At 72.3% G+C, this 114068-nt stretch carries 111 protein-coding genes, 2 tRNA genes and 2 riboswitches (1 of these 115 running past the window's edge); of the genes, 59 read left to right on the forward strand and 54 right to left on the reverse strand.

Annotated features, from left to right (window positions below; all coding sequences use genetic code 11):
* From RM425_RS09300 to RM425_RS09330, 7 genes are all read left to right on the forward strand, one after another.
* A partial coding sequence (locus RM425_RS09300; protein WP_311344915.1) for a hypothetical protein occupies window positions 1–744 on the forward strand: 744 nt, incomplete at its 5' end.
* On the forward strand, window positions 737–1675 hold the full coding sequence (locus RM425_RS09305) for an NADH-quinone oxidoreductase subunit H (protein ID WP_311344916.1): 939 nt from the start codon (window positions 737–739) through the stop codon (window positions 1673–1675). The genes RM425_RS09300 and RM425_RS09305, both read left to right, overlap by 8 nt.
* Before the next feature lie 10 nt (window positions 1676–1685).
* Entirely contained in the window at window positions 1686–2267 is a 582-nt protein-coding gene (locus tag RM425_RS09310) for an NADH-quinone oxidoreductase subunit J (RefSeq protein ID WP_311344917.1), read from the forward strand.
* A complete protein-coding gene (locus RM425_RS09315) occupies window positions 2264–2581 on the forward strand; it encodes an NADH-quinone oxidoreductase subunit NuoK (protein ID WP_311344918.1) in 318 nt (105 codons plus the stop codon). Before RM425_RS09310 ends, RM425_RS09315 begins: the two co-directional genes overlap by 4 nt.
* Window positions 2578–4515, forward strand: a complete 1938-nt coding sequence (locus RM425_RS09320; RefSeq protein WP_311344919.1) for a proton-conducting transporter transmembrane domain-containing protein — start codon at window positions 2578–2580, stop codon at window positions 4513–4515. The genes RM425_RS09315 and RM425_RS09320 overlap by 4 nt, the downstream gene beginning before the upstream one ends.
* A 2-nt stretch (window positions 4516–4517) precedes the next feature.
* Window positions 4518–6116, forward strand: a complete 1599-nt coding sequence (locus RM425_RS09325; protein ID WP_311344920.1) for a complex I subunit 4 family protein — start codon at window positions 4518–4520, stop codon at window positions 6114–6116.
* Window positions 6117–6121: 5 nt separating this feature from the next.
* On the forward strand, window positions 6122–7585 hold the full coding sequence (locus RM425_RS09330) for an NADH-quinone oxidoreductase subunit N (protein WP_311345109.1): 1464 nt from the start codon (window positions 6122–6124) through the stop codon (window positions 7583–7585).
* A 201-nt stretch (window positions 7586–7786) separates the two neighbouring features.
* Here RM425_RS09330 and RM425_RS09335 read toward each other — a convergent pair whose 3' ends face one another.
* The 5 genes from RM425_RS09335 to resB form a co-directional block, all read right to left on the reverse strand.
* The gene (locus RM425_RS09335) at window positions 7787–8665 is read right to left on the reverse strand and encodes a cytochrome c biogenesis CcdA family protein (protein WP_311344921.1); all 879 of its coding nucleotides are present in this window, start codon (window positions 8663–8665) and stop codon (window positions 7787–7789) included.
* On the reverse strand, window positions 8662–9255 hold the full coding sequence (locus RM425_RS09340; RefSeq protein WP_311344922.1) for a TlpA family protein disulfide reductase: 594 nt from the start codon (window positions 9253–9255) through the stop codon (window positions 8662–8664). The genes RM425_RS09335 and RM425_RS09340 overlap by 4 nt, the downstream gene beginning before the upstream one ends.
* A 543-nt stretch (window positions 9256–9798) precedes the next feature.
* Entirely contained in the window at window positions 9799–11340 is a 1542-nt protein-coding gene (lnt, locus tag RM425_RS09345; protein WP_311344923.1) for an apolipoprotein N-acyltransferase, read from the reverse strand.
* Complete coding sequence (locus tag RM425_RS09350; RefSeq protein WP_311344924.1) at window positions 11337–11588, reverse strand: hypothetical protein; 252 nt, start codon at window positions 11586–11588, stop codon at window positions 11337–11339. Before RM425_RS09350 ends, lnt begins: the two co-directional genes overlap by 4 nt.
* Window positions 11585–13198 carry a cytochrome c biogenesis protein ResB gene (resB, locus tag RM425_RS09355; protein ID WP_311344925.1) on the reverse strand — a complete coding sequence of 538 codons (1614 nt, stop codon included), beginning with the start codon at window positions 13196–13198 and terminating at the stop codon, window positions 11585–11587. Before resB ends, RM425_RS09350 begins: the two co-directional genes overlap by 4 nt.
* A gap of 503 nt (window positions 13199–13701) precedes the next feature.
* Here resB and ccsB point away from each other — a divergent pair.
* The 4 genes from ccsB to RM425_RS09375 all read left to right on the forward strand — a co-directional run bounded on the left by ccsB (window position 13702) and on the right by RM425_RS09375 (window position 18080).
* Window positions 13702–14694 carry a c-type cytochrome biogenesis protein CcsB gene (gene ccsB / locus RM425_RS09360; RefSeq protein ID WP_311344926.1) on the forward strand — a complete coding sequence of 331 codons (993 nt, stop codon included), beginning with the start codon at window positions 13702–13704 and terminating at the stop codon, window positions 14692–14694.
* Window positions 14695–15127: 433 nt separating this feature from the next.
* Entirely contained in the window at window positions 15128–15529 is a 402-nt protein-coding gene (locus RM425_RS09365) for an ArsR/SmtB family transcription factor (protein WP_311344927.1), read from the forward strand.
* Window positions 15526–17490: a heavy metal translocating P-type ATPase gene (locus tag RM425_RS09370; protein ID WP_311344928.1), complete on the forward strand. Its 1965-nt coding sequence runs from the start codon at window positions 15526–15528 to the stop codon at window positions 17488–17490. Before RM425_RS09365 ends, RM425_RS09370 begins: the two co-directional genes overlap by 4 nt.
* A gap of 86 nt (window positions 17491–17576) precedes the next feature.
* Window positions 17577–18080 (forward strand): signal peptidase II, encoded by a 504-nt coding sequence (locus RM425_RS09375; RefSeq protein ID WP_396137036.1) that lies wholly within the window; start codon window positions 17577–17579, stop codon window positions 18078–18080.
* Window positions 18081–18209: 129 nt separating this feature from the next.
* On the opposite strand, the gene RM425_RS09380 is transcribed toward RM425_RS09375, so the two are convergent.
* The 5 genes from RM425_RS09380 to RM425_RS09400 form a co-directional block, all read right to left on the reverse strand.
* Entirely contained in the window at window positions 18210–19184 is a 975-nt protein-coding gene (locus RM425_RS09380) for a sodium:calcium antiporter (RefSeq protein WP_311344930.1), read from the reverse strand.
* Window positions 19185–20151: 967 nt separating this feature from the next.
* Entirely contained in the window at window positions 20152–21483 is a 1332-nt protein-coding gene (locus RM425_RS09385; protein ID WP_311344931.1) for a hypothetical protein, read from the reverse strand.
* Between the two features lie 123 nt (window positions 21484–21606).
* Window positions 21607–22260, reverse strand: a complete 654-nt coding sequence (locus tag RM425_RS09390; RefSeq protein WP_311344932.1) for an alpha/beta fold hydrolase — start codon at window positions 22258–22260, stop codon at window positions 21607–21609.
* 232 nt (window positions 22261–22492) lie between these two features.
* A complete protein-coding gene (locus tag RM425_RS09395; RefSeq protein WP_311345110.1) occupies window positions 22493–22894 on the reverse strand; it encodes an ArsR/SmtB family transcription factor in 402 nt (133 codons plus the stop codon).
* 90 nt (window positions 22895–22984) lie between these two features.
* Window positions 22985–23602, reverse strand: coding sequence for a class I SAM-dependent methyltransferase (locus RM425_RS09400; protein ID WP_311344933.1), 618 nt, complete (start codon window positions 23600–23602; stop codon window positions 22985–22987).
* Window positions 23603–23886: 284 nt separating this feature from the next.
* On the opposite strand from RM425_RS09400, the gene RM425_RS09405 reads away from it, so the two are divergent.
* The gene (locus RM425_RS09405; protein WP_311344934.1) at window positions 23887–24492 is read left to right on the forward strand and encodes a cadmium resistance transporter; all 606 of its coding nucleotides are present in this window, start codon (window positions 23887–23889) and stop codon (window positions 24490–24492) included.
* A 270-nt stretch (window positions 24493–24762) separates the two neighbouring features.
* Here RM425_RS09405 and RM425_RS09410 read toward each other — a convergent pair whose 3' ends face one another.
* Both RM425_RS09410 and RM425_RS09415 read right to left on the reverse strand, forming a co-directional pair.
* A complete protein-coding gene (locus tag RM425_RS09410) occupies window positions 24763–25500 on the reverse strand; it encodes a response regulator transcription factor (protein ID WP_311344935.1) in 738 nt (245 codons plus the stop codon).
* Window positions 25501–25823: 323 nt separating this feature from the next.
* The gene (locus tag RM425_RS09415) at window positions 25824–26177 is read right to left on the reverse strand and encodes a hypothetical protein (protein WP_311344936.1); all 354 of its coding nucleotides are present in this window, start codon (window positions 26175–26177) and stop codon (window positions 25824–25826) included.
* Window positions 26178–26587: 410 nt separating this feature from the next.
* Between RM425_RS09415 and RM425_RS09420 the strand changes: the two genes are divergently transcribed.
* The gene (locus RM425_RS09420) at window positions 26588–27319 is read left to right on the forward strand and encodes a GAF and ANTAR domain-containing protein (protein WP_311344937.1); all 732 of its coding nucleotides are present in this window, start codon (window positions 26588–26590) and stop codon (window positions 27317–27319) included.
* An 813-nt stretch (window positions 27320–28132) separates the two neighbouring features.
* On the opposite strand, the gene RM425_RS09425 is transcribed toward RM425_RS09420, so the two are convergent.
* The 4 genes from RM425_RS09425 to RM425_RS21655 all read right to left on the reverse strand — a co-directional run bounded on the left by RM425_RS09425 (window position 28133) and on the right by RM425_RS21655 (window position 31277).
* Window positions 28133–28477: a vitamin K epoxide reductase family protein gene (locus RM425_RS09425; protein WP_311344938.1), complete on the reverse strand. Its 345-nt coding sequence runs from the start codon at window positions 28475–28477 to the stop codon at window positions 28133–28135.
* Between the two features lie 101 nt (window positions 28478–28578).
* On the reverse strand, window positions 28579–28686 hold the full coding sequence (locus RM425_RS21650; protein ID WP_396137039.1) for a DUF427 domain-containing protein: 108 nt from the start codon (window positions 28684–28686) through the stop codon (window positions 28579–28581).
* Window positions 28687–28985: 299 nt separating this feature from the next.
* The gene (locus RM425_RS09430) at window positions 28986–30641 is read right to left on the reverse strand and encodes a PQQ-dependent sugar dehydrogenase (protein ID WP_311344939.1); all 1656 of its coding nucleotides are present in this window, start codon (window positions 30639–30641) and stop codon (window positions 28986–28988) included.
* Between the two features lie 39 nt (window positions 30642–30680).
* On the reverse strand, window positions 30681–31277 hold the full coding sequence (locus RM425_RS21655; protein ID WP_396137037.1) for an alkaline phosphatase family protein: 597 nt from the start codon (window positions 31275–31277) through the stop codon (window positions 30681–30683).
* A gap of 212 nt (window positions 31278–31489) precedes the next feature.
* On the opposite strand from RM425_RS21655, the gene RM425_RS09435 reads away from it, so the two are divergent.
* A complete protein-coding gene (locus tag RM425_RS09435; protein ID WP_311344940.1) occupies window positions 31490–31768 on the forward strand; it encodes a hypothetical protein in 279 nt (92 codons plus the stop codon).
* Window positions 31769–32449: 681 nt separating this feature from the next.
* On the opposite strand, the gene RM425_RS09440 is transcribed toward RM425_RS09435, so the two are convergent.
* The 4 genes from RM425_RS09440 to RM425_RS09455 all read right to left on the reverse strand — a co-directional run bounded on the left by RM425_RS09440 (window position 32450) and on the right by RM425_RS09455 (window position 37962).
* Window positions 32450–34234 (reverse strand): hypothetical protein, encoded by a 1785-nt coding sequence (locus RM425_RS09440; RefSeq protein ID WP_311344941.1) that lies wholly within the window; start codon window positions 34232–34234, stop codon window positions 32450–32452.
* 58 nt (window positions 34235–34292) lie between these two features.
* The gene (locus RM425_RS09445; protein ID WP_311344942.1) at window positions 34293–35543 is read right to left on the reverse strand and encodes a tetratricopeptide repeat protein; all 1251 of its coding nucleotides are present in this window, start codon (window positions 35541–35543) and stop codon (window positions 34293–34295) included.
* A gap of 29 nt (window positions 35544–35572) precedes the next feature.
* Window positions 35573–36232: a class F sortase gene (locus RM425_RS09450; protein ID WP_311344943.1), complete on the reverse strand. Its 660-nt coding sequence runs from the start codon at window positions 36230–36232 to the stop codon at window positions 35573–35575.
* 113 nt (window positions 36233–36345) lie between these two features.
* Window positions 36346–37962, reverse strand: coding sequence for a DUF4331 domain-containing protein (locus RM425_RS09455; protein WP_311344944.1), 1617 nt, complete (start codon window positions 37960–37962; stop codon window positions 36346–36348).
* 718 nt (window positions 37963–38680) lie between these two features.
* Here RM425_RS09455 and RM425_RS09460 point away from each other — a divergent pair.
* From RM425_RS09460 to RM425_RS09500, 9 genes are all read left to right on the forward strand, one after another.
* Entirely contained in the window at window positions 38681–39703 is a 1023-nt protein-coding gene (locus RM425_RS09460; RefSeq protein ID WP_311345111.1) for a metal ABC transporter substrate-binding protein, read from the forward strand.
* 11 nt (window positions 39704–39714) lie between these two features.
* A complete protein-coding gene (locus RM425_RS09465; RefSeq protein ID WP_311344945.1) occupies window positions 39715–40482 on the forward strand; it encodes a metal ABC transporter ATP-binding protein in 768 nt (255 codons plus the stop codon).
* On the forward strand, window positions 40482–41354 hold the full coding sequence (locus RM425_RS09470) for a metal ABC transporter permease (RefSeq protein ID WP_311344946.1): 873 nt from the start codon (window positions 40482–40484) through the stop codon (window positions 41352–41354). The genes RM425_RS09465 and RM425_RS09470 overlap by 1 nt, the downstream gene beginning before the upstream one ends.
* 727 nt (window positions 41355–42081) lie before the next feature.
* Window positions 42082–42230: riboswitch (cyclic di-AMP (ydaO/yuaA leader) on the forward strand.
* A 64-nt stretch (window positions 42231–42294) separates the two neighbouring features.
* Entirely contained in the window at window positions 42295–43161 is an 867-nt protein-coding gene (locus RM425_RS09475; RefSeq protein ID WP_311344947.1) for a LysM peptidoglycan-binding domain-containing protein, read from the forward strand.
* Between the two features lie 316 nt (window positions 43162–43477).
* Window positions 43478–43756 (forward strand): hypothetical protein, encoded by a 279-nt coding sequence (locus RM425_RS09480; protein ID WP_311344948.1) that lies wholly within the window; start codon window positions 43478–43480, stop codon window positions 43754–43756.
* Window positions 43757–44250: 494 nt separating this feature from the next.
* Window positions 44251–44829: an RNA polymerase sigma factor gene (locus RM425_RS09485; RefSeq protein WP_311344949.1), complete on the forward strand. Its 579-nt coding sequence runs from the start codon at window positions 44251–44253 to the stop codon at window positions 44827–44829.
* Complete coding sequence (locus RM425_RS09490; RefSeq protein ID WP_311344950.1) at window positions 44819–45964, forward strand: hypothetical protein; 1146 nt, start codon at window positions 44819–44821, stop codon at window positions 45962–45964. The genes RM425_RS09485 and RM425_RS09490 overlap by 11 nt, the downstream gene beginning before the upstream one ends.
* Before the next feature lie 189 nt (window positions 45965–46153).
* On the forward strand, window positions 46154–47446 hold the full coding sequence (locus RM425_RS09495; RefSeq protein WP_311344951.1) for a DUF222 domain-containing protein: 1293 nt from the start codon (window positions 46154–46156) through the stop codon (window positions 47444–47446).
* A gap of 124 nt (window positions 47447–47570) precedes the next feature.
* The gene (locus tag RM425_RS09500) at window positions 47571–48683 is read left to right on the forward strand and encodes a hypothetical protein (RefSeq protein ID WP_311344952.1); all 1113 of its coding nucleotides are present in this window, start codon (window positions 47571–47573) and stop codon (window positions 48681–48683) included.
* A 102-nt stretch (window positions 48684–48785) separates the two neighbouring features.
* Here the strand turns inward: RM425_RS09500 and RM425_RS09505 are convergent, their stop codons facing one another.
* The gene (locus tag RM425_RS09505) at window positions 48786–49520 is read right to left on the reverse strand and encodes a hypothetical protein (RefSeq protein WP_311344953.1); all 735 of its coding nucleotides are present in this window, start codon (window positions 49518–49520) and stop codon (window positions 48786–48788) included.
* Between the two features lie 1169 nt (window positions 49521–50689).
* On the opposite strand from RM425_RS09505, the gene RM425_RS09510 reads away from it, so the two are divergent.
* Window positions 50690–50863: a rolling circle replication-associated protein gene (locus RM425_RS09510; RefSeq protein ID WP_311344954.1), complete on the forward strand. Its 174-nt coding sequence runs from the start codon at window positions 50690–50692 to the stop codon at window positions 50861–50863.
* Between the two features lie 527 nt (window positions 50864–51390).
* On the opposite strand, the gene RM425_RS09515 is transcribed toward RM425_RS09510, so the two are convergent.
* Complete coding sequence (locus RM425_RS09515) at window positions 51391–52791, reverse strand: recombinase family protein (protein WP_311344955.1); 1401 nt, start codon at window positions 52789–52791, stop codon at window positions 51391–51393.
* A 499-nt stretch (window positions 52792–53290) separates the two neighbouring features.
* On the opposite strand from RM425_RS09515, the gene RM425_RS09520 reads away from it, so the two are divergent.
* The 6 genes from RM425_RS09520 (at window position 53291) to RM425_RS09545 (ending at window position 57130) form a co-directional block, all read left to right on the forward strand.
* The gene (locus tag RM425_RS09520) at window positions 53291–54163 is read left to right on the forward strand and encodes a TIGR02587 family membrane protein (RefSeq protein WP_311344956.1); all 873 of its coding nucleotides are present in this window, start codon (window positions 53291–53293) and stop codon (window positions 54161–54163) included.
* Window positions 54164–54179: 16 nt separating this feature from the next.
* Window positions 54180–54599 carry a TIGR02588 family protein gene (locus tag RM425_RS09525; RefSeq protein ID WP_311344957.1) on the forward strand — a complete coding sequence of 140 codons (420 nt, stop codon included), beginning with the start codon at window positions 54180–54182 and terminating at the stop codon, window positions 54597–54599.
* Window positions 54600–54838: 239 nt separating this feature from the next.
* Entirely contained in the window at window positions 54839–55348 is a 510-nt protein-coding gene (locus tag RM425_RS09530) for an iron transporter (protein ID WP_311344958.1), read from the forward strand.
* Between the two features lie 50 nt (window positions 55349–55398).
* Window positions 55399–55830 carry a nuclear transport factor 2 family protein gene (locus RM425_RS09535; protein WP_311344959.1) on the forward strand — a complete coding sequence of 144 codons (432 nt, stop codon included), beginning with the start codon at window positions 55399–55401 and terminating at the stop codon, window positions 55828–55830.
* Window positions 55831–55856: 26 nt separating this feature from the next.
* Entirely contained in the window at window positions 55857–56630 is a 774-nt protein-coding gene (locus RM425_RS09540) for a formate/nitrite transporter family protein (RefSeq protein WP_311344960.1), read from the forward strand.
* 320 nt (window positions 56631–56950) lie between these two features.
* Window positions 56951–57130, forward strand: a complete 180-nt coding sequence (locus tag RM425_RS09545) for a hypothetical protein (protein WP_311344961.1) — start codon at window positions 56951–56953, stop codon at window positions 57128–57130.
* 72 nt (window positions 57131–57202) lie between these two features.
* Here RM425_RS09545 and RM425_RS09550 read toward each other — a convergent pair whose 3' ends face one another.
* From RM425_RS09550 to RM425_RS09575, 6 genes are all read right to left on the reverse strand, one after another.
* The gene (locus RM425_RS09550) at window positions 57203–58747 is read right to left on the reverse strand and encodes an acyl-CoA synthetase (RefSeq protein ID WP_311344962.1); all 1545 of its coding nucleotides are present in this window, start codon (window positions 58745–58747) and stop codon (window positions 57203–57205) included.
* Window positions 58748–58752: 5 nt separating this feature from the next.
* On the reverse strand, window positions 58753–59841 hold the full coding sequence (locus tag RM425_RS09555) for an acyl-CoA dehydrogenase family protein (protein ID WP_311344963.1): 1089 nt from the start codon (window positions 59839–59841) through the stop codon (window positions 58753–58755).
* 28 nt (window positions 59842–59869) lie between these two features.
* Window positions 59870–61051, reverse strand: coding sequence for an acyl-CoA dehydrogenase family protein (locus RM425_RS09560; protein ID WP_311344964.1), 1182 nt, complete (start codon window positions 61049–61051; stop codon window positions 59870–59872).
* Between the two features lie 168 nt (window positions 61052–61219).
* Complete coding sequence (locus tag RM425_RS09565) at window positions 61220–61861, reverse strand: TetR/AcrR family transcriptional regulator (RefSeq protein ID WP_311344965.1); 642 nt, start codon at window positions 61859–61861, stop codon at window positions 61220–61222.
* Window positions 61858–63021: a thiolase C-terminal domain-containing protein gene (locus RM425_RS09570; protein ID WP_311344966.1), complete on the reverse strand. Its 1164-nt coding sequence runs from the start codon at window positions 63019–63021 to the stop codon at window positions 61858–61860. The genes RM425_RS09565 and RM425_RS09570 overlap by 4 nt, the downstream gene beginning before the upstream one ends.
* Window positions 63018–63422: a Zn-ribbon domain-containing OB-fold protein gene (locus RM425_RS09575; RefSeq protein WP_311344967.1), complete on the reverse strand. Its 405-nt coding sequence runs from the start codon at window positions 63420–63422 to the stop codon at window positions 63018–63020. Before RM425_RS09575 ends, RM425_RS09570 begins: the two co-directional genes overlap by 4 nt.
* A 160-nt stretch (window positions 63423–63582) precedes the next feature.
* Here RM425_RS09575 and RM425_RS09580 point away from each other — a divergent pair, with 160 nt between their 5' ends.
* From RM425_RS09580 to RM425_RS09590, 3 genes are all read left to right on the forward strand, one after another.
* On the forward strand, window positions 63583–64509 hold the full coding sequence (locus RM425_RS09580; protein ID WP_311344968.1) for an SDR family NAD(P)-dependent oxidoreductase: 927 nt from the start codon (window positions 63583–63585) through the stop codon (window positions 64507–64509).
* A gap of 14 nt (window positions 64510–64523) precedes the next feature.
* Window positions 64524–65537, forward strand: coding sequence for a TIGR03617 family F420-dependent LLM class oxidoreductase (locus tag RM425_RS09585; RefSeq protein WP_311344969.1), 1014 nt, complete (start codon window positions 64524–64526; stop codon window positions 65535–65537).
* A gap of 125 nt (window positions 65538–65662) precedes the next feature.
* Window positions 65663–66253: an ATP-dependent Clp protease proteolytic subunit gene (locus tag RM425_RS09590; protein WP_311344970.1), complete on the forward strand. Its 591-nt coding sequence runs from the start codon at window positions 65663–65665 to the stop codon at window positions 66251–66253.
* Window positions 66254–66255: 2 nt separating this feature from the next.
* Here RM425_RS09590 and RM425_RS09595 read toward each other — a convergent pair whose 3' ends face one another.
* Complete coding sequence (locus RM425_RS09595; RefSeq protein WP_311344971.1) at window positions 66256–67200, reverse strand: pirin family protein; 945 nt, start codon at window positions 67198–67200, stop codon at window positions 66256–66258.
* A gap of 31 nt (window positions 67201–67231) precedes the next feature.
* Window positions 67232–68077 carry an SMP-30/gluconolactonase/LRE family protein gene (locus tag RM425_RS09600; protein WP_311344972.1) on the reverse strand — a complete coding sequence of 282 codons (846 nt, stop codon included), beginning with the start codon at window positions 68075–68077 and terminating at the stop codon, window positions 67232–67234.
* A 55-nt stretch (window positions 68078–68132) separates the two neighbouring features.
* Here RM425_RS09600 and cobU point away from each other — a divergent pair, with 55 nt between their 5' ends.
* Complete coding sequence (gene cobU / locus RM425_RS09605) at window positions 68133–68678, forward strand: bifunctional adenosylcobinamide kinase/adenosylcobinamide-phosphate guanylyltransferase (RefSeq protein WP_311344973.1); 546 nt, start codon at window positions 68133–68135, stop codon at window positions 68676–68678.
* A gap of 100 nt (window positions 68679–68778) precedes the next feature.
* Here cobU and RM425_RS09610 read toward each other — a convergent pair whose 3' ends face one another.
* Window positions 68779–69564: an esterase/lipase family protein gene (locus tag RM425_RS09610; protein WP_311344974.1), complete on the reverse strand. Its 786-nt coding sequence runs from the start codon at window positions 69562–69564 to the stop codon at window positions 68779–68781.
* Between the two features lie 4 nt (window positions 69565–69568).
* Complete coding sequence (locus tag RM425_RS09615; protein WP_311344975.1) at window positions 69569–69874, reverse strand: hypothetical protein; 306 nt, start codon at window positions 69872–69874, stop codon at window positions 69569–69571.
* 153 nt (window positions 69875–70027) lie between these two features.
* Between RM425_RS09615 and RM425_RS09620 the strand changes: the two genes are divergently transcribed.
* Window positions 70028–70288 carry a hypothetical protein gene (locus tag RM425_RS09620; RefSeq protein WP_311344976.1) on the forward strand — a complete coding sequence of 87 codons (261 nt, stop codon included), beginning with the start codon at window positions 70028–70030 and terminating at the stop codon, window positions 70286–70288.
* A 27-nt stretch (window positions 70289–70315) separates the two neighbouring features.
* Here the strand turns inward: RM425_RS09620 and RM425_RS09625 are convergent, their stop codons facing one another.
* A complete protein-coding gene (locus RM425_RS09625; RefSeq protein ID WP_311344977.1) occupies window positions 70316–71518 on the reverse strand; it encodes an acyl-CoA dehydrogenase family protein in 1203 nt (400 codons plus the stop codon).
* 267 nt (window positions 71519–71785) lie between these two features.
* Here RM425_RS09625 and RM425_RS09630 point away from each other — a divergent pair, with 267 nt between their 5' ends.
* A complete protein-coding gene (locus tag RM425_RS09630; protein WP_311344978.1) occupies window positions 71786–72820 on the forward strand; it encodes an ion channel in 1035 nt (344 codons plus the stop codon).
* Here the strand turns inward: RM425_RS09630 and RM425_RS09635 are convergent.
* From RM425_RS09635 to RM425_RS09645, 3 genes are read right to left on the reverse strand one after another with little or no spacing between them, the layout of a single operon-like run.
* Window positions 72817–72951 (reverse strand): hypothetical protein, encoded by a 135-nt coding sequence (locus tag RM425_RS09635; protein WP_255411201.1) that lies wholly within the window; start codon window positions 72949–72951, stop codon window positions 72817–72819. The genes RM425_RS09630 and RM425_RS09635 overlap by 4 nt on opposite strands.
* A 55-nt stretch (window positions 72952–73006) precedes the next feature.
* Window positions 73007–73435: a hypothetical protein gene (locus RM425_RS09640; protein ID WP_311344979.1), complete on the reverse strand. Its 429-nt coding sequence runs from the start codon at window positions 73433–73435 to the stop codon at window positions 73007–73009.
* On the reverse strand, window positions 73425–73616 hold the full coding sequence (locus RM425_RS09645; RefSeq protein ID WP_311344980.1) for a helix-turn-helix transcriptional regulator: 192 nt from the start codon (window positions 73614–73616) through the stop codon (window positions 73425–73427). Before RM425_RS09645 ends, RM425_RS09640 begins: the two co-directional genes overlap by 11 nt.
* 135 nt (window positions 73617–73751) lie before the next feature.
* On the opposite strand from RM425_RS09645, the gene RM425_RS09650 reads away from it, so the two are divergent.
* From RM425_RS09650 to RM425_RS09660, 3 genes are read left to right on the forward strand one after another with little or no spacing between them, the layout of a single operon-like run.
* Entirely contained in the window at window positions 73752–74126 is a 375-nt protein-coding gene (locus RM425_RS09650) for an ArsR/SmtB family transcription factor (protein ID WP_311344981.1), read from the forward strand.
* Window positions 74123–74857: a cation transporter gene (locus RM425_RS09655; RefSeq protein ID WP_311344982.1), complete on the forward strand. Its 735-nt coding sequence runs from the start codon at window positions 74123–74125 to the stop codon at window positions 74855–74857. The genes RM425_RS09650 and RM425_RS09655 overlap by 4 nt, the downstream gene beginning before the upstream one ends.
* Entirely contained in the window at window positions 74854–75480 is a 627-nt protein-coding gene (locus RM425_RS09660; RefSeq protein WP_311344983.1) for a methyltransferase family protein, read from the forward strand. The genes RM425_RS09655 and RM425_RS09660 overlap by 4 nt, the downstream gene beginning before the upstream one ends.
* Here the strand turns inward: RM425_RS09660 and RM425_RS09665 are convergent.
* Together RM425_RS09665 and RM425_RS09670 are read right to left on the reverse strand one after the other, a co-directional pair.
* Window positions 75473–75889, reverse strand: a complete 417-nt coding sequence (locus RM425_RS09665; RefSeq protein ID WP_311344984.1) for a PaaI family thioesterase — start codon at window positions 75887–75889, stop codon at window positions 75473–75475. The genes RM425_RS09660 and RM425_RS09665 overlap by 8 nt on opposite strands.
* Before the next feature lie 22 nt (window positions 75890–75911).
* Window positions 75912–75985 (reverse strand) — tRNA-Ile (locus tag RM425_RS09670).
* Between the two features lie 190 nt (window positions 75986–76175).
* A riboswitch (cyclic di-AMP (ydaO/yuaA leader) is annotated at window positions 76176–76333 on the forward strand.
* 11 nt (window positions 76334–76344) lie between these two features.
* Between RM425_RS09670 and RM425_RS09675 the strand changes: the two genes are divergently transcribed.
* Both RM425_RS09675 and RM425_RS09680 read left to right on the forward strand, forming a co-directional pair.
* Window positions 76345–77685: a M23 family metallopeptidase gene (locus tag RM425_RS09675; RefSeq protein ID WP_311344985.1), complete on the forward strand. Its 1341-nt coding sequence runs from the start codon at window positions 76345–76347 to the stop codon at window positions 77683–77685.
* Between the two features lie 32 nt (window positions 77686–77717).
* Window positions 77718–78380, forward strand: a complete 663-nt coding sequence (locus RM425_RS09680) for a TVP38/TMEM64 family protein (protein ID WP_311344986.1) — start codon at window positions 77718–77720, stop codon at window positions 78378–78380.
* Here the strand turns inward: RM425_RS09680 and RM425_RS09685 are convergent.
* Window positions 78367–79260, reverse strand: a complete 894-nt coding sequence (locus RM425_RS09685; RefSeq protein ID WP_311344987.1) for a maleylpyruvate isomerase N-terminal domain-containing protein — start codon at window positions 79258–79260, stop codon at window positions 78367–78369. The genes RM425_RS09680 and RM425_RS09685 overlap by 14 nt on opposite strands.
* Before the next feature lie 125 nt (window positions 79261–79385).
* Between RM425_RS09685 and RM425_RS09690 the strand changes: the two genes are divergently transcribed.
* The gene (locus RM425_RS09690) at window positions 79386–80528 is read left to right on the forward strand and encodes a GGDEF domain-containing protein (protein WP_311344988.1); all 1143 of its coding nucleotides are present in this window, start codon (window positions 79386–79388) and stop codon (window positions 80526–80528) included.
* Between the two features lie 438 nt (window positions 80529–80966).
* Window positions 80967–81434: a DUF3145 domain-containing protein gene (locus tag RM425_RS09695; RefSeq protein ID WP_311344989.1), complete on the forward strand. Its 468-nt coding sequence runs from the start codon at window positions 80967–80969 to the stop codon at window positions 81432–81434.
* Between the two features lie 94 nt (window positions 81435–81528).
* Here the strand turns inward: RM425_RS09695 and RM425_RS09700 are convergent, their stop codons facing one another.
* The 6 genes from RM425_RS09700 to RM425_RS09725 form a co-directional block, all read right to left on the reverse strand.
* Window positions 81529–82941 (reverse strand): acyl-CoA carboxylase subunit beta, encoded by a 1413-nt coding sequence (locus RM425_RS09700; RefSeq protein ID WP_311344990.1) that lies wholly within the window; start codon window positions 82939–82941, stop codon window positions 81529–81531.
* A 38-nt stretch (window positions 82942–82979) separates the two neighbouring features.
* Window positions 82980–84215, reverse strand: coding sequence for a beta-ketoacyl-[acyl-carrier-protein] synthase family protein (locus tag RM425_RS09705; RefSeq protein WP_311344991.1), 1236 nt, complete (start codon window positions 84213–84215; stop codon window positions 82980–82982).
* Window positions 84216–84312: 97 nt separating this feature from the next.
* The gene (locus RM425_RS09710) at window positions 84313–84558 is read right to left on the reverse strand and encodes an acyl carrier protein (RefSeq protein ID WP_040336827.1); all 246 of its coding nucleotides are present in this window, start codon (window positions 84556–84558) and stop codon (window positions 84313–84315) included.
* Window positions 84559–84670: 112 nt separating this feature from the next.
* Entirely contained in the window at window positions 84671–85633 is a 963-nt protein-coding gene (locus tag RM425_RS09715; RefSeq protein ID WP_311345112.1) for a beta-ketoacyl-ACP synthase III, read from the reverse strand.
* 2 nt (window positions 85634–85635) lie between these two features.
* Window positions 85636–86838 carry an acyltransferase domain-containing protein gene (locus RM425_RS09720; protein WP_311344992.1) on the reverse strand — a complete coding sequence of 401 codons (1203 nt, stop codon included), beginning with the start codon at window positions 86836–86838 and terminating at the stop codon, window positions 85636–85638.
* A gap of 142 nt (window positions 86839–86980) precedes the next feature.
* On the reverse strand, window positions 86981–88147 hold the full coding sequence (locus tag RM425_RS09725; RefSeq protein WP_311344993.1) for a PucR family transcriptional regulator: 1167 nt from the start codon (window positions 88145–88147) through the stop codon (window positions 86981–86983).
* 57 nt (window positions 88148–88204) lie between these two features.
* Here RM425_RS09725 and RM425_RS09730 point away from each other — a divergent pair, with 57 nt between their 5' ends.
* The 3 genes from RM425_RS09730 to RM425_RS09740 are packed head-to-tail and all read left to right on the forward strand — an operon-like array spanning window position 88205 to window position 90693.
* Window positions 88205–88891 (forward strand): phosphatase PAP2 family protein, encoded by a 687-nt coding sequence (locus tag RM425_RS09730; RefSeq protein ID WP_311344994.1) that lies wholly within the window; start codon window positions 88205–88207, stop codon window positions 88889–88891.
* Window positions 88888–89448: a pirin family protein gene (locus RM425_RS09735; protein WP_311344995.1), complete on the forward strand. Its 561-nt coding sequence runs from the start codon at window positions 88888–88890 to the stop codon at window positions 89446–89448. The genes RM425_RS09730 and RM425_RS09735 overlap by 4 nt, the downstream gene beginning before the upstream one ends.
* Window positions 89449–89487: 39 nt before the next feature.
* Window positions 89488–90693, forward strand: a complete 1206-nt coding sequence (locus tag RM425_RS09740; protein ID WP_311344996.1) for a M20 metallopeptidase family protein — start codon at window positions 89488–89490, stop codon at window positions 90691–90693.
* A 38-nt stretch (window positions 90694–90731) separates the two neighbouring features.
* On the opposite strand, the gene aceE is transcribed toward RM425_RS09740, so the two are convergent.
* Window positions 90732–93548: a pyruvate dehydrogenase (acetyl-transferring), homodimeric type gene (gene aceE / locus RM425_RS09745; RefSeq protein WP_396137038.1), complete on the reverse strand. Its 2817-nt coding sequence runs from the start codon at window positions 93546–93548 to the stop codon at window positions 90732–90734.
* 378 nt (window positions 93549–93926) lie between these two features.
* Here aceE and RM425_RS09750 point away from each other — a divergent pair, with 378 nt between their 5' ends.
* From RM425_RS09750 to RM425_RS09760, 3 genes are all read left to right on the forward strand, one after another.
* Window positions 93927–94346: a DUF3052 domain-containing protein gene (locus RM425_RS09750; RefSeq protein WP_311344997.1), complete on the forward strand. Its 420-nt coding sequence runs from the start codon at window positions 93927–93929 to the stop codon at window positions 94344–94346.
* An 88-nt stretch (window positions 94347–94434) separates the two neighbouring features.
* On the forward strand, window positions 94435–94896 hold the full coding sequence (locus RM425_RS09755) for a peroxiredoxin (protein ID WP_311344998.1): 462 nt from the start codon (window positions 94435–94437) through the stop codon (window positions 94894–94896).
* A gap of 37 nt (window positions 94897–94933) precedes the next feature.
* Window positions 94934–95005, forward strand: a tRNA-Val gene (locus RM425_RS09760).
* Window positions 95006–95032: 27 nt separating this feature from the next.
* Here RM425_RS09760 and RM425_RS09765 read toward each other — a convergent pair.
* Together RM425_RS09765 and RM425_RS09770 are read right to left on the reverse strand one after the other, a co-directional pair.
* Window positions 95033–95860: a potassium channel family protein gene (locus RM425_RS09765; protein ID WP_311344999.1), complete on the reverse strand. Its 828-nt coding sequence runs from the start codon at window positions 95858–95860 to the stop codon at window positions 95033–95035.
* A 49-nt stretch (window positions 95861–95909) separates the two neighbouring features.
* The gene (locus RM425_RS09770; protein ID WP_311345000.1) at window positions 95910–96722 is read right to left on the reverse strand and encodes an esterase/lipase family protein; all 813 of its coding nucleotides are present in this window, start codon (window positions 96720–96722) and stop codon (window positions 95910–95912) included.
* A 213-nt stretch (window positions 96723–96935) separates the two neighbouring features.
* Here RM425_RS09770 and RM425_RS09775 point away from each other — a divergent pair, with 213 nt between their 5' ends.
* A complete protein-coding gene (locus RM425_RS09775) occupies window positions 96936–97850 on the forward strand; it encodes an alpha/beta fold hydrolase (RefSeq protein ID WP_311345001.1) in 915 nt (304 codons plus the stop codon).
* 9 nt (window positions 97851–97859) lie between these two features.
* Here the strand turns inward: RM425_RS09775 and RM425_RS09780 are convergent, their stop codons facing one another.
* The 4 genes from RM425_RS09780 to RM425_RS09795 all read right to left on the reverse strand — a co-directional run bounded on the left by RM425_RS09780 (window position 97860) and on the right by RM425_RS09795 (window position 103504).
* Window positions 97860–98900 (reverse strand): NAD-dependent epimerase/dehydratase family protein, encoded by a 1041-nt coding sequence (locus RM425_RS09780; RefSeq protein WP_311345002.1) that lies wholly within the window; start codon window positions 98898–98900, stop codon window positions 97860–97862.
* The gene (locus tag RM425_RS09785; RefSeq protein WP_311345114.1) at window positions 98897–100369 is read right to left on the reverse strand and encodes a WS/DGAT/MGAT family O-acyltransferase; all 1473 of its coding nucleotides are present in this window, start codon (window positions 100367–100369) and stop codon (window positions 98897–98899) included. Before RM425_RS09785 ends, RM425_RS09780 begins: the two co-directional genes overlap by 4 nt.
* A gap of 159 nt (window positions 100370–100528) precedes the next feature.
* A complete protein-coding gene (locus RM425_RS09790) occupies window positions 100529–101488 on the reverse strand; it encodes an alpha/beta fold hydrolase (RefSeq protein ID WP_311345003.1) in 960 nt (319 codons plus the stop codon).
* Window positions 101489–101533: 45 nt separating this feature from the next.
* The gene (locus RM425_RS09795; RefSeq protein WP_311345004.1) at window positions 101534–103504 is read right to left on the reverse strand and encodes an FUSC family protein; all 1971 of its coding nucleotides are present in this window, start codon (window positions 103502–103504) and stop codon (window positions 101534–101536) included.
* A 65-nt stretch (window positions 103505–103569) separates the two neighbouring features.
* Between RM425_RS09795 and RM425_RS09800 the strand changes: the two genes are divergently transcribed.
* Window positions 103570–104391, forward strand: a complete 822-nt coding sequence (locus tag RM425_RS09800) for a Nif3-like dinuclear metal center hexameric protein (protein ID WP_311345005.1) — start codon at window positions 103570–103572, stop codon at window positions 104389–104391.
* A gap of 18 nt (window positions 104392–104409) precedes the next feature.
* Here RM425_RS09800 and RM425_RS09805 read toward each other — a convergent pair whose 3' ends face one another.
* A complete protein-coding gene (locus RM425_RS09805; protein ID WP_311345006.1) occupies window positions 104410–105192 on the reverse strand; it encodes a hypothetical protein in 783 nt (260 codons plus the stop codon).
* 58 nt (window positions 105193–105250) lie between these two features.
* Between RM425_RS09805 and RM425_RS09810 the strand changes: the two genes are divergently transcribed.
* From RM425_RS09810 to RM425_RS09825, 4 genes are read left to right on the forward strand one after another with little or no spacing between them, the layout of a single operon-like run.
* Window positions 105251–107053 carry a carbon starvation CstA family protein gene (locus RM425_RS09810; RefSeq protein ID WP_311345007.1) on the forward strand — a complete coding sequence of 601 codons (1803 nt, stop codon included), beginning with the start codon at window positions 105251–105253 and terminating at the stop codon, window positions 107051–107053.
* Window positions 107050–107445: a hypothetical protein gene (locus RM425_RS09815; RefSeq protein ID WP_311345008.1), complete on the forward strand. Its 396-nt coding sequence runs from the start codon at window positions 107050–107052 to the stop codon at window positions 107443–107445. The genes RM425_RS09810 and RM425_RS09815 overlap by 4 nt, the downstream gene beginning before the upstream one ends.
* A gap of 60 nt (window positions 107446–107505) precedes the next feature.
* Window positions 107506–108246 carry a zinc ribbon domain-containing protein gene (locus tag RM425_RS09820; RefSeq protein WP_311345009.1) on the forward strand — a complete coding sequence of 247 codons (741 nt, stop codon included), beginning with the start codon at window positions 107506–107508 and terminating at the stop codon, window positions 108244–108246.
* Complete coding sequence (locus RM425_RS09825; RefSeq protein WP_311345010.1) at window positions 108243–109337, forward strand: bifunctional RNase H/acid phosphatase; 1095 nt, start codon at window positions 108243–108245, stop codon at window positions 109335–109337. Before RM425_RS09820 ends, RM425_RS09825 begins: the two co-directional genes overlap by 4 nt.
* Window positions 109338–109380: 43 nt before the next feature.
* Here RM425_RS09825 and RM425_RS09830 read toward each other — a convergent pair whose 3' ends face one another.
* Window positions 109381–110136 (reverse strand): sulfite exporter TauE/SafE family protein, encoded by a 756-nt coding sequence (locus RM425_RS09830; RefSeq protein WP_311345011.1) that lies wholly within the window; start codon window positions 110134–110136, stop codon window positions 109381–109383.
* Between the two features lie 305 nt (window positions 110137–110441).
* On the opposite strand from RM425_RS09830, the gene RM425_RS09835 reads away from it, so the two are divergent.
* The 4 genes from RM425_RS09835 to RM425_RS09845 form a co-directional block, all read left to right on the forward strand.
* Complete coding sequence (locus RM425_RS09835) at window positions 110442–112400, forward strand: helix-turn-helix domain-containing protein (RefSeq protein ID WP_311345012.1); 1959 nt, start codon at window positions 110442–110444, stop codon at window positions 112398–112400.
* A gap of 45 nt (window positions 112401–112445) precedes the next feature.
* Window positions 112446–112769 carry an alpha/beta fold hydrolase gene (locus RM425_RS21660; RefSeq protein ID WP_396137040.1) on the forward strand — a complete coding sequence of 108 codons (324 nt, stop codon included), beginning with the start codon at window positions 112446–112448 and terminating at the stop codon, window positions 112767–112769.
* Window positions 112661–112903 carry an alpha/beta fold hydrolase gene (locus RM425_RS09840; protein WP_311345013.1) on the forward strand — a complete coding sequence of 81 codons (243 nt, stop codon included), beginning with the start codon at window positions 112661–112663 and terminating at the stop codon, window positions 112901–112903. The genes RM425_RS21660 and RM425_RS09840 overlap by 109 nt, the downstream gene beginning before the upstream one ends.
* A 264-nt stretch (window positions 112904–113167) precedes the next feature.
* A protein-coding gene (locus tag RM425_RS09845) for a substrate-binding domain-containing protein (protein WP_311345014.1) crosses the window boundary here: on the forward strand, window positions 113168–114068 show its 5' portion. Its footprint extends 293 nt past the window's final position; the window shows 901 of its 1194 coding nt (coding positions 1–901); it begins with the start codon at window positions 113168–113170; the stop codon falls past the right edge of the window.

The following is a 114068-nucleotide window of genomic DNA, read 5'->3' on the forward strand; positions in this document are numbered from 1 at the left end:
GGCATGGACCACGGGAGTGGCCACGAGGGCATGGACCACGGGAGTGGCCACGAGGGCATGGACCACGGGAGTGGCCACGAGGGCATGGACCACGGGAGTGGCCACGAGGGCATGGACCACGGGAGTGAGGTCGCCGGCTTGCCCATGGCGATGACGGGCCCGGATCGGGACGGGCTCGAACTCGACGTCCTCAAGGTGGCGCTCGGGCCGGTGCTGCCGGGCTGGCCGACGGGTCTGGTGTTGCGGGCGGACCTGCAGGGTGACGTCCTCACTTCCGCAGAGCTGGCCTGGCTCGATGCCGGCACCCTCCCGGCCGTAGAAGCGGATCACCACCCCCAGGGGGCGGCGCTGGACCGGCTCGCCCGCTTCCTGGACGTGGCCGGCTGGCCGACCGCCGCCCGCGATGCGCGTCGCGCCCGGGACGGGATGGCCGAGGAAGCCAGCCGAGCTGAGGCGCAACGGCTCGCCGAGGCCGTGGCGCGGCGGGTGAGCCGGTCGCGGACCTTGGCGTGGACGGCCGGCGGCATCGGGAGGCGCGGGTCCGGGGGAGACGCCCTGGACCGGGTCAGGCGTTGGTGCGACATGGCGTCGGGGCAGCCGGTCGAGGACGTGCCCGCAACGTCATTGGACGACGTCGCGGCCCTGGTGGAGGGCGCGGAGATCGGGAGCGCGCGGCTGATCGTGGCCAGCCTCGACCTCCGCCCCGTGTCCGCGGTGTCGGCTCCGGAGCACCTGCATGCCTGAGCAGACTCTGGCGGAGGTGTGGGGGCTGGTCCCGGCGGTCCTCGGGGTCGTGGCGGTCGGACTGGTCCTGGGACTCGTGGTGGCGGCGGTCGACCGCGTCGTCGTCTTCGGCGCGTCGGGGGCCGCTGTCGAGCCGATCCGCTCGAGCGCGCGTCTGCTGGTCGAGCAGCGGCGGACGACTCTGGCGCCGGATCGGCTGCTGTGGCGGGTCGGCTGCACTGCCGTGCCGACGCTGGCGCTCCTCTCTCTGGCGGTGGTGCCCGTAGGCGGTCGGACGTTGTGGTCGACCAGCGCCGACCTCGTGTGGTTCAACGCCATGGAGGCGTTGCTGTGGGCGGCGGTGTGGCTGGTCGGCTGGGGCCCGAACGGGGTCCATGCGCTGACCGGGGGTTACCGGTTCCTCGCGCAGGGCTTGGCGTACGAGCTGCCGCTGATGTTCGCGCTGATCACGGCCGGTCTGGCAGCGAGTTCGCTGCGGGTGACGGACATTCTCGCCACGCAAGAGGATCTGTGGTTCGTGGTGACGATGCCGGTCGCTTTCGTCGTCTTCGTGGCCAGCGCCGCGGCCTTCGCCTTCTGGGGGCCGTTCGCCGCACCCGCCGGTCCGGACATCGCCGGCGGCGTCACCTCGGAACTGTCCGGAGTGGACCGGCTGCTGGTGGAGGCCGGTCGCGCCGTCTTCCTCGGCGCGAGCGCGGCCATGGCGGCGGTGCTCTTCCTCGGCGGCGACTCCGGCCCCTGGTTGCCCGGCCCGCTGTGGCACCTGCTGAAGACCCTGGCCGTCGTCGCTGCTCTGGTCTGGCTGGGACGACGGATGCCGGTGCTGCGGCCCGACCGCACGGTGGAGGTCGGCTGGATGGTCCTCGTCCCGCTGACGCTCCTGCAGGCGCTGGTCGTCGCCGTGCTCGTCCTGAACGGCTTCTACGCGTGAGGAGGAGCCGATGCTGACCGACCTCTCCGGCTGGGCGGTCACGGCCGTCGCCGTCCTCGGGGTCCTGTCGGTCGCCGCCGGGGTCGCCGTCTTCGTCGTCGACTCGATGGCACGGGCGACCTTCGCCCTGCTGGCGTCGTTTCTCGCCGTGGCGGGCATCCTGCTCGCCCTCGACCTGGTCTACCTGGCCGTCGTGACAGCGCTGATGATGACGATCGAGATGGCGATCATGGCCGTCTTCATGATCATGTTCATGATGAACCCGGCCGGGCTCATGCCGATGACGATGGTGCACAACGCCAAGGGCTCGGCCGGAACGGGTGCGGGTGCGTTCGTCGTCCTCGTCGTCGGCATCTGGACGATCGACTGGCCGACGCGGGACACCTCCCGCCCGGCCGACAGCACCCGCCAGCTCGGCGAGGCGATCATGGGAAGCCACATGCTCGTCATGCTGGTGATCGGCATCGGGCTGTTCACCACGATCCTGGCCGGCACCGTCCTGGCCACCGCGCGTGGCCGTTACGACCGTCTCGGCCCGGGGCTCGACGCCGAGCACCCGGACGACCCGGTGCCCGGGGGACTATCCCGATGACCGCCGAGCTGGTGCTGCAGATCGTGCTGACCGTCGCCGCGGGCCTGATCGGTGTCGGGCTCTTCGGGGCGTTGTCCCAGCAGACGATCGTCATGGTGATGATGGGCCTCGAGCTCGTCCTCAACGGTGTGCTGCTGGCCGGGGGAGCGGCCTGGTACTTCCTCGCGCCGGAGCTGCCCGACGCCCAGGTGCTGGTCGTCGTGGCACTGGTGGTCATGGCGGTGGAGATGGCCATGGGCTTCGCCGTCACCGTCGCCTTCTACCGAGCCCGGCAGCTCGACATGATCGACATGGCCTCGGACCTTCACGGATGAGCGCCGTCCTCGGTGCCCTGGTGCTGCTCCCCGCCCTGAGCGGGACCGCCTTGCTCGTCGCCGGGCGGGGGACCGACCGCGTCGCCGGTCCGCTGGCCGTGGCCGTCACCGCGGCCGGTGTGGCGCTGGCAGCGGTGGTGGCCGGCACCCGGCCGCGCCTGTCGGTGCCCTTCATCGGGATCGTCGAGGGTGGCGACCTGCGCCTCGTCGTCGACGGGCTCTCCGCCGTGCTGGTCCTGCTGGTCGCGGGGATCGCCCTGCTGGTCACCGTCTTCGCCATCGCGGATGTGCCGTCGGATGCCGCTCGGGGGCGGTTCTTCGGCTATCTGCTGCTATTCGTCGCGGCCATGCTGGCCACCGTCACCGCGGCCACGCTGCCCACGCTTCTGTTGGCGTGGGAGGTAATGGGTGCGACCTCCTACGCGCTCATCGGCTACCACTGGGAGGAGTCGGGCAAGCTGGCTGCCGGCACCCGGGCGTTCGTGACCACCCGGGCCGGGGACCTCGGCCTGTACGTCGCCGCCGGGGCGGCGCTGGCCGCGACCGGGAGCCTGGTGCTGGCCGACCTGGAGAGCGCGGACGGCGGCTGGGCGGACCTGGCCGCCGCCGGCGTGCTGGTCGCCGCACTCGGCAAGTCGGCGCAGCTGCCCTTCTCGGCCTGGCTCTCGGCCGCGATGCAGGGCCCGAGCCCGGTGAGCGCGCTGCTGCACTCGGCCACGATGGTCGCCGCCGGCGGATACCTGCTGATCCGGATGCAGCCGCTGCTCGCCGCGACCGGCTGGGCCGCGACGGCGGCGGCGTGGGCCGGAGCGCTGACGGCGCTGGTCCTGGGTGCGGTGGCTGTGGCGCAGACCGACCTCAAGCAGCTGCTCGCGGCCAGCACCGCCGCGCAGATCGGCTTCGTCGTCCTCGCCGCAGGGGTGGGTGCCACCGCTGGCGGCACCGCCCAGCTCGTCGCGCACGCCGCGGTCAAGGCCGGCCTGTTCGTCGCCGCCGGCGCCTGGCTCACCGCGCTCGGCACCAAGCAGCTGGCCGGTTTGCGTGGCGCCGCCCGTCGGGATCCGGGAATGGGAGCCGCGGCCACCGTCGCTGCCCTCGCTCTGGCCGGTGTGCCGCCGCTGTCGCTGTGGGCGACGAAGGACGAGGTACTCGCCGGTGTCGACGGAACGGCGCTGCACATCGTCGGCCTCGCCGCCGCCGCGGTCTCGGCGGTCTACGCCGGTCGGATCCTGGCCGTCGTCCTCGCCAGGCCGGCCGGGGACGAGGCGTTCGACGAGGAGGAGCCGGGCACCCGGCGCGTCCCGGCCCTGACCACGGTCGTCGCCGGCGTGCTGGCTGTGTTCGCCGCCGGGCTGGGTGTGCTCGCGCTGCCCGCCGTGGCAGAGCAACTCAAGGCGGTCCTGGGCGTGGAGGGGGAGCCGTCCCCGGGGCTGGGGGAGCTGCTGCTCTCCGGGGCGCTCGCGCTGGTGGCCCTGGGGCTGACCGTCGCCGTGGTCCGGGCCCGCCCTGCCGTCATGGAGCAGCTCTCCCGGGGTCCGCTCGCCTCGTGGGCCGGGCTGGGACGGCTGTTGTCGCCCCGGCCGGCCATGGCTGTCGCCCGCGCTCTGGCAGTGGTCGACGACAAGCTGATCGACCGGGCCGTCATGGGGGTGGCCGTCAGCGCGCGCCGGCTCGCTGGCGTGGCATCCCGGGCGGACGACAGCGTCCTGGACGGCGCGGTGTCCGGTGTCGCGGCCGCGACCCGCCGCACCGCGGCCGGGTCCGCGCGGATCGACACCGGCGTGGTGGACGGCCTCGTCCGTGCGACGGCGAGGGCCTTCCGCCGGGCGGGCAGCGCCGCCCGCCGCCCGCAGACCGGGCTGCTGCACCAGTACTACGCCCAGGCCGTCGTCGGTCTGGGGTTCCTGCTCGTCCTCCTGCTCGTGGTGAGGTAGTCGTGCTGCTGACCGTCGTGATCTTCCTGCCGTTGCTGGCTGCTGCTGTGCTGCTGGCGGTCCCGAGGATCCCCAGTCGCGCAGCGATCGGGGTGTGGGTGGCAGCCTCCGCCGTCGACCTGGCGCTGGTCGGCTGGATGTGGTGGCGCTTCGAGCCCGGCGAGGGCGCCTCGGGCGTCGTCGACGGCCTGGCTTACGAGGCCGACGTGCAGTGGATCCCGACCGTCGATGCTGGCTACCACGTCGGCGTGGACGGGCTCTCCCTGCCGCTGCTGGCCCTGACCGGGGTGCTGTTCCTGGCCTGCGCCATCTACTCACTCCGGGAGCCGGACCGGCCCCACACCTACGCCGCGCTGTTCCTCTTCCTGCAGACGGCTTGCATGGGCACGTTCGCCTCGCTGGACCTGATCCTGTTCTTCGCCTTCTTCGACCTGTCGATCGTCGGGATGTACTTCGTCATCGCCGGCTGGGGGCACGGCAACGCCCGGCGCAGCGCGCTGAAGTTCTTCCTCTACACCTTCATCGGGTCACTGGCCCTGCTCGTGGGCTTCATCGGGCTGTTCCTCGGCAGCGAGGAGCGCACCTTCGACATGGTGGCGCTGGCGGCGAACCCGCCGCTCGCGGACTCGCCGGTCGCCGGCGGCCTGGTCCTGCTGGCGATCGGCCTGGGGCTGGCGGTGAAGACGCCGCTGTTCCCGTTCCACACCTGGCTGCCCGACGCACACACCGACGCCCCCGCCGCCGGGTCCGCTGTCCTCGCCGGGATCCTGCTCAAGCTCGGCACCTACGGGTTCGTGCGGATCGCCATGCCGATCCTCCCCGACGCCTGGCAGCGGTGGGCCATGGTCGCCGTCGTCGTCGGGGTGATCAGCGTGCTGTGGGGCGCCTTCGTGGCGCTGGCCCAGACCGACGTCAAGCGGATGATCGCCTACACCTCGGTCAACCACATGGGCTACGTGCTACTCGGCCTCGGCGCGGCCGGCCTCGTCGCCTCCGCCGACGAGGGGGCGCGGACCGTGGCCACGGTCGGGGCGATGTACCAGATGGTCAGCCACGGCCTGCTCACCGGCGCGCTCTTCCTGCTCAGCGGCGTCCTGTGGTCCCGCGGGAACACCTACGCCTTCGACCGGTGGGGTGGGCTGGCCCGGCCGGCGCCGGTCTTCGCCGCCTGCTTCGCGGTCGCCGCGTTCGGCTCCCTGGGGCTGCCCGGTTTCTCCGGGTTCATCGCCGAGTTCCAGGTGTTCACCGGTGCGCTGCAGGCCGCGCCGGTGGCCACGGTGATCGCCGTCGTCGGCATCCTGGTCACCGCCGGGCTGTTCCTGCTGGCCCTGCAGCGGCTGTTCACCGGCGACACCGTCGTCCCGTCCGAGGCCGACCCCGACGAGACGGGGGAGGGCCCGGGTCCGGCGCAGGCGGACGGCGGGACGGCGACCGCCGTCCGGCCGCGGACTGTGTCCCGGATGCGGGACCTGCGTGGTCGCGAGGTGGCCTCGGTCGTCCCGCTGCTGGTACTCGCCCTGGTCCTGGGCCTGCTCCCGCGTGCCCTGCTGGACGTGCTGGAGCCGGCCGCCATGGCGGTGGTCGAGTTGGTGGGCCGGTGACCGGAATGTCCGGGGGCGGCGAGCGGGTGTTCGCTCTACTTCCCGAACTGCTCCTGCTTCTCGGCGCCGTCGGCGGCCTGCTGCTGGGCCTCTGGACGCCGCAGCACCGGCAGTGGCGGGTCCGGCTCATGGTCACCGCCGCCTGCCTGGCCAGTGCGATCGCCGCTGCCGTCGCGCTGTTCGAGCCGGCGGAGCGGGTGTTCGAGGGCACCTGGGTCGTCGACACCACCACCGGCGTCGTCCGGATCGTCGTCGCGCTTGGTGTGGCCGTCCTCGTCTGGCTCGCCTCGGCCTCGCTCGCCGGACACCCCCGGGAGACCGAGGCCTACGTCCTCATGCTGCTCGGTGGTCTGGGCAGCATCGCCCTGGCCGCCAGCGGCGATCTGCTGCTGCTCGTGGCCGCGTACCTGCTGGCCAGCGTCCCGCTGTACGCCCTTGCCGGCTTCGCCAAGGACTCCGCCGGCGTCGAAGCGACGATGAAGTACTACCTCATGGGTGCCTTCGTGGGCGTGCTGATGCTCGTCGGTGTCGCCGCCCTGGTGCTCGCCGCCGGTACGACCGGCTACCTCGACCTCGCCGCGCTGCTCCCGGAGGCATCGCCGGCGCTGCTCGCGGTGGGCGTCCTCGGCGTGCTCGCCGGGGTCGCCTTCAAGGCCGGGGCGGTCCCGGTGCACTTCTGGGTCCCTGACGTCACGGCCGGTACCACGCCGCCGATGGCGGCCTACATCACCACGATCCCGAAGATCGGCGCGGTCGCGGCGGCCTTCCGGCTGCTCGCCGAGCCCTTCGCCGACGTCCCGCTCGACGTGCCCCTGCTGGTCGCCGTCATCGCCGCAATCAGCATGACCCTGGGCAACCTGGCCGCGTTCAACCAGACAGACGTACTGCGGCTGCTGGCCTACTCCACGGTCAGTCAGGTCGGCTACCTGTTCATGGTCGTCGCCGTCGCCGCGCGCACCGATCTCGCCGTTCCGGCCTTGGCGATCTACCTGGCCGGATACGCGGTCACCAACATCGGCGCGTTCGCCGCCGTCGCGGCGGCCCCGGCGGCCCGCACGATCACCGACTGGGCGGCCGCGGTCGGACGCCACCGATGGCTCGTCGTCGGCCTCGTGGTCTGCCTGCTCGGTCTGGTCGGGACGCCACCCACCGCGGTCTTCCTCGGAAAGCTGGCAGTGTTCGTCGCCGCCTGGGATGGCGGGCTGGTCTGGCTGGTCGTCATCGCGGCGGTCAACACGGTGGCGAGCCTCTTCTACTACCTGCGCTGGATCGCCCCCGCGTTCGCCGGTGTTCCGGCAGCGCCGTCGCCGGGGAAGGGGGCTCCCGGGATCAGTTCGCGAACCATGGCTGCCACGGCACAGGAGGTCCGTCGCGGCCCGGTTGCCATCCTCCACGCGGCCGCCGTGCTATCAGTCCTCCTGGGCGTCGCCGCGGGGTTGTGGCTCGGTGGGGCCACCCACGCGATGTGAGTCCCGAGGGTGGCGATCGTCGGGACCCACGTCTGCGACAACGCTGGCTGACGCCGGTGGCTCGCACGACGGAGGCTTCGGAGTCGCGCGCCCCATGTCGCAGCCCGCTCTCTCGCAGGACGTCCGGGTGCCGGCGAGGCCAGCCCGTCGCTTTTCGCGGCATCCGTTCGGCCGGTGTCTCAAGAACGATTGCTGTGTGGATCACACCGAGGTCGTGCCGAGCCCGGTGGTGGCCAGCCATGCCCGCAGCCAGATCATCATGGCGTCCCACCAGCCGGTCAGCAGCAAAACCCCGAGAACGATGAGCAGCACCCCGCCGATACGCATGACCGTCTGGGCGTGCCGCCGGGCGAACGCGGAGAACCGCAATGCGCGTCGCGTCCCCAGGGCTACCAGAACGAAGGGGATGCCGAGGCCAAGGCAGTAGGCCAAACCCAGGATGGCGCCGCGCAGAGCCGAGGCCTCGGTGTAGGCCAACGTGTTCACTGCGGCGAGCGTCGGCCCCAGGCACGGGGTCCAGCCCAGGCCGAAGACGACGCCCAGAACCGGCGCGCCGGCCAGGCCGGCCGGTGGGCGGCGGTGGATGCGGCGTTCCCGCTGGAACCAGGTCAGGGCGCCGAGGAAGGACAACCCCATGGCGATGGTGACAACTCCGGCCACCCGGGTCAGAGTCGGCGCCCACTCGTAGAGCAGCCGGCCAAGGCCACCGAACAGGGCGCCGAAGGAGATGAACACCGCGCTGAAGCCGGCCACGAACAGCAGAGAGCCGGCCAGCAGCCGGCGGCGGCTGGCCACGGCAATCGTCCGGCTCGGAGTCGTCGCTCCACCAGTTGTCGGTGTGGAGGCGCCGACCGTAGCCGCGCCGGGAGCGCCTTCGAACGTGGCCATCGCCGTGGGGCGGTTCTCGGCGGTGACATCAGCGCCGGCCAGTCCGGCGACGTAGCCGACGTAGCCGGGAATGAGTGGCAGGCAGCAGGGAGAGGCGAAGCTGATCAGTCCGACGAGCGCGGCGACGGCCATGGCCAGCAGCAACGATCCGTCGGTGACGATGTCGGCGAAGGTGGCGCCGAGGTCGCTCACGCGGGTCCTTCCTCGAGTAACAGCTCGATAGCCGTGCGCAGGTCATCGCCGCTGACCGGGCCGGTGTAGACGGCGGCGACCCGACCCTGCCGGTCCAGCAGGATGGTGGAAGGGACCACGTTGGCCGGAAAGCCGCGGAAGGCCAGGGCCACCTCACCGCGAGGATCGAACAGCGACGGGTAAGTCGCGTCGACGCTGTCGATGAAGGCGATGGCCAGTTGGCGCTGGTCCTTGACATCGATACCGAGGAATTGCACGCCCTGGTCGGCGACGTCGGTGTAGACGGCTTGGAACTCTGGCGTCTCCACCCGACACGGTGGACACCACGAACCCCAGAAATTGATGACGGCGATGTCGCCGGTCAGGGAGGAAGACTCGAACTGGCTAGCGTCCAGCAGTTCACCATCGAAGGCGGGGGCCGGGGCGCGGGCCGCCTCGTCCAGCACGGTGGCCGGCGGCGTGGCGCCGGTGAACTCGTATTGCTGTCCGCGCGACGTCTCGTCGGTCTCGCTGGAGCAGCCAGCCAATGCCGCTGCGGTCGCCGCGGTCGCGGCCGCGAGCAGAGTCCTCCGGCTCAGCGAGGGGGCCACCGGCGGGAACCTCACCCGTCGCCTCGAACGTGCGCCGCCGAGGCGCCGGCACCAGCGGTTGCTTGCGGGCATGGCGGCACGGAGGCGGTCACGGCTGACGGCCAGGCATGGGACAACTAAGCACCTTAGTAGCGTACAAGCGCCAGGCACTCTGGGTCCCGAGGGTCATGCCCGCTGGCTTCGAGCAGGGATGACTGGACGCATCCGCAGCCGGAGGCCCGTGCGCCCGTCCAGCCAGGCCACCTGGCTGCTCTCCCCGCACCCGGCGGTCGCCTCAGCGGCGCGGCTCGCCGCAGTAGAGCGGTGGCGGCGTCGAGCCTTACCGACCTACGCGGTGAGAGCAGTCTGGCGGAGGTGCGGGCGGGCTCATTCGAGGACACCTGCGGATATCGCCGGCCCGGTGAAGCTGGTCAACGGTGTGATGCTTGCGGGCGGGCGTAGGCCGGGTGCGTGCTGCCGCGTCACCGTGGGGGAGCGTCGTCCGGTCAGCTTCCCGCCAGGACGCTGGGCCCAACTTGCCGTGGGAATCGCAGCGCTGCTCGGTCACGGGTCGGCCGCCCGGTCTCTCCGGTGTAGAACACGCATGGCCGGCCCGGCGATCAGAGCCAACGCGACAGCGAGCAGAACAGGGAGATCGCCGGTTCGGGCGTAGGGGGTGAGGCCGGTGCGGAGGGGAACCGTGGCTGTGAGGAGCTCGGGCGTGCCGAGTTCGCCCTGCTCGGCGATGCTGCCGTCGGGCAGCACGATCGCGGTGTAGCCGGTAGGCGCGGCCTGCAGTACGGCGCGATCCATCTCCCGGGCCCGCATCCGGGCGGCCGCCACCTCCGTGGCCGGCACCTCCTCTGTGGTGTACGAGGCTGCGTTGGTCGGTACCAGCAGGACCTGGCCGCCGGCCGTGACGGCGGCGCGGGCCCGGTCGGAGAAGAAGACCTCGTAGGAGATGACCACCCCTAGCGGCCCCGCAGGGGTGTTCAGCAGCCCGGGGCCACGGCCGGGGACGGCGTCCCGGGGGACGAGCGCGGTCATGTCGGACAGTTGCTCGAACAGCCCGCGGGCCGGGATGTACTCCCCGAACGGGACGCGGTGCACCTTCTCGTAGCGGTCCACGATGCGGCCGTCGGGGGCCCAGGCGACCGCGGCGTTGCGGAAGCTCGTTTCCCCGGACTCGGTGACCCCGGCGACGACGGTGGCGCCGGTGCGCCGTGCCAGTGCTGCGATCCGGTCGGCTTCGCGGGTGTCGGCTACCGGGCCGGTCACCCCGATGCTGCTCTCCGGCCACAGGACCAGGTCCAGGTCGGCTGGCAGGTTCTCGCTGACGTCGAACAGTCGCTCGGTGACCTCCTGCTCGTCGGCTTCGACGGCGGGGATCCCGCGCGGGCCGCCGCCCTGCACCACGGCGGTCCGCAGCTGGCCGGCCGGTGCGCCGCTCGGCTGGGCGAGGGCGACGCCGGCGGCGCTCACTGCGGCCACTGCCGCGACAAGCACCAGCATGCGGACCCGCCGGTGGGCCACGGCCAGCCCGGTCACTGCCGCTCCGGCAGCAGTGGTCAGCCCGACGACGAGGAAGGAGCCGCCGAGGGGCGCGGCCGCGGCGAAGGGGCCGTCGAGCTGCCCGAGGGCGATTCCCGGGAGGGGAAAACCGCCGAACGGGAATCGGGCGCGCACGGCTTCCAGGGCGACCAGCGCCGCCGGAACCGTCCACCAGCGCCCCCGTCCCGGATCGACCAGCAGCATGGCGCCGGCGAAGAGCGCGACTTCCAGCAGGAGGACGGCGGCGAAGCCGGCCGGGTGGAAGTCAATGAGCCAGGACAGGGTCGGCGCGAAGAATCCGAACCCGGCCACTGCGCCCAGGACCAGCCGCTGCCGCCACCGCCGACCGAGCAGCGCCCAGGTGAGGGCGGCGGCGCCGACCGGTGCCAGATACCACGCCGACCGCGGCGGCATGCTGCCCGCCAGCAGTGCCCCGGCGAGCACCCCGGCGAGTAGGCGCTGCCAGCCGGGCCGCCACCGGCCACCCCCGGCGTGGACCGTCGGTGCCTGTCCGCGCCCGGTGGCGCGGGCGGTCGTCTCCCCCGTCCGGGTCACGGCGCGGTCCCCCCGGCCACCAGCCGAGAAATGAACTCCTCGATCCGGGCCGCGTAGACCTCCCCGATCTGCCGGTCGACGACGCGGCCGTCAGCGGAATCGGCGCGGATGACCGGCAGCCCCGAAGAGGCCAGCTCGGTCAACAGTGCCTTGTCCTCGTCCACCACGCCGGGGGCGACCAGCGTGCTGGGCTCCTGGTCCATCTCCCGCCAGCGCCCTACGCCCTGGTGGACCACCTCGCGGGTCACCCGTTGCGCCGTTGCCTCGGCTGGCCCTCACCGAGCAGGCTGGCGGAGAGTCCGTGGAGTCGTTCGTTCACGTCGCCGCTGCCACCGCGTGCGAGTCCCGCGAGTGCGACCGTCGTGGACGGCTCGTCGCCGGAGTGGGGGATGCGCGAGCCGGTGATCCGGGCGAAGACCCGTTCTCGGCGCACCAGCAGGGTGGCCAGGAGTCCGAGCAGCATGGTGATCGCGCTAATGAGGACGCCGACTTGCCCCGGATCGTAAGAGACCTGCAGAGCCGCGAACTCCCGGAACCCGTCGAACCGGACCACGGTGCCGTCCTCGAACTCCGCGCTTTCCCCGACGCTCAGGTTGGCCTCGCCGATCCGGTTCAGTGCCCCCACGTCGATCTGGGTCTGATCCAGCGAGAACACCGACTGCGGGATACCGCTGTCCAGGCCCAGGTAGCCGCGGTAGCCGATGACGGCGACCTGCGGGTTGAGCGGCCGCGCGTCGACCGACGTCAGGACGCCACCCTGGACCACCCCGGTCGGGGCGAAGAATCCCTCCAGGGCGAAGCCGTCGTCGGAGCCGTCCCCGAGGTCGGGCAACTTCACCACGCCCTCGCTGGCGAACGTCGCGCTGTCCCGGGGTAGGAACGGCGCCGAGAGCTCCTCGAAGACCTGACCGTCCGGCAGCGTCACGGTGAACAGGGGCGTGAAGCCGTGCCCGGTCACGTACAGGCGATCGCCGTCGGAGCGAAAGGGGTCGTTGACTCCGATCGTCGTCTGTTCCGTGGGGGCTCCCGGATCGGCCTGAACGCCGATGTCGGCGGAGAATGAGGCCGGCATGCCGTTGAGCTCATACGTGGCGCGGAAGTCCTGCAGGTCGAAGCAGAGCGGCGTCAGGGTGTCCGGATCGACCATCGGCCCAGCGACGTACCGGTCGTACTGCTGGAAGGAGTTGCAGAAGCCGTCGCCCTCGGTGACCAGGATGCTGCCCTCGTAGCCCCACAGCTTGCCGCCCGCCAGCGCCACCAGCAGCGCCAGGAGCGAGAGGTGGAACACGAGGTTGCCGGTCTCCTTGACGCGACCGCGCTCGGCCGAGATCTCCACGCCGGCGGAGGTGCGGTTTCGGGTCACCCGGAACCGCGTCGACCGCAGGTGGGCCTCGACCCGCTCGGCCGCAGCCTCCGCGGGCAGCGACACCTCCTCGGCGGCGTGAACCGGGAGCCGGTGCAGATGCCGAGGCACGGGCGGCGGATCGGCCCGTAGAGCCCGGAGGTGCTCGATGCAGCGCGGCACCAGGCACCCGATCAGCGAGACGAACAGCAGGAGGTAGATCGCCGAGAACCACGGGCTGGAGAAGACGTCGAACATCCCCAACGTGTCGAGGACAGGCGCCAGGTCGGGGTTCTCCCGGAAGAACCCTGCTACCGCGCTGGGGGTGAGCGACCGCTGCGGAAACAGCGAGCCGGGCACAGCCGCCAGCGCCAGCAGGAACAGCAGCACGACCGCCGTCCGCATGCTGGTCAACCACCGCCACCGGCGCAGCCACCACCGCCCGAGCCGACGCAGCAGCGGGCCACGAGGGGCGGTGGCCGGAGGTCCTACCGGCCGCGTCTGCACATCGGTCACGGGATCCTCGCTACGGCCTGGCTGCGGGCAGACGCCGTCGAACACGCCTGGGCACTCGGGTGCTTGCTCACGGCGGCTCCTTCAAGCGGGTTCCCTGCGCCGGCGCCAGGTCGCTGCTGGCCCGGACCAGGCGTCGTCAGTCGGCCGGTGGAGGGCAGGGTGGGCTGGCTGAATAGCTGGCTCGACACGCTACTGGGCTGCTTAGTAGATGTCCGGGACCGGGTTGTCGTGCTCAAGTCGACGCAACGCGGGTGGGGTCGCGCAGAGCGGTCCTGTCTGTGCCCTCGCGGCGCGCGGTAGTCGGGCTTGGGTCCCATCCCCGAGAAAGCTACTATCCCGGTTAGGAGCAAGCCGCGGGGATGGGCAGGTTCAGCGAAGGCGGTGCCAGGTGTCGTTGGCGAGTTTGCGGCCAAGGTGCCCAGTCGGTTGCCGAGTCTCGACCGGCGAGCCCCTTGCGGTCGACTTCGCTCATCAGCGCCACCCGATTCCAGGAAGGACCTCGTGTGACACCCGATGCGCTGTCCGCATTGTCGGACTCGCTGTTCAGTGCCGCGATCGCCGTCTACTCGGTGGCGGTGGTGCTGTTCAGCGCCGAGTTGGCCTTCGGGCGCCGCGGCGCCCGGCTGGCCGAACGTCGCCCCTCGACCGTCGCTCGCGTCGGCGCTCCCGCCCCCGGCGACGAGCCCCGACGCGCCGAGGACCCCTCGTTGGTGAGGGAGCACGTCGCATCGACCCGCCGCTGGGGTCTCGCCGGCCTCGTTCTGACCGGGGGCGGCGCGCTCCTCCACGCCGGCGTGCTCGTCACCCGCAGCGCCGCCACCGGTCGGGTGCCCTGGGGCAACATGTACGAGTTCGGGACCGCGTCAGTGCTCGTCGGGGTCGTGGCCTATCTCGTGGTGGCCGTGCGGGTGCCCGGGGTGCGTCGCATCGGCGCGTTCGTCCTCGGGCTTGCCGTCTTCAGTCTCGTCCTGATCGGCCTCTACCTCTATGCCGCCGCGGGCCCGCTGATCGCCGCGCTGCGCTCGGACTGGCTCGTGGTGCACGTCTCCGCGGCGATCCTGTCCTTCGGAATCTTCATGGTCAGCGGCGTGGCCAGCGCCCTCTACCTCGTCAGAATTCGTCACGACAAGCGGTTCCCGGCGGACGACCTGCGGTCGACCGGCCTCGCCGTGAAGCTGCCTGCCGCCGCCGTGCTCGACCGGGTCGCGCACCGCACGGCGATCTTCGGCTTCCCTATCTGGACCTTCGCCGTCATCGCCGGAGCGATCTGGGCCGAGAGCGCCTGGGGTCGGTTCTGGGGCTGGGATCCCAAGGAGACGTGGGCCTTCATCTCCTGGGCGCTCTATGCTGCCTACCTTCATGCTCGCAGCACCGCCGGATGGCGGGGTCAGCCCGCCGCCTGGATCAACCTGCTCGCCTTCGCCAGCCTCGTCTTCAACCTCCTCTTCGTGAACCTCGTCTCGACCGGCCTGCACTCCTACGGCGGCGTCGACTGAGACGCCGCTGGTCCGGCGGACCTCGCCTCTGCTACACAGGCGTCACGGCTCCATGAACGCTGTCCCCACCCGGGCGTAGGTGATACTGCTGGCCCAGTAGGCCGAGATCGGCCGACCCGGGCTGAGGCACTGAGCAGAGCGGCGAGGGCGCGCCGAGCCCGGTGCAAGGGGCCGGCGGTTGCGGCCGAGCCCAGCGATGTCTCAGCGGCCACCCCCGCGGTGGCTCCCTACCACTCGTCCGGCCGGCTCGCCGGCGCACGGGCGAGGGTCGGCGTCTGTGACCGACGTCGAGCTTGCCGGAAGAAGCCGACCTGCCGAAGGAGAGCAGTTCGAGGACGCAGCGACGGTGAGTAGAGGCAGTCGTTGCCGCGGATCCGTTCCCGGCCGAGGAGCGCCTCCTTGTCCCACCACAGAATCGCGCTATCATCGCCGCGTGACGATCCGTTCTGCGCCAGCCGAAGTCGCCTCGCGAGCACCCTTGGCGCCGGCGGCGGCGTTGTTCCACGGCCTGGGTGACTCCGCCCGCCTCGCGGTGCTGCGGCGCCTCGCCGACGGCGAGGCCCGAGTGGTCGATCTTGTTGCGGAGCTCGGCCTGGCGCAGTCCACGGTATCGGCGCACCTGGCCTGCCTGAGGGACTGCGGCCTGGTCGACTCCCGCCCGAAGGGCCGGGCCTCGGTCTACTCCCTGACTCACCCTGAGCTGCTCGACCTGTTCACCACGGCGGAAACACTGCTCGCCGCCACCGGCAACGCGGTCGTCCTGTGCGCCGGCATCGGCGGTCCCCGAGCGGAGCTCCGACCCACCACCATCCACGACGAGGAGAGCATCCGATGAGCGACGCCTGCGGCTGCAGCGACGACGAAACGACCCCGGCCGGCAAGGAGTCCGAGGAGCACGAAGCCGAACGGCTCTGGCAGGTCCGGGAACTGCAGGCCGCGGCGGTCGCCGGCGTGCTTCTGGTCGGTGCACTCTTCGCCGGAGGCGCCGACCGGCCCGGCCTGCAGCTCGGCCTCGAGGTGGCCGCCCTGGCGGTCGGGGCCTGGACCTTCGTTCCCTCCACGCTGCGCCGGCTGGCCAAGGGCAAGATCGGCGTCGGCACGCTCATGACGATCGCCGCGGTCGGGGCGGTGCTGCTCGGCGAGGTCGGCGAGGCCGCGATGCTGGCCTTCCTGTACTCGATCAGCGAGGGCCTCGAGGAGTACTCGCTGGCCAAGACCCGCCGCGGGCTGCGGGCGCTGCTGTCTCTGGTGCCCGAGCAGGCGACCGTCCTGCGCGGCGGAGTGGAGCAGGTCGTGACCCCCGCCGAGCTGCGCGTCGGCGACATTATGGTGGTCAAGCCCGGCGAGCGGATCGCCACCGACGGCGTCATCGGCAGCGGGCGTACCGCTCTGGACGTGTCGGCGATCACCGGTGAATCCGTGCCGGTGGAGGCCGGGCCGGGTGACGAGGTCTTCGCCGGGTCGATCAACGGCACCGGCGTGCTGGAGGTGCGGGTCGCCACCACCGCCGAGGACAACTCGCTGGCCCGCATCGTGCGGATCGTGGAGGCCGAGCAGTCCCGCAAGGGCGAGGCCCAGCGCCTGGCCGACCGGATCGCCAAGCCGCTGGTGCCCGGCGTGATGATCGCTGCCGCGGCCATTGCCGCGATCGGCAGCCTGCTCGGTGATCCCCTCGTCTGGATCGAGCGCGCCCTGGTTGTGCTGGTCGCAGCCTCTCCGTGCGCGCTGGCCATCTCCGTGCCGGTCACTGTCGTCGCCGCGGTGGGCGCCGCCAGTCGCCTGGGCGTGCTGGTCAAGGGCGGCGCCGCGCTGGAGGGCCTCGGCGCGATCCGCGGGGTCGCGCTGGACAAGACCGGCACGCTGACCCGCAACCGTCCCGCCGTGGTGAAGGTGGCGGCCGCCACCGGGGTGACCCGGGAGCAGGTGCTGGACGTCGCCGCGGCGCTGGAGGCCCGCAGCGAGCATCCTCTTGCCCGGGCGATCCTGGCCGCGGTTCCCGGCGTCACACCGGCCGACGACGTCGAGGCCGTCGTCGGGGCCGGGCTGGTCGGACGGGTGGGCGGCCGCCCGGCGCGGCTGGGCCGTCCCGGCTGGATCGAGGCCGGCGTGCTCGCCGACGACGTGCAGCGGATGCAGCACACAGGCGCGACCGCGGTGCTCATCGAGGTCGACGGGCAGCTCATCGGTGCGGTCGCCGTGCGCGACGAGCTGCGCCCGGAGGCCGCCGAGGTCGTCGCTCAGCTGCGCCGGGACGGTTACACCGTGGCCATGCTGACCGGCGACAACACCGCCACCGCCACTGCCCTGGCCCGGGAGGTGGGCATCGAGCAGGTGCACGCGGAGCTGCGCCCGGAGGACAAGGCGCGCCTGGTCGCCGAGCTGCGTGGTCAGCGGCGCACCGCGATGGTCGGTGACGGCGTCAACGACGCCCCCGCGCTCGCCACCGCCGACCTGGGGATCGCGATGGGCGCGATGGGCACCGACGTGGCCATCGAGACCGCTGATGTCGCGCTCATGGGCGAGGACCTGCGGCACCTGCCGCAGGCCTTCGGCCACGCCCGCCGGGCCCGCCGGATCATGCTGCAGAACGTCGCCCTGTCCCTGGCGATCGTGATCGGCCTGATGCCGCTGGCGCTGTTCGGCGTCCTCGGCCTGGCCGCCGTCGTGCTCGTCCACGAGGTCGCCGAGATCTTCGTCATCGCCAACGGCGTGCGCGCCGGCCGAACCAAGCCGCTGGCCCCGGTGTCCACCGCGCCGGCGCCGGCGCCCGTCGAGTTGACCGGCGCCGTCCGGTGACCGGGGCCACGGGCTCCGGTCCCGGGCGGGTCCGGCCGGTCCGTCGACGACTGTGGGTGGCGGCGGCTGCGGCAGGAGTTGCGGCGGTGGACCTCACCGCGAAGGCCTGGGCGCAGAGCCACCTGTCGGCGACCGGGATGGAGCTCGGACCGGTGGACCTGCGGCTGGGCTACAACCCGGGTGTCGCATTCTCCCTGGGCGCCGATGCTCCCGCCTGGCTGATCATCGCCGTCACCGCCACGATCACCGCCGCGGTGGCCGTGTTCGCTTGGCTCACGGCTTCCCGGGGGAGCCGCGGCCAGCTGGCTGCGCTGGCCCTCATCCTCGGCGGCGCGGTGGCCAACCTCGCCGACCGCGCCGCGGACGGCGTGGTCACCGACTATCTGCACACCGGCTGGTGGCCGACGTTCAACCTCGCGGACACCGCGATCGTCACCGGTGGCCTGCTGTTCGCGCTCACCACCTGGCGCAGCGACGAGGGGGAGTCGCGGACTGCCGCTCGACGCGGGGCTGAGGGATCGGCCGTCGAATCAGGGCCGGCTTCCGCCCCACCCCCCAGCCCCCGCGGCTCGACGCTGAGCGGCGAATGAGCCGCGCCCGAAAGACGACGGATCCGGGGCCGGCGGCGCAGCCCTTTCCGAGGAGTTCAGGGCATGGCTACCACGCCGAGGACCTGGAGAAGCTCCTTCACCATCCTCCAGGGCTCAGCGGACAGCCGGCTACGTGACCACGAGCATGAACCCGACCACTGCGATGTAGACCACAACGGCCACCCCGAAGACCAGTACGTCCCGAAAGAGCAGGGCGTACTGATCACCCTGCTTGTGGCGCCGGCTGAGGACGGCGAACAGGATGGGCATGAGTGCGACGAAGCCCATGACGACGAGGACGATCGGATAGTTGTCCACGGACACGCCGACGATCGCGAGCGGGAGCACCGCGAGCGTGAAGGTCATGGCGTGGTCGGCGAACACGCTGGTGACTCCGCTGGTCACCTGACCGCTGCGGACCACCGACCAGGTGGTGAACACCTGCGGCAGCGCGGTCATGAACGCCGTGATGAACAGACCGCTGACCAGGGGCTGCAGCCCGAGGGTGGACCCGATCTGCCGGGTTCCGGTCACCAGGATGTAGGAGCCCACCGCGAGGACGGCAACGCCGGCGACCGCGCGCAGCGTTTGCTTCGTCGACCAGGAGACCTCGCCACGCTGACCGCCACGCCCGCGTAGCAGCGCCTGGGTGAGGAAGGCGACGTACACCAGAACCGCGATCACGCCATCGATGAGCTGCAGGCCTCGCCACGGAGCGGGCAGGATCAGCAGCGCGAACACGGCCACGATGGCGAGGTAGGGCAGGGCGTCGACGAGCACCGAGTTCTTCTCGACCGTCAAGTCGTCTGACTGTTCGGTGTCCTGCTTCGAACGGTTCTTCCGGTAGGCAGCGAACGCGACGGCCACGGTGATCGGAATCGATACAACTGTCGAACCGAGCATGCTGCCCAAGCCGATCGAGGCGGCTCCGGTCACGGCGCTCACGGTGTTGATCCCGACATCGGGGCTGGCGCTGCCCAAGGCGACGAGCGGCCCACCGGCCGCGCCGGTAAAGCCGTACCGGCGGCGCACTGCCTTGAGTGGCGCAGCGAGCTGCTCGGCGCCCCACCGCGTGACGAATGCCGCGACGACCAACGCGGGCACCCATAGCCAGACCATGTTTTCTCCGTTCGCCGTCCCACCAAGGGCAGACCATCAACTACTGCAAGAGCGTCACGCTTGAGGTACGTCGGGGCGAGCTCGCGTGTCGGCGGGTGCCCCGCCCCGACCTGCAGTCGTCATGGCTGGTGACCGACTGATTGCGGCGGGCTGTTCCCGTGTTGTGATCCGGGCACCGGCGCTCAGCGTCCGGGACTGAGGATGGGGCTCGTGACTGACAGCCTGCGGGACTTGAAGGGCCGGATGGTGCTACTAAGGCCTGTAGTAGTCGTGAGGGCGGTGAGACAAACCCCGCCGAGGAAGTCCGTCACCGACTTTTCACGAGAGGACGGGCGAGGAGGACTTGCGACTCGGCACCCCCGGAGGTCTCACCGCGTGGGCAGTGCACCCGCGGGACGACGTCGCTGTGCGCCCGGGGCACATGGCGCCGTCGAGGCGGATGGTGGGATCCCGCCGCGCAAGCTCCAGCAAGCGCCCGCCCGCCAGAAGCGCACATCTCCACGACGGCTTGTAGACCAAGCGCTGCTGTCGGGATCGAGTCCAAATCGGGAGGAAGCGCGAAGCGTGGCGGTCACGGCGGTGCGATGAACGGCCCTCCGTTTGTGGGGGGTGGCGGTCGGGGTGTCGTGGCCTTGTCATCGCGTCGTGGACTTCAGTGCTGACCGGTAGCCCTTCGAGGAAGTTGTCGATGTCGGCATAGCGGAGACCGAGAACCTCCTCGTCGGGACAGCTGAGTGTTCCGGGACTCCAGGTCGGCCGTCGCAGGTCTCGCTGATGATGCGCTCGGGCACGCCGAGGAGGGCGGCGAGCCCCCGTGCCCGGCGTTCGGTCACCGCGGCGGTCGGATTGGCGTCGCCCCCCGCCGCCGAACTTGGTGAAGAAGCCGGTGACGGCGTCCTTCGGGACATGATTGAAGGGGCTGGTCCCGCCGTCATGAGCCGGCGAGATCGCCCTACGGACGCGCTACCGCGACACGCGGCGCAGCTCCGAGGCCGGTGAGTATGTCTGCCACGCCCAGTGGCGACCACGAAGCAGCGGCCGTCGGCAGCGACCGGAGCGCGGACGTGTAGCGGACGAAGGCGGTGAAGTCGGCGGGAAAGGCGTCGGCGTCGACGCCGAGCAGCCGTCCGCGTCGCCGCGCACGTGCGGCCAGGGCTTCCCATGACCGGGCGTCGACCTGGCCGCGCGATGGAACGCCGTTGCTGAACAGCAGGATGTCGACATCCTCGTAGGTCGCGCGGTCGAGATACTCGGCGAGGTCCGCCGCGGCACTGCGCACCGGAAAGAAGGTCCAGAACGGTACCGAGGCGGTGGTGAGGGTCCGCCAGGGATCGTGCACGATGAAGGAACTCACCAGCAGCCGCTGCGCCGGCTGGCCGCGCTGCCGCAGCCAGTCGCGGAAGATGTCGGCGACCCCCGCCGCCGGGTCCTGCGGGTGGCCGTAGCTCACCTCGACCACCGGATGCCCGTTCCGCCTCGCCCAGCCGCGGATGTCGTCACCGAGGGCCTCGGCGAACCCCCACTCGGCCTCCGCGGCGGCCTCGTCGGTGCCGGGCGCCGCGGGCTCGGCCGCGTACTCCTCGGCGGACATGCCGCCCTGCGCGCCGTACTGGAAGACGTGCCGTGATCCCACCCGGGTGACCGGCCACGACGACCGGTCACGCACGATGATCACCGGCGCGCCCGGCTCCAGCCTCTCCGTCAGCAAGGCCTGATACGCCCGCGGAAGGACGTGCCACTTCACCCGGAAGTACGCCATCTGGGAGGCGCTGAGCGCGTCCTGGTTCGAATCGTGCATGTGGTGCAACTCGATCGTCGGATTGCGTTCCAGCAGCGCCGGCGCGTGCCGGGCGCCGAACTCGAGCGCCGCGGCGACGTCGCGCGGATCGGCCCCAGGCCTGCGGACGGGCACCAGCAGGGTCTGCGGGAGCCAGGGCAGACCAGCGGCGGCCGCCAGATGGGACAGCGCCCCGTTCGACGAGCCGAGCAGCACCGCCGGATAGCGCCGCGACGGATAGTGCACGGTGATCCACTCCGCGACCTGCTCGAGGTCGACCTGGTCGAGCCGATCGGGCGGAACACCCTCCCGGCCGCTGACGAACGCGTAGACCCGCCGCCGCAAACCCAACGGCAGCAGCGCGCTGGCGCGGACCAGAGGGACCTTGAAGCGGGACTGGCCCAGGTACGGGAAGTCCCGGCCGTCGAGGGCTCGTGCCAGGGCCGTCAGAAACGCGCTGGCGGAGTCGAAGGAGGCGACGGCCTTCTCCGGCGGTACGCCGGTCACCGGAGACCCCGGGAGAGGGCGCACCCGTCGCCGGCTCCATCACGGTTGCCGGTCACCGCCTGCGGGCTTCCCTGTGTCGCGGTTGCGCGTCTCATCGTTTCCCGGCTCCGTTCCTGACGCAGTTCAGGGAACCGCTGAGGCGGCTCGAATGGCGAGACGGTGCAACGGCTCTGACCACGCGTGCGGATCGAGCCAGACGAAGGCGTGCGCGCCCGGCACCGTGACGTGGTCGCCGTTCGGCGTGGAGCCGGCCAGGTCCCGTACCCAGCTTTCCCTGCTCAGCCGGTCCTGTTCGCCGCGGATGACCAGCACCGGCACGTGCAGGCGCGCGACCTGCTCCTCGGGCCGGTCGGCGAGATGCACCTTGATCAGGTGAGCGATCCCGCGCGGTCCGGCGCGCTTCCACTCCGGCACGTGGTTGGCCTCCAGGCCGGGCGACGGCGATCGCGCGTCCAGGCGCCAGCGAAACAGCAACCTGGGTATGGACCGCGCCATCGGGTCGACGGTGGGGCTGGCCAAGCCGACTCCGGCCACCCGCTCAGGGCACAGCACCCCTGTCCACGCCGCCACCTGCGTGCCACTCGAATGCCCCACGACCACGGCGCGGTCGAGCCCCGCGGCCTCGAGCCAGTGCGCGACCGTCTCGCCGTAACCCTGCACGTTCAGGTAGCGGGTCGGCTCGCCGCTGCCGGCGTAGCCGGGCAGATCGAACAGGTGCACCTCGGTCCACTCACCGAGCGCGGCACAGGCCGGCAGCAGGTAGTCCGACACCGCCATGCCCTGCACGACGACGACCGGCGGGACGTTCGGGCGCCGACGGCCGAGCACCCGGGTGCGGACGCGGCCCTCGGGCAGGTCGGTGTACCGAAGCAGCATTTCGGGAGGCAGCGAGGGGGGCGTCGGCACGTGGGCTCCTACCCGGCGCACGCGGACGGGTCGCCGTGGCGCTCCACTGTGTGGGTCGGCCGGTCCGTCCCGGTCCGGATCGGCGCGCCGGCGGGCCGCATGGTCAGTCCACTCGGGGCCGGCGCCGGGCGGCGGAGCCGTAGGTGGGACACAGGTCGACGGCGTCGCCGGTCTCGGCCAGGAGCCGCTCGGCTGCCCCGAGGAGCTCCATCAGGTGCGGTTCGGTCGCAAGAGAAAACATCGACGCCCGGCCCTGTGGCCGGGACGTCACCAGGCCGCAGTCGCGGAGGCAGGCGAGATGCGCGGACACGGTCGACTGAGCCAGGCCCAAATGTGCCGTGAGGTCCACGACCCGGTGCTCGCCTGCGGCGAGATGGCGCAGGATCGCCAGCCGAGCCGGATCGGAGAGGCTGTGGAACAGCGAGGCGGCCGGGGACAGAGCCCGCGCCTCATTGACCGCGAGGCCAGAAGAGGCGTCGGGGGACGCCTGCGGCTGCGCTTTCATCGACACCAGACGATGTTAGGTGCTGTGCGTCGAGCGCGGCAACCAGCGCCGGTCTGACGTAGCGGGACCGGGGGACGCGCGGGGGCTTTCTCACGCGACCCGGTCGGCCACCCCGAGCACGTAGTGACCTCGGATCCGGGTCCGCCATCGTCGGCCGACGGCGAGGCCACGCCGCTCCAGCTCGGCGACGAACTCGGCAGCGGTGAACCGGTTCTGGGTGGGGTGGTCGAAGAGCCACCGATAGCCCCGGGTGGCCAGCGCATCGGCGGTGACCTCGTCGAAGTAGAAGCGGCCGCCGGGTCGCAACACTCGCGCGACGTCGCCGACTGCCGCCTGCCAGTCATCCACGTGGTGCAAGATGCCGAAGTCGAACACCGCGTCGTAGCTGCCGTCGGCTGCGTCGAGCGCCCGTCGCAGGTCGGTGACGTCCCCGACTGCCAGCCGGACTCGCTCGCCGTGCCGGGCCAGCCGGCGCCGCGCCCGGTCGACCATCGCAGGATCGAGATCCACTGCGTCCACGCGGTCGGCGCCGAACCGCTCGAGGATGAGCTCGGTGCCGTAGCCCGCGCCGCAGCCCAGCTCGAGGGCTCGCGCCCCCGGCGCCAGCTGCCCGCCCAGCCGCAGAAGAGCAGGGGCCTCGTACCACCGCTGCAGCGCCCGCCGGGCACCGCTGTTCATGAGGATCGTCTCCACGCGGTTCATGAGCATGCGGACCACTCCATCGCCTAGGCTCGTCGGCATCGTCGATGACCGATGAATAACAGTCGTAGGGGGTCTTGTCCAGCGAAGCGGCGGCCTGGCCCGGTCGCAGTCGCCATCGCGCGCGCCGTCCGGGTGGAATAACGCCCGAGAGTGCTAGCATCGTTCGGAAGCGATGCCGCAGGCCTCGGTGAGGCTGCCCTGGTCGGACGGTGCGACCGACAGCCCCTGACCGATCGAACGGGTGACACCCAGACCTCAACCCGCCCCCCCGGCACGACCAGAAGGCAGTCATGGACATTCTCACGTGGACCCTGCAGGCCATCGGCCTGTTCATGGTCACCAACATCGACGACATCATCGTGCTGTCGCTGTTCTACGCCCGGGGTGCCGGCCAGCGCGGCACCACCGCGAAGATCCTCGCCGGCCAGTACCTGGGCTTCGGCGCCATCCTGGCCGCGGCGGTGCTCGTCGCCCTGGGCGCGCGTACCTTCCTGCCCGAGGAGGCGATCCCGTACTTCGGGCTCATCCCGCTGGCCCTGGGCCTGCTCGCAGCCTGGCGGGTGTGGCGCAGCGATGACGACGACGATGACGACGAGGGCAAGGTCAGCGGCAAGACACTCAGCGTGCTCACCATCGCCGCGGTCACCTTCGCCAACGGCGGGGACAACATCGGCGTGTACGTTCCGGTCTTCGCCACCGTCGGCACCGCCGGCATCGTCGCCTACTCGATCGTGTTCCTCGCCCTGGTGGCCGTGCTGGTCGCCGCGGCGCGCTTCGTCGCCACCCGCAAGCCGATCGCCGAGGTGCTGGAGCGCTGGGAGCACATCCTGTTCCCGATCGTCCTCATCGGCCTGGGCATCGCCATCCTCGTCGAGGGCGGCGCGTTCGGCCTCTAGTCCCGCGTCGACCTCGACGGCCGGCGGGCGATGCTCATCGAAGTGCATTGGAAGGGGAACTGTTTATCCGCTCTCGCTCCTCGACCCAGCCGGCTTCTATTAAGCGGATGCCGCGACCGACGCCGAGTAGGCACGACCGGTGATGCCGCTCTGACTGCATCCCGGTTGACGGATCACCTCGTGGCGCAAGCACATCGCCGGGCTGGGAAGCGAGCACGCTTCGTACAGCTGTGCCAGCGCCGCCCCAAGAGGACCCGGTGCGGACATCGGTCATGCGGCGTTGATGGACGCACGCCGGCGGGAGATCGTGCGTTTGGTGGTGGCGAGCTGTTGGGCGATGTCCCGGATGGACCTGCCCTGTTCGGTGAGGCGCCGGACGACTTCGCCTTGCTCAGCGGGGGTCAGGTGCTCGAGGCGGACGCCGTCGCCGGCGAGGGCGCGCTCGATGGCGATCTCGTCGACGTCGCCGTCCGTCTCTACACGTTCAGCGTGGTGTTGGGGGTCTGGGTCGGTGTCGATGTCGTCCCAGGCCAGAGGTGGCAGCCAGCCACGTTCCGCGGCGAAGGCCCGGGCGGCGTCGGCAGCGGCGCGCTGGTCGCCGGTGGACTGCGATGGGTGCAGGTTCCACAGCTGTTCGTAGAGGGCGCTGACGTCCTGCGCAGTCTGCGCGGTGACGGAGTCGCTGAGCATGCTGCGTCGTAGGCCCGTCGAGCTTCGGCCGAGCCTGGCGGCCAGCTCGTCGTGAGGCCATCCGACGGCGATCAGAGCCTGCAGCCGACGACGAGTGCCCGTGGCGACGACGTGACTGCGCGGCGCCCGGTTGGCCTGGTCGATCCGAATGCGCAAGACATGGTGGGCGGTCTCGGGCCGGACCCGCCGGATGACTGGGTTGCCGTTGCGCCCGGGGCCGGCCAGCTCGCGGACGTGGCTGGTGGAGATGCCCGCAAGCGATGCGATCTGCTCGACGCCGATGCCGGCGGCGCGTAGTGCGCGGATGTGCTCGCGCACCGGCGCTGCGTCTACGAACGGCCGCCACCGGCCGAAGGTCTGCGCGCGGTGCACGGCACGGCCTGCCGCAGTGTTGGCGGCAGTGCAGTCGGTGCACCGACAGCGGTCCTTCACATAGGCGACGCGGGTTCCGTGCACATGCCGAGCACGCGGATGAGTGCAGTCCCGCGTCACCCGACCCTGAGCGCGCTGGACACGGCGACGTGCTCGCTCGGAGGTCTCCCGGTGTTTCGCACAGGAATGGCGCGCGTGGTGGACGTCGGCGAGGGCGTCGCTTGCGTACGTGCCGCTGTAGCCGCAGGCCGGGCAGGTCCGGGTGGCGCTCATGCCCCACCCAATGGGGATTCGGCGACCGGCTGACCGGTGTGGCCACGACTGGGTACGCCGGCCCTGGCCAGGACGTCTTCCATCCAGTCGGTGCGGAGGCTGCCGGCATCTCCGACATGATCGTCGAAGGCCATGGCCGTGAACTGCTGGGCGGTGGCGGCCCACTCTCGGTCGGACAGAGGTCGCTCGAGGTGGGCTTCGACGGTGGGCCGGTCGACGTAGGCGATGCTGGCGCCGATGACGTCGGCCACGTCGGTGAGCAGCCGGTGGGTGTCGCCGCCGTAGCTGTCGACGAAAGTCTGCAGCGGCGCAACGGCTGCCGCTGCCGGTCGTCCCGGCCAACTGCACATGGCGCTCCCGTGGGTGAGGACCTCTTATCGGGAGAAGGCGCTATTCGAAGCCGTTTGGTGACACCCGCCGAGGAATGGGATGCGGGGGCGCTCGACCAGATGTGTCCCGTCGAGGTGAATCGCGGCGTTCGGCCGTGTTGGCCGCGGGTGGAGCGCCGACGCCCGCTCTGGGCTGTCGCGCCGACGAAAGTCGCTTTGTCCACGCGCTGCCCGCTGCAGGGGCGCCCCCGAAGAAGGGTGGAGTCAAAGCGATGGGTGGATTCCGGCAGGCACCAGGGCACGGTGCTATCGAGGCGGTGCAGTTGGGGCGTTGTTCGGCTGACCTGCGACTTTCGAACTCGCTGTGCCGCTGTCCCCGGGGCGCGGGGAACGTCGGCGGTTCGGCGCGGCGACGGCGGTAGCGTCTGGGCATGACGGCGATTCGAGACCACAGCGATCAGTCGCCGACGCCGGGTCTGGGCGATGTGATGAGCCGCGTCGCTCGTCAGCTGCAGGAGGAGCACGGCGACGTCGAGGGCACGCTGCAGTCGATTACTGCCGGGGCGGTTGCGACCGTGCCGAACGCCGAAGAGTGCGGCATCACGTACGTGATCGGCCGCGCGAAGGTCGAGCCGCGCGCTTGGACCAGCGGCCTGCCCAAGCAGGTCGACGCCCTCCAGGACCAACTCCAGCAGGGACCGTGCCTGGACGCGGTCTGGGAGTCCGAAGTCGTCCGGGTCGACGACGTCGGCGCTGATGACCGCTGGCCGGAGTTCGCCAGGGAGGCGCCAGGTCTGGGCGCCGGCAGCATGATGTGCTTCCAGTTGTTCGTCGCCGGTGACCAACTCGGCGCCCTGAACATCTACGCGAGCAATCCTGGCGCCTTCGACGACGAGTGCCAGGACATCGGTCAGATGTTCGCCAGTCACGCCGCAGTTGCGCTCGCCGGCGCCGAGCACGAGTCGAACCTGCGCTCGGGCATGAGCACCCGCGACGTCATCGGGCAGGCCAAGGGCATCCTGATGGAGCGGTACAAGCTGACCGCCGATCAGGCCTTCGGAGTGCTTTCACGTGCGTCCCAGGAGGTGAACCGGAAGCTGGCTGACGTCGCCCGCGAGCTCACCGAGACGGGCGCGATGCCCCTCGGCCGCCGCCGGGACTGATTGCACGGCCAGATCGCACTCGGCGGCCGCTCTGCCAGCCAGCCCGCGAACGGCCGCTTCGGCCGTCGCTGGAGGAAGGGGGCGGAGATCGTCGCTAGGGCGGGGACCCGCGACAGGCACTCTTTAGGCACCCAATACTCCCGCAACCAGCCGCGCGTAACCGTCGCAGCCGACGCTCCAAACCGCCCCTGAACTGCTTATTCAACGCGGGCCAACGTGAGCAAGCGCCTCAAGATCAAATCGCAGGGTTACTGGTTCAAGTCCAGTCGGGGGAGCAAAGCCGCAGGTCAGGTGCATGGATGTAGTGCCCCGACGAACAAGGTGTCCGAAGAACGACCAACATGCGGTTGCTTTCGCGGGTACCGGTCGAGCTTCGGTGCACGTGCGCGGGGGCATGACGAGAGTCGCTTGTCGGCGCTGGACCGTTTCTCTGGCACACCGGACTGCCGAGGCGCGAGGAACGGCGGATGAGGTCTCTCTCGCGAGCCGGGTCGAGATGCCGCCAACCGCTGCTGAACATCTGACCGGTCCTCAGGTGGCGCTTCGGCAAGAGTCGGGAGGCCGCTATCGGAAACGGTGGAGCGCCGCGGCCGCCTCAGGGCTGACGTGGCCACGCCCCAGGTAGACGTCCTGGGTGAGGCTGGGCCGGCTGCGACCGAGGTGGTCGGCGATCTGCCGAGCGGACAGGCCGGCGTCGTCGAGCCGGGTCGCGACCGTCTTGCGGAAGACGTGCGAGGTGACCCACGGGAAGTCGGCCGCTCGGAGGGGCGCTCGCCGTCCAGGAGGTCCTCGGCAGGTGCCCGCCCAGCCCGTTCACGACCGGCTCCGCAGGCGACGGAGGGCGGCGCGCGCCTCGGGCAGGGCCAGCGGGAGAGTGGCCACCTGAGCCACCGCCGCCACGGTGCACCAGGAGCAGACCTTGCGGTGCTTGGTCACCTGCTCGGCGAACAGGTAGAGGCCGCCGCCGGCATCCGCGGCGGTCTTAGCGGCCAACGCCAGTGGCACCCACGGCATCGTCCGGGCGCGGTTCGGGTCGCCCATCCCGGCCAGCACCAGCGTGACCCCGGCACTGAGCAACCCGATCGCGGCATCCGGTGCCTTCAACTGCTGGTAGGCCTCGCCCGAGGCGTCGACGGCATCGGCGTGGAGGAAGGGCAAGGACAATCAGGGCACGCGGCGTAGCACCCCGAACTGGTAGAGGCGGAGTGGGCAGGTGCTCCGTCGCAGAAGACCTGCCACTCGCTACGGCCGGCCTCCGGTCACTCGACTCGGGCGCTGCGCCAGAACGCGACCCGTTCCTTGATCTGTGCCGCGGCGGCGCTGGGCTCGGGGTAGTACCAGGCCGCGTCCCCAGGTTGCGCGCCGATGTGCCGTGCGGGTCAGCCCGCCGCGAGAGCGTCCGATCCCTTCACCATCGACCTCGATCGCACTGACCCGGGCCGATCGGGAGCCCCATTTCCAGGGAACGTCGTCACGGCGAGATGCCGGCAGGTCGAGGTATCGCCCGGGACAGGGTTGGGCTCGGTTTCCAGTGCGCGGTAGCCGCGGTCAATCGCCCAGCGGGCCTCGGCCAGCCGGCACCGGCGGCAAGAGGCCCGCGGCCGCTGGCGCGAGAATGCGCCAGCGGCCGCGGGGATGCCTCTCAGGCCCGTCCTCGTGCCCGAGGTCAGCCAGCCTCGGCGTGACGGCGGCGGATGGCCACGGTGCCCGCGACGGCGGCACCGGCCAGAGCCGTGCTGCCGAGGAGGAACAGGCCCATCGATTCCACACCGGCGGTGCTGCCGCCGCCGGCGTCGACGCCGCCCACCGGCATCCGGGTCACCTTCCAGATGCCACCGGTGCCCGGCTGGTAGGCGTACGGCGGCTTGAGCGCCATGTCGATGTTCACGATGCCGTAGTCGACGATGTACATCGCGCCGTCCGGGCCGAACTGCACGTCGAACGGACGGGCGAGGGGGTCACCCTTCACGAACGGCGTGATCTCACCCGTCTCGGTGTCGACCGCCACCACCTGACGTCCGATGTTCCCCTCCCGCAGCGGATTGGTCGGCGGAGCCAGGTCGCCCCACTCGGCGACGAACATCTGCCCGCCGAACTCCCCCCAGCCCTCCGGTGCGATGTCGATCATCGACGGGGACGAGTTGAACTCGTGCCGTCCAAGAACCCACTCAGGGTCGGGCGGGGTCAGGCCACTGGCCTCGACATCGATGACCGATCCGAGGATCTTGCCCAGCTCCTCATCGGTGCCGAGGAACACCGGCACCTGGAACTGGTCCGGTGGCTCGAACTTCGGATCCGTCAGCGGTTCACGGCTGGCGGAGAACTCGGGGATCCCGTACCAGCGGTCGGGCTCGATCCGCAGGGTGGCGTCGATCTCGCCCTGCACCGGGCGGGACCCGCGGATGTCGTAGCCGTTCTCGGCGGCGAACATCTCCCCGTCCTCGCTCCAGGTGAGGCCGAGCAGATTGCGGAAACCCCAGGCGTGGGTCTCGATCGTCTCCTCGGCGTTGTCCGGCTCGAAGGTCAGGATCGACCCGCCGCACTTCTCCACGCCCTCGATCACCTGCCCGGGCTCGGTCGGAGTGCCGAACGGCACGTAGGCCCCGGTGAGCACCATGTCGTCGGGATCCTCGGTCAGGAAGTTCGGGGTCTGGAAGTTGTGCCCGGTCAGCACGATGTCCTCACACGGCGTGGTGTGCACACCCGGGCTGCGCATGACCCAGGGAGCGACCGAGGGACCCATCACGCCGGCGTTGCCGGCCGGCCCCACCGACACGTACATCCGGCCGTCCGGACCCACGTCGATGTCGTTGATCTGGTGCTCAGCCTGGCTGTCGAGGATCCCCTTGAACAGCAGCTCCACCTCACCATCCAGCGTGGCCCGCGACACCGCCCCGGTGAGATCCTCGGCTCGGTGGGTGAAGTAGAAGGCGCCCTCGTGCCACTTGAGGCCGACCAGCGCCGGCTCGATCGCCTCGTCGAGCTCGACGACCGGCGTGGCCTGCCCGTCCGCGACCTCGAGGATCCGGACGGGCCCGAGCTGTTCGGGGAAGAGCCCGCTGCCGGCCTCGGCCACGTACATCCGCCCCTCGCCGTCCCAGGTGACCGAGGTGGGCAACTGCAGCCCGCCGACGACCTGCTCGATCCGATACCCCTCGGGCAGGTCGAACGCGCCGGCCGCGGCCTGCTGCCCGCCTCCACCCGACGGCGGACCGGACTCGTCGGCGGCCGCCACACCGGGGGCGCCCACGGCGCCCGCCGTACCGAGCAGCCCGAGCGCCACTGCGGCGCTGAACTTGCTCGTCGTTGTTCTCCTGGCCATGTGAGACATAGGTCTCCTGCTTCCATGGACCGTCGCTGGTCAGAGACGACCCTCGTCGACACCGGCCCTGGTTTCACGGCCGGGTCGGCGCCTGCCCGTCGGCCCACGCCAGGAAACCGGCCACTGTGACGCGTAACACAACCGTAAGGCGTTTGAAGCGTGAGGGGTTGCGCGGCGCTCGGACCCAGCTGGTCGTGCAGGTCCTCGGGCCGCACGCAGAAATCCGGATTCTTCCGCCCGTCGGCGTGGTAAACGGGCCGCGGGGTCGCCGTCACCTCGCGCGCGCTCCCATGGGGTACCACCCGAACAGGTTCGCCGTCCGGAGCTCGGGTCGAGGCGGCGCGCGGTGCCCCACATCCATTCGGCTCGGACAGCCGAGTCGTGCTGCCGCCACAGAAGCACCTCGCCGAGGTCGCGGAAGTACCAGCCGTTGCCGACGATGCCGTGGTCGCGGATCAGCGTTCCGGTCAGCATCGTCGTCTGGGCGCTGCAGGTGACCGCGGGTAGCACCGTGCCGAGCTCGGCGGCGAACCCGTCGTCGGCCACAGCGCGTACCGCGGGCATGTGCTCCAGCAGCCGTGGCGTCAACCCCACCACGTCGAGCGCCACCAACGGGCGGCGAGTCGTTCCTCCCACCTCGTCCAGCCGAGTCCGTACAGCCGGTCTGCCACGTTAGGCCACCTCTTCGGCGAGCGCGGTGATCAGCGAGGCGTCGTCGTCCGGTCGCCGCTCGGGCGGCAGGACCGTCCGAACCCGCCACTGACCGTCGGCGGACACGGCCCGGCCAGCGCCTCCTCCAGGTCGTCCGCGCGCTCCCGCACGCCACCGTCCCCGCCGGCGCGGGTCTGGTGCAGGAACCGGACCTCGTCGAAGGCCGCGAGCGCGGCCCGGGCAGCGGGGTCCGCAGGGTCATCCGCCCGGAGCGCGCTCGACACCTGGACCTTTGCGATCACCGCACCGCGTTCGTGCAGCGCGGCGATCGCCGCGACCGGGTCCTCGAACTCGACGGTGAGGTGGCACAGGTCGACGCAGATCCGGACGTGCGGCCGGCCGACCCGCTCGGCGACTGCGGCAGCTTCGGTCTTGGTCAGTACAGCTGGAGCGCCGCCGGCGGGCGGAGCGAGTGAAGGCCGTCAAAAGGCTCGTCGCGGTTCAGATGAGAGAGCCCCATCTCGGCTGCGACGGTCTTCGCGAGCGTTGTCTGCCGGAATCCGGAACCGGGAACCCGCAGCACGGGCGCAGGGAGCGGCGGCCGTGCGGTCGGTGCCCTGGTGATGGACGTCGTCGTCGTCACCGGGGGGATATATCGACGCGACCTCTTCCGGGAGAAGCGGGCCCGGCCCCGGTGTACGCGTCCAACGGCGCCGGTGGCCGTGGCTGCGCACGAGCAGCGCCGCGCTATACGGATTCCTGTTGGTCGTCAATCAATGATGAGCGACCGCGCCGCTTTGCGCCGGGCCGGTCCACCGGGCGCCTACCCGATGAAAGCCATGTTCGCGGCTTGGTCGGATACGTCGTTCTCGGCATGGCGACCGAGGCTGCACTGTAAGCCATCGAGGACCCATCGGCACCGTCGGCAGCCCAGGCGGCCGCTACACGCTGACGTCGGTGATACCTGGCCTGACAACGCCTGACGAGCTTGAGCTTGTGCCGACGTGTTCATGCGGCACAACGACCAGAGGTCATCCCGCCGACTGGCCGTCCTCGGGGTGGCAGCGGACGGCGAGGAGTGCGATGTCGTCGTCGTGCGGCCGGGGACGATCCACGTGAGTAGCAAGTACAGGTCTCGAGGGCCGGGGTGGTGTGGGTCAGGCGCCGAGGACTACTCCTCGCGCCATCAGCCCCAGGCCGACGAGGAGCACGAAGGAGGCGGTGACCACCGGTGCGGTGCGGGCCACCCCGCGCAGCCAACCGGGGGCCCGCCTCGTGGCCAGCCGGTGGTCGAGCCGCGCGCGCAACCCGACCAGTGCCAGGCCGACAGCGGTGAGAGTCGCAGCCATGCCGAGCCCGTAGGCGATGACCAGCAGGACGCCGAAGACCGTGCGTCCGAGCCCGATCGAGGCGAGCAGCACGATCAGTGCCGACGGGCTCGGCACGAGACCGCCGGCGATTCCCATGCCGACCAGTCCACCGCGGCCGGGTCCATGGGTGTGGCCGCCCGGGCCATGCTGGTGGACGCCGGACCACCAGGCGCCGCGGCCATGGCCGTGTTCGTGCTCGTGGTCATGCCCGTGGTCGTGGTCGTGGTCGTGGTCGTGGTCGTGCCCGTGGTCGTGGTCGTGGTCGTGGTCGTGGTCGTGGTCGTGGTCGTGCCCGTGGTCGTGGTCGTGCCCGTGGTCGTGGTCGTGGTCGTGCCCGTGGTCGTGGTCGTGGTCGTGCCCGTGGTCGTGGTCGTGCCCGTGGTCGTGCCCGTGGTCGTGCTTATGACCGTGACCGTCGAGAGTAGGTGGGTCATGGACCACGGCCGATGGCCCGCGGCTGACGCCCGAGAGCGCCGGAACGCCGGCCGCCAGCGCCGGCTCGGGCAGACGGTCGGCCGACGCGGCGCCGTCGGTCCGGCTCCGCAGGGCTCCGCGCAGCATGAAACCACCGATCACGGCCACCAGGAGTCCGCTCACCACACCGAGCCAGCGCAGCACCTGATCACCGGCCAGTGCGCTCGACAGAGACAGGGCAGCGCCCAGCAGCAGTACCCCGACGGTGTGCGTGACGGTGACCGTGGCGCCGACGGTCACCGCGTCGCGCGGTCGGCCGGCGCGGCCGGCCAGGTACGCGGCCATGACTGTCTTGCCGTGCCCGGGGAGCAGGGCGTGCCCGCAGCCGAGGAGGACGGCGAGGGCGAGGGCCAGCCCGCCGACCAGCGGCGTCAGGTCGCCATCGCCGATCATCTCCTGCAGCCGGCGGTCGAGGGCGGCCATCGCCGATGCGAATGGATCGCTTGACCGAGGTGCGACCGTCCCGCCGTCACCGGTGTTCTCACCCGGCTCGGTGGCCGCCTCGAAGGAGCGGACGTCGACCGGCGAGGAGAGCAGGTCCTCGGGGTAGCTGCGCAGCTGATCGGTCGGGCTCTCCGCCGGCACCGGACTGTCAACCAGACGGACGCCGTCGCCGTCGGCGGTGATCTCTCGCCACCCGACCGGCCCGTCGAGGTGGTCGTCGGTGAAGGCGACCGTGGCCGGGGCGCTCAGGTCGGCCTCCGCGCGCAGGTCGCAGGTCAGCCGCAGCGTCGGGAGGTTCGCCGCTCCGGGCACCGTGTCCAGGCCGGTCGCCTGGATCGTCCACGCGACCGGTGCGCCGTCGACGGTCAGCCGCAGGTCGCCGGCGAGGTCCGTGCACTGATCGGCCGCGGCCGAAGCGAGCTGGCCGGCGTCGGGGGTGCCGTCCGGCGCGATCTGCTGCAGCGTCTGGGCTGTCGGGATCTCCGCGCGGTCGACCACCGCGGTCAGCAGGACAGCCTCGGGAGTGAACAGCAGATGGTCGGCGTGATTGACGGTGAAGTTGCCGAGCGGATGCGCGGAGGCAGGCGACGCCGGGACGGCGAGCAGCAGCACCGCCCCCGTGGCGACGACGGCGGCAGCTCGTCCGAGCATCACGGCCGGCCGCCTGGATCGACGGTGACCTCGTACTGGTCCGGTCACGCTGCGCTCGCGCTCAGAGCGCTGCGAGCGCAGCCGCAGCCGCCACGCCGTCCGTGGAATACGGGTTGATGTCCACGGCGCGTTGCAGCGTGGCCCGCGCCTCGGGCATCCCCAGCGCCGCCTCGATGAGACCGCGGTGGTAGGCGAAGGCGCCGTTCTGGCTGCTGAGTCGCTCCGCGGCGAGGGCATGCGGCAGCGCTTCCTCGTCGCGACCGGCGACGTGCAGTGCGTAGGCCAGCGCGTCCTCGGTGTGGACGGTGGCGCGACGGTCGTACTCCCGCTGCGCCGCGGCCACGGCTGCGTCGCCGTTGCCCAGGCCGGCTTCGTAGTACGCCAGCTCCAGGTCCACCGCCGAGCCGCCCTCTTGCAGCAGCCGGTAGACGGTCCGCACGAGCTGCTGCTGCTGCTGCGCCTCCTCCGCCCGCCCCGCCGCCGCCAGCAGCGTGGCGTACTCGGCGAGATGACCGGGATCCGGGAGCCGGGCCACGCTGTTCTCGTAGTCCTCCAGCGCGCCCGCCACCTGCCCGAGGGCCGCTCGCGCCTCTGCCCGCGCCGCCAGCAACGCGGGATCGTCGGGACGCAGGCGCAGCCCGGCGTCGTAGTGCTGCACGGCGGCGGTGGGGTCGCCGTGGGCGAAGGCAAGCTCGCCCAGGTACTGCAGGGCGAACATTTTGTCGGATTCCACCGAGGCGAAGGCCAGCGCATCCTCCAGGGCCAGACGTGCACCGGAGATGTCGCCGTGCAGCTCGCGGTAGTAGGACGCGCGAGCAAGGCTGGCGGTCGAGGGCTTGACGTCGAGCATGCGCTGCAGCGCACGCTCCGCCTCCTCGTACTGCCCCAGCTCCACCAACGCGTCCACCTGCACGCCCAGAGCGGCCGCGCTGTACGGGTTGATGTCCAGGGCGCGCTGCGCCAGCGACAACGCGGTGCCGAAGTCGTGCCGCGATCCCGCCAGCGCGCCCTGGCCGGTGAGGGCTCCGTCGTTGTCCTCCGGCCGCAGCTCCAGCGAGCGGGCGAACGCGCCTTCGGCGCGGCTGTAGTAGCCGGGGTCAGCGGTGGCGATGCTCTGACGGAGGTAGGCGTCGCCCAGTGCGTTCCACGTCGTCCAGTCGCCGGGCACCCGCTCCAGCCGCGCCTGCAGCGCTGTCATGCCGGTGGGGTCGACAGGTGCTGCCACCACAGGCGCGTCGGCGGGCAGCAGCCCGCGCGGCTGCGCCACGACGGTGGAGATGCTGAACAACGTGACCGCCAGCCCGGCCACCACGGCCGCTGCTGCACCTCGTCGTCTCCAGCTCACCCTGCGTTCCCTTCGTTGTCCGGTACGGCCTGGTCGGGCGGCGTGCCGGGATCCTCCACGAGGTCGGCGAACACGACCACGTTGTCACGGTAGTTGCCGGTCGCGCGGTCGAACGCCCCGCCGCAGGTCACCAGGTGCAGCGACGGCTTCCCATCGGCCCGGTACACCACCTCGTCGGGGATGGCTTCCTTGCTGAAAGTCTCCGAGCCTTGCACCACGAAGTCGGCCGTGGTGCCGTCAGCGCGCCGCACCGACACGACATCACCCTCCTGGAGCTCCCGGAGGCGGTAGAAGACAGCGGGCCCCTCTTGGCTGTCCACATGCCCCACGAAGAGCGCCGCACCGGGGTCCCCGGGCGCCGGGCCGGCGCTCCACCACCCCGCGTCGCCGTAGTCCTCGGGCGCCTGCAGTTCGCCGTCGGGCCTGACCCGCAAACCGATGAGGGTTTCCTGCACTCCGATGGCCGGGATGGATAGCTCCACCGGCGGCGCTGCGGCGGCGTCGAGCGACACGGCGGGAACGGCGTTGAGCGGTTCGATCCACCGCGCCGTGGGTTCCTGGGCAGGCGCATCGCCGACGGGCTGCTCCGCGACCGCGACGAGATCCGCTGGCGCGCCGGGCCCTGCGTACAGCATGCCCGCGAAGAAACTGGTCACCAGCGACGCCGCGGCGACCAGCCCCGCTCCCGCCGCGCGGACGCGGCGGGAGCGGGAACCGGACCCGGCTCGGGCGCGACGGTGCGCGCCCGAGCCGGACTTGCCGGATGTCACTACTGCGCGGTCCCGCGGTTGCGGTTGCGCCGCAGCACCAGCACTCCGCCGGCCAGCAGCGCCGTGCCGCCGGCCAGGCCAGCGACAGCACCCGAGACCCTCGTCGAGGAGGGTGCCGAGGCGGTGTCCATCGCGGTACCGCCGCCGCCGGCCGCCACGCCACCCGTCGGGTTGGTACCCAGCGAGCCGGCCACCTCCGTGGCCGAGTACGGCAGCGCCAGGTACGGGAAGGTCTGCCCGAACTTCCGGTCGTTGCTGCTGACCAGGTCGCCCTTGGCCAGCGGCTCCACGATCTCCACCCCGGTGAGACTGCCACCGCGGCCATCGACGTTCACCGCCCCCTCGAGGGCCTGGATCTCGATGTCCACCACGTCGTCGACCAGCCGGCGGCCGTTGGGGAAGCCGGCGAGGTCGCCACCCAGCGCGCCGAGCGGGTTGGGCTGTGCGGCGGGCGGGATGGAGGTGTTGAGCCGCAGCATCTCCGCCGGCGTCACGTTCGCGGGCTGGTTGAGGCCCTGGATGCCGGTGAGGAAGATGGTGAAGAGGTCATCGCGCGGGCCCTCCGGCGCCGGGATGCCGTACAGCTTCTCGACCACCTGCGGCACCTCCGGGTTGAGCACCCGGTCCACCACCGCCTGCACGGTGGAGTCCTTCGCCGGCGGCAGGCTGTTGAAGGCGTCCTTGAGGCCGATCGGCACCACGACCTCGTTGACCAGCGGGTTGCCCAGCCGCGAGACCTGGACGTAGTCACCGTCGTAGGTCTGCGTTCCGTCGGCCGCCATCGTGCGCGTGGACGGCCGCTCGGTGGTGCTCCACACGCCGATCACCGGCTCGCCCTCGGTGACGACCGCGTCGATCGGCAGCTGCAGCGCGATGGAGTTGACGTTGTAGCCGGCCAGGGTGTCGTCGCCCCGCTCGGACAGGTCCGCGCCGTAGATGAGGTCGAACACCCGGATGTCGAGGAAGAACGGGTCCTCGGCGCGGCCGGCGAAGGCCGTGCCACCGTTCTGCAGCTGCGAGATGCCCGACTCCCGCAGAGTTGCGTAGTTCGGCATCGACGCCTCGCCGACGAAGTCCGGTGCCACCGGCGAGTTCTCCACCAGCACGGTCTCCGTGCCGTCGGCGCCCACCTCGGTGACGGTGTAGAACTGCTTGAACAGCAGGTTCTCGTCATCGAAGGAGTCGACGACCCCGTTGTTGTAGAGGAACGTGCCGTCGGCCGCCTCCTCGTACGTGACCTCCGGCCGGAGGTCTTCGGTAGTGAAGGTGAACCGGTACGTCTTATCCGGCGTCGCGTCGCCGTTGCTGTCGACGTTGATGTTGTAGCGGGCGGTGTCACCGGTCGCCCACGGGTAGTAGTTCGGCCCCTGGCCCGGCACCGAGAACGGCGCGAAGTTCGCGATCAGCGTCACCGTGTCGGCCTTGTCGGGCGACACGAATGCGTACACGTCGGTGTTGTCGACCAGGGGATCGTTCAGGATCAGGGGAGCTTCCCGGTGGCTGGAGGCCGACCCCACCGCGGGGCCGACCAACAACGAGCCGGCGACCGCGATGGTGGTGGCCCCTGCCACCGCCATCGAGCCGCCCACGCGTCGACTTTTGCTCGTGTTTGACATCTGCCTTCCTTCCCTGGATCCACGCCGGCCCAAAGTGGAAGGCCTACAAGCGTGTCCGAGGACGCGATCGGAACACGGCGTCGGGCTGTCCCGCTAGTCGAAGTCACCTCACGCCGGTCGGCACAGCAGGATTCACCCCATCGTGGCTCCCCACTCTTACAGTCACGTGACGATTCGGCCTGCACTCGAACCGATGTCCCCGGGGCCGGTGTAGCTTCCGCCCGGATCTTGGCGCCAGGCTGGTGCTCGGCCGGCCAGGGTGCGAGAAAGTCGACGACTCGTCAGAACGCGTGGTCACTCCGCTGCCCGGAGCGGACCGCGACCCGGGTCGGTGTGCTCAACGACGGCTCCATGACGTCGGGCAGCTCGACGTGCAGCGGGGTGCTGCCGTGCCGCACGCGACACCGAACCGCCAGCAGCTGCGCATCGCGATCGTCGCCTGGGTCGAGCGCACTCAGCGCCGCCGACGCCGGCAAGCCGGCCTCGGTCGACCGACGCCGGCAAGCCGGCCTCGGTCGACCGACGCCCTACGAGACCATCCATCACCCACACACGGTCAGCTCGGGCGGCCTGTCCCGACCTGTCGCCGATCTGTGCAGCAGTTCCCGATTCGACCCAGGGCCTGCTCGGGGTCGCGGCCCAGTAGGTCACGCTTTGGGGGAGTCCTTGTTGCAACCGCGTTGCAACAAGCGCTGTTGGTTCATAGCCTCGCGCCGTGATGAGCACCGTGCGCGGGCCCGGCTTCCTGGCTCCGACTGTCATGGCTGTCGTGAGCTGCCTGCTCGTAGCCGGCTGCAGTGCCGACGGCGGTACGTCCTCTTTCGACGGGGATGGACGACTGCAGGTGGTCACCACGGTCGCTCCGATCACGTCGATCGTCGCCGGCATCGCCGGTGACCGCGCCGAGATCATCGGGTTGGTTCCAGAGGGAACGAATTCACACACCTTCGACCCCCCGCCGAGTGCGGCAGTGGTGCTCTCCGAGGCCGATCTCGTCTTCATCAACGGACTGAAATTGGAGGAACCGACGAAGGACCTGGCCGAGGCCAACATGGCCGACGGCGCGACACTGGTGGAGGTCGGGACGCAGGTGCTGCCGGAGAGCGAGTACATCTACGACTTCTCCTTCCCGCGGGAGGAGGGGAAGCCGAATCCGCACCTCTGGACCGACCCCACGTGGGCGATCCGATATGCCGCTGTGGTGCGGGATGCCCTCAGCGACGCGGATCCGGACGGCGAGGATGTCTATCAGCGCAACTACGAGGCGTTCGACGCCCAGGCCACTGAGCTCTCCGACGCACTGCGGGCCGACCAGGAGTCGGTTCCGGCGGACAGTAGGGAGCTGCTGACCTACCACGACGCCTATGCCTACTTCGCCGAGACCTATGGGTGGGAAGTCATCGGAGCGATTCAGCCTGAGAGTTTCGAGGACCCCACGCCGCGGGAGGTCGCGGCGCTGATCGACCAGGTGCGGGCCGAGGACGTTTCGGTCATCTTCGGCTCGGAGGTGTTCCCCTCTGCCGTACTCGAGGAGATCGGCCGCGCCACCAGCGCCCGGTACGAGGACACCCTGCGCGACGACGACCTGCCCGGGGAGCCTGGCGACCCCGAGCACTCCTGGACGGGCCTCATGCGCTACAACTACGTCACCATGATCAACGGCCTCGGTGGCGAGGCGTCCCTGCTCGCTGCCCTGGACACCACTCCCGCGGTCCGCGACGACGCCACGTACCCGCAGTGAACCTCGAGCAGGTGACCATCGATTACCTGGTCCGAATCCAGGGCGCCACATTCGGCTACGACGCCAGCCCGGTCCTCGAAGACGTCAGTCTCACCATTCCCCCCGGTGCCTTCATCGGTGTGGTCGGGCCCTCGGGCTCGGGCAAGACTTCCCTGCTGCGACTTCTGACCGGTACGGCCACACCGCAGCGGGGCACCATCACCCGTCGTCGAGGCCTCGCTGTGGCCTACGTGCCGCAGTTGGAAACCGTGAACTGGAACTTTCCCGTCACCGTCGCCGAGTGTGTGCTGATGGCCCGTACCGGGCGGACCCTCCCGTGGTCGACCCGCCAGGAGCGGGCCGAGGTCCACCGAGTTCTGGGCCGCCTCGGCATCGAGGGGCTGGCCGGACGGCACATCCGCGAATTGTCCGGCGGGCAGCAGCAACGGATGTTCATCGCCCGGGCCCTGTTGCGCCGCCCGCAGTTGCTGCTCATGGACGAACCGACCACGGGGGTGGACCTCACGAGTCGGCACGACATGCTCCACCTGCTCGGCGAGCTCAACGCCGAAGGCGTCGCCATCCTCCTGACCACTCACGACCTCAACGGCGTGGCCGCCCATCTACCTCGACTCGTCGCACTGAATCGAACCGTCCTCGCCGTGGGATCACCGCGTGAGGTCATCACCGGCCCCGTCCTCGAGCGGACGTTCGGCGCCCCGGTGGAGGTGCTCGAGCATCTCGGCATGCCCGTGGTCCTCGACCGCTACGACGCCGCCGATCACCGCGCCAGCGCCTGATGGAGACGCTTCTAGCGCCATTCGCCTACGCCTTCTTCATCAAGGGCCTCGGCGTCGCCACCCTCGCCGGCGGCCTGTGCGGCCTCCTCGGCGTCTACATCACCCTGCGCGGCATGAGCTACATCGGCCATGGCCTGTCCCACGCGATCTTCGGGGGGTTTGCGGCCAGCTCCATCATCAGCATCAACTACTACCTCGGCGCCGGGGTGTGGGGCCTGGCCTCCGCGCTGGCCATCAACAAGGTCACCCGCAGCCGGCGAATCGGCGCCGACGCGGCGATCGGCGTCATCACCACCTCGTCGTTCGCCCTCGGCGTGGCGCTGCTGTCGCACTACGGCAGCAGAGGACCTTCGTTCGACGCCGCGCTGTTCGGCAGCATCATCGGAGTCTCGGCCGAAGACGTTCTGGCCCTCGCCGGCATCACGACATTCGCCGTCGCAGTCATCTTCCTCAACTACCGCGCCCTGCTGTTCGCCACCTTCGACCCCGAGGTCGCCGACGTCAGCGGCGTACGTGTCGCCCGGACTGATGCCCTGCTCATGCTCGTACTCTCACTGGCGATCCTCGCCACCCTTACGGTCATCGGGGTCACCCTTGTGGCGGCCACCCTGGTGATCCCCGCCGTCGTAGCCAGGATGCTCACCAACCGCTTCTCCCGCATGCTCTGGCTGTCCACAGTCATCGGCGCTGGATGCGGCTTCGTCGGAATGAACCTCAGCTACCACCTCGACGTGCCTTCCGGGACGATGATCGTCCTCACCGGCGCCGTCGTCTTCACTGCCGTTCTGTCGCTCACCGGCGGGCGTCGATTGGCGCGCACGGCACGGTCGGACAACCGCACCGATCCCACACCCGTCGTCGCTCCGACCTGAACCGCGCCGGGTCTGGTGGAGGCACTGACTCCACGGAAGGGTGGCGCAGTGCCAGCACCGAAGAAGTATCCCGACGTGCTGCGTGAGCGGGCCGTGCGGATGGTGTTCGAGATCCGCGAGCAGACCGGGTAGCGCAAGGGCGGGATGTGCCCCGGGTCGCCGAGCAGCTGGGATCATTCCCGGGCCTCGGCGATCAGGCATCGCAGTCGGGCTCCGGGTAACCGGGCGGAGCGACTGCGACGACAGGCGACCGCCGATCGGCCTCGCCCGCGGGCTGCTGTGCTCAATGCGGGCCACCAGCTGGGGTCCCTTGGACGGGCTGCGCGTCGGTCTCGATCGGCTGCGACCGGGCGCATGCGGTCCGGGTGAGCCCGCAGCGCCTCGGCCACGTCCACCAATCCAGGTGCCGCCCTTCTCCGGGGAGCACGTCGACGAAGACCGGGGCCCGCACCTAGGGCCGACCGCCGGCTACGGCGCCGCGATACCTACCGGCTGCTCGCCATCAACCAGAGGTGGGACTTCCCAGACCGGCTATCCCCGGAAGAAGTGGTCGGCCGGAGCTGACAAGTACACGCGGTGCAGGCTCCCGGTGACGCGTTGTTCATCCTCGCGGGCGAGCCAGGGAAAACTGGCTCGGGGGTTGCTGCCTGCGTCGGGGGTCTGCCTACCGTGCTGAGGTTCGCCGAGCGGTGGACCCGGATGACGGCACCGCCCAACCTGCCCACCGTCACCGGTCCTGTCGAAAGCGACGGGCAGGCGCGGGGGACCCACCTCGTAGGACTAGGCCTTCGGGCCTTGGGGTGAAGCCGCATGATGCGGCCGGGCAACTCTCGCCCGAACCCGACAGCTAACCCCGTAGGCGGCGAGAGGGTCATCACCCATGTCCAAGCGCTACAAGGGGCGGCATCGCCGTCCGACCCGCAACCCTGTCGTGGCGGCCGTGGCACGACCCGCCGTGGTCGTCGCGGCAGCAGCGGCCGTCTCCGTTGGGATGATCGCCCCCGCCCAGGCCCACTCCGGGGACCACACAGTTCGCTCCGGCGACACCCTCGGCGAGCTCGCGGCCAGCCACGGCACCTCGTGGCGATCGATCCACGCCGACAACCGAGACACGATCGGGTCCGACCCGAACGTCTTGCGCATCGGTCAGGTGCTCAGCATCGGCGGCTTCGGCCCGACGCCGTCAGCGGCCAGCGGCTCGGGTGCGTACACCGTGCGGGCGGGAGACACGCTCAGCAGGATCGCCGCCCGCCACGGCACCAGTTGGCAGCAGCTGCACGCCCTCAACCGAGAGGCGATCGGCGCGAACCCGAACGTCCTGCGCGTCGGTCAGCGGCTCGTCCTCAGCGGAGAGGCGGTCCCGGCAGCCGCGCCGCGCGCGGCTTCCGAGCGCGCCAGCCGAGGGGTGGATCGGTCTGCCATCGCCCCGGCCCCGGCCCCGGCCCCGGCCCCGGCCCCGGCCCACAGAGCGGCTGCTCCCTCCAGCGCCTACGGGGCGTGGGATCCGCACGTCCGGCCCGGCGTCCAGGAGATCGCCGAGCGGTTCGGCGTCTCCACGGTCGTCACCCGCCCCGGGCACACCCCCACCCAGGGCCGCGCGGCTGACTTCATGGTCTACTCCGATCGGGCCAAGGGCGACGCCGTCGCCCAGTTCGTGATCGACAACGCGGCGCGACTCGGCGTCGAGAGCGTGATCTGGCGGCAGCGGATCGCCGGTCCGTGGACCGGCTGGGCGTGGCGTGCGATGGAAGACCGTGGATCCGCCACGGCCAACCACATGGATCACCCCCACGTGGCGTTCCGGTGAGCCGGGTAACCGACTGAACGCGGTGGTCCGCTGAGCTCAGGACCGACGACAAGCGGCCCCTGCCCTAAGGTTCGGTGGGGCAGGGGGCGCTGTCGACGGGCCGCCCGACGCTCGGGCACGCCGCCGCAGCCATGGCCCCTGGCCTGTCTCGGTGGAGATCAGTCCCTCGCCGTGCTGGTCGTGGATCGCGCGCTCGACGCGGCGTGCCAGCAGTCCTGTGCACGCACCACCGAGGGCGGTGACCGCGCAGAGGTAACCCACGGAGGTCGTCGACACGCTCCGGTCAGCGTGTTGACGGACTGCCTACGGTCGCGGGATGAAGCCCGGCACGACGTACAGCGTGACGCTGTCTGGATACGACCTGATGACGTTGGGGGCGGGGTTGAAGGCCTACCTGCGGGCATTCGCAGAGCACCGGGAGCTCGACGGAGGCGCCACGCACCCGGACGACGAGTGGCAGCGGCTGCAACGGCACGTCGGAGAGCTCATCTGGCGTCTCGAGGACGCGGGAGCCGAGTCCGGCACCCTTGTGATCCACAGTGACGAGGCTGTCGAACCGCGAGGTGAGGAGCAGTCGGACGGCGGAGCCGACTGACCTACAGCGACATCGCATGCGTCATCGATGGCGGGCCGCCGCCGACGGGGTCGTGGGCCCTCCCGCTGCAGCGCGGCGCCGCCCGGCGACGGCGGCGCGCTCCCGGTCGGGCGGGGGCCGCTCGAGCAGGCCGGTCGACGTAGGCGATGCCGGCGCCGACGACGTCCCCTGCCTGGGAGAAGATTGGCGTTGAGGTCGCTGGGACGGGCCCCTCGGCAGGCACTCTCTAGGCACCCGATGCTCCCGCAACCAGCCATCACGAGCGGTCGCAGCCAACGCCCCACGGTGCCTCTGACCTGCATATTCAAGGCGAGCCAACGGCAGCAAGCGGCCCAGGATCACATCGCAGGGTTACTGGTTCACGTCCAGTCGGGGGAGCAACTCGAGGCCCTTGACCCGCATCCGCCGGTCGAGGCCCTCCGTCGTTCCTGCCGCGCCCATCCGGCACGCCGACGCCGTAACGCTCGACCGTGTGCCGGACATGTAGGTGTGTGATGGCGATGCAGGGCCGACCGGCGCCCACTCCCGACCACCCGCCCCCGTCCTCCACTTCGCTCCTCGAGGACGCCTACCGCACGAACGGCTCCGCCGTGCTCGGCTATGCGCTTCGCCGGACGGCGTCGCGCGAGGACGCCCTCGACGTCGTGGCCGAGACCTTCGCCACCGCCTGGCGGCGCCGGGACGACGTGCCGGTCGACGCCGACGAGATCCGTCCCTGGCTCTTCGGCATCGCACGGCGGTGCCTGGCCAACACCGTGCGGGGTACCCGACGTGCTGCCCGGCTGGGTGAGCGCCTGGCCGCGGCCTTCGGTGAGACAGGCGCCTGCATCCCAGACCCTGCCGGCCGCCACGACGAGGACGGACGCCTGCACGAGGCGCTGGAGCTGCTCACGCCCGATGACCGTGAGCTGATGACGCTCATCGCGTGGGAGTCGCTCACTCCTGCCGAGGCGGCCGAGGTGCTCGGCATCCCTGCAGGAACCGTTCGTGTCCGGCTCCACCGCGCCCGCACCCGGCTGCGTGCCGCACTGTCCACGTCCGACCGTGACCAGGAGGCCTCCCGTGATGTCTGACCAGGAGCTGGACGCCCGGCTCGCCGCGGCGGTAGGCGTCCGGGACGAAGCACTCCCGTCCCTGCCCGAGAGCTTCCTCGACCTGCTCCGGAACGAAAGCTCGGAGGACCTCCCGCGGACCCTCGAGGGGCTGTTCCGTGACGAGCCCGCCTCCGTGGTGGCCGCCCGCCAGCTGGCGGAGGACGCCCGGAGCGGTCGACGGGCCAGCTTTCGCGCACGGCGCCGGACGCTCGTCCGCCTGGGCGCCGGGGTTCTCGCCCTCGCTGCTGCCTGGGTGGTCGCCATCGCCGTCGCCTCGTCCGATCGCCCAGCTGCGCCAGGCGGCCGGACGGAGCTGCCGAGCGGCACTGTTCCTGGCGCGATCGACCTCGTCGCGGCCGAGGTGGTCACCTTTCCCCTGACCGTCGAGGCGCCCCCGCCCGGTGTGAGGCCGATGTTCAGCCGCTGGGGCGGGGTTCCCCTTTTCGGTGACCAGCCGTTGGTCCACGCCGCCGACTACACCTCCGACAGCGGCGACCGCGTGCTGGTGGTCCTGTACCCGGAGGATCCACGAGGCATGGACGACGTCGGGCTCGGCGACCAGCCCTCGGGGACGGTTCCGGTCGGTGCCGCCGAGGCTGAGGTCCTGCGCGGTGACGGGTCGATCGACCTCCTGTGGGAACGGCCCGATGGCCTGTGGGTCGCGGTCTCGGGCGAAGGTGCCTACAGCAGCACGTCGGCGTTGCTCCCCGTGGCGGCGTCGATCGTCGACCGGCCGCAGTCCCTGGACCTGCAGTTCGGGCTCGCGCCGGCCGGCTGGAAGGTCGGCGGCTACGAGGAGAGCCGCAGCATCGACCTGGTCAGCGCGACGCAGCCTGACGAACTGCTCCGACTGAGCCTGTGGGCTTTCGGCGGCGACGAGGCGCTCGACGGTGCTCTGGAGGGCCTCACCTTCGCCGACGGCCCGGAACCGGTCACCATCCAGGGCGGCGCGGGCCGCATGGCACTCGGGGACGGGGGCGACGGCTCGTGCGCGTGCTGGTACGTCGTCGGCCAGCTACCCGGCGCGGACCGGTTGTTCCTGCTGCTGGGGAGCGACGGTCTGAGTCGCGAGCAGATGCTGGCGATGGCCGAGCAGGTGACGTTCACCCCCTGAGGCGGCCGACGTGAAAGGCAGTGCACGGGTGCCCCCGAGCGGTCATCGACTGCTCGGGGGCACCGCTCTGGCGGTGCCGCCGTCGCACCTGCCGCCGAGTGGATCCGGCCGCTCCCCGGCACCGTTCGAAGACGCGGACCAGCTGGTCAACGCCCCAGGAGTGTCAGACCCCGGGGCTAGCGTCGGGGCATGGCAGTGGGAGGAGGGTTCGCGGTCGGTGTGACCGTCGTGCCCATCGACGCCGCGCCGTCACCGTGGGAGCCGGTGGATCCCCAGCCGCAGGCCCAGGTGGACCGGTTGGGTGCCTGGCTGCCGCGCCGGCGCTCCTCGTCCGAATCGGCTGCGCTGATGCAGCAGGTCACTGCCGCCGAGGCCAAGCTGGCCGCGTTCAAGCTCGAGCTGGCACTGGACATCGCGGCAGATCGTCCCGCTCCCGTCGACCCCCGCCCGGGGGAAGCCGGGGCCGCCGGCGTGGGGCCCGACGGTGTCAGCGAATTCGTGCTCGACGAGCTGGCGCTGATCCTGAACACCAGCCGGACGGCTCCCGTGACGCTGCTCGACCAGGCCCAGATCTTCGCGACCCGGCTGCCTGCGACCTGGGCGGAGCTGGCTGCCGGAAGGCTGGACTGGCCGCGCGCCCGCGCGATCGCGGCGGAGCTGGGACGTCCGGCCGACGACAGCGATCCCGCGGTCGTCGCCGCCGTGGAACGGGCCGTGCTCCCGATCGTCACCGAGCTGTCGGTGCGGCGACTGCGCGAACGCGTGCACCGCGAGCTGGTGGCTCTCAACGCGGGGGCCGTCGATCGCCGACTCAAGCAGGCGCGACTGGCGGCCGACGTCGGCGTCCGGCGCATCGGGAACGGGATGAGCGAGCTCAGCATGCGCATGCCGCACCCCGAGGCGGTGGCATGCCGGAAGACGCTCGACGCGCACGCCCGCGCCGCGCAGGAGGCCGGGGACCGGCGGCCCATCGGGATGCTGCGGGTCGGGGCGGGCATCGACCTGATCCTCCGTCCCTGGCAGGAGCAGCCCCCGGTCACGGCGCACGTCACGGTGATCGCCCCACTCGAAGCCCTTCGCGTCGGTGCCTTCCTCGACGCGGGCTCAGCCCTGCCCGCCGCGTTCGTGCCCGATCCGGCTCCGGCGCCCGTGGGAGAGTGGACGGCGAAGCGATCACCGCCGCCCACCTGCGTGAGCTGCTCGAGCAGCTGGACGCCCTGTGCCCGGGCGGGCTGCAGGCGCCGACCGGCGGCACGCTCGACATCGCCGTCACCGACTCGTGCGGCCGGCTCCTCGCGGTCACCGGCCGCCGGGACCTGGAACGCCTCGTGGCCCGCGGCTGCCCGGCCCACCCCGGCACGTCGTGCAGCTGCCCGGTGCTCGCAGCCCCTCCGGCCGTGGACCGCTACAGCCCGTCGGCGGGGCAGCGCCGCTTCCTCGTCACGCGCGACCGCACCTGCCGCCATCCGGGGTGCCACGTGAGCGCAGGCTGGGCCGACCTCGACCACGTCGTCCCACACGCGGCCGGCGGCCCGACCGACTGCGCGAACCTCAGCAAACGTAAAGGCACCCCCACCGCCAGCCGCCTCCCTGGTAGGCATTGCTCGTGGGGAACCCGTTAGACCGCCTGAAGGGCGGCGACCTAGCTCGAACGCTTCACACCAATGCCGCGCACAACTATGGGTCGGCCCCGTCCGGCCGTGCTCAACAGGACGGCGAGGACCTGGCCGCGAGCCGTCCCGCCAAGATCAAGTCATGGGATGGTTCGCCCGCGATTTTTCGCATGGCGTTCGTGGGCATGCCGATCGCAGGCTTGCCCGAAAGGTTCACATCGGGCCGCGTTGTCATCACCCAGACTCCAGGACCGGTTAGGACGCAAGCCACCTACATCTTGCAGCGACCGGGTTGGGTTCCACACTTCGATAAGACGATGCATAAAGGTTCGGTCGAAGTTGGTGAAGGGTTGGTACTGACGGTCTGCCATCTGCCTGTCACGATTCCGACCGGTGAGCACCTATCTCGTCATTTCGAGATGTGGCGCGATGAGGTGTTAGCGGCAACGGCAGTAGTGGCGGCCCTACTCGATGACAGGATTGCACAGCAGGAAGTCCTAGAGGACCTGCTCGTCTATGACTCCACCGGCGTCGAGCCCGTGGGAATGCTGGACATGTCCGCGCGAGTCCGGACGTTTCCGCCCACCAAGCGGGTCACTTCGGCGCAGCAGGCGGGCCTGCAGAAACTTGCGAACTGGGCGAGCGATGATCAAACGCCAAGCCACGTCGCTGCGCGCTGGTACCTGAGGGCGGTCAGCTCGGGACCGACGCCCGACGCGATCGTTCATCTTTGGATCGCTCTGGAAGCGCTGGTTCCAGCTCAGGGAGGCGGAAAGTCTAGTGACGTGAAAGGAGTCGAGAGCGGGCTCTCGGCCGCCGGTTTCGATCCATCAACGTGGAACCCCAGCATTGGGCGATGCGCGGGCTTGAGAGCCAGAATCGTTCACCATGGCGAAGAGCAGCCGGAACTGTTAGCGGAAGGGTTCTACGCTCTAGAGGCAGCGGTCCGAATCCTCTTAAGGAAGGAGCTGGACGTGCTGGCGGAAGCGTGGCCTGCGGAGGTTCACTCAACTAATTTGAAGTGGCCCCTTAGTCAGCTGGCCGAGCGGCTAATGCCGCACGCCAAGACCAGCATGCGGCGCGTCGAGGACGACAATCCTCGGTAACCGCACCCTTCGCTAGCTAGCCCACCCCCAAGGGCTGTCGCCATCTGTTAAGCCACCTGGCTCGCAGGAGTTCCAACCATGAGGAGGCGACCGGAGCGCTCACTACCCAGCAGCCTCCCCTTCGAGGAGTGCGAACAGTCGTGAAAGTCGCCGCGCAGCCTCCTCGTTGAGTCGTTGCAGGCGCGCCTCGATCTCGTCGATATCCGCCCGCAGTCCTTCGACTTGTTTAAGTCTTTGGGCTTCATAGTGGGCTCGCTGCTCCTCTTCGAGGTGCTCATATCTCCCTGGCTTCTCCGCGAAGCCCAACGAAGTCTTCTTACTTTCCAGCTCAGATTGCAGGTCCTCAGTTTCGTAGCGGCGCACCGTTCGCAGCGTCGTGTACTTGATCAGGGCGACGTCAAGCCACACGAACGGGACCGCAGCGACGAACCACCACCACATGCGACCACCCTCAACGCCAAGGGCAATGGCTATTGGGACTAGCGCTACCGCCAGCGTGACGCGAAAAGACATCTCGGCAGCCTTGCGCTCGCGTTCGTCCACGCGCTCATGAAGGTATGCCCCCCATCGCGTAGAAGGAACGGTGTGGTCGGCGTCGAAAGGCGAGCGGCCACCGGCCGTGGTCCCTTTATAGGTAACGACCTTGTACTGCTCGTAATCCCGGACCGCCTGCTTTGCCTGGTCGATAAAGGCAGGCCAGTCGGGGTGCCCATTGAGGGTGGTAAGTGCGCGATTCAGCTTCGCGATGCCCATGTTCCAAAGAACTGAGCCGACGATGGCGGCGACGAATGTGTACAGCGCGAGCTGTCCCGCATCGCCGATGGAGTCGACCGCCACCAAAAGGCGTCGTCCGAGCGGATCACTGCGGGCAGCGGAAGCTAGTTCCTCTCCGGCGAGGAGCCAGAATGTCAGCAGGGCGGAGTATCCGATAGTTAGCGGGTTGCGCAGCTCTCGCGCGGACGCAAGTAGACCTGTGAGCACCCATGACCTCCTTGAACGCCCCACGGCGTGGGGCGCGAGGGCGCGCCGTCAGGCGCGCCCCATGACTTGAGGTAGCAACGTAGCTCGGGTCTGTCTCTACCCTCCGTTCCTCCCGGCCCCTCGGTAGTGAGTGCTTTGGCCGCGGGGGTCGTCGTGGTGCACGGGTTTGCCCGAAGGGCGCCCGTGCGCTGCGTCGGCTCCTGTGGCGCCCTCGACGGACGGGGGGTCGACCGCAGGTCGCGGCTCAAGGGTGCGCAGCGCCTGAGTCGCGGCCTGTGGCCGACCCCGTGCCTACCGGGCGCCGTGGGCGACCCCGTAGGGGTCGCCTCTTGACAGTTCTCCTGCACTAACTCAACACAAGGACTGGCCCGCAGCGACTTCCGCTCTCGTCGGTGCTCATGCCAGACTCCCGACTGCACCCCGGGGCCATCGAGCAACCCCGCCCGGGACAAGCGACTACAGGGGATCGGCCCTAAGACGACTTCATATGCGTCCGACCGGCGGCCGACCGGCGGCGACTACGCATCCGTCGTCCCGCCGTCCCTCTGGAAGCCTTATGTCTGCTCGCTTCACGCGTGCTTGCGGTGTCTGCCCTGGCCGCTTCATCTCCCTGACCGACGTTCCGGGGCGCGCTCGTGCCCGGGCTCGCTGAGCCGGCGCGCGGTCATGTCCAACCATCCGAGGCGCCGTCCGCGTGCGGCTGCCCGCCGGCGGTCCGCGGACTGCGCGTCGTGGGCTACCTGCCTGGAGGCGGCGTCGCTGGGCTGGACTGCACTGCGCCCTTGCTCGTCGTGTGTCGCGTCTGCGACGGTCGACTTGTCTGGGCTTGTCGGGCTCACCGGGCCTCCCGATGCGTCCCCTGCTCCGAGCGATACCGACGACTGCTCGTCCGGATAGCCGAGTCGCGGTCGGCGTCGGCGCACCGTGGTCACGGTTCTTTCCTGACGTTGACCGCGCCAGGTGAGCGCGAGCACGCCCGGTGGATCCCCGGGCGACCCGGCGGTGGTGGACCCTGCGGTTGCCGGGTGGGTGATCTGGCGGAGTGGAACGCGGCCGCCGGTCAGGCGTGGAACCGGCTACGACTCGGGCTGTCGCGGTTGTGCTCGTTCGAGTACTTCCGGGTGGTCGAGGTGCAGAAGCGGGGCGCGCTGCACCTGCACGTCCTGGTGTGGTCCGCCGAGCCGCTGCCACGCGGCTAGGTCCAGGAGCTGGCGTTGGCTGCTGGCTTCGGCTGCCAGGTCGACCTGAGCCCACTGTCGCCGCAGCGGCACGCGCACTACGCGGCGAAGTACGCCACGAAGGCCACCGACCAGCGCGGAGAAGCACCGTGGGCGGTCGACGTGGTGAACACCCGAACCGGCGAGGTCACCCGGGGCAGGGCACCGGCTCGGTATCGCACCTGGTCTAGCTCGCGCCAATGGGGACTCACAGTCAGGGAAGTCCGGGCGGCAAACCGGGCAGCTATGGAGGCCTCGCGGCACAGGCGAACCGCTGGCGCGGCGGCTGACCACCTACCCGGGTCGACAGATGCCCAAGCACCGATACCGGTGGCTGGCGAGCCTCGCCGTGATGGTCCTTCGGCGGCGGTGGAGTTGGCATGGGAGTGAGCGCCGAGGACGTCGCCGCCTGGCTGGCCGCGTCCTGCGCCGAACAGGGAGTGTCGGTGCTGGTCACCGATCCGCGTGTTCTGGCGGACGTGGCGGCCCTCCTGTCGGCGGCGAGGTCGTCAGATCCGCCAGACCGCTCGGACTCGGGTCGGGTCGAGGGCGCGGCTGCCCTGCTGCCCGGGGTCGACGATGGCGTGGTCGAGGAGGGCTGAGACGATCGCGGCCTGTCGGGTGAGGTTGAGCCTGGACCACTCGCCGCGTAGGCGGCTGCCGTTGCCGGGCAGACCGGCCAGGGCGTCGGTGTGCGTGGCAGTTCGCAACTGCCGTTCCCGGTCGCGCATCCTTCGCTCGATGGGTTCGCGGGCCGCGCGCCACTCGCGTGCGCTGATCTCCTGCTTTCCGAACATGACAGCGAGCTCGTCCAGCTGGGCCTGGTCGGCGGCCAGGCCGTCGCTGAGCTCGACGGCCAGGCTGTCCCCGGCCCGGCCACTCAAGGCATCGGCCAGGGCGGGGCTGTCCAGGCGCTGCAGGATCGCCTCGGTCAGCATCTGCTCGAGCGGCTCCGCGGTGACGGTCAGCCGACCGCAGCCGCCGCCGTGGTCGGGGCCGGAGATGCACACGTACCGGCGGCGGTCTTTGCGCGGGGAGGAGTAGAGCTTGCCGCTGCAGCGACCGCACCGAAGCAGGCCGGACAGCAGGTAGCGGCGTGGGCTCCGGCGGCCGGTAACTGCCTGCTCGGTCATGCGGGCGAGCACCCGGTCGCGATCCGCCGGGGTGATGATCGCGTCCCACATGGCGGGGCCGACGACTTCGCCGCGGTGCTCGCGCAGACCGGCGATGCGACCGGACTTGAGTACTCCGCGCAGGGATGGGCTGTGCCACTCGACGCCGGTCGTGGTGCGGATGCCGTTGTCCTCCAGCCACATGCAGAGCGACCGCAGGCTTTCCCCGGCCAGGTAGCGGCGGACCATCTGCCGGATTACCTGGGCCTCGTCCTGGCGCACGGTGATCCGGTCTATCTCGTAGCCGAACGGTCGCCGGTTACCGCCGTGCGGTCGTCCCTCGGCTGCGATTTGATCGTTTTTGCGGCGCACTCGTCGGCTCTTGGACGCTGACTCGTTCGCTGCCACCGCTGCCATGATCCTTCCGATCAATAGGCCGTCTCCGGTGCCCAGGTCCATGTCCCCGGACACGAACCGGACCTGGCGAACACCGGCTGCGTCCACGGTGGCGACGAACTGCTCCAACTCCACCGGCCTACGGGTCAGCCGGTCCACGTGATAGCAGATCACCGCGTCCCTCAGCCCGTCAGTGAGGTCGGCCAGCATCTGCTCGTAGGCGGGTCGCCGCTTGCCGGAGTAGGCGGACAGGTCGTTGTCCACGTACTCCTGTGCGACTTGCCAGCCGAGGCTCCCCGCCAACCGTCGGCAGTCCTCGACCTGCCGGGCGACGCCGAGGGCTCGGCCCTCGGTGTCGCTGCTGATCCGGGCGTACACGGCTGCGGCCGTAACGTCTGGCATAGGGGGCAGACTAGTGATGGGTGAACAACCTGTGCTGCCTGTGCCGTCGGCACCATCGCCTCAAGACCCACGCCGACGGCTGGGCGCACACCATGAGCGGCGGCGGGATGCTCACCGTCATCACGCCGTCCGGCGCCACCCGGGTCAGCCGGCCCCCGGGGTGGCGGGTGCTCGTCGAGCCCCCCCGGCCCACCGCCGGCGGTTGCCGAGGCCCCGCCACCGTTCTGATCGCAGGCGGGAAGCCCACCGTGGAAACCGTCGCTCCTCCACCACGGATGTCGGTCGGATGATGGACCGTTCCCCGGAGAAGCGGGCCGCGTAGGGTCGCCCGGAGTGGCGGGTGCTCCCGCCACCTGCGCGTCAGGCAGCCGGCGCGTCGACATCCGACGGTCGCTCCGTGACCTCCCGAGACGCAGCGCGCCCGCGCACGGCGACGCCGCCCGAGCAGGCCCCGTATCCGTACGGCACCGGGTCCCGACGTTCCCTGGGGGTTCTCCGAATGAGCATCGATGACCAGCCGACGACGGCGGACCCGGACATCCGCGCATCGGAGGCTCGCCCGGACACACAGGGCGCGGAGGACGGGCGAAATCTCTTCCGCGGGGTCGGCCGGGCGTTCGGCGGGGCGTTGCTGTTCTCCCTGCCGTTGCTGATGACCATGGAGCTGTGGCAACTCGGCCACACGGTGGACCGGTTCCGGCTCGGGCTCCTGGTGCTCCTGACCGCACTCCTCGTGCTCGGCCTGGCGCGGGTGTTCGGTGCAGGTGCCGGCGGAACCGGTTTCACCGGACACCTCGTGGACACGGGGGTGGCCCTCCTCGTGGCCGTGATCGCGGCCGGGCTGGTCCTCACCGTGCTCGCGGTGGTGAACCCGATCGGGGACTGGCAGGACGCGGTCTCGGTGGTCGCCATCGAGGCGTTGCCCGCGGCGATCGGCGCGTCCTATGCGCGCAGCCAGCTCGGCGAAGGCAGCCAGAAGGGTGAGGCCGCGGGGTACCAGCACGAGCTGTTCCTCATGGCGGCGGGCGCGGTCGTCTTCGCCGCCAACATCGCGCCGACCGAGGAGGTCGTGCTCCTGGCGGCGAAGATGAGCGAGGTCCACACCGCTGCACTCGTCGTCCTCAGCGTGGTGTTCATGCACGGTTTCGTGTACTCGGTGGGGTTCAAGGGCCAGGAGCACGCCGACCGCCCGGTCCACGCGTTCGTGACCCTGACGGTGGTCGGCTACGTGATCGCGCTCGCCATCTCCGCCTACGTGCTCTGGACGTTCGGCCGGTTCGACGGGTTGGGCATGGTCGCGATCGTGTCCGAGACGGTGGTGCTCGCCCTCCCGGCCAGCCTCGGCGCCGCCGCCGCACGACTGATCCTCTGAGCGAAGGAGTAGCGGCATGAGTTCGTCGGACGACGAGGAGCAGGGCGAGCAGCAGAAGAAGGGCGGGACGACGCCGGGGGAGTACGTCGTCGGCGCGGTCGGTGGCCTCGTGGTCCTCGCCCTGCTCGCGTTCCTGGCCTACCAGACGCTGGCGGTGCGGGAGACCGGCCCGGAGCTCGCGGTCAGCGTGACGGCGATCGAGCCGGCTCTGGCCGGCTACGCCGTCCACTTCGAGGTCGTCAACAACGGCGGCCGGACGGCCGAGCAGGTCCAGCTGTCGGGAACCCTCACCCGGGAGGGGCGGCAGGTCGAGCAGTCCACCGCTGCGGTCGCTTACCTCCCGCCCGAGAGCCGGCGCGACGGCGTGCTCGTCTTCTCCGAGGACCCTCGGGAGGGGGACCTGACGGTGGGCCCGTCGGGCTACGTCCTCCCCTGACCGCTCCGCCACCGCGGCGGCGGCCCTCGGGATCCAGAGAGTGCTGACTCTTCCCGACGGGACGATCGGTGCCGGGATCGACCACGGCGGTCAGCGTGCGGTCGTCCTCGCGGTCGGAGCTCCGCAGCCTGTCCGCGCCGTCCACATGTCAGTGGCGTGACGGTTCCGGGGTGGCGGTTTCCGGATCCGGTCCGAGGGCAGCGGATCCGGGCACCGGCCGCTCAGCGAGAGGAGCCCCCATGGCTGCAGGACATGCCGTCGAGGACCGGACGACGCCGGCGGCGGCGCCCCCCATGGAGAAGAGCAACGAGGCCGAGCCCGATCAGCTGGACGTGGCGAGGCGGCAGGGGGACGCCTACGGCGCCGCTGTGCAGGCCATGGCCGAGGAGGACGGCGCGGCCCACATCGAGGTCGCCGTCGCGGACCTGGCCGACGGGCGGTTCGTCCCTGGCCTGGACGTCACGGTCACCGTCCAGGACGGCGACCGTGAGCTGTTCAGCCAGCAGGCGCCCTTCCTCTGGCACCCTTTCCTGCACCACTACGGGTTCAACGCCAAGGTGCCGGGGGAGGGGCCGTTCACGGTCGCCGTGCGCATCGAGCCGCCGTCGTGGATGCGGCACGACCCCCGCAACGGCAAGCGCTACGCCGACCCGGTCGACGTCGTCTTCGCCGACGTGGGCTTCGAGCCTGGCCGCAAGCCCAGCCCCGAGGCGTCGCCGCGCGGTCCCGAGACGCCCTGCGCGGGCTGAGACCCGACGGACCACGGCCGACCGACACGGCGGCCGAGTAGGAGGAACGAGTGGCCGGACCGGCGACCCAGCCCGGGGAGGACGACCGGGCAGCGCTGTGCCCGCGGGGCAGCGAGGAGGTGCTGGCCGACCACCTGAGGCTGCGCCGCTCCGGGGACCTCGAGGAAGACCTCCGCCGGAACTACGACCCGCAGGTGGTGATCCTGACCGCCCGCCAGGTCTTCCGGGGCCACGACGGCGTCCGGGGGTCGGCGCACCGGCTCTGGAAGGCGCTCGGCGACGGCGGCTCGTACAGCTACGTCTACGCCCTCGCCGACGACCGCGTGGCGCTGCTTGAGTGGAGCGGGAGCAAAGAGAGCGTGCGGGTGCGGTCCGGCGTCGACAGCCATCTGATCGAGGAGGGGTGCATCCGCGTGCAGACGATCCACTACCGCGTGGAGGACGTCGTGCTGTCAGCCGACGGCGATCTGACCGATGGCTGAGGTCCGGGCCGTCATGGGAGGTGGGCATGGCTGTCGCCCCTAGCCCGAAGGACATCTACGAGCGCTCGAAGGAGGAGGGCCACCGGCGGCTCTCCATGTCGCTGCTGGACATGGTCTCGACTGCCTTCATCGCCGGGGTCACGATCGTCTTCGGCATCGTGGCGCTCGGCGTCATCGAGGGGGACCTCGGACCGGCCGTCAGCCCGGGGGTTGCCTCCGTCGCCGGAGCGCTGGCCTTCGCCGTCGGTGTGGTGTTCCTGATCGTGGGGCGGTCGGAGCTGTTCACGGAGGACTTCTTCGACCCGGTGGCCGCCGCCGTCTCGGAGAACGGCCGGAAGCCGTGGCTCCGGCTGGGGCGCCTCTGGGTGGTGACGCTGGCCCTCAACCTGGTGGGCGGGGGGATCCTGGTGGCCCTCATGACGGTCCCCGGGGCGCTGCCGCCCGGTGCCGCTGATGCCCTGGTCTCGGTGGCCGAGGACATCGCCGCCAAGGAGTGGGCGGCCACGTTCGTCCGGGCGCTGTTCGCCGGGGCGCTGATCACCCTGCTGTCCTACATGGTGCAGGGGTGCAACAGCGTGGCGGCGCGGATCCTCGTCGCGTACCTCGTCGGGTTCCTGCTGGCGCTGGGACCGTTCGACCACGTCGTCGTGTCCGCGTTGCACCTCCTGTTCGGCATCTGGCTCTCCGACGCGGTGGCCTACGTCGACCTGTGGCGGAACCTCGGGCTGGCCACGGCGGGCAACATGATCGGCGGGCTGCTGCTGATCACGTTCACCCACACGACCCAGGTGAAGGGGTAGCCGGGCCCGGACGTGCGGCGGCGCCGACGGACCGCTGGGCCCGACGTCGCCGAGGTCGACCCGTTCGATCACCTGCGGGGGCAGCTTCGACGCGTCTGCACGGAGCTATCGGGACAACGTCGTGGTGTTCGCGCGGCTCAGGAGAACCGGTCGAGGCTTCCGTGCCCACCTGCGGACCGGGCCTGCGACGGCGGGCGGACCAGTGCATGTGACGGATCCGTGACGTCGACCCGTCGGCGGGGTCGGGGCGCCCGCCGCCGGGCATTGCGGAGGTGCATAGGACGCCGGCGGCCACGGTCGCCCCGACACCGAGGAGAACCATGAACCGCACTTCGCTGCCCGTACGTCGCAACCGGTGGCGCGCCGCCGCCGCCGGGGTCGCCATCGCCGCCGCCTCCTTCACCATGACCGCCTGCGGTGAGGACGAGCCCGTCGACGACGGAGGCATCGTGGAGGAAGAAGGCGTCGGCGACGAGGAGCTCGAGGAAGAAGAGGACTGATCCGCTCGAGATCCGTGGGACCTCGCGCCCACTGAGGGACCGGCCGCTGGGCCGGTCCCTCAGTGCGGTACGTCAGCCCACCGTGGCGGCGTACTCGTCGCGGAGCCTGCCCTTCACCATCTTGCCGGTGGGCGTCCGCGGCAGGGCCTCGCGGAAGTGGAACTCCCGCGGGACCTTGTAGCCGGCGAGGTGCTCACGGGCGAACGTGGCGAGTTCGCCCGCCAGGTCGTCCGCCACCTCAACGCCCGGGGCGGGCTCGACGAAGGCGACCACGCGCTCGCCCATCTCGGGGTCGGGCACGCCGATGACGCCGATGTCGGCCACCTTCGGGTGCAGCGTGAAGGCGTTCTCGATCTCCTGGGGGTAGATGTTGACCCCACCCGAGATGATCATGAACGACGAGCGGTCGGTCAGGTGCAGGAACCCGTCCTCGTCCAGGTAGCCGAGGTCGCCCACGGTGGTCCACCCGGGGTTGTCGGGGTGCTCGGCGCTCTGGGACTTCATCTCGTCCCCGTGGTAGCTGAACGGCCGCGTGCCCGTCGCCGAGGCGAAGTAGATCGTCCCGACCTCGCGCGGCCCGAGCTCCTTGCCCTCGGCGTCGCAGACATGCAGGCTGCCCGGGGTGCTGGGCTTCCCGACCGAGCCCGGGTGCTCCAACCAGGTGGCCGAGTCGATGAACGTCGAGCCGGCGGCCTCGGTGGAGGCGTAGTACTCCATGATGATCGGCCCGAGCCAGTCGATCATCGCCCGCTTGACGTCCGGCGGGCACGGCGCGGCCGCGTGGATGACCATCTTCAGCGAGGACAGGTCGAACGTGGCGCGCACGCTCTCCGGCAGCTTGAGCAGGCGCACGAAGTGCGTCGGCACCATCTGCATCTCGGTGACGCGGAACCGCTGGATCGCCTCGAGAACGCCCTCGGGGTCGAACCTCTCCATCATGACCACGGTGCCGCCCAGCGACTGCACCGCGGCCATGAACGCCATGGGCGCCGCGTGGTACGCCGGTGCCGGCGACAGGTAGATCGTCTGGTCCGTCATGCCGTAGAGCAGCTGCAACGTCGCCGACATGGCGCTCTGCTCGTCCACCTGCGCCCCGGTCAGCGGGCGCTTGATGCCCTTCGGCCGGCCCGTGGTGCCCGACGAGTAGAGCATCGTGTCGCCGCGCGGCTGGTCACCCAGCGGCTCGTCCGAGGCCGCGTCGCGCACCGCCTCGTAGCTGTCGTAGCCCGGCACCGGCCCGCCGAAGGCGAGGCGGTGCTGCGCCGACGGCGCCTGGAGCTTCGACGCGAGATCGGCCAGGTTCGCCGACACGAAGAGCACCCGCGCGCCGGAGTTCTCGATGATGTAGTCGGCCTCCGGCGCAGCCAGGTGGCTGTTGGCGAAGGTGACGTACAGCCCGATGCGCACGCCGGCCCAGTACAGCTCCAGCGCCTCGGGCACGTTGTCGCTGAGCACCACGACGGAGTCGCCGGGCACCAGCCCGACGGTGTCCCGCAGGAAGTGCGCAGTCCGGCGACTGTTGTCGTCGAGCTGGCGGTAGGTGAGCGACCGGCCGGAGCCGGCCATCACGATCGCGGTCTTGTCCGGCGCCGTCTGCGCCCAGGTCCCGGGATACACGGCGGTCAGACGCCGAGCAACGCTGCGACGCGGTCCTGCTGGGCCGCCGGTCCACCCAGGAGCACGTTGCCGGTGATGGCGTTGCGGTAGTACAGGTGCGCGTCGTGTTCCCAGGTGAAGCCGATGCCGCCGTGCAGAAGCATGGTCATCTTCGCGGCCTCGACGTACCCGCTGGAGGCCAGCAGCCGGGCCGACGCAGCGTCCAGCGCCGCCGTGGGGCTGCCGAGGGCCAGCGACTCCGACGCCTTGCGGACGGCGGCGTCGGTCAGCGCCCAGTCGGTGTAGATGTCGGCGAGCGGGTGCTTGACGCCCTGGTAGATGCCGATCGGCTGGCCGAAGCTGTAGCGGATCTTGGCGTACTCGGTCGTCATGTCCAGGCACGCCTTGGTCGCCGCGGCCTGCTCGGTGGCCAGGGCCAGGTCCGCCAGGACGGCCACCGTGTCGATGGCGGCGGCCGCGTCCCCGGCGAGCAGGCGCCCCGGCGTCCGCTCCAGGGACACCGTCGCGATGCCGCGGGTCAGGTCCAGTGACTCGACGGGGGTGACGGTGAGGCCGGGGGCGTCCTTCTCCACGAGGAAGATCCCCTCGGCGGTGGGAACCAGCAGGACGTCGGCCTCCGCCGCGTTGAGCACCGCCGTCTTCGTGCCGGCGAGGGTGCCGTCCGCAACGGTGAAGGCCGAGTCGCTCACCGCCCACTCGCGGCGCGGGCCCTCGCTGACCGCCAGCGTGCCGACGGCGGTGCCCTCGGCGAAGCGGGGCAGCCACTCGCGCCGGGCCTCCTCGTCGTCCAGGGCGAGGAGCGTGCCGGTCGCCAGGACGCTGGTGGCCAGCAGCGGCGTCGGCACCAGGCCGGCGCCCAGCTCGCGCAGGGCGACGACGAGCTCGGACCACGAGGCGCCGGCGCCGCCGTACTCCTCGGGGATCGCCAGGCCCGCGACGCCGAGGTCCTGGCTCAGCCGCCGCCAGACCTCGGGGTCGAAGGAGGCCTCGGAAGCGATGGTCTTCCGGACGGCGGACATCGGCGCCTGACCGGCGACGAAGCGCTTGACGCTGCTGGCCAGATCGCGCTGGTCGTCGGTGTCGATGAGGGTCACGAGGTCGCTCCTTGGGCGGACGCGGCGGTCACTTGGACAGCTTGAGCTGGTTGAAGGGGACGTTCTTGTCGACGCCGGCGTCCTTGGGCAGGCCCAGTACGCGCTCGGCGATGATGTTGCGCTGGATCTCGTTGGAGCCACCGGCCGTCGCGCCGCCGGGGGCGACCAGGATCGACCGGGCCAGGGGGAGGGTGTCCGGGGTCTGCAGCGCGATCTCCTCGCCGAAGATCTCCTGGACGACGTCGGAGACCCACAGCGGGAAGGTGGCGCCGGCGAGCTTGGCCGCCGATCCCCGCGCGCCGATGGGCAGGCCGGCGCGGGCCTCCTGGTGCAGCACCGAGCTGTAGGACCGCATCGCGCTCTCCCGGGCGGCGACCTGGGCGAGCCTCCGGCGGACGGACGCGTCGCCCTCGAGACCCCGCGCGCGGACCAGCTCGACCAGCGCGTCGTAGCCCAGCGGGTTGGAGCGGGCGCGCACGCCGGTGCCGATGGTGACCCGCTCGTAGCGCAGCATCGCCACGGCCACGGTCCAGCCGTTGTTCACCTCGCCGATGACGGCGTCCTCGGGGACGTGGACGTCGTCGAAGAAGACCTCGTTGAACGGCGCGTCACCGGTGGCGACCACCAGGGGCCGGACCGTGACGCCCGGGTGGCGGAGGTCGACGATGAACATCGTGATGCCCTGGTGCTTGGGCCGCGCCGGGTCGGTGCGGGCCAGCACGGCGCCGTAGTCGCTGAACTGCGCACCGGAGGTCCACACCTTCTGGCCGTTGATCATCCAGCCGGTCTCGGTGCGCACCGCGGAGGTCTGCAGGCTGGCGACGTCGGAGCCGCCGCTGGGCTCGGAGAACAGCTGGCTCCAGATCTCGTCGCCGCGGAGCATCGGCGGGATGTAGCGCTTCTTCTGCTCCTCGGTGCCGAACTCCAGCAGCGTGGGCGCGGGCATGCCGAGGCCGATGACGAACGGGCCCACGGGCATCCGGAAGTCGGCCGCCACCTCGTTGAAGGCGAGCTGCTCGGCGGTGCCGAGGCCCTGGCCGCCGTACTCCTCCGGCCAGGTGATGCCGGCGAGGCCCGCCTCCCACAGCCCCTTCTGGAAGGCCTTGGACTCCTCGATGGTCGCGGACGCGCCCTGGGAGTTCTCGTCGAAGGGCTTGGCGTTCTGCTGCAGCCAGGCCAGGGCGTTGGCCCGGAACTCGTCGGTCGACATGGTGGTGAGCCCTTCTTGCACGGGGGTGGCGAGACGGTCTGAGCGCGTCGGCGAGGCGGAGCTCGCTGGGGAGAACACGCTCTACTTACGCGGCGCGATCATCGTAGCCGGAGGAACGGGGATGAGGCGAGGGTCACGTCCGCAGGTTGTGCGGGCGGTGCGAGGCGCTCAGCCGAGCAGCTTCTCGGCAGCCAGGCGGATGCGCTGCTCGGCCGCGTCGGCGGTCAGCCGGCCGTTGAGCCAGTCCACGGTGCAGCCGATCCACAGCGACTCGACCATGTGCAGCGCCAGGTACTCCGCCGCCGTCACCTCGTGTCCGGCGCCCCACGCCGCCGCGGCGGCGATGTCGACGAACGTGTTGTCGTGCCCGGCCGGGGGCGTGCGCTCCTCGTGCGCGCCGAAGGGCACCGGTGACTGGCGCACCGACAGCGCGGCGTGCGCGAAGCCGGGATCCTTGACCATGGCGTGGAAGGCGCGGGCGAAGACCTCGCCGGCCCGGGCCTCGGGCGTCGCCCCGCGGGGACGGCGCGCGTCGACGTCCTCGCTGAGCTTGGCCATCTCGGACTGGACGGCGGCGAGCAGCAGCTGCTTCTTCGAGGGGTAGTAGCGGTAGAACGTCGCCAGCGCGACCTTCGCCCTGGCCGCCACCTCGCGCACCTGCACGGCCTCGTAGCCACCCTGCCCGGCGAGCTCGATGGCAGCACGGATCATGCGCTGGGTGCGGGCGGCCCGCGCCTGCGACGAGCGCCCGGACAGGCGCTCCTCGGCCAGGTCGTCGGTCGTCATCTCGACCGCGTCGGACGACGTCATGGCCGGCGGTTCGCCAGGACGAGGCTGCCCGCCGCGGCGAAGAACATGCCGACGCCCTGGACGAAGCTCGTGCGGACGTCGGGCACCTGGGCGAAGGCCTCGCCGCGCAGCTGCCGCACCGCCTCCTGGATGGCGAACATCCCGTACATGCCGGTGTGCGTGTAGGACAGCCCGCCGCCGTTGGTGTTCATCGGCAGCCGGCCGCCCCTGCCGGTGTGCCCCTCGGCGATGAAGTCCCGCGACTCGCCCCGCCCGACGAAGCCGAGGTCCTCCAGCATGTACAGCGGGAGGTGTGCGAAGGCGTCGTAGGCCATGAGGTGATCGACGTCGGCGTGCGAGATCCCGGCCGTCGTCATGGCCTCCGCGCTCGCCCGGCGGAAGGCCTGGAACGACCCGGGGTCGGTCATCTGCGAGACCATCGGGGCCTCGGCGGACTCACCCGAGCCCAGGAGGTAGACGGCCCGGTCGCCCGCGGGCAGGTCGGCGGCCCGCTCGGCGGAGGTCAGCACGAGCGCCCCGCCGCCGTCGGTGACGACGCAGCACATGTCCTTGGTGAACGGCCAGGCGATGGGCGGCTGGTCGAGCACCGCCTCCACCGTGGTCGGGGTCCGGCGGGAGGCCCGGGGGTTGTCCACCGCCCAGGCGCGCTGGGCGACGACGACCTGTGCCAGGGCCTCGCGCTCCATGCCGCGCTCCTGGAGGAAGTGCAGGGCCGGGACCGTGAAGGTGGAGTACGGGGTCTGTGCGCCGTAGACGGCCTCGAACTGCCCCTGAGCAGAGGCCGGGTTGGGGGCCCGGCCGCCCATGCCCACGCGCGACCGCCCCGACTCGCCGTGGGTCACCAGGACGACGTCGGCGGCTCCGGCGGCGATGGCTGCCGCGGCGTGGCGGACGTGCAGCATGAAGCTGCACCCGCCGACCATCGTGCCGTCGAGCCAGCGCGGGGTGATGCCCAGGTGGTGGGAGACCTCGTGCGCCAGCGGGCCGGCGGTCGCGATCCCGTCCACGTCCTTCGCCGTGAGGCCGGCGTCGGCCAGTGCGTTGCGCGCCGCGTCCGCGTGCAGGTTGATCATGGAGATGCCGGGCAGGCTGCCGATCTCCGTGGTCTCCGAGGCCCCGACGATCGCGATGCCGCCGCCGTGCATGGACGTCGTGGTCATCGGGCCGCCTCCGCCGGGGTGAACACCGGGATCGCGTACTCGCCGCGCTCCTCGAAGATCACGCGGAGCGGCATCCCGAGCGGCAGCTGCTCCGGCGTCGGCTCGACCCCGACGACGTTGGACATCATCCGGGGACCCTCCTCGAGCTGGACCAGGGCGATGACCAGCGGGCCGTCCGACGGCGGCAGGGGGCGGTGGTTGATGACGTAGGAGACGAGGGTGGCGCGCCCGCTCGTGGCCTTCCACGCGACGTCGTCCGACCCGCACCGGGGGCAGAACGGTCGCGGGTAGAAGTAGTGCTCGGTGCAGCTGGTGCACTGCTGGACGCGCAGCTCGCCGGCCGCCGCCCCCTCCCAGTACGGGGCTGTCTCCGGTGTGGGGAGCGGGCTCGGTCCGGGCATCGGCCGTCCTTTCGACGTGGGGCTGCTGACGGGCGGGGCACCCTTGCGGGCCGGCTCCGCAGCGTAGTAGAACGTGCTCTCACAACGAGCAGAACGCGCTCTCGCACAGCGGGCCCCGGTCCGGCGGGGGAGGCGGCACCCATCTCCCGAGAGGCACTCCATGAGCGGCACGCTCGACGGCCGGGTCGTCATCGTCACCGGCGCCGGCCGGGGGATCGGGGCCTCGGTCAGCCGGCTGTTCGCCGATCAGGGCGCGAAGCTCGTGATCAACGACCTCGGTGCCGGGCCGGACGGCACCGGCGGCGACGAGGGCCCGGCCCGGGACATCGCCGAGGAGATCGTGGCGGCCGGGGGAGAGGCGGTCAGCGACGGCGGCGACATCGCCGACACCGCGACCGGCAAGCGGCTGGTCGACCTGGCCGTGAGCACCTACGGCAAGCTCGACGTCGTCGTCAACGTGGCCGGCATCCTCCGCGACAAGATGATCTTCAACCTCGACGACGAGGACTGGGACGCCGTCATCCGCGTCCACCTGCGCGGGCACTTCAGCACCGTCAAGCCGGCCGCGGCCTACTGGCGCGAGCAGCGCAACCCGGACGGCCACTTCCGGATCATCAACTTCACCTCGGACTCGGCCCTCCAGGGCTCACCGGGGCAGCCGAACTACGCCGCGGCCAAGATGGGCATCATCGGCCTGACCGCCTCCCTGGCCAACGCGCTGGGCCGCTACGGCGTGACCGCGAACGCCATCGCGCCGGGCGCCGCGACGCGGCTGACCGCCACCATCCCGCAGGACAAGCTGCTGGGTGGCGGCGAGCGGCCGGCCGGGGACGACTCGAGGTCGCCGGACAACATCGCGCCGCTCGTCACGTACCTGGCGGGCGAGGCGTCGGACTGGATCTCCGGTCGCACCCTCGGTGCGGCCGGCTACGGCGTGACGCTCTGGAACAACCCCGAGGTGCGGGCCTCGATCTCCTCGGACGGTCCGTGGGATCTCGACGACCTGGCGCGTCGGATGGAGACGGAGTTCCGGCCCCTGGCCGACGGGCTGCACCCGTCGATCTTCATGCGTCAGGTCCCGAAGTAGAGCGGGGGACGACGATGCGCATCGGGTACGGGCTGCGCGGCGCGGCCGGGGAGATCGCCACCGAGGCGGCGCGGGCCAGGTCCCTGGGGTTCGACGCGCTCTCCACCTCGGAGGTCGCGAACGACCCGTTCCTGCCGCTGGCCGTCGCGGCCGGGTCCTCGGGGGAGATGCGGCTGGAGACCCACATCGCCGTCGCCTTCGCCCGCAGCCCCATGGTCACGGCGAACGCGGCGCACTACCTCCACCTGCTCTCCGGCGGGCGAGCGGTTCTCGGGCTGGGGACGCAGATCAAGCCGCACATCACGCGGCGGTTCGACATGCCGTGGAGCAGCCGGCCGGCAGCGCAGATGCGCGACTACCTGGCCGCGCTGCACGCCATCTGGGCGGACTGGAACTCCGGGGAGCAGCTCGCCTTCCGCAGCGAGCACTACAACCACACCCTGATGACCGACATGTTCCGGCCGGAATCGTCGCCCACCGCACCGGAGGTGCACCTCGCCGCTGTCGGCCCCGTCATGACGCGGCTGGCCGGTGAGGTCGCCGACGGGCTCATCCCGCACGCCTTCAGCACGCCGGAGTGGTTCCACGCGGTCACCCTCCCTGCGCTGAACGAGGGGCTGGAGAGGTCGGGCAGGGAGCGCACGGACGTGGTCGTGCACTGCCCCGGCTTCGTCGTGGTCACCGGGGAGGCAGGGGCCGGCGAGCAGGAGACGCTGGCCGTGCGGAGGCAGATCGCGTTCTACGGATCCACGCCCGCCTACGCCGACGTCCTGCGCCGGGCCGGGCGGGGAGAGCTGCACGACCACCTGCACGCGCTGTCCATCGGCAGCGACCCCGACCGCTGGGCGCGGATGGGCGACCTCGTCGACGACGACCTGCTGGGCGCATTCTCCGTCATCGGGCCCATCGCGGAGGTCGCCGACGAGCTCGCCCGGCGCTACGGCGGCACCATCGACCAGGTGCACGTCGTCCCGCCGGAGGGCACCACGCAGGAGGCGCTGGCCGGGTTCCGCGACCGGTTGGCCTGAGCCCAGCCGTTGCGCTCTGCGCGCAACCCTCCGCCCACAGCTGAAACGGCTTGGCCGGCGACGTCGTATGCCCGAGCGTCGACCTCCTCACCGATCAGGCAGACGGAGGTCGAAGGATGAGCAGGATGCTTCTCGCAGTGGGGACGGCAGGATCCACGGGGACCAGCGAGTCGGTGCGCGACCGGCTGCTCGAGGAACGGATCGTCTTCCTCGGCCAGCCGGTCGACGACGACGTCGCGAACCGGATCACCTCGGAGCTGCTGCTCCTGGCGGCGCACGACCCGATCCGGGAGATCACCTTCTACATCAACTCGCCCGGTGGCTCGGTCACGGCCGGGATGGCGATCTACGACACCATGCAGCTCATCCGGCCGGCTGTGTCGACGTGGGCGCTGGGCTTCGCCGCGTCGATGGGCCAGTTCCTGCTTTCGGCCGGGGCTCCGGGCAAGCGGTACGCGCTCCCGAACGCGCGGATCCTGATGCACCAACCCTCGGCCGGGCTCTCCGGAGTGCAGTCGGACATCGCCGTCCAGGCCGCGGCGTTCAGCTCCATGAAGCGGCGGATCGCCGAGCTGACCGCCCAGCACACCGGCCGGACGGTCGAGCAGATCACCGCGGACGCCGACCGGGACCGCTGGTTCACCGCCGAGGAGGCGCGCTCCTACGGCCTGGTCGACCACGTGGTGCAGCCGGGGAGCGCGCAGCCCGGAGCGTGAGGTCAGCCCCAGGCGCTGGGGTCGCCGGAGGCCGGGGGAGCGATCCGGGGCTTCATCCGGACGGTGGGCAACGGCGGCGCGGGCAGGCGCTGGACCTCCCCGGCATAGCCCTCGACCCGGCCGAAGCGGGGCGAGCCGGACTCCCACTCCTCGCGGTAGCCGGCGATCTCCTCGTGGGTGCGCCCGATGAAGTTCCACCACATAACGACCGGGTCCGGGAACGGCTCCCCGCCGAGCAGCATGACCCGGGCATGATCGTTCCCCGGGTTGGCCAGCGTCAGCTGGCGGCGGCCGGGCGACGTGTAGCCCAGCTCGGCCCGTCCCAGGGCGACGCCGTCGAGGACGACCGGTCCCTGGTCCACCAGTACGCCGTGCTCGAACTCCGGCGCGACGTCGAGCACGACCTCCGTGGCCGGTTCGACGACCAGCTCCGCGCCGAGCAGCGGGCTGTGCGTGGGCACCGGTGACGTGCAGCCGGCCAGCGTCCCGAGCAGCACGCGGGCCGTGGCGCCCGCCAGGTGCAGCACCTCGGGGACGTGGTGCACGAAGGACCGGGGGAGGTCCCTCGCCGCATCCGGGAGCGCCGTCCACAGCTGGACGCCGTGCAGCGTGCCGGAGCCCCGCGTCGAGACCTCCGAGTGCGCGACGCCGGAGCCGCCGGTCATCACGTTCAGTTCCCCGGGCCGGACGATCTCGTGGGCGCCGGTGGTGTCCCGGTGCTCGATCTCGCCGCTGAACAGCCAGCTGACCGTCTGCAGTCCGGTGTGCGGATGGGGTGGGACGTCCATGCCGCCGGTGCGCGCGACGTCGTCGGGCCCGTAGTGGTCCGCGAAGCACCAGGCACCGACGAGGGACCGGGCGCGCTGGGGCAGGGTGCGGCGCACCGTCATCGCGCGTGGCCCCCCGAGCGGGACCTCGCGACTGGTGACCACCTGGACGTCGCTCACCCGCACCAGCCTGGCACAGCGCCGGCCGTGGTCAGCCGGCGAACTCGCGCACCGGCAGGCCGCGCACGCCGACGTCGGCCCGGAACAGGGAACCGGCCAGGGGGTCGGCGGCCGGCGGCAGGTTCTCCCGGGAGGTGGTGATGAACAACTGGTCGAGGTCCGCTCCGCCGAACGTGCAGGCGGTCACCATGCCGACGGGCACCTCCACCACCCCGTCGTGCACCCCGTCGCCGGAGAAGCGCCACACCTCGCCCCGGTCGGCGAGCGCCACCCAGACCCCGCCGTGCTCGTCGACCGCGAGCCCGTCGGGCAGGCCGCCGTCGGGGATCTCGGCGAACGGCCGCCGCCCGTGCAGCCCGCGCTCGGTGTCGTAGTCGAAGACGTCGACGCGATGGGTGGCGGTGTCGTCGTAGTAGGCGCGGGAGCCGTCGGGGCTCCAGGCCAGCCCGTTGGAGACGGTGACGCCCTCGACGACGACGGTCGTGGCGCCGTCGGGTTCGAGCCGGTGGAGCGCCGCGGCGCCCGGGCGCTGGTCGTAGGCCATCGAGCCGCAGTAGAAGCGCCCGTCGGGGTCGCAGCCACCCTCGTTCATCCGCAGCCCCTCGTCGTCCCACAGCGGAAGGAGGCGGGTGAGGGTGCCGTCGGCGTCCTCCAGGGCGAAGCCGCGCTCGATGCCGAGAACAGCGCCCCCGCTCCTGCGGGGCCGCACCGCCGCGACGATCTCGCTGACGTGGCGGCGGCCGACCGCGCCGTCCTCGGCCAGCGACAGCACGTCACCGGCCAGCATGTCCACCCAGCGCAGCCCACCCCAGGACGGGGACCACACCGGCCCCTCGCCGTGGTAGGCCACCGGGTCGGTCACCTGTTCCGCATGCACCCCGGCTCCTTGCCCCCGCCGGGGACCCGGTGAAACCGCGCGGCAGACTCGTGGCGTGCTCCGCCGCCGACCCCGACGTGTGCTCGTGCTCGGTGGCGCACGTTCGGGAAAGTCCTCGTACGCCGAACAGCTGCTCGCCCACGAGCGGGCCGTCGACTACGTCGCCTGCGGTGCGGTCCCCGGTCCCGACGACCCCGAGTGGGCCGATCGCATCGCGCTGCACCGCGAGCGCCGGCCTGCGTCCTGGCGGACGGTCGAGACCCTGGACCTCGCCGGCGTGCTGAGCCGCCCCGGTCCGCCGGTGCTCGTCGACTGCCTGACCACCTGGCTCGCCGGGACGATGGACGAGTGCGGCGTCTGGACGGACCAGCCGGGTGCCGACGACCGGCTCGCCGCCGCCGTCGACGACCTGCTGTCGGCGTGGACGAGCACCCGCCGGCGGGTGGTCGCCGTCAGCAACGAGGTGGGCAGCGGCATCGTCCCCGCCACCGCGTCGGGACGACGGTTCCGCGACGAGACCGGGAGGCTCAACGCCCTGGTGGCGGCCTCCTCGCAGCGGGTGTGGCTGCTGACCGCGGGCCTGCCCCAGCGGTTGCGGTGACCACCCGGTCGGAGCGGGGGCAGGTGCGGACCGGGGGCAGGTGCGGACCGGGGGCAGGTGCGGACCGGGGGCGCCCGTCGGTCCGGGTCGCTGGTCCTGCTCAGCCCTCCGCCGGGAACAGGGCGCCCAGACCGAAGCGGGCGGGGCGCTGGAAGGGCTGCCAGTCGTGCCGGGGCTGGGCGAGCCGGTCGGCGATCACCCAGAGCACGGCCGGGTCGTGCGCCATGCCCAGGTGGCTCGCGTGCACGGCGACGTTCTCGCTGCGCGGGCCGGGCTGCTGGCGGCAGGCACGCCAGTCGACGACGCCGTCCCACCGCGAGTAGACGGCGGTGCTCGGCACCGGCAGGGGAGCGGCGAGCGAGTTGCGTGCCGAGGAGATGCGCTGGGTGCTGTGCTGGGAGGAGTACCGCCGGTACACCCGCGCGGCGGCGCTGTCGTCGACGTCGCCACTGCCGAAGGGCGAGCCGAGCGAGATCACCTGGCGGACCTGGCGCGGTGCCCGGCGCGCCATGGTGCGGGCGAAGATCCCGCCCAGGCTCTGGCCGACGATGCTCACCGCCGTCCCGTGCTCGGCCGCCAGCCGGTCGAGCAGCCGGGGGAGCGCGTCGACGATCTCCTGCGTCGGCCCGCGGTTGCGGCCCAGTTCCCAGCCCACGACGGGGTAGCCCAGCCGCCGCAGCCACACCCGCAGCACCTGGGTGGAGACGTCCGACGCCATCAGGCCGGGGAGCACGAGCACCGGGTGCGGTTCGCCGCGCGGAGCCAGCTGCAGGAGGGGCAGTCCGGCGGCGAAGGCGCCCGCGCTGGCCAGCGCGCGGACGGGTTCGGTGACCCCGAGCAGCCCGGCGCGCCGGCGCCTGGGCGGCTGGGAGGGGTGTTCGGCCACGGCGTCAGTCGGCCGTCGGGGGCAGCAGCCGGGGCGCGAAGACCTCGTCGATGGGACGGGGGCCCACGTACTGCCGGCAGGTGCACGGCACCCAGCTGTGCCCCGACCACCGGCCCCGCTTGTCGTAGGTGTCGCGCCTGAGCTCGGCGTAGCAGGTGGAGGTGTCCCGGTCGTGCTGGCTCAGCGCGTGCCCGCAGCCGCACACCGGGGTGACCGGTGGGGGAGGGGCGGGCCGACGCCGGCCGAGGCGGCCGGCGAGGAAACCCGAGGCGAGCAGGGCCCCGCCCACCAGCAGGCTCACCGGATCCATGCGCGCACTCCCCATACTCGGCGGCGATCCGACGGTAGCGCGGCTGCGCCACTGCGCGCCTGGGGTCCCACGCCGGCCCGTGGCAGACGCTCCGGTCGCATTCGCCCGAACGAGCGTGATTGACCGACTGTGGAACAGGGCACAGAAGGTTTCGTGGACACGTACGCCGTAGGGTTCGCCCGGCCGGACCGCTGGTCCAGCGGTGAGCCGGCCGAGCAGGCACACCCCTGGCACGCGGTCGAGGCGCACCGCCCGCCGGCCGAACTGGACGGCGAGATCGAACTGGCCGTGTGCGGCGCGATCGTCCAGATCTGGGGCTCGCAGAAGTGGACGCGGGTCGGTGCCGGGCGCACCGCCTGCCCCGAGTGCGCGAAGGTGACAGCCGTCGGGAAGACGCTCACCTCCGCACGCTGACGCCCGGGAGCGCCCGGCCCGGCGCGATCAACCCCGGGTCGGCTTGCGCCCGCTGATCGCCGACATGCCGGTGATCTCCCGACCGACGATCAGTGCCTGCACGGAGTCGGTGCCCTCGAACGTGAAGATCGCCTCCATATCGGCGTGATGACGGGCCACGTGGTGCTCGAGCAGGATGCCGTCACCGCCGAGGATGTCGCGGGCGTCAGCGACGATCGCCCGGGCCTTGGCCGCGTGGTTCATCTTGGCCAGTGACGCCATCGCCGCCGTCATCCGGCCGGCGTCGGCGAGCGTGGACAGCCGCCAGCACATCAGCTGCATCGAGGTGATCTCGGCCAGCATGCGCGCCAGCTTGTCCTGCACCAGCTGGAACCCGGCGATCGGCTGGCCGAACTGCTCCCGCCGCAGCGCGTGGGCCAGGGCCAGCTCGTAGGAGGCCATCGCGAGCCCCAGCGCCCGCCAGGCGACGGTGTACCGGGTGCGGTCGAGCATCCGGGAGACGTCCTTGAACGAGTGGCACTCGGCGAGCTTGTTCTCGACCGGAACCCGGACGTCGGTCAGCGTGAGCTCGGCCTGCCAGACGGCCCGCAGTGCGGTCTTGCCGGTCATGACGGTGGCCTCGAAGCCCGGCAGCTCGCCCTCCCGCCCGCCCGTCTCGACGACGTAGCCGCCGACGGCGCCGTCCTCGCCGCGGGCCCAGATGATCACGTAGTCGGCGATCGAGCCGTTGCCGATCCACTTCTTCTGGCCGTTGAGCACGAAGGAGTCGCCGTCCCGGCGGGCGGACGTCTCCAGCCCGACGGCGTCGGAGCCGTGGGCGGGCTCGGTGAGACCGAAGGCGCCGATCTTCTCCAGCCGCGCCATCTCGGGCAGCCAGCGCTCCCGCTGCTCCTCCGAGCCGAGCACCGCGATCGACTGCATGGCCAGGAAGCTGTGCACCCCGTTGAACGTGCCGATGCTGCCGTCGGAGCGGGCGAGCTCGGCCGCGACCAGGCCGGCCGCGACGTTGCTCATCCCCGGGCAGCCGTACCCCTCGATGGTGCCGCCGACGACGCCGAGACCCGCGAGCTTCGGCACGATCTCGAAGGGGAACTCGGCGCGGTCCCAGTACTCGTTGATCGTCGGGTCGATCTCCTTCTCGCAGAAGGCGCGGACCCGGTCGCGGATGGCGATCTCCTCGGGCTCGAGGAGATCGTCCATGACGTAGAAGTCGGGGCTGGGAGCGGTCACGCATCGGACGCTACGACCGCGCGGGGCATGCTGCTCGTCGTGCGGCGTGACGGGCCCGGACGCGACGCCCGGTCGACGCGGAGCGAGTCGGATCGTGCTCGCCGGTCAGCCCTCGGACGTAGGCAACCCGACCGACGTCCTGGAGTCGTCGAGCAGCCCACCGAGGAACTTTCCCGCAGGCCGGCGGTCCGCTCGCTGTCAGGTCCTCGTACGCGGCCGCCGGTGCGCCCGGTAGCTTTCGCTGTCCCTCCGGTCCTCGCGGGAGTCATGGTGCCGTTCCTGATCCAGCGCATGTCCCGGTACGTCCGGCTGCGGCTCCGCGGCTGGCGGCTGCCGCTGGCCGTCGCGGTGGCCGTCTTCGCCACGAGCTGGCTGGCCATGGCGCTGCTGGAGCCCGCGGGGAGCGACATCGTCGATCCCCGGACCTACTGGTGGTACTTCGTCGTCACGGCGTCCACCGTCGGCTACGGCGACGTGTTCCCGGTCTCTGTCGCGGGACGGGTGGTCGGCCTGTACGTGATCATCGGTGGCATCGTCACCCTGACGTTGTTGTTCACCCAGCTGTCGAACGCGCTGCAGTCGGTCAGAGGAAGACGCGCGAGAGGAGTGGTCACCCTGGACCTGTCCGGTCATGTGGTGCTGCTGGGCTACTGGCCCGGGCGTACCGAGCGGATGGTCGCCGAGCTGACCGCGGAGGGGCGATTCGAGGTCGCGCTGTGCGCCTGGGACGACGTCGTCGAGAACCCGCTGCCCGACGAGTCGGCGGTTCACTTCGTCCGCGGTGACCTGACCCGCGAGGACGTGATGACCCGCGCCGGCGTGGCCCGCGCCCGGACGGCGGTGATCGACGGGCGGGACGACAACGAGACCCTCGCGATCGCCGTCGGTGTCGACCACGCGAATCCGGACATCCATCTGGTCGCGGCGGTCCGTGACCTCGGCCGCCGCGAGAGCCTGCGCTACGTCAACCCCGGCGTCCAGGTGGTGCAGTGGCACACGCCCTTTCTGCTCACGGAGGAGGCGACCGAGCCGGGGATCACGCAGGTCTACAACGAGCTGATGAGCAGCGGCGGGCACGGCAACACCTACTCGGTGCGGGTGTCGACGGGCTTTCCGCACGCCACGTTCGGGGAGTGCCAGACCTACTTCGGACGCATCTTCGGGGCGACCGTGCTGGCACTGCGCGGGGAGGGCGGTCTGCGGGTGAGCCCACCGTGGGACGAGCCGGTGCCGGCCGGCAGCACGCTGTACTACGTGGCCGACAAGCGGATCGACGACCAGCGGCTCGGCGCCGGATCCTAGGAGGGGTGCGCGCCGCCGACGGCCTCGTCGGTCGTCCCCTCGGGCTCGCTCTGCGCCTCGAGGTCGGCGGCCTGCTCGGGGGTCTCCTGCTCGAGGGCGATGTCGCGGGGCTGCGGCTCGGGGGTCGTCATGACCACAGCCTCGCCCAGGACGCCGCGCTCAGCACGGCGAACCGGCTCCGGGGCGTCAGCTCCGCCGGCTGATGACCGCGAACGCCACCGTGCCGACCCCGATCTCGGCGAACAGCAGCAGCGCCAGGCACATCTCCACCGACGCGCCGAAGGCGATGGCGATCGCGGCGGTCGCGGTCAGCGGGAAGGCGGCGAGGCCCAGGACCGCCAGGGCGCGGGTCAGGACGGCGTCGTCCCGCTCGTCGCCGGTCTGCGTCCAGGCGCGCTCGAAGGTGGTGAGCCGCCCGGGCCGCCGGAGCACGCGCCACCCCACCACCGCGGTGGCCAGCAGGCCGACCGCTGCTCCCTGGAGCATCCCGGTGCCCATGTTGCCCGGACCGTGCTCGCGCAGCAGCAGGCCGACGGTGAGCAGCACCGCGAGGGCGATGGCGAAGGTCACGAGGAACTGGGCGATCTGCTTCCCGGTGAAGCGGTCAGTCGACATGGAAGATCTCCTCGACGGTGCGGGCGAAGTGCCGGGCGATGGCGATGGCCAGGGGCAGGGACGGGTCGTAGCGGCCGGTCTCGATGGAGTTGACGGTCTGCCTCGAGACCTCGAGCGCCTCCGCGAGCTCGCGTTGCGAGAGGCCGGCGGCCACGCGCAGTTCCTTGACGTCGTTCCTCATGACTCCTCGTCTGGTCAAGCGACCTTGACATGAAAAGCGTGCTTGACACCGGTGGCGATGTCAAGGGCGCTTGACCAGCGGTGGCCGCGGGGAAGGGTGGTGGTCGCCCGCGCCTACGAGCGCTAACATCGCTACATGACGATGAATGACGTCGCGCAGGGCCGGCCGGTCGTGGACGAGGCGGCGGCGCTGTCGGCGGCGGCCTGCCTGTTCCGGAGCCTGGGCGACCCGACCCGGCTGGCGATCCTGCAGCACCTCGCCTCGGGCGAGCGCAAGGTCGTCGAACTCACCGCGCACCTGGGCCTGGCCCAGTCCACCGTCTCGGCCCACCTGGCCTGCCTGCGCGACTGCGGCCTCGTGTCGTCGCGGCCCGCGGGGCGGGCGTCGATGTGGTCGCTCCAGCACCCCGCCGCACTGATGGACGTCCTCGCCTCGACCGAGCGGCTGCTGGCCGCGACCGGTGACGCCGTGGCCCTGTGCTCGGTTTACGGCGAGCAGGCCGCGCGATGACGGCGACCCTGACGCCCGGCGAGCGCACCCGGCTCGGCCGGCGCGCGCAGCTGCTGGCCGGCGCCTCGGTCACCTACAACGTGGTCGAGGCGGTCATCGCCATCGCCGCCGGGCTCGCCGCCGGGTCGGTCGCCCTCATCGGGTTCGGGCTCGACTCGGTCGTCGAGGTGTCCAGCGGGCTGATCATCCTGTGGCAGTTCCGCCACCGGTTGCCCGAGTCGCGCGAGCGGCAGGCGCTGCGCCTGATGGCCCTGGCCTTCTTCGCCCTCGCTGCCTACGTCGGCGTCGAATCGGTCCGGGCGCTCGTCACGGGTGCGGACCCCGACGCGTCGCCGGTCGGCATCGGGTTGGCGATCGCCTCCCTGCTCGTCATGCCCTTCCTCTCCTGGGCGCAGCGCCGCACAGGCCGGGCCCTCGGGTCGCGCGCCGTCGTCGCCGACTCGACCCAGACGCTGCTGTGCACCTACCTGTCCGCGGTGCTGCTCCTCGGCCTGCTCCTCAACGCGACCCTCGGCTGGGGATGGGCCGACCCGGTCGCCGGGCTGGTCATCGCCGCCGTCGCCGTCCGCGAAGGACGCGAGGCGTGGCGGGGCGAGGGCTGCGGCTGCGGCCCGGCCCTCCCCGGCGCGGCCGGAGAGGGCTGCTCCTGCGACGACGGCTGCACCGACGCCTGCTGCGTGCCGTCGGCGGCGGAGCCGCTCCAGGTCTCGATGCGCGAGCCGGGCCGATGACCGTCGCCGCGCTGGTCCTGTACGTGATGGCGCTGGTCGTCCTCTTCGGCGTCCGGTCCTGGGTGCAACAGCGACGCACCGGCTCGGCCGGGTTCCACGGCATCTCCGGCACCCCGGCGGATGCGGGCTGGTGGGGCGGGGCGCTGTTCGTCGCCGCGATCGTCCTCGGCCTCGGCGGTCCGCTGCTCGCGATCGCCGGTGTGGTGCCGACGGACCCGCCGCTCGCCCTCCAGGGAGCCGGACTCGCGGTGGCGTTCGCCGGATTCGCCGCCACCCTGGCCGCGCAGACCGGCATGGGCACGTCCTGGCGGATCGGCGTCGATACCGGCGAGCGCACCGAGCTGGTGACGGCGGGCGTCTTCGCGCACGTTCGCAATCCGGTCTTCACCGCGATGGGAGTCGCCCAGCTCGGGATCGTGCTGACGGTGCCGACGTGGGTCGGGGTCCTCGCGCTGGCGGCACTCGTCGTCGCCGTCCAGCTGCAGGTCCGCGCCGTGGAGGAGCCCTACCTCCGGGCCGTGCACGGCGCGGCGTACGACGCCTACGCGGCGACGGCCGGCAGGTTCGTCCCGGGCCTGGGGCGTCTGCCGGAGGCCGCCGGGCGGCCGGTCGGGATCAGCTGACGGGAACGACCGTCTTGGTGACCTGGCCCGCGGCCACCAGCTGCCCGTCGACCCAGGCCTCCGTGCGCAGGAAGGCGACCGCACGGCCGCGGCGCAGCACCGAGGCGGTGACGTCCACGCGGGCACCTGCCGGAACCGGTCGCAGCAGCGACGCCGTGAGGTCGTGGGTCACCGCGTGCTCGCCGTCGGTCAGGTGGGGCAGCAGCGCCAGGAAGGCGGCCACGTCCAGGACCGTGTAGACGACGCCGCCGTGCAGCATCGCCGCCGGGTTCAGCGCGGGGGAGTCGACGGCGAACCAGATCCCCGCGGCCGGGTCGTCCCGCCGGCGCAGGTCGATGCCGAGGAAGCGGTGCAGCGGGATGTCCAGCACGGCCTGCGCGCGGCCGGCGAGCGCGTCGTCCGACGGCACGGGTGGCTTCCTCTCCTCGCGGTGGGGCGGGTGGGGCTCGAACCCACGACCCAGGGATTATGAGTCCCATGCTCTGACCGGCTGAGCTACCGCCCCGGCGGCCACAGCCTGCCAGAGAGGCATGCCTCACACCCGTGGAACCCGCTGCCCAGCCGTCCCGCTGGTCGCGTCGGCGAGTTCGCCCCGATGTTGCCAAAGTTCCCGTTATCCGGCTGTGACATTCCCAGGTTTGGCTTGTACCGTCCCCTGCGGTCCACCGAGCACAGCCGTCGAACCCGAGGGCCTCGGCCGGACCCCGCCGAACCCGCCGGCCTGATGGCCGGGGGGACCGGGGACCCATCGCAGTTCTGGGGTGAATCCTGCCCGTGCACCTCGCGCGGACAGGTAGGGCACCTAACGGCCCGAACCCGTCAGCTAACTCGGTAGGCGGTCGTGAGGAATGGAGAACCGTCGCCTTGGCGACCCTGCACCACCGCAGCACTACCCCCTCGCCCCGTCGCCGACGCCTCCGGACGTCCCTCACCACCACCGCACTGCTCGCCGCCGCGCTGATCGGCGCGCCGGCGGCGACCGCCGCTCCCGCCGACGACGCCCGGGTCGACGCCGCCCAGTCGGAGCACGACGCCGTCGCGGCGGAGGTCGCCGCGATCGGCGCCCGGGTCGCCGAGGCCGAGCAGAAGCTCCAGCGGATGACCCTCGAGGCCGAGGCCGCCAGTGGCGAGGCGCTCGCCGCCCAGGCAGCCCTCGACGCCGCTTCGCTGCAGGCCTGGTACGCGGCCGCGGCGCTCCAGGATGCGGAGCGGGCCGTCGAGCAGGCCGAGGACGAGGTCGCCGAGATCGGCCGCTCCGCCTACATGGGTGGGGGCCAGGAGACCTTCGGGGACATGCACCTGCTCCTCGACGCCGAGGGCCCTGGAGAGCTGCTCCAGCAGGCCGCCACGCTCGACGTCCTCGGCGCCGAACGTGCGAAGACGATGCGCGCGATGGAGGTCGTCGAGGTCCAGCAGGCCCGCGCGGAGCGGGCGGCCCAGGAATCCGTCGTCGAGCGCGACCGCGCGGCCGGCGCCGCCGCGGAGGCCCACGCCGCCGCCGAGGCGCAGATGGCGGGCGCCCAGGTCGAGTTCGACGCCGTCGCCGCCGACAAGGCGGCCCTCGACCAGCAGCTGCGCGCGGCCGAGATCCGGCTGCTCGAGATGGAGGGCGCCCGCGACGCCGCGGAGGCGTGGGAGGCACAGCAGCGGGCCCAGGCCGAGGCCGCCGCCCGGGCCGCGGCCGTCACCGTCACCAGGACGCCGACCCCGACCCCGACCCCGACCCCGACCCCGACCCCGACCCCGACCCCGAGTGCACAGGGCGCTCCCACGCGGAGCCTCGCCTCGGCCGGCGGCGGCGCCGGTGGTGGTGCGGGCCTGACCAACGGCCGGGTCACCTCCTGCTACGGCTCGCGCTGGGGCACCCTGCACGCCGGCGTCGACATCGCCGCCCCGATCGGCACGCCGGTGCACGCCCCCGACGGAGGCGTGGTGCTCCAGGCCGGCCCGGCCAGCGGATTCGGCCTGGCGGTCGCGGTGCAGCACGGCGACGGCGTGATCACGGTGTACGGCCACGTCAACAAGTTCTTCGTCAGCCCCGGACAGGTCGTCTCGGCGGGCCAGCAGATCGCCGAGGTCGGCAACCGCGGTCAGTCCACCGGGCCCCACCTGCACTTCGAGGTGCACACCGGTGGCCTCTACGTGGATCGCACCAACCCGGTGCCATGGCTGGCCCGGCACGGAATCTCCCTCGGCGGCTGCTGAGCCGAGGGGCGCCCGTGCCCGATCATGGAGCGGTGCGAGCGCGGGAGAGGGCTGACACCACCTGGCTGCGCGCATCCCTGCTGGCGCTGCTGCTGGGGGCGGGCCTGGTGCTCGCCCTCACCGTGGAGCTCCCCGACGTCGACGTCGTCCGGCGCTGGCTGGACGGCGTCGGTGCGGCGGGGTGGGCCGCGCTGGTCGCGGGCGTCGGCGTGGTCCTCATGGCGCCGGTGCCGCGCACGGCCGTCTCGGTGCTGCTCGGCCTGGTCGCCGGGTTCGGGCCCGGGCTGCTCGTGGCCCTGGCCGGGGCGATGCTGGGCGCCGTCGGCAGCTTCGGGCTCGCCCGCTGGCTGGGCCGGGCGGCGGTCACCCGGCTGGCCGGACCGCGGCTGGCCCGGTTGGACCGCCTGCTGGTCGACCGCGGCTTCGTCGCGCTGCTGATCGGCCGGCTGGTTCCCGTGGTGCCCTTCGTCGTCCTCAGCTACGGCGCCGGGCTGACCGCGATGCGGCTGCTGCCCTACCTCACGGCGACCGCCCTGGGGATCCTGCCGAGCACCGTGGTGCAGGTGGGGGTCGGCGCCTCGGCTCCCGCGCTGGTGTCCAGCGCCACGGCGGCGACGGCGCTCCCGGTGATCGCGCTCGCGGTGGTGGGCACGCTCTGGTTCCGACGACGGCGCGCGGGCGTCAGCCCCTCCTGAGCAGCCGGCCGAGCACACCGCCCGCGCCGCCCACGGTGCGTGCCGCGAGCTGCAGGATCGGACCGCCCGGGATGCCCGGCACCTTCTGCACGATCGGTGCCAGCACCAGCAGGCCACCGACGTCGTGCACCTTGAGCTGCCGGCGCGCGACGGCCGGCACCGGGTTGGTGCGCCCCGCCGCCGCGTCGAGCAGCAGCTCGGCCGACGCCTCGACCGCGGGCCCTTCGTGGGTGCCGCCGGGCACCGGCCGCACGACCCAGCCCTGGGGATCGGCGGCGAACGACCAGCCGCCGTCCGGCGTGGCCAGGGTGACCTCGCCGGTGATGCCGCACGAGGTGGCCAGCGCCCCCGTGACGTCGGTGAGGGCCGCCAGGCCCGACTGGAGCACCTCCGGCGGCGGTGGCTCCGCGCCGCACGAGACGAGGTCCAGGCCGTGCACGGCCAGTTCGTAGGCCTGCCCGAGGACGACGCTCAGGAGCGGCACCCGCCCGACCACCGACACCGTGGGGGTGGTGTCGAGCTCGACCGGCTCCTCGGCCAGGTACCGGGCGGTGGCGTCCCGGTTGCGGCGGAGCGCATCGAGCACGTCGGCCCGCGTCGCCCCGGCGTGCGCGGCGGTGACGCGGGCGTTCACCGCGTCCGGATCGGGCTGCGCGCCGGTCGCCCCGGTGCGGGCGGACGCGATCAGGTCGGCCATCGCCGTGTGGTCGTCCCAGCACCCCAGGTGCACGCAGATCTCGTGGGCGCGCCACCCCGGCAGCCGTGAGGGGCGGCTCAACTCGACCCGCTCGGCCGCGGCGATGAAGGCATCCCACGCGCTCAGCACCCGCGCGCCGACCTCCTCGCGCCCGGCGTCGGACATGCCCTGCTGTCGTCCCATGTCCCGGGCCTACCCAGGCGACTGCCCGGCAGGCATGAGTCGCGGCGCCCGCCCCCGCAACCGGTCCTCACCCCCGCGGGTGAGGTCCGGTCAAGCGGACGACCGGCGACGCCGATCGCCGGGATGTGACCAGCGCACTCACGGGGGACCGCCGCAGCGGCGGTGCGCCGGCGGGCGGCCGCGCAGCGGGAGCCGTCCGCCGGCTCCTCGCCGTGGTCCTCGACGGCCTCTACCGGCCGCTGGCCACCGACGACGACCGTGCCGCCTACTGGGTGCGGCACGTCCGCTACGGCGTGCTGATCACCGAGATCGGCGCCGTCTCCGTGCTGGTCTACGTGGTCCACACCGACACCCCGGGCAGGCAGCACCCGCTTTTCCTGGCGCTCGGCGCGCTGGTCGTGCTGGTGTCCCCGGCGCTGCTGCTCCTGCCGCTGCAGGACATGATGCGGGACCGCCGCGGGCCCACGATGTTCTACCTGTGGACCCTGGCCACGACGGCGGTCATCCTGTTCTCGACCTGGCTCGACGGCGGGGCCGAGAGTCCGCTGGACGCGCTGCTCTTCCTGACCCTGACCTACATGGCCGTGGCCTACCCCCCCTACGGGGTCGTCGCCATGGGCACGTCGATGACGGTGGGCTACGTCGCGTTGGCGGGGACGTCGGGGATGACGACCAACGCGGCGTTCTTCCTCACTGTCATGATCGCCTTCACGCTCATCTGCACCATGGCCTCGGCCAACGCGTGGGCCGCGCACGACCGTCAGCTCGAGCTGATCGGCACGCAGCGGACGCTGGCCGCCACCGACCCGCTCACCGGGATCCCGAACCGGCGGACGCTGATCGAGCGTCTGCCGCTGGCGGTGGAGGGGGCGGCCCGGGGCCACCGGACGGTGGTCTGCGTCGTCGACCTCGACGGTTTCAAGGCGGTCAACGACCGCGACGGGCACGCCGCCGGCGACGCGCTGCTCCAGGCCGTCGCCTCGGTCCTCGGTGTCGCCGTCCGGGAGACCGACACGGTGGCCCGGCTGGGCGGTGACGAGTTCGCCGTGCTGGCCGAGGTGTCGGAGGCCTTCTCCGGGGAGATGCTGGCCGAGCGGCTGCGGCAGGCGGTCGCCCTGGTGGGCGCCCGCGGAGGCGTCACCGCCAGCATCGGCGTCGCCGAGGTGCTGCCGGCCGAGGACGTCGCCGGTCTCCTGCACCGCGCCGACGCCGCCATGTACCAGGCCAAGGCGGCCGGTGGTGACCGGTTCGCCCTGCGGTCGACCTGAGCCGGCTCGTCCCGGTCGTGCGACACGCCGCGCTGTGCGGGTGGTACCACTGTCCGTCACGCGAATTGATTACGCTCCGTGACGACATGGGGCGGTCCGCCGCTTCGGGCACGCCGGGCGCCCACCTGGCCCACGCTCGGCGTCGCCGAGCGGCGCCGGACCACTCCGGACCCGCTGGACGGGGGCCCGCGGGTCGTGCTATGGCTGCTGACCAGCGGGAAAGCGGTCGATCCGGTCTCTTCCGTCACATGGAGAACAACAGTCCCACTCGGGCTGGCGCGATCGGGCTCCCATCGTGCAGACTGTTCCCGGGAGCCCTGCTCCGCCACTGCCGAACACAGCGCGTCACCGAATCGATGGGTCCGTAGGGGAAGACGAGACCGATCGAGTCGATGGAGGTGCCCCGTGCAGCGACGGTCAACCCAGGGTGTCGTTTTCGTGCACGCGTGCCCGAAAGCGCTCTGCCAGCATGTCGAGTGGGCGCTCGAGCGCGTCGTCGGCGCGCCGGTCTCCCTGACGTGGGACGAGCAGCCCGCGGCGCACGGTGCCTACCGTGCCGAGGTCGCCTGGACCGGTTCGCCCGGGACAGGTGCCCGGCTGGTGGCTGCCCTGCGGCAGTGGCCGATGCTGCGCTTCGAGGTCACCGAGGAAGCCAGCCACGGCAACGACGGCGAGCGCATGTCCTACGTGCCCGGCCACGGTGTCTTCCGTGCGCCGACGAGCGCCAACGGCGACATCATGATCAGCGAGCAGCAGCTGCGGCACCTCGCGGCGACGACGTCGTCCATCGAGGCGTTCCGGCACGGGGTCGACGAGCTGCTCGGGGCGGCCTGGGACGCCGACCTCGAGGTCTACCGGCACGCCGGTGACGGCAGCCCGGTCACCTGGCTGCACCAGGTCGTCTAGTCCGCCGGCTCATCTGGTTCTAGCCTGAGATCGATCGTCCGGGCGCCGTCGGGGAAGCGGCGCCCGGACGATCATCTCCGTGCGCGGCCCGCTCTCAGAGCGGGATGTTGCCGTGCGCCCCGCGTCCGTGCGGCGCGGCGGCCAGCGCCGTGATCAGCCGGCGTCGGGTGTGGGCGGGGTCCACCACCTCGTCGACGACCCCGATCTGCACGGCCCGGTTCACGCCGCCGGCGATCCGCTCGTGCTCCTCGGCCAGCTGGGCGTGCAGGGCCTCGCGCTCGCCGGGCTGGGCGGCGGCCAGCTTCTTGCGGTGCAGGATGCCGACCGCGGCCTTGGCGCCCATGACGGCGACCTCGGCCCCGGGCCAGGCGAACACCGCGGTCGCACCGAGCGAGCGGGAGTTCATCGCGATGTAGGCGCCACCGTAGGACTTGCGGGTCACCAGCGTCACCCGCGGCACCACGGCCTCGGCGAAGGCGTGCAGCAGCTTGGCGCCCCGCCGCACGACGCCGTCCCACTCCTGGCCCACGCCGGGCAGGTAGCCGGGCACGTCGACGAGCACCACCAGCGGCACCCCGAACGCGTCGCACATGCGCACGAACCGGGCGGCCTTCTCCGCCGACGCGGAGTCCAGGCAGCCACCCAGCCGGATCGGATTGTTGGCGATGACCCCGACGGTGCGCCCGGCCAGCCGGCCCAGCGTCGTGACGACGTTCGGCGCGAATCGCGGGTGCAGCTCCAGCCCCGGCTCGTCGAGCAGCGCGGTGATCAGCGGCTTCACGTCGTAGGCGCGCTGCGGCTGCTCGGGCAACAGGGCCTTGAGGTCCACGTCGGGCTCGTCGGCGGCGGGGGCGAACGACCCCTGCGCGGCCAGCAGGTCCACCGCCTGCCGCGCCGTCTCCAGCGCCGCGGGCTCGGAGTCGGTGACGACGTGGACGACGCCGGAGCGGCGTCCGTGGGTGTCGGGCCCGCCGAGCGTCTCCTGGTCGACGTTCTCCCCGGTGACCGACCGGACGACGTCCGGACCGGTCACGAACACCCGGCCGGCCGGGCCCATGATCACCACGTCGGTGAGCGCCGGCCCGTAGGCCGCACCTCCGGCGGCGGCGCCCAGCACGACCGAGATCTGCGGGATGCGGCCCGAGGACCGCACCATCGCGGCGAACACCTCGCCCACCGCGTGCAGGGCGGTGACGCCCTCGGCGAGCCGGGCGCCGCCGGAGTGCCAGATGCCCACGACCGGCACCCGCTCGCGCAGCGCGGTGTCGATCGCGTCGACGATGTGCCGGCAGCCGTCGACCCCCATCGCGCCGCCCATGACGGTGGCATCGGTGCAGAAGGCGATCGCGGGGCTCCCCGACACGCGACCGCGCGCGGCCAGGACGCCGGAGGTGTCGCGCGAGGCCAGCAGCTCCATCGACCCCGCATCGAAGAACCGCGACAGGCGGTCCTCCGGGTCGCGCGGGTCCGGAGCGGTGAGGAGCGGGGCGGCGGACGTTGTCGTCACGGGACCTCCACGGAAGGGGTGCTGGAACGCGGTCGCCCTCAGGCGGTCGTGAAGACCAGCGCGATGTTGTGGCCGCCGAAGCCGAACGAATCGTTGACCGCGGCGGTGAGGGTGGTGCGTCGAGGCTCCGAACGGACGATGTCGAGGGCCTGCACGTTGGCGTCGTCGTCCGGGTCGTCGAGGTTCGCCGTCGCCGGCACGACCTGCTCGCGCAGGGCGAGGATCGTGAACACCGACTCCAGCGCCCCGGCGGCACCCAGCAGGTGACCGGTCTGGCTCTTGGTGGCGCTGACCAGCACGTGGTCGCCGATGGCGGAGCGGATGGCGGCGGCCTCGGCGGTGTCGCCGACCGGGGTCGAGGTGGCGTGGGCGTTCACGTGCCCGATGTCGGCCGGGGTGAGGCCGGCGTCGCGGAGGGCGGCGGTGATGGCCCGGGACGCGCCCTCGCCCTCCGGGTGCGGGGCGACCAGGTCGTAGCCGTCGGCGGTACCGGCTGCGCCGGCCAGGCGGGCGTGGATCCGTGCCCCACGGGCCGTGGCCGAGTCGGCGCGCTCCAGCACCAGCGCGGCCGCGCCCTCGCCGAGCACGAAGCCGTCCCGGCCCTTGTCGAACGGGCGAGAGGCGCGCTCGGGCTCGTCGTTGCGGGTGGACATCGCGCGCATCGCCGCGAAGCCCGCCATGGGCAGCGGGTGCACGCATGCCTCGGTCCCGCCGACGACGACGACGTCGGCGCGGTCGAAGCGGAGCAGGTCCAGGCCCCAGCGGATGGCCTCCGCACCCGACGCACAGGCGCTGACCGGCGCGTGCACGCCACCCTTCGCGCCGATGGACAGGCCGACCGCGGCGGCCGGCCCGTTGGGCATGAGCATCGGGATGGTGAAGGGGGAGACCCGCTTCGGTCCCTTCTCCTCCAGGACGTCGTCCTGGCCGAGCAGGGTCAGCGCCCCGCCGATCCCGGTGCCGAAGACGACGGCGATCCGCTCGGGGGCGACCCCGGAGTCGGCGGCGCCGGACTCGGCCCACGCCTGCTCCGCGGCGACGACGGCGACCTGCTGGCTGCGGTCGAGCCGGCGGGCCCGCACCCGGTCCAGCTGCTCGGAGGGCTCGGTGGACAGGCGGGCGACGAGCTGGGCCGGGTACTCCTTCACCCAATCGTCGGTGATGCGGCTGACCCCCGACCGCCCGGCGAGCAGCGCATCCCAGGTGCTGGGCACGTCGCCGCCCAGGGGCGTGGTGGCCCCGAGGCCGGTGACGACGACGTCGGACGTGCTCATTGCTTCTCCTCTGGGAACGTTGGCCGGGCGGCCGGACGGCCCTCCTGCAGGGTCCCGCCGCGAGCGTGCGAGCGGTGGGGGGCAGGAGGGTCCTTTCTCAGCCCTGGTTCTTCTCGATGTAGCTGATGGCGTCGCCGACGGTCTTGATGTTGCCGAGCTCGTCGTCGGGGATGGCGACGCCGAACTTGTCCTCGACCGCGGTGGCGATCTCGACCATCGACAGGGAGTCGACGTCGAGGTCCTCGGTGAACGACTTCTCGGGGGTGGCGTCGGCGGGGGTCACGCCGGCGACCTCCTCCAGGATCTCGGCCAGACCGGACTGGATCTCCTGGGTGCTGCTCACGCGGGGTGGTCCTCTCTCTCGGATGGGACGGCGCCCCGGTGCGGGGCGGTCGTCGACGTCCGGGACCAGGTGTCCCGGCAACTGTGGGGAGCGGAAGCGCTCCGGGGTGGTCTCACGGCAGCCGCAGGACCTGACCGGCGTAGGTCAGGCCGGCGCCGTAGCCGAGGACCAGGGCGAGGTCGCCGGACTTCGCCTCGCCGGACTCCGTCAGCGCCTCGAGGGCCAGCGGGATGGAGGCGGCCGACGTGTTGCCCGAGCGCACGATGTCGCGGGCGATGACGGTCTTCTCGCCGAAGCCCAGTCGCTTGGCCATCGACTCGATGATGCGCAGGTTGGCCTGGTGCGGCGCGAACACGTCGATGTCCGCGGCGGTGACCCCGGCGCGGTCCATCGCCTGGGTCAGCGCCTCGGTGAGCTTGGTCGTGGCCCAGCGGTAGACCGCCTGCCCGGCCATGGTCATGAACTGGCTGCCGGCGGCGATCTCGATCGCGGAGTGCTGGTCGCCGTCGCTGCCCCAGGCGACCGGGCCGATGCCCGGCTCGTCGGACGGGCCGACGACCGCCGCCCCGGCCCCGTCGGCGAAGATCACCGCGGTCGACCGATCGGTCCTGTCGGTGACGTCGGTGAGCCGCTCCACCCCGACGACGATGGCGTTGCGCGCCGAGCCCGCGCGGATGGCGTCGGAGACCAGCCCGAGGGAGTAGCAGAAGCCCGCGCACCCGGCGTTGAGGTCCAGCGCTCCTGGGCGGGGGATGCCCAGGCGGTGCGCCACCTGCGGGCCGATGCCGGGGATGGGTTGGCTCAGGCTGGCGCTGGCCAGGACGACCAGGTCGATCTCGTCCGGCGCCAGACCGCTGGCGGCGATGGCCTTGCCGCCGGCGGCCGTGGCCATCTCGACGAGGGTCTCGTCGTCGTCGGCCCAGCGGCGCTCGGCGATCCCGACCCGGCTCTGGATCCACTCGTCGCTGGTCTCCATGACCTGCGCGAGCTCGTCGTTGGTGACCCGGCGCCGCGGGCGGTAGCTCCCGAGGCCGAGGATGCGGGCGCCCGGAGCGCCCTGACTCGCCTTGAGCATGATCACGCGGACACCTCCGGGTAGAGACGGGCGATCGGGTCGCCGGCGTCGACGAGGTCGCCCTCGTGCACCAGCCACTCGGCCAGCACCCCGTCGTAGGCCGCGGACACGTTGACCTCCTCGCGCCGGCCGCGGATGCAGCCCAGCGGGGTCCCGGCCGGCAGGTGCGAGCCCTCGGCGACCTCCGCGGGGCTCACCGTGCCGCGGGCCGGCGCGACGACCACGCGCCAGTCGGGGAAGTGCTCCGCCTCCGCGCGGCCGCGCTCGGCGGCGATCAGCTGCCGGGCGCGGTCGAGATCGGCGGGGCTGCTCACCGCCAGGATCTCGATGCCCGCGCCCTTCCACTCGCGTTTGGCCAGCCCGGCCAGTGCGCCGGCCGGCGGCAGCTCGATCACGGCGGAGACGCCGAGATCCCGCAGGGTGGCCAGGCAGGCGTCGAACCGGACGGGGCTGGTCACCTGGGTGACCAACCGCCGCAGCGCCTCGGCGCCCGTGCTCACCGCGGCGCCGTCGGCGTTGGAGAGCAGCAGGCGGCTCGGATCCATCGGCGTCAGCCCGTCGACCAGGCCCTCGAGCTGCTCTCGGGCCGAGGCCATGAAAGGGGTGTGGAACGCGCCGGCGACCGACAGCGGCATCACCCGCGCCTTCGCGGGCGGGTCGGCCCTTAGGGCGGCCAGACCGTCGAGGGGACCGGCGGCCACGACCTGCCCGGCGCCGTTGAGGTTGGCCGGCGCCAGCCCGTGCCGCTCGAGGGAGGCCAGCACCTCGTCGGGGTCGCCCCCGAGGACGGCGGACATCCCGGTCGGTGTCTGTGCGCAGGCGGCGGCCATGGCGCGCCCGCGGACGGCGGTCAGTGCGATCGCGGCCTCGACGGTGAGCACGCCGGCGACCGCCGCGGCGGTCAGCTCGCCGACGCTGTGCCCGGCGATGACGACGTCCCGGCCCGCGTAGGGAGTGTGCGTGACCGGCCCGGGCAGCCCGCCCAGCTCGCGGGCCACGAACAGGCTCATGGCGACCACCAGCGGCTGGGTGACCGCGGTGTCGGCGATGGCCTCGGCGTCGCCCTCGGTGCCCAGCGTCAGCAGGTCGGCGTCGGCGATGGCGCCGGCCCAGCGGAAGAACGACTCGGCTCCGGGGAGCTCCAGCCAGTCGGCGAGCATTCCGGGCTTCTGGGCACCCTGACCGGGGGCGAGAACGGCGAGCACCCCCACACCGTGCCAAAGACCGCGGTCGGCCGCGGTGGTGCACGGCACGAAAGCACATAGGTGATCTTTGGAGGGTTCCCACAAAGCGGGCGGCGGTACGGGCCGGAAATCCCAGGTGGCGTGGTGGGAACCACACGGTTCCTCAGTCCCAGAGGGAGCGTTCCCGGTCGAGGTGGGCCAGGGCCAGCGCCACCTGGAGGGTCCAGCCGCCCCGCGGGTCGGTGGCCGAGAGCCCGGTGAGCTCGGCGGCCCGCTTGAGCCGGTACCGCACGGTGTTGGGGTGGACGAAGATCGCCCGGGCACTGGCCTCCAGGTTGCCGCCGCTGCCGAGCACCGCGCGCACCGTCTCGAGCACCCCGCTGCCGGCGGCGTGCAGCGGCCCGGCGACCTCGTCGCGGAGCGCCGCCCGCGCCAGGGGATCGCCGTCCAGGGCCCGCTCGGGGAGCAGGGCACCGGCGGTGACCGGACGCGGCGCCTCCGGCCACGCCCGGGCCGCGCGCAGGCCGGCCAGCGCCGCGGCCGCCGACTCGCCGGCGCGGCCCAGGCCCTCCACGACCGGACCGGAGACGACCGGGCCGGGGCCGAACTCCTCGGCCACCCGGGTCACGACCGAGGGCAGGTCCTCGTGGCCGCCCAGGACGACCACCAGCTGGTCGGCGTGCACGCCGACCAGCACCTCGCTGCGCAGTGCGCGGGCGGCCCGGCGGACGGCGGCGTGCGGGTCGGCCGCGCCGTCGGGGGTGGGCCCGACGACCACGGTGACCGGGCTCATCGCCGACCAGCCCAAGGCGGCCGCGCGGCCGGCGAGCTCCTCGGAGCGTTCGCCGCGCACGAGGGCGTCGACGAGCAGCGCCTCGAGCCGGGCGTCCCACGCCCCGCGGCTCTCCGCGAAGCTGGCGTAGACGTGGGCGGTGGCGAAGGCGACCTCCCGGCTGAACTGCAGCACGGCCAGCCGCAGCATCTCCTCGTCCCCGGGCTCGGCGACCGAGGACACGTGGTCCTCGAGGGTCTCCACGGTCACCTTGATCAGGTCGACGGTCTGCTTGAGCGCGACGACCCGTACGAGCTCGCGGGGTGCGGCGCCGAAGACCTCGCCGGTCAGCCGTGGCGGCCGGCCGGGGTCGCGGCACCACTCGACCAGGGAGGCCAGACCCGCCTGCGCGACGAGCGTGACCCACGAGCGCTGGTCGGCCGGCATCGCGCGGAACCAGGAGAGCTCGTCGTCCATCCGGGCCACGGCCTGGGTGGCCAGCGCACCCGACGAGCGCTCGAGCCGCCGGAGGGTGGCCGCGCTCGGGCGGTCGATCACCCGGCTCCTCACCGCGTCAGCGTGTCACGTGCGGAGCGTGTCGGGGAGAGTAGGACCGTGAGCGTTCCCCCGGACGGTGGCACGACCGTCACCCGCAGCCGTGCCCCGTCGCGGGCCCCGGGGGTCCTCGCGGTCTGCGCCGCGGTGCTGGCGCTGCTCGGCGTCGGGGTGCGCACCGGCGTCGGACCCCAGCAGGTGGTCGACGCCCAGGTGAGCGAGGCGGTCTACGTCGGGGACGACCGGAGCCGCGGGCTGGACCTGCTGCTCGAGGTGCTCACCGCACCCGGGCTGTCGTGGTTCCGGATCGTCGTGGCGGTGCCGGTGCTGATCTGGCTGGTCCGCCGGCGGGCCTGGCGGACGGTGCTGTGGGTGCTCGCCGCGGCGGTGCTCGTCGCCCCCGTGACAGCTGCCCTCAAGGAGTTCTTCGGCCGGGTGCGCCCGGCCTTCGACGACGGCGGCGCTCGCTACGACTCGCTCAGCTTCCCGAGCGGTCACTCCTCGGGCATCGCGACCCTGGTCGCGGTCGGCCTGCTGCTGGCCTGGCCGTCGCTGGCACCGGGTGCCCGGCAGGTCTGGACGGCGCTCGGCGTGCTGCTCGTCGTGCTGGTCGGGCTCACCCGGATGTGGCTGGGCGTCCACTACCTGTCCGACGTGCTGGCCGGCTGGTCGCCCGGGCTGGGCTGGACGCTGCTCGCCGCCGTGCTGATGGGCGTCCTGCCGCTGCGCCCGAGGGAGCTGCCGTGACGCCCGGGCCCGCGCAGCACACCGTGCTCGCCCCCGACGACGGCTCGCTGGGCCCGCTGCTGCGGGTGTCCGACGACCGGCTGGCGCGCGGCCGGAGCTACGGCTCCCATGAGCACGCCCGCGTCGACGTCGTGGCCGTGGTGCTGGCCGGCTCGCTGCACCACCGGTGGGGCGACGGCGCCCGCATGGCTCCCGGCGACGTCGCGGTGCTGCGGGCGGGCACCGGTCTGGTCCACGACGAGGCCGCCGGCGACGACGGCGCCCGGGTGCTGCAGTGCTACCTGCGGCCCGCCCGACCGGCCGCGGAGCCCTCCCACGAGGTGCACCGCGGCGTCACCGGCCGGGTCGGGCTGCACCGTCCCGACGCCGAGTTGTGGGTGGTGCGGGCGGCGCCCGGCGTCCCGGTCGACGTGCCGGCGGGGCTGCTGCTCCGGGCCGGTACCGGGACGACCGTCGTCCGGCACAGCGGTGGTCCCGTCGTGCCCGACGAGCAGGGGACCCTGCTGCTCTGGCAGCTGGAGACCGGCCGCCCGGCCTGGGCCGACGACGGGCCCTAGGGGTGGGCACCGGCCCCGGCCGTGGGTGAGAGTGGAGCCATGCCGACCACCCCCGCCGATCTGCTCGCCGCCGCGTACGACGACGCCGACCGCACCGTCGACCTGCGTCGTCGGCTGCACCGGCGGCCGGAGATCGGCCTGAAGCTGCCGCAGACGCAGGCGACCGTGCTGGAGGCGCTCGCCGAGCTGCCGGTCGAGGTGACGACCGGGACGGCGGTGAGCTCGGTCGTCGGCGTCCTCCGCGGGGCGCGGCCCGGTCCCACCTACCTGCTGCGCGCCGACATGGACGCCCTCCAGGTGCACGAGGACACCGGTCTGCCGTTCGCTTCGGAGATCCCCGGCGCGATGCACGCCTGCGGGCACGACACCCACGTGGCCATGCTGCTCGGCGCCGCCCGGCTGCTCGCGGAGCGCCGCGACGAGATCGCCGGCCAGGTCGTGCTCATGTTCCAGCCGGGGGAGGAGGGCCTGCACGGCGCCCGCTACATGCTCGACGAGGGCCTGCTCCGCGTCGTCCCGGAGGCGCCGGTGAGCGGCGCGTTCGCGATGCACATCATCTCGAACCTGCCCAGCGGCAGCGTGCACGTCCGGCCCGGGCCGATGATGGCCGCGGCCGACCAGTGGCGCATGACCGTGCGCGGCCGCGGCGGCCACGCCTCGATGCCGCACAGCGCCGCCGACCCGGTCCCGGTGGCGGCCGAGATCGTGCTCGCCCTGCAGTCGATGGTCACCCGCCGCGTCGACGTCTTCGACCCGGCGGTGGTCACGGTCGCCCACATCGCGGCGGGCTCCCGGGACAACGTCATCCCGGAGATCGCGTTCATGGAGGGCACGATCCGCACCCTGTCGGCGGAGCGCCGCCGGGACGTCGTCGCCGCCGTGCAGAGGGTCGCGACGCACGTCGCCGCGGCGCACGAGATGACGCTGGTGTTCGAGCACACCGCGGGCTACCCGGTCACGGTGAACGACGCCGGCGTCGCCGCCCGGGTGCTGCAGACCGCGGGGGAGCTGCTCGGGACGCCGGCCGCGGTGGCGGCGCCCGCGCCCGTCATGGGGGCCGAGGACTTCTCCTACGTGCTTGAGCAGGTGCCCGGCGCGATGGCCTTCCTCGGCGCCTGCCCGCCCGGGGTGGAGCCCGCGGACGCCCCCGCCAACCACTCGAACCTGGTGGTCTTCGACGAGGCGCCGCTGCCCGCCGGCGTCGCCCTGTACGCCCGGATGGCGCTGGACGCCCTCGCCGGATAGCGGAACGGCCCGCCTCCGGGAGGAGGCGGGCCGTCCGTTCACGTCGCGGGGCTGGGGTCGCTCCGGTCCTCGGCCGGAGCGGCGTCGACGTCGCGGATCCGGTACTTCTCCACGGCGTCGGTCACCCGCGCGCGGTCGACCTGCCCCTCGTCGGCCAGCGAGGCCAGCGTGCGGACGACGATCGACTCGGCGTCCACGTGGAAGTGCCGGCGCAGCGCCGGACGGGTGTCGGACAGGCCGAACCCGTCGGTGCCGAGCGAGCTCAGCCCACCGGGCACGTACGGGGCGATCAGGTCGGGCACGGCACGCATCCAGTCCGACACCGCGATCACCGGGCCGGTCGTCTGCGACAGCCGCTGGGTCACGTACGGCGTCTGCGGGTCCTCCTCCGGGTGGAGCAGGTTGTGCTCGGTGACCGCGTCGGCCTGCCGGCGCAGCTCGCCCCACGAGGTGACCGACCAGACGTCGGCCGACACCCCCCAGTCCTGCGCCAGCAGCTCCTGCGCGCGCAGCGCCCAGGGCACCGCCACCCCCGAGGCCAGCAGCTGCGCCTTGACCTCGCCGGGCTCGCCGTCGTCGGCCCGCGGGCCCTCGGCGTAGCGGTACATGCCGGCGAGCACGCCCCGGACGTCGAGGTCCTCGGGCTCGGCCGGCTGGACGAAGGGCTCGTTGTAGACCGTCAGGTAGTACATGACGTCGGGGGAGCGGTGCCCGCCCAGCGGTGCACCCGGGTCGTCGCCGTACATCCGCACGAGGGCGTCGCGGGTGATGTGGGCGAGCTCGAAGGAGAACGCCGGGTCGTAGGACACCACCGCCGGGTTGGTGTGCGCCAGCAGCAGCGAGTGCCCGTCCTCGTGCTGCAGCCCCTCGCCGTTGAGCGTCGTCCGCCCCGCGGTGGCGCCCAGGACGAAGCCGCGGGTCATCTGGTCGGCGGCGGCCCAGAAACTGTCACCGGTCCGCTGGAACCCGAACATCGAGTAGAAGATGTAGATCGGGATCATCGGCTCGCCGTGGGTGGCATACGACGTGCCGACGGCGGTCAACGATGCGGTGGAGCCCGCCTCGTTGATGCCCTCGTGCAGGATCACGCCCTGCTCGGACTCCTTGTAGGCCAGCATCAGCTCCCGGTCGACCGAGGTGTACCGCTGGCCGGCCGGGTTGTAGATCTTGTGGCTGGAGAAGAGCGAATCGAGCCCGAAGGTGCGGGCCTCGTCGGGGATGATCGGCACCAGGCGCGGGCCGATCTCGTCGTCCTTGAGCAGCTCCTTGAGCAGGCGGACGAACGCCATCGTCGTCGCCACCTCCTGCTTGCCCGAGCCCTTGCGGAGGATGTCGAGGGCCTTGTCCTCGGGCGCCTTGAGAGTCTTGAACTCCGCGCGCCGGCGCGGCACCGCGCCGCCCAGGGCCCGTCGCCGCTCGAGCATGTACTGCATCTCGTCGGAGTCGGGGTCGGGGCGGTAGTAGGGCGGCAGGGTCTTGTCCAGCGCCGAGTCGGGGATGTCCAGGTAGAGCCGGTCGCGGAAGAGGGCGAGATCCTCGGCGGTCAGCTTCTTCATCTGGTGGGTGGAGTTGCGGCCCTCGAAGTGGCTGCCCAGCGTCCAGCCCTTGATCGTCTTGGCGAGGATCACCGTCGGCTGGCCCTTGTGCTCCTGCGCCGCCTTGAACGCCGCGTAGACCTTGCGGTAGTCGTGCCCGCCGCGGGAGAGGCCCCAGATCTCCTTGTCGCTCATCCCCTCGACGAGCTTGCGGGTGCGCGGGTCGCGGCCGAAGAAGTGCTCGCGGACGAAGGCGCCGTCCTCGGCCTTGTAGGTCTGGTAGTCGCCGTCGGGGGTGGAGTTCATCAGGTTGACCAGGGCGCCGTCGCGGTCGGCGGCCAGCAGCGGGTCCCACTCCCGGCCCCAGATCACCTTGATCACGTTCCAGCCGGCGCCGCGGAAGAACGACTCCAGCTCCTGGATGACCTTGCCGTTGCCGCGCACCGGGCCGTCCAGGCGCTGCAGGTTGCAGTTGACGACGAAGGTGAGGTTGTCCAGCTCCTCGCGGGCGGCCAGCCCGATGGTGCCGAGCGACTCGGGCTCGTCCATCTCGCCGTCGCCGAGGAATGCCCAGACGTGCTGGTCGGAGGTGTCCTTGATGCCGCGGTCGTGCAGGTAGCGGTTGAACCGCGCCTGGTAGATCGCGTTCATCCCGCCCAGGCCCATGGAGACGGTGGGGAACTCCCAGAAGTCCGGCATCAGCCGCGGGTGCGGGTAGGACGACAGCCCGCCGCCGGGGTGGCTGACCTCCTGCCGGAAGCCGTCGAGCTGCTGCTCGGTCAGCCGGCCCTCGAGGAAGGCCCGGGCGTAGATGCCGGGGGAGGCGTGCCCCTGGAACCAGATCTGGTCGCCGCCGCCGGGGTGGTCCTTGCCGCGGAAGAAGTGGTTGAAGCCGACCTCGTAGAGCGAGGCCGAGCTGGCGTAGGAGGAGATGTGCCCGCCGACGCCGATCCCGGGTCGCTGCGCGCGGTGCACCATGATCGCGGCGTTCCAGCGGATGTAGGCGCGGATGCGGCGCTCGGCGTCCTCGTCACCGGGGAACCAGGGCTCGCGCGCCGGCGGGATGGTGTTGAGGTAGTCGGTGCTGCGCAGCGCGGGAACGCCGACCTGCTGCTCGCGGCTGCGCTCGAGCAGCCGCAGCATGAGGTAGCGGGCGCGCTCGCGTCCCGCGTGGCCGACGACCGCGTCGAGGGAGTCCATCCACTCCTGGGTCTCCTCCGGATCGATGTCCGGCAGCTGGCTGGGCAGCCCGTCGGTGATGACCGCGCGGGGTGCGCCTGTGTCGCGGGCGGGGTCGCCGTCCGACTGCTGTGCGCTCATGCCCCCATGGTCTCCCCTGGGCGAGCCGCCCGTCACGTTCCGGGCCTTCTCCGCGGTGCGCGTCGGGCGTCCCTGGGTCGGCGAGTCTTGCGTCGTGGCGGTCATGCCCTACGCTTCCGCCCACGTGGCCCGGTGGAACGGGCCCGCACGCGAGCCCCGCCCAGCGGGGGGACGAGAGGGGTGGCATGGCCAGGCAGCGGGGAGCTCTCCCGCCGGTCGTGTCCGCGCCCGTCCGCCCTCGCGTCGCCGGGGAGGAACGTCCGCGCCGGCACCGGTGCGCACGCCCGTGACGCGTCCCCGCGCGGACGGCCCGCAGGCAGGGCACCATCCATCCCACGAGCCATCAGCAGCAGGTCCACCCATGGAGGAGCAGTACGGATGAGCGTCGACAGCGCCGGCATGGCGGCCCGGCTGGGCATCAAGCCGGGCATGGTCGTGCAGGAGCTCGGCTGGGACGAGGACGCCGACGAGGACCTGCGCGACGCCATCATCGAGCTCTCGGGTGGCGAGATGGTGGACGAGGACACCGACGAGGTGGCCGACGTCGTGGTGCTGTGGTGGCGTGAGGACGACGGCGACCTGTTCGACGCCCTGACCGACGCCATCACCTCCCTCGGCGAGGACGGCGTCGTCTGGCTGCTGGTGCCCAAGTCCGGCCGCCCCGGTCACGTGGAGCCCGGCGACGTCACCGAGGTCGCCCCCACGGCGGGTCTGCAGCAGACCAGCAGCGTCTCCGCGGCCAAGGACTGGTCCGGCATCCGGCTGGTCAGCCCGAAGACCGCGCGCAGCCGCCGGTAGCAGAAGGACCCCTCGCCCCCCACGGCTCGCGGGCTCGCCGTGGGCCCCTGCGAGGGGCCGCCCAGAACCGTTGCGGCAGCATGGGGGCATGACGCTCTCCGTCGGCGACGCCGCTCCCGAGTTCAGCCTCCCCGACCAGGACAAGCAGGTCGTCAGCCTCGCCGACCTGCGGGGCACGCCCGTGCTGCTGGTCTTCTACCCGTTCGCCTTCTCCGGCATCTGCACCGGCGAGCTGTGCCAGCTGCGCGACGAGCTGGCCAACTACACCGAGGCCGGCGTGCGCGTGCTCGCCATGAGCACCGACCCGGTGTTCAGCCTCAAGGCCTTCAAGGCCCAGGAGGGCTTCGACTTCCCGCTCCTGTCGGACTTCTGGCCGCACGGGGCCACGGCCCAGGCCTACGGCGTCTTCAACGACAAGGCCGGCATGGCGGTGCGCGGCACGTTCCTGATCGACGCCGAGGGGACGATCGCCTTCGCCGAGGTGAACGGCCCCGGTGACGCCCGCGAGCAGTCCGGCTGGAAGGACGCGGTCGCGCAGCTGGCGGCCTGACCCGCCGGGCGCCCGGGGTCTCTACCCTGGGCGCGCCGGGCGCGTAGCTCAGCGGTAGAGCTCTCGCCTTACAAGCGAGCGGTCGCAGGTTCGAACCCTGCCGCGCCCACCGGAGACCGGCGACCGGCCCCGGGGATCACCGGACCGGCCCGCCCCCGTCGTGCGCGGGAGGAGCCGGTGCCGCGCTCGGGGCACCCGTCCTCCCGGAACCGGAGAACGGGCCTCCCGGCTCCGGCTGTCCCGGGTCGCGGTCGGCCGACAGCTGGGCGCGGAGCGCGGCCACCTCGGCGGTCAGCGCGGCGATGTCGCGGCGGGTGACCGCCTCGGCCGCCTCGTCGGCCTGCTGGACCTTCTCCACCAGCCAGGAGGCGACGGCCGCCGTGACCGTGCCGAGCAGGGCGATGCCGACCAGCATGAGCCCGGCGGCGATGGCGCGGCACGTGCCCGTCACCGGGAAGCGGTCCCCGTATCCGACCGTGGTCACGGTCGCGAACGCCCACCACAGCGCGTCGGGGAAGTCGGTCACGTTCGCCTCGGGGTGGGTGCGCTCGGCGTCCAGCAGGGCCAGGGCGGCGAGGAACATCACCAGCGCCGTCGCCGACCCCACGTAGGTGAGCACGCGCCCGCGCAGCGCCCCGCCGGCGTAGCGGTCGAGGACGCGCAGCACCGTCACCAGCCGGAGCAGGCGCAGGGGACGGAGCAGCGGCAGGACGACGACCGCCAGGTCGATCAGGTTGGCCCGCACGAACCTCGGGCGGTCGGCGGCCAGCGCCAGCCGGACCACGTAGTCGACGGCGAAGGCGGTCCAGGTGACCCAGGTCAGGACCTCGCAGAGGAGCCGCCAGGAGCGGTCGAGGTCGGGATCGAGGATCGGCCAGGCGTAGGCGGTCAGGAACACCACCGAGGCCACGGTGAGCGGCCAGTCGAGGAGTTCCTCCCAGCGTCGGCCGCGAGGGGTGGTCACCCGCCGAGGATGGCACCCCCGGTCCGGCGGCCGGCGGGGAGGCCGACCCTCAGGCGGCGGAGTCCGCCACGGCGTCGGCCGGAGAGCACGGCTGCGGCTCTGCGGGCTTCGGGAAGGCCGGACGGAGGAACCGGGGCGCCTGGAACGGCTCCCACGTGCCCTCGGGTTGCGCCAGGCGGTCGGCGACGGCCCAGATCGCGGCCGGGTGGTGCCCGAGCCCGAGGTGGCTGGCGGTCACCGCGATGTTCTCGCAGCGCTCGCCCGGGGTGTCCAGGCAGGTCTGCCAGTGCACGATGCCGTCGTAGTGGGAGTAGATCGAGGTTGCCGGGACCGGCAACGGCACGCCGTCGGGCTCCAGGGGCAGCGTGCGCTGCTCCACGTGCAGGTGCGAGTACCGGTCGAAGACCCTCGCGGCGCGCGTCTGCTCGTAACTGGTCAGCCGGAACGGGCTGCCCAGGGTGATCACCTGGCGGACCTTCGTGGGGGAGGTCCGGGCGAGGTCGCGGGCGAAGATGCCACCCAGGCTCCAGCCGATGATCGTGACGGGTCGCCGGTACCGGCCGTGCAGGTAGTCCAGCTTGTCCCGGAGCCCGTTCACGCACAGCGCGGTCGGGCCGATGTTGCGTCCCAGCCCCCACCCGTGGACGCGGTAGTCCAGCCGGCGCAGGGTGCGGCGCAGGGCCGCGGTCGACACGTCGTCGGCCAGCAGCCCGGGCAGCACCAGCACGGGGTGACCGTCGCCCTTGGGCAGCCGCGGGGTGAGCGGCCGGGTGGCGAGGTACAGGCCGTAGTCGGCCACGGCACGGCCGGGCTCGCTCAGGTAGAGCGGGAGCGCCGGTCCGGCGTGCGTCTGTCGAGCCACGTCGACCTCCGGTTACGTCGTTGCACAGGCAAGTACCAGCGTGCGTCCCTGCTCACACCCCGGTCATCGAATGGCAATGTGAGCGTTGCCCAACTGTGTCCTGGGTCATATCGGCACAGCGGACCCCGGCTCCAGCGGAACCGGCGCCCGGCCGTTCCGCAGGCGGTCGTGCGACCGTTGTCCATGGTGGGGGCGACGAGAGGACGGACGGGTGTGACAGCGGAACAGGAGACGCCGGGGGAGAGCCGGATCGTCGACCTCGGTGGCCCGGTGCACTACGTCGACTTCGGTGGCCCCCAGGGCGCACCGCGGGTGGTGCTCGTCCACGGCCTCGGCGGCTCGCACCTCAACTGGGACACCTTCGCGCCCCTGATCCGTGCGCACGCCCGGGTCCTGGCCATCGACCTACCGGGGTTCGGCCGCAGCGAGCCCGGCGGCCGCCGGGCGACGGTGCACGCCAACGTCGACGTGCTGCACCGCTTCCTGCTGGAGGTGGCCGGGGAGCCGGCCGTGCTGGTCGGCAACTCGATGGGCGGGATGATCTCCATCCTCGAGAAGGCCCAGCACCCCGAGGCGGTGAGCGGCCTGGTCCTGCTCGACCCCGCCGTGCCGGGCCCGCGGCGCTCGCTGGACCCGCTGGTGGCCACCATGTTCGCGCTCTACGCGATGCCCGTGCTGGGGGAGCGCTTCCTGTCGCTGCGCCGGGCGCGGCAGACGCCGCTGCAGCGGGTCCGGGAGGTGCTGCGCCTGGTCGGCGTGGACCCCGACACGCTCCCCTCCTCGGTCATCGACCGCTCCGTGTCGCTGCTCGAGGAGCGCGAGGACCACGCGGGCATGGACAAGGCCTACCTCGCCGCCGCCCGCTCGCTCCTCGCCCAGCTCGCCGACCCGCGGCGCTACCGGGGGGCGATGGAGCGGATCACCGGGCCGGTGCTCCTCGTGCACGGCGACCAGGACCGGCTGATCCCCGTGCAGGCCGCTCGGGACGTCGCCCGTCGCCACCCCGGCTGGCGGTACGTCGAGCTCGACGGGATCGGGCACGTGCCGCAGCTGCAGTGCCCGGAACGGCTGGCCGACGAGGTGCTGCCGTGGCTGGCCGAGGTCGGCGCCGTCCCCACCGGGAGCTGAGCCCGCGCGTCAGGACCGGTCGCGGAGGGTGTCCCGCAGCGCTTCCAGGCCGGTGTAGCGCGGTCGCCAGCCCAGTTGGTCCCGGGCGCGGGTGGTGTCCATGATGGCCGGCTTGCTCGCGGCCTCGACCCACTCGGCCACCGGGGGCAGGAACGGCAGCCGGGACACCGCGCGCGCGGCGGCCTGACCCGGCCCGGCCGGCAGCCGGATGGGCAGCGCGCCGAACTCACGGGCGACGTCGGCGGCGGTGACGACGCCCTCCCCGGCGATGTTGTAGGCCCCGGGAGGCCCCGCGCCGACCACGCACAGCTGCAGCGCCCGGCCGACGTCCTCCTCGTGGACCAGCTGGAGGGGGTGCTCCGGCACGAGCAGCGGGAGCGGCAGGGGCAGCCGGCGCGGCCGGCCGAACAGCAGCCTGCCCAGGGGCGCGAGCGGGCCGGGCAGCACGTCCTTGGCACCGACGGCGTTCGGGCCCAGCACCACGGGCGGGCGCAGCAGGTAGAGCGCGAGCTCGGGTGCGGTCTCCGCCTCGCGGTGCAGGAGGTCCTCGAGCTCGGCCTTCTCCTGCGCGTAGAACAGCCGCGCCGCCGGGCGCACCGGCCAGTCCTCGTCGATGAGCTCGGGGTTGTCGGCGTGGAACCCGTAGGCGGCCACCGAGGAGGCGTAGACGAACCGGTGTGCGCCGGCCGCCGCCGCGGCGCGGAAGACGTTGAGGGTGCCGTCCACGTTGATCGCCCGGATGGTCTCGCGCGGGGCGTTGCCCGAGATCAGGAACGCCAGGTGGACGATGACGTCCGCGCCGGCGAAGGCCTCGCGCAGTGCGTCGGGGTCCCGGACGTCGCCCTGGCGGTACTCCATCTTCGTCCAGCCGCGCTCGGCCGGATCGAAGGGCCGGCGCGCCATGCCGATGACCCGGGAGATCCGGTCGTCGTCCTGCAGCAGTGGCATCAGCCCGGCCCCGAACGTCCCGGTGGGCCCGGTGACGGCGACGGTGAGATCGCGGTCCCCGCTGCGGCGCCGTCCCCCGGTGCGCTGCTTCGACGGGCTCACCGGGCCGCCGCTGACGCCGACCGCGCGCGGGGCTTGCGGCCGGCGGCCCCGGCCGGCGCGGGCTGCTCCGCCCCGGGCGCCGGCTGCTCCGCGCGGGCGAGCTCCAGCAGCTCCTCGATGCCGCGGCGGATCCCCGCGGAGAGGACGTCGACGTCGGCGAAGGCGTCGAAGTCGGCGTTGATCCCGAAGGTCATCGTGTTCTGGTAGCTGAAGATGCCGATCGAGCAGCGGGTGCCGCCGGCGATGGGCACGTAGGCGTAGGCCGAGCGCATCCGCCGGCCCAGCACGTACAGCGGGATCGGCGGCCCCGGCACGTTCGTGGTCACCGCCTGGCACCAGACCTGGCCGGCCGCCAGCGCGGCGCGCACGCCCAGGGAGAGCAGGGTCGGCGCCACGTAGTCGCCCATGCCGATGATCGACGGCACGTCGACGGCCTGCATCGCCTTCTTGTACTCGTCCATCTGGCCGCGGATGGAGGTCAGCCGGGAGAGCGGGTCCGGGTCGCCGACCGGCAGGTCGACGAAGACGCAGGAGACCGCGTTGTTCAGGGTGCCGCGCTGGCTGTCCGACCGCACCGAGACCGGCACCATGGTCCGGACCACGAGCTTCTCCGACGACAGCTCACCACGGCCCTGGAGCAGGTGGCGGAAGCCGGTGGAGATCGAGGCCAGCACGACGTCGTTGACGGTGCCGCCCAGCGTGGTCCGCACCTCCTTGAGCTCGGCGAAGTCCCCGGAGGTCCAGGCCCACCGGCGGTGCGGCCCGATGGGGCCGTTGAGCGAGCGGGCGGTGGGCGTGAGCGCCTGCTTCGCCAGCGAGGGGAGGGTGGCGGCGACCGACCTGCCCGAGTCGATCAGCTGCCGGGCGATGCGGGCGGCACCGCCGGTCGCCGGCAGGGACGTGACCTGCCGCAGCGGGTGGGCCACGGCCTCGGCGAGCGCGCCGGCGACCATGCCGGCGCTCGAGGGAGACCGCTGCGGCGACCAGTCCCGGGGTGCCTCGTGGGTGGCGTCGGGGGAGAGGTCGAACATCAGCTGCATCAGGTCGGTGCCGGCGACGCCGTCGACCATGCAGTGGTGGACCTTGGAGATGATCGCCCAGCGGTCGTCCTCCAGGCCCTCGATCAGGTAGAGCTCCCACAGTGGCTTGGACATGTCCAGTCGCGAGCCGAGCACTCGGCCGGCCAGGTTGCGCAGCTGCTCGTCGTTGCCCGGACGGGGCACCGCGGTGTGCCGGACGTGGTAGAGGATCTGGAAGTGCGGGTCGTCGACCCACATCGGCCGGCCGAGCTGCATCGGCACCCCGCGCACCCGCTGCCGGTACCGGGGCACCATCGGGAGCTTGCTGAGCAGCAGCCGCACCACGTCGCCGTAGGTGGGTGCCGGGCCGTCGAAGACGGCCACCGACCCGACGTGCATGGGCGTGTTCTCGCTCTCGGCGAAGTAGAAGCCGCTGTCGAGCGCACTCATCCGGTCCACGTTCTGCTCCTCGCCGCCCCTCGGTGCCGGTGCTCCGGAGAAGGGCCGTTCCACGTCGTCCGTGGCCGCTGAAATTAGGGGTGTCGCCGGGTTACTGCAAGGTGGGGATCGTGACGGGGGCCACAATTGCATGCCCCGCGTGCGGTGCGTTCAACCGGCCCTCCTCGGGGCCTCGTCCAGCCGGTCGAGCAGCTCCAGGAAGGCGCGGTCGACGACGGCGGCGCGGGTGAGGTTCACGCTGTGGCCGGCGCCGGGGACGACGACCAGCTCCGCGCCCACGGCCTCGGCGATCCGCCGGCCGTGCCCGGCCGGCGTGAGCCGGTCGTGCGTCCCTGCCACGACGGTCACCGGCACCCGCCGCAGCACCTCCAGCGCCGTGGTCTCGTCGTGGTCGAGGAAGGTCGCGTAGAACGCCGCGACCACGGGGTAGGGCGTCTCCTCCAGCAGCCGCTGGACGAGGGCCACGCGGGCCGGGTCGGCGTCGTCACGCCCGAACAGCTGCCGGCGGGTGAACCAGCGGCCGAGGGGGCTCCCGCGCCAGCGGAAGCGCTCGAGCACCGGGGCGACCAGCTGCACGCCGCGGAGGTAGAGCGGGAGCAGGCCCGTCCTCCGGATCAGCGCGACCAGCCGGCCGAGCACGCCGGTCTCGACCAGCCCACCGGCCGACGTCGCCAGCAGGAAGACGCCCACCACGCGGTCACCGAACAGCTCGGGCCGCCGGCGGGCCAGCGCCAGCACGCTCATCCCGCCCATCGAGTGCCCGGCGAGCACCACCGGGCCGGTGGGGGCGACGGCGTCGAGCACCTGCCCCAGGTCGCGGCCGGTCCGGTCGATCGTCGCCTGCGTCAACGGCGTCCAGCCGGAGCGGCCGTGCCCCCGCTGGTCCCAGAGCACCAGCCGGGCGCGGTCCTTCAGCGCCGCCCGCTGCAGCTGCCACTCCGCGAGCCGGGCGGTGAAGCCGTGCGACAGCACGACGGTCAGCGGTGCGTCCGCGTCCCCGTCCAGCTCGACGTGCAGGTCGATGCCGTCGTCGGTCCGGACGGTGCGCGAGCCCGGGGGCGGGGGGCCGGACAGCGGCGGGATCGTGGGCACGGGCGGCGGGGTGGGCACGCGGCACATCCCAGGGCCTTCCGGCGCAGGAGGCAACCGGAGGGCTCAGCGCCGGCCGCGGAACGAGCGCCGGCCCGGGGCGTTGTCGCGGAGCAGCCGGCGGGCCGTGTCCACCTCGCGGGCGACCGGTGCGAGCACGCCCTCGGCGTGGAGCTCCGCGTCGTCCGTGGTCCCGGTCGTCCGGACGTCGTCCTCCAGCCGGCGGATCGCGCGGCGCAGCACCGCCACCTGCGCGAGGTCGGGCACCGGCTCGCCCTCCCGGGTGGCTATGACGGCCTCGGTCACCGCGTCCGACGTGCGTTCCAGCGCGACGATCACCGGCCACCACGCCGCCGCGCGGGTGCTGATGGGCGGCGGCTCGGCCAGCCGTCGCTGCAGCTGGGTCTGCAGCTCGGTGAGGGCCCGGTAGTTGCGGCGGCGGGCGCGGCGACGGTCGGCCGGGCTCCCGGTGAAGGCGGCCTCGACGAACTCGTCCAGCGCCACCGTGGCGTCGTGCAGGGCCCGGCCCAGCTGCGCCCGGAAGGTCTGCGGCCAGAGCAGGTAGCCGAACACCAGCACGATCGCGCAGCCGATCAGGGTGTCGACCAGCCGCTCGGCGACCAGCCCGGCGTCGTCGGTCAGCGTCAGGTCGAGCATCAGCAGGATCACCGGGGTCTGGAACACCGAGAAGAGGCCGAAGTTCGCCGCACGCGCCCACGGCAGGACGGCTGCGGACAGCGCCATCGGCACCAGCAGCCAGGCGCTGCCGCCGAGGAGCGCCAGCAGCGCCGATCCCAGCAGCACGCCGACCAGGGTGCCGGCGCCGCGCTGCACGGCCCGGCCGAAGACCGACCCGAAGTCGGGCTTGAGCACGATGGCCACGGTGAGCAGCACCCAGTAGGGGCGCTCGGTGGGCAGGAGCTGACGGGCGATCTCCGCGATGGACATGCACAGCGCCAGGCGGACGGCGAAGGCGCGGCTGTCGGCGCTGGCCATCGTGCGGTCGGCCAGGTCCCGCAGCCGCGAGCCGAGATCGGTCTCCGGCCGCTCGGCGGCGGCACCGGCGCGTTCCTCGGGATCCCCGACGACGTTCCAGACCAGCCGGACACCGTGGCGGACGGCGCGCCGTGCGCGGTGCCCGTCCTCCACCGCGGGCGGTCGCCCGGCCGGCAGCTCCCGGGCTCCGGTGAGTGCGGCGGCCAGGTCGCGCACGGCGGCGACGTCGTCGTCGGCCGGGACGCGTGCGCGGGCGGCCGCCACCGCGGCCTCGACCAGCGGCGCGGCCGAGTTGAGCACCCCGGCCAGCTCCGAGAGCTCGCGCACCCGGCCGGCGTGGTGGCTGCGGCTGCGGATCACGCGGTCGTAGGCGTCGTTGAGCGCGGTGGTCAGCTCGCGGCGGGCGGCCTCCGCGTGCGGTGCGTCCTCGGCCTCGAGCAGGTCGGCGATGCGCGTGAACACCGCCGCAACGGCGGCGCGGTCGGGGTCGCCTCCCTCCGTGCGGTGCTGGACCAGCGTCGTCAGCGTCGCCCACACCGCTCCGAGCAGGAAGAACGCCACCTCGGTGTGCCACGACAGCGAGGTGAGGAGGCCCGAGGAGAGCGCGGTGTAGATCAGCAGCTGCAGCGAGCCGAACGACATCGTCGCGTCGATCCGGCTGATCCCGGCCGCGAGGACGGCGATCAGCGCGATCACCGCCACGGGCACCCACCCGTCGCCGGTGGCCAGGCCCCCGGCGAGCAGCCCGAGCGTCCCGAAGGCGCCGGCTGCGGCGATCCGTCGCAGTTTGTCCCGCTGGGGTCCCGCCTGCGGCGCCAGGGTCGCCGCCAGCGCGCCCATGGTGCCGAAGGTGCCGGCGCTCAGCGTCGTCCCGGGCTCGATGCCGCCCCCGACGGCGACGGCCACGGCGAGCGGTGCGGGGATCGCCACGGCGAAGCGGACGGCGTCCCGCCACGGCACCGGGGGCCGGCCGGTGCGGGCCAGCTCCTCGAGCCACGCCGGGGCGTGCAGGCCCCTGCTCAGCCCGCCGTCGCCGCCCACGGCCAGAGCTTGTCACCGCGGTGCGGCGATCTTCCGGCGACGGTGCGCCCCCTACCCTCCGAGGCGTGACGGTGCTGCTCGGAGACGTGATCACCGCGCTCGAGGCGCGCTACGACCCCGCACTGGCCGAGCCGTGGGACGCCGTCGGGCTGGTGTGCGGCGACCGCTCGGAGCCCGTCCGGCGGGTGCTCTTCGCCGTCGACCCGACCGCGGCCGTCGTGGATGAGGTGATCGCCGCCGGGGCGGGCCTGCTGGTCACCCACCACCCGCTGTTCCTGACCCCGGTGCACGGCGTGCCGGCCGACGACCCGAAGGGCCGGCTCGTGCACCGGCTCGTCCGCGCCGGCGCCGGCCTGTTCGTGGCGCACACCAACGCCGACCGCGCTCCGGGCACCGGGGTCAACGCCGCGCTCGCCGACGTCCTCGGGCTCACCGGCGCGGTGCCCCTGGAGCCGGCGGCCGGGGTGCCCGGCGCCGGTCTCGGTCGCGTCGGGGAGCTGCCCGCGCCGATGAGCCTGCGCGACTTCGCCGCGCTGGCAGCCCGGGTGCTGCCGGCCACCGCCGGGGGAGTGCGCGTGGCCGGGGACCCGGCACGCACGGTCCGCCGGGTGGCCGTCTGCGGTGGGAGCGGTGGATCGCTGCTCCCGGCTGCCGCGGCCGCCGGCGCCGACGTGCTGCTGACCAGCGACCTCAAGCACCATCCGGTGTCCGACGCCCTCGAGGTCGACGGGCCGGCGCTCTGCGACGTCGCCCACGCCGCCAGCGAGTGGCCCTGGCTGGCGGTGGCCGCCGAGGCGCTGCGCCGCGACCTGGACGACCGCGTGGCGGTCCAGGTCGCCGCCGGGACGACCGATCCCTGGGTCTTCCGGGCCGGCCAGGAGAGCTAGCAGGAGAGCAGGGGGCCCTCACGCGTGCCCGGCGGCCCGCAGCGCCCGGACGCAGGCCCGCTCCAGGCCGCGCTGCCGGCGCATCCGTGCGAGCAGTCCCGGCACCGGCTCCAGGTCCCGGGTGGCGGCCGCCCGGACAGCGGTGAGCCGGCCGTCGGCGTACCGCCCGGTGGTCGTGTGCACCGTCCAGCGCTCGATGTCGGGCACGGACAGCTCCTGACCGACGAGCACCGCCGGGCCGCGCACCGCGCCGGGGCCGTCCCGCAGCTCGAGGGGATCGGTGTTCCAGTCGGGCACGCGGACGGTGCGTACGGAGAGCGCGCCGTCGTCGACGCCGAGGACGGCGTCGGCCGGCCCGTCGCGCCGCACACCCGGGACGAACTCGGCGGCGTCCAGCACCAGGACCAGCCGCGGCAGGTACCACCAGTGCTCCCGCCGGAGCATGGCCGAGTCCGCGAGCGCGCGGGCCGGTGGGTGCTTGCGCAGCTCCTGGTCGAGCAGCGCCTCGGTGAACAGCTCGCCGGTGGCGTCCTCGACGAGATCGAACCGGCCGGTGGCCACCAGGGGCGCCCACGCGGAACCGGTCAGCCGTGGATCGGAGAGCACCAGCGCCGCGGCGTCGCTGGCGGCCACCCGGCGCGCGGCCTCGACCTGCGCCCAGGGCAGGGCCACCGCCGGCCGCTCCCCGAGGACGAGCGGGACGACGCCGATGGCACCCGGCGGCCCGTCGGGCGCGCGCCACACCAGTTCGGCCACGCCCGCAGCGCGGACAGCAGCGAGAGCGCTTGTGACGTGGATCACAACGGTGTCTACTCCTTGGGCGGGCGGCGGCGGTGCCGCCCCGGACCTGGGAGCCGCCGTGCCCGCGTTCGTCGTAGCCGCGGTCGTCGGGGTGCTGTTCTTCCTCGGCTACCGGTACTACTCCAGCTACCTGGCCAGGAAGGTCTACGCCCTCGACCCGGCGTTCGTCACCCCTGCGCACGAGTTCGACGACGGCAACGACTTCGTGCCGACCAACAAGCACGTGCTGTTCGGCCACCACTTCACCTCGGTGGCGGGTGCGGCGCCCATCGTCGGTCCGGCGATCGCGGTGTTCTGGGGCTGGGGGCCGGCGCTGACCTGGATCGTGCTCGGCACGATCTTCGCCGCCGGCGTGCACGACTTCGGCGCACTGGCGGTCTCCGTCCGGCACAAGGCGAAGAGCATCGGCACGCTCGCCGGCGACGTCATCAACGGCCGGGCGCGGATGCTGTTCCTGGCGATCATCTTCTTCCTGCTGACCCTGGTGAACGCGGTCTTCGCCGTGGTCATCGGCAACCTGTTCGTCGCCCAGCCGGGCGCGGTGATCCCGATCGTCGCCGAGATCCCGCTGGCCATCGCGATCGGCGTCTACATCTACCGGACCCGCTCCTCGGCGCTCATCCCGTCGATCGTCGGCGTGATCGTGCTGTACGCGTTGATCCTGGTCGGCAACGAGTACCCGATCACCCTGGACGGACTGGCCGACGCGCTCGGCGTCGAGCAGACCCGCAACGTCTGGGTGGTGCTGCTGTTCGCCTACACCTGGGTCGCCTCCCGGATCCCGGTGTGGGTGCTGCTGCAGCCCCGCGACTACATCAACAGCCACCAGCTGTTCATCGCCCTCGGCGTGATCGGGCTGGGCCTGATCATCGGGCTGAACCAGATCCAGGCGCCGGCGATCAACGACGTGCCGGAGGGGTCGCCGAGCTTCTTCCCGTTCCTGTTCATCACCATCGCCTGCGGGGCGATCTCCGGGTTCCACTCGCTGGTCTCGTCGGGGACGACGTCCAAGCAGCTCGACAAGGAGACCGACGCCCGTTACGTCGGCTACATGGGCGCCGTGGGGGAGGGCTCGCTGGCCACCGGCGCGGTGCTCGCCGCGACGGCGGGTGTGGCGGCGTCCCAGGCGGAGTGGGAGGCGCTCTACCCCGACTTCGCCACGGCGTCGGGGGGCGCGGTCGGCAACTTCGTGGCCGGTACCGCCGAGTTCGCCAACAACATCGGCATCCCGCTGGAGCTGGCGGGCGTCTTCGCCGCCGTCGTCGTCATCAGCTTCGCGGCGACGACGATGGACACCGGCGTCCGGCTGCAGCGCTACGTGATCCAGGAGATCGGCGAGCTGATCAAGGTGCGCGTCCTGGCCCGCAACCTGACCGTCGCCACCACGCTGGCCGTGGTCATCCCGCTGGCCATGGCGCTGATCCCCGGGGATGGGGAGGCCGGCTACACGTTCGGCGTCCTGTGGCAGCTGTTCGGGACCACCAACCAGCTCACCGCGGGCCTGGCCCTCTCGGTCATCGCGGTGTGGGTGACCCGGCGCGGCCGCAACGCGGTCGCCATCCTGGTCCCGCTGGTCTTCCTGCTGGCGATGACGACGTGGGCGCTGATCCTCAACCTGCGGAACTTCGTCGAGGACGAGCAGTGGGTGCTGGCGCCGCTGGACGCGCTCATCTTCGTCCTCGCCCTGTGGCTGATGGTCGAGGCGGCGATCGCGCTGCGCGCCGCCTACCGCGAGCGGCCGCCGGTCCCGGTGGACGGGGCCGGTACCGGCGAGCCGGATGCCGTCGCGCAGGCGAACTCGGGGGTCGGGACGTCGACGGCCGGGCCCATCGAGGGCCCGGCCGGGAGCCCGCGCCGGTGACCTCACGCGTCATCCTCGTCCGCGGCGCCCGGTCCGCGGGCGGGGGTGGCGGTTGCTGCAGCGGGGACGTGCGGCCGTTCGACGAGGGGGGTTCGCACCGGCACGTGCCCCCGGACGACGCGGTCGGGGCGGTGTACCGGGCGCTGCGTGCGCGGCTGCCGGCCGGTGTCGTCATCGAGGTGGTGTCGCCGTCGAACTGGCTGTGGCTGGTCCCGGCCCTGGTGTCCGCCGGCCGGCAGCGTGGGCTGCGGGGCGCGGCGCTGCGTCGCTCGGTACGGGCGGGACTGGCCGTCGAGTCCCTCATCGTGGACGGGGTGGTCGTCGCCTCCGGCGAGCTTCCCGGCCCCGCTGCGGCCGTCGCGGCGGTGGAGGCCGAGCTGGCGCTCCGGTGAGCCGTGCGGCCTCCGGCTCACCGGCGTAGGGCCGGGTCGGAGCGCAGGTAGGTTGAGCGGGTGAAGGTCGACCATTTCGAGCAGCAGAAGCTCCTGGATCTCGCGGCCGAGGACGTCGCGCTGAGCCAGCTGGCGCACCGCAGGCGGACGCTGCCGGAGGCCGCGGCGGTGGAGACGGCCGAGCAGTCCGAGCGCGACCTCTCCGCCGACGTCGTCCGCGCCGAGACCGAGGTCCGCGACCTGACCCGCGAGGTCAAGCGGCTGGAGTCCGACGTCGACACCGTCCGCCAGCGCGCCGCCCGCGACCAGCAGCGGATGGACTCCGGTTCGGCCACCCCCAAGGAGATCACCGGGCTCCAGCACGAGCTCGAGTCGCTGGCCCGCCGCCAGGCCGACCTGGAGGACCAGCAGCTCGAGCTGATGGAGCGGCTGGAGGCGGCCGAGTCCACGCTGGCCACGGCGCAGCAGGGCCTGGTCGGGGCACGCGAGGGGCGGGAGCGCGCCACGCAGCTCCGCGACGACGCCCTGGCCGACATCGCCGACGGCACGCAGCGCCACGAGTCGGCCCGCACGGCGGTTGCCGGCGGCATCTCCGCCCCGCTGCTGACCCTCTACGACCGCATCCGCACCCAGACGGGCGGCACGGGCGCGGCGATGCTCCGGGCGCGCGCCTGCCAGGGCTGCCGCATCGAGCTCAACGGCCGCGAGCTGGCCGCCGTCCGCAACGCCGATCCGCACGAGGTCGTCCGCTGCGAGAACTGCGGCCGGATCCTGGTGCGCACCGCCGAGTCCGGGCTGTGACCGCGAGCCGGTTCATCGTCGAGGCCGACGGCGGCTCGCGCGGCAACCCCGGCCCGGCGGGATACGGGGCGCTGGTGCGGGACGCCGAGACCGGCCGCGTGCTCGCCGAGCGCGCCGCCTCCGTGGGGCGGGCCACCAACAACGTCGCGGAGTACGGCGGCCTGGTCGCCGGACTGCAGGCGGCGCTGGACCTGGACGCCTCCGCCGAGGTGGAGGTCCGGATGGACTCCAAGCTCGTCGTCGAGCAGATGTCGGGTCGCTGGCAGATCAAGCACCCAGACATGCGCAAGCTCGCGCTCGAGGCACGTGCCCTCGCCGGCCGGCTGGGTGGCGTCCGGTACACGTGGATACCCCGGGCCCAGAACGGCGCGGCGGACGCGCTGGCCAACAGCGCGATGGACGGCAGGCCGGTGCACCGCGACATCGCGGCCGAGCCGTCGGTGACCGAGACCGACGTCCAGCCGGAGGAGCCGCGGCCCGTCGTCACGACGGTGACCCACCTGCTGCGGCACGGGCAGACCGAACACACCCCCGAGCGTCGTTACAGCGGCCGCAACGACCTGCCGCTCTCCCTGACCGGCCGCGCCGAGACCGAGGCGGCCGCGCACCGCGTGGCCGAGCTCGGCGTCGAGGTCGTGTTCGCCTCCCCGTTGCGCCGCACCCGGGAGACCGCGGAGATCGTCGCGGGCGTGCTCGGGCTGCCGGTCGAGTTCGACGAGGACCTCGTGGAGCTGGACTTCGGCGACCTCGAGGGGCTCACCGGCGCCGAGGCGCAGGAGTTGCATCCGCTCGCCGTCCGCCGGTTCATGTCCGACCTCACCGTGGCCGCGCCGGGCGGGGAGTCGATCGCCGACGTCAGCACCAGGGTGGCCCGCGCCCGCCGACGGATCCTCGACGGCTGCGCCGGCAGGACGGTGCTGGTGGTCAGCCACGTGACGCCGATCAAGCTGATGCTGGCGGCCGGGCTCGGGGCCGGGGACGACGTCGTCCACCGGGTGTTCCTGCAGGCGGCGTCGCTGTGCACCGTCGCGTGGTCGTCGGACGGCCGGACGTCGGTGCGGCTGGTCAACGACACCGCGCACCTGCGCTGACCGCGGGCCCACCAGCCTCGGCGCGGGGCGTGGCCGGGCGCGTTCAGATTCGGAGGAACAGGTAGACCGACACCACGACGCCGAAGACGACGATCAGCGCCCGCAGCGGCGCAGGCGGGATCCGGGTGGCCAGCCGTGCCCCGACGAACCCGCCCACCAAACCCGCCGGCGCCGCGACCGCGACCACTTCCCAGTGCACGTCGCCGAAGATCCCGAAGACGACAACCGTGACGGTGGCGGTGACCGCCGACAGGGCCGATTTCAACGCGTTGGCCAGCTTCAGCCGGTTCAACGCCAGGCCGAGGACGCCGACGAGGATCACGCCCAGCGCGCCGCCGAAGTAGCCGCCGTAGACGGTGGCCAGGAAGAGCGCGACGTACAGCCAGGCGGGGTCGCGGGTGGCGCCGCCGTCCTCGGCCCTGCGCAGCCGCGCGGTCACCAGCGGCTGTACAGCCAGCAGCGTGCTGGCCAGCAGTACGAGCACGGGGACCACGACGTCGAAGGCCTCCGACGGCGTGGTGAGCAGCAGCACGCTGCCGGTCGTGCCACCGAGGACGGCGACGACGCCCAGCCGCCGCAGCCGCGGGCCCTGGCCGGCGTATTCGGGCCGGAAGCCCGCGATCCCACCCAGGTAGCCCGGCCACTGGACGACCGAGTTCGTCACGTTGGCCTCCACCGTGCCCAGGCCCAGTGCGACCAGGGTCGGGAAGAGGAGGAGCGAGCCGCCGCCGGCGACGGAGTTGACCCCGCCGGCCAGCAGCGCGACCGCTGCGGCGATCAGCAGGTCGGCGGCGGACACGGCGGTCAACTTACGGCTGACGCGGCAGATGCCATGCCGGCGGCCGTCCACCGAAGCCGTCGACATCGGCGGCGCCGCCTACGCCGCTGGCGCCGGGCACCTCCTGGGATGGAGGCTTTCTCCCCTCGGACGGCGGTCGGCACAGAGAATGCCTCTATGGACGGAGCTCCCGTACATGCCTAGTGTTCCGGGCGCGGAACGCCCGTGGCCTCGGGCGCGTCGGCAGCAGGCCGGATAAAGGAGGTCGTGGTGCCGGACGGGACGAGCCGATGACGGCCGGCGGCCCGACGGCGTCGGAGGGAGCAATGGCGTCCGCCGAGAGCGTGCTCGCCCGGCTGCTCGGCCTGCTCGCCGAGGAGGCGCCGCTCGAGGACTTTCACGCGGTCCTGGCCGACGCCGCACCCGCCGTGGCGGCCGTCGACGGCTCCGTGCCGGCGCTGGCCCGCGAGTTGCACGACGCGGTGCGGGCCGCGCTCGCCGTCCGCACCCTGTTGGCGACCCGCCGCCGGCGCGAACGGGAACTCGCCGCCCTCTACGAGACCGCCGGGGACCTGTCGTCGCTGCGCGACCTGGAGGCGGTGCTGCAGGCCATCGTGCGGCGGGCCCGGCAGCTGCTCGACACCGACGCGGCCTACCTCATGCTCATCGACGAACCACGCCGGTTGACCTGGATGCGCGTCACCGACGGCATCCGTACCGACGCGTTCAAGCAGGCCCGGCTCGAGATGGGCGCAGGACTCGGCGGCCTCGTCGCGCAGTCCTGCACCCCGTACGCCACGGCCGACTACGCCTCGGACACCAGGCTGACGCACCCAATCGACGACGTCGTCGGCGGGGAAGGGCTGGTGGCCATCCTCGGCGTTCCGCTGCGCCGCGGGGAACAGGTCATCGGGGTCCTGTTCGCCGCCAATCGCCGTCAGCGGCCCTTCAGCCATGAGGAGACGGCGTTGCTCGGCTCGCTGGCCGACCATGCAGCCGTCGCCATCGAGAACGCCTCGCTGTTCGCGGAGTCCCGCGCTGCCCTGGAGGAGCTGCGCGAGGCCAACCGCCTGGTCCAGCAGCACAGCGAATTCGTCGAGCGGGCCACCGCGATGCACGAGCGCCTGTACGGCGTCATGCTCTCCGGTGGAGGGTTGCAGGAGGTGGCCGACACCGCGGCCGACGTGCTGCGTGGAGAACTGGCAGTCCTGGACGTCGGCGGTTCGATCCGCGTCACGGCCGGCGACGGGCGGCGGTTGCAGGAGGTGGCCCGCATTGTGGTCGCCGGGGTGGACGACGAGCACCCGGTGCGGACGGTGCAGCATGCGAGCCCCGACGGCGAGGAGTTCGCTGTCGCCCCCGTCTTCGCCGGCACCGAGGCCATCGGGCGGGTGCTCTTCTGCGGCCGGGTCCTCGACGACGCGGAGGTGCGCCTGCTCGAGCGGGCTGCGGTCGTCTCGGCGCTGTTGCTGCTGCAGGAACGGTCCATCGCCGAGGCGGAGCAGCGCGTCCGTGGCGAGCTCATCCACGACCTGGTCGCGGCGCCGCAGCGTGATCCCGAGGGCCTGCGCCGGCGGGCGGCCCACCTCGGCCTGGACCTGACCCAACCGTGCGTCGTCGTGGTGGCGCGCCCGGTCGACCCCGAGCGGTGCGGTGCCGCGCTGCAGGCCGGCCTGGCCACCGGGGCCCCCCGGCCCGAGGTCTACGGCTGGTGTGGCACCGACCTGGTGCTCCTGGTGCGGGGGGACGACGCCTCGGTGGTGGCCGGCCGGCTCTCGGTGACGCTCACCGCCGCCGCCGGATGCCCGGTCACCGTCGGCGCCGCGGGACCGCGCGCCGGCGGCGAGCACGTCCCCGGGTTGTACGGCGACGCCACCCGCTGTGCCGATGTGCTCGTCGCGCTCGGTCGCGCCGGCGAGAGCGCGACGGCCGACGACCTGGGCGTGTACGGCCTGCTGCTCAGCAGCGCCGGCCGCGCCGAGGTCGAGCGGTACGTACGGAGCAGTATCGGGCCGGTCATCGACTACGACCGGCTGCGCGGGACCGACCTCATCCGGACGCTGCTCGTCTACTTCGGCTGCGGGAGCAACCTGACCCGCGCCGCCACCGAGCTCTACGTGCACGTGAACACGCTGTACCAGCGACTGGACCGGGTCAGCTCGCTGCTCGGCGAGAGCTGGCGCTCCGGTGACCGGGCGCTGCAGGTCCACGTGGCGCTCAAGGTGCATGTGGCTCTCGGTGGGCCGGGGACGAGGAAAGAGGGCGATCCCGTCGCTGGAGCGTGACGGGACGAGCGGCGGTGGGACGAGGGCGGGCAGGGCCTGTCCCTCCTGCTCGTCCAGGGCCTCGGCTACCCCTTCGGCATGTGGTACCGGCTCCGGCCGACGCTCGAGGCGCGGTATCGCGTGCTGTGGCTGGACAACCGGGGGGTCGGCCGGTCCGTCGTCCCGCCCGTGACGGTGGAGGCGATGGCGGCCGACGCGCTCGCCGTGCTGGACGAGGCAGGGGCCGATCAGGCGCATGTCCTGCGCGCTCGATGCCCTACGTGTACGCGGTCGACACGCCGCGCGCGCTCATCGAGGAGGACTTCGCCGTGCGTAGTGCACGCCCGACCTCGGTCGAGGGCGACAGCGCACAGATGCAGGGCGCACTGAGGCACGGGGCACCCTCTCGTGGCTGCCCGGCTTTGCACGGGCCGGTCGTGGTCCTGCACGGGACGGCGGACCGCCTGGTCCCGCAGGCGAACGCCCATCTGTTCCATCGGGCGCTGCCGGATGCGCGGCTATGACCGCTGGACGGTGCCGCCCACGTGTTCAGGACCGACCAGCCGGCCGAGACGACCCGGGCAATCCTGGAGCTCTTCGCCGACGTGGATGCCGACGCCGACGGTGAGACTGCCCAGGTGTGGCGAAAATATCCACCCAGCCTGCCCGCTCGCTGGAGGATCTCAACCTTGGGCACTCCTGTCCGGGCGGCCATATTTGGCGTGTTCGTTCGTGACCGGCCTCACAGTCCGCGCCACCCGACGAGGGAGCGCGGGGACAGGAGAAGCATGCGCCGCCGCACCGCCTCCCGACTGCTCCCAGCGCTCCTCGCGCCCGTCCTGCTCGCGACGGCCTGCGGTGGCGGAGACGACACCGACACCGGAGGATCGGGCGGCCAGGCCGACGGCGAGCCGATCCCGGTCGGAATCGTCACCAGCCTGAGCGGACCGCTGTCCTCCTACGGCGAGGCCTACGTCGAGGGCCTGGACGCCGGTCTCGACTACGCCACGGACGGCACCGGTGCGTGCCCGGACGGACGCCCCATCGAGATCGAGACGATCGACGACGGCGGCGATCCGGAGCAGGCCGTGTCCGCGGCCACCGATCTCGTCGGCCGCGGCGTGACGGTTCTCGGCGGAACGGCGTCCTCCGGCGTCGCGGTGCAGTTGGCGCCCTTCGCCGAGGAGAACGACATCCTCTACCTCTCCGGGGCAGCTGCCTCGGACGCCATCACCGGTATCAACGACAACACCTTCCGGGCCGGCCGGCAGACCTATCAGGACGTCGCCACCGCCGCGACATTGCTCGAGAACGCCTCCGGCGACGTGCTGGTGTTCGCCCAGGACACGGAGTTCGGTCAGGGCAACGTCGCGGCCGTCGAGGCGGTGCTGGGTGACGAGGGCGCGACCGTCGACTCACTGCTCGTCCCGGCGTCGGCCAACGAATTCACCCCCTTCGCGCAGCAGATCAACGACGCCGCACCCGATCTGCTGTTCGTGGCCTGGGCCGGCGACACGACCTCGGCGATGTGGCAGGCCCTGCAGCAGCAGGGCGTGTTCGACCGGACGACGGTGACGACCGGCCTCGGCGACCTCGCCTCGTGGCCGGCCTACGGCGAGGAGCCCCAGGACATCAACTTCCTGGCGCACTACGTGTCCGGCACCACCGACAACGAGGCAGCCGACGCCA

Source organism: Blastococcus goldschmidtiae, from assembly GCF_031845325.1.
Classification (GTDB): domain Bacteria; phylum Actinomycetota; class Actinomycetes; order Mycobacteriales; family Geodermatophilaceae; genus Blastococcus; species Blastococcus goldschmidtiae.

Bases quoted from the DNA above. Each gene is read 5' to 3' on its own strand.
- RM425_RS09565 (WP_311344965.1), bottom strand. From the start codon at position 61,861: ATGACGTCGTCCGACGCGGTCGAGATGACGACCGACGACCTGGCCGAG.
- RM425_RS09495 (WP_311344951.1), top strand. From the start codon at position 46,154: ATGGCAGTGGGAGGAGGGTTCGCGGTCGGTGTGACCGTCGTGCCCATC.
- RM425_RS09655 (WP_311344982.1), top strand. From the start codon at position 74,123: ATGACGGCGACCCTGACGCCCGGCGAGCGCACCCGGCTCGGCCGGCGC.
- RM425_RS09370 (WP_311344928.1), top strand. From the start codon at position 15,526: ATGAGCGACGCCTGCGGCTGCAGCGACGACGAAACGACCCCGGCCGGC.
- RM425_RS09785 (WP_311345114.1), bottom strand. From the start codon at position 100,369: ATGAGTGCGCTCGACAGCGGCTTCTACTTCGCCGAGAGCGAGAACACG.
- RM425_RS09545 (WP_311344961.1), top strand. From the start codon at position 56,951: ATGAACCGCACTTCGCTGCCCGTACGTCGCAACCGGTGGCGCGCCGCC.
- RM425_RS09485 (WP_311344949.1), top strand. From the start codon at position 44,251: ATGGCGATGCAGGGCCGACCGGCGCCCACTCCCGACCACCCGCCCCCG.
- RM425_RS09635 (WP_255411201.1), bottom strand. From the start codon at position 72,951: ATGACGACCCCCGAGCCGCAGCCCCGCGACATCGCCCTCGAGCAGGAG.
- RM425_RS09480 (WP_311344948.1), top strand. From the start codon at position 43,478: ATGAAGCCCGGCACGACGTACAGCGTGACGCTGTCTGGATACGACCTG.
- RM425_RS09590 (WP_311344970.1), top strand. From the start codon at position 65,663: ATGCTTCTCGCAGTGGGGACGGCAGGATCCACGGGGACCAGCGAGTCG.
- RM425_RS09615 (WP_311344975.1), bottom strand. From the start codon at position 69,874: ATGGATCCGGTGAGCCTGCTGGTGGGCGGGGCCCTGCTCGCCTCGGGT.
- RM425_RS09740 (WP_311344996.1), top strand. From the start codon at position 89,488: ATGCCGACCACCCCCGCCGATCTGCTCGCCGCCGCGTACGACGACGCC.
- RM425_RS09530 (WP_311344958.1), top strand. From the start codon at position 54,839: ATGGCTGCAGGACATGCCGTCGAGGACCGGACGACGCCGGCGGCGGCG.
- aceE (WP_396137038.1), bottom strand. From the start codon at position 93,548: ATGAGCGCACAGCAGTCGGACGGCGACCCCGCCCGCGACACAGGCGCA.
- RM425_RS09330 (WP_311345109.1), top strand. From the start codon at position 6,122: ATGTCCGGGGGCGGCGAGCGGGTGTTCGCTCTACTTCCCGAACTGCTC.
- RM425_RS09715 (WP_311345112.1), bottom strand. From the start codon at position 85,633: ATGCTCAAGGCGAGTCAGGGCGCTCCGGGCGCCCGCATCCTCGGCCTC.
- RM425_RS09835 (WP_311345012.1), top strand. From the start codon at position 110,442: ATGGCGTCCGCCGAGAGCGTGCTCGCCCGGCTGCTCGGCCTGCTCGCC.
- RM425_RS09470 (WP_311344946.1), top strand. From the start codon at position 40,482: ATGGAGACGCTTCTAGCGCCATTCGCCTACGCCTTCTTCATCAAGGGC.
- RM425_RS09310 (WP_311344917.1), top strand. From the start codon at position 1,686: ATGCTGACCGACCTCTCCGGCTGGGCGGTCACGGCCGTCGCCGTCCTC.
- RM425_RS09395 (WP_311345110.1), bottom strand. From the start codon at position 22,894: ATGAAAGCGCAGCCGCAGGCGTCCCCCGACGCCTCTTCTGGCCTCGCG.
- RM425_RS09320 (WP_311344919.1), top strand. From the start codon at position 2,578: ATGAGCGCCGTCCTCGGTGCCCTGGTGCTGCTCCCCGCCCTGAGCGGG.
- RM425_RS09390 (WP_311344932.1), bottom strand. From the start codon at position 22,260: ATGGCGGTGTCGGACTACCTGCTGCCGGCCTGTGCCGCGCTCGGTGAG.
- RM425_RS09515 (WP_311344955.1), bottom strand. From the start codon at position 52,791: ATGCCAGACGTTACGGCCGCAGCCGTGTACGCCCGGATCAGCAGCGAC.
- RM425_RS09650 (WP_311344981.1), top strand. From the start codon at position 73,752: ATGACGATGAATGACGTCGCGCAGGGCCGGCCGGTCGTGGACGAGGCG.
- RM425_RS09400 (WP_311344933.1), bottom strand. From the start codon at position 23,602: ATGCTCATGAACCGCGTGGAGACGATCCTCATGAACAGCGGTGCCCGG.
- RM425_RS09540 (WP_311344960.1), top strand. From the start codon at position 55,857: ATGGCTGTCGCCCCTAGCCCGAAGGACATCTACGAGCGCTCGAAGGAG.
- RM425_RS09460 (WP_311345111.1), top strand. From the start codon at position 38,681: ATGAGCACCGTGCGCGGGCCCGGCTTCCTGGCTCCGACTGTCATGGCT.
- RM425_RS09685 (WP_311344987.1), bottom strand. From the start codon at position 79,260: ATGGGACGACAGCAGGGCATGTCCGACGCCGGGCGCGAGGAGGTCGGC.
- RM425_RS09525 (WP_311344957.1), top strand. From the start codon at position 54,180: ATGAGTTCGTCGGACGACGAGGAGCAGGGCGAGCAGCAGAAGAAGGGC.
- RM425_RS09640 (WP_311344979.1), bottom strand. From the start codon at position 73,435: ATGTCGACTGACCGCTTCACCGGGAAGCAGATCGCCCAGTTCCTCGTG.
- RM425_RS09315 (WP_311344918.1), top strand. From the start codon at position 2,264: ATGACCGCCGAGCTGGTGCTGCAGATCGTGCTGACCGTCGCCGCGGGC.
- RM425_RS09580 (WP_311344968.1), top strand. From the start codon at position 63,583: ATGAGCGGCACGCTCGACGGCCGGGTCGTCATCGTCACCGGCGCCGGC.
- RM425_RS09560 (WP_311344964.1), bottom strand. From the start codon at position 61,051: ATGTCGACCGACGAGTTCCGGGCCAACGCCCTGGCCTGGCTGCAGCAG.
- RM425_RS09705 (WP_311344991.1), bottom strand. From the start codon at position 84,215: ATGAGCACGTCCGACGTCGTCGTCACCGGCCTCGGGGCCACCACGCCC.
- RM425_RS09405 (WP_311344934.1), top strand. From the start codon at position 23,887: ATGGACATTCTCACGTGGACCCTGCAGGCCATCGGCCTGTTCATGGTC.
- RM425_RS09630 (WP_311344978.1), top strand. From the start codon at position 71,786: ATGGTGCCGTTCCTGATCCAGCGCATGTCCCGGTACGTCCGGCTGCGG.
- RM425_RS09750 (WP_311344997.1), top strand. From the start codon at position 93,927: ATGAGCGTCGACAGCGCCGGCATGGCGGCCCGGCTGGGCATCAAGCCG.
- RM425_RS09520 (WP_311344956.1), top strand. From the start codon at position 53,291: ATGAGCATCGATGACCAGCCGACGACGGCGGACCCGGACATCCGCGCA.
- RM425_RS09420 (WP_311344937.1), top strand. From the start codon at position 26,588: ATGACGGCGATTCGAGACCACAGCGATCAGTCGCCGACGCCGGGTCTG.
- RM425_RS09755 (WP_311344998.1), top strand. From the start codon at position 94,435: ATGACGCTCTCCGTCGGCGACGCCGCTCCCGAGTTCAGCCTCCCCGAC.
- RM425_RS09455 (WP_311344944.1), bottom strand. From the start codon at position 37,962: ATGTCAAACACGAGCAAAAGTCGACGCGTGGGCGGCTCGATGGCGGTG.
- RM425_RS09660 (WP_311344983.1), top strand. From the start codon at position 74,854: ATGACCGTCGCCGCGCTGGTCCTGTACGTGATGGCGCTGGTCGTCCTC.
- RM425_RS09305 (WP_311344916.1), top strand. From the start codon at position 737: ATGCCTGAGCAGACTCTGGCGGAGGTGTGGGGGCTGGTCCCGGCGGTC.
- RM425_RS09415 (WP_311344936.1), bottom strand. From the start codon at position 26,177: ATGTGCAGTTGGCCGGGACGACCGGCAGCGGCAGCCGTTGCGCCGCTG.
- RM425_RS09430 (WP_311344939.1), bottom strand. From the start codon at position 30,641: ATGGCCAGGAGAACAACGACGAGCAAGTTCAGCGCCGCAGTGGCGCTC.
- RM425_RS09570 (WP_311344966.1), bottom strand. From the start codon at position 63,021: ATGACCACGACGTCCATGCACGGCGGCGGCATCGCGATCGTCGGGGCC.
- RM425_RS09575 (WP_311344967.1), bottom strand. From the start codon at position 63,422: ATGCCCGGACCGAGCCCGCTCCCCACACCGGAGACAGCCCCGTACTGG.
- RM425_RS09585 (WP_311344969.1), top strand. From the start codon at position 64,524: ATGCGCATCGGGTACGGGCTGCGCGGCGCGGCCGGGGAGATCGCCACC.
- RM425_RS09645 (WP_311344980.1), bottom strand. From the start codon at position 73,616: ATGAGGAACGACGTCAAGGAACTGCGCGTGGCCGCCGGCCTCTCGCAA.